The organism is Cyclobacteriaceae bacterium (genome assembly GCA_013141055.1).
In the GTDB taxonomy this organism is placed as follows: domain Bacteria; phylum Bacteroidota; class Bacteroidia; order Cytophagales; family Cyclobacteriaceae; genus ELB16-189.
Genome location: JABFRS010000001.1, coordinates 2,364,529 through 2,479,871, shown reverse-complemented (window position 1 = coordinate 2,479,871; position 115,343 = coordinate 2,364,529). Strand labels below are relative to the sequence as shown.

The window sequence follows — 115,343 nt, the reverse complement described above, 5'->3', positions numbered from 1 at the left end:
AGCTGAAGAGCGAAATTACCGTACCTGAGGAAAGAATTAGATGGCTTCGGATCTGTAGGCGTGTGAGGCTGCTCCATTCTCTGCTGACTTTATATCCTTTATAGCGGCGCCCATTTTGCAACTTCCGTTGAATACTGCTCCTGGTTCAACCACAAGCTTACCTGTAGAAATGTCACCGTGCACTACTGCAGTAGCCTTCAAAACCAGAACTTCAGATATTTCAATTTTACCTTTTACAGTTCCTTCAATATCTACATTCTGTGCAGTAATGTTTCCGTCAACGTGACTTGAGTTGCCCAATGCAATTTTTGACTTTGACTTAATGTTGCCGTTGATACGGCCTTCTATGCGAATGTTTCCGAAGGTTTCAATATTTCCTTCAATCACAGTTCCCTTTCCAATAACATTACTGGAATTGCTGATTTCTTCAGCTGCTTTTTTTTCCTCTTTCGTAGTAAACATGTCTTTGTGTTTTTTAGAATGTTACAAACTCTTCCGGATTAAGGGAGTTGCCGTTGTACCACAATTCAAAATGAAGGTGGGGTCCGTCAGTCATCTCGCCACTGTTGCCAACAATAGAGATAATTTCACCTGCGTTCACAAAATTACCAACTTTTTTCAATAATTCGGCATTGTGCTTGAATACCGAGATCAGGTTGCCCCTGTGCTGGATCGCTATCACATAGCCCGCATCTTGTGTCCATGAGGACATAATAACAGTTCCGTCTGCGATACACTTTACCGGCTCATTTGTCTTGGCAACAATATCAACCCCATAATGTCCTTTCTTCACATCATACTTATCTGATATAAAACCTGTGATCGGTGAAAAGAAAAATGTCTCTCTGAGTTCACGATACTTACTGCTCGTCAGAGAAATCATTGAAAGTTCCGACTGTTCAAAATCTTTTCTGAACTGTGAATCTGTTGGCTCAAGGCGAACACTGCTGACAGATGTCACTGGCTTATCCTGTTCTCTCAATGCAGTCGCCTGATCAATATTTGATGTGCTGTCTGTCTCACCATTGAGAACTCTTTTGAAATTTTCGATGAACTTGTCCTTGTTGTCCATCTCCTGATAAAGTGAGTCTACCTTAAGGGCAAACTGATCCAGCTTCTTATTGGTTTCGCGTTGTGCATAGCGCGGGTCAAACCATTTTGCTAAAAGGGTTTGAGCAAGATAAAGGCTGCCTATAAAGACAACTATGAATACTACGATGGAAAAAACAAGTAATTTGGCATACGTAAAGCCAAAGCTTGATTTCTCTTCCAGGTTATCCTCATTTCGGACCACCATTTGGTAGCGAGCCGTCAGCCTTTCAGATATTGTCTTTTTTGGTTTCAAATCAGGAAAATATGTGCAAAATTAGATATTCTGGCCGATTATAATATTGAAAATCTGTTTTTTACGTTTGTAGCTCAAACCCCTTCATGAAGGTGATCCGACGTCTGGTTATTGTGGTTTTTTGTCTCGTTTCCGCATTAACGTGGTGGAGCTGCTCATCCAATCAAAACACCGTAGTCGGAAGTTTTTATCACAATACAACGGCGCGCTTCAACGGATATTTCTACGCGAAGGAAAAAGTACGTGAAGTTGAAAAAGTTATTCTCAAAAGTCTTGATGATGACCCTAATCAGATCTTGAGGCTTTTCCCCAAGCTGGATACAACCCTTGCTAAAAGCTATAAAAAAGATACCGAAGAAATTATCAAGATGGCTTCCATCTCGATACAACGTCACCCCAATAGCCGATGGCTTGATGATGATTATGTGCTGGTGGGTCTTGCCAGACTTTATGACTGCGATTTTCAGAACGCTATCCAAACTTTCAAATTTGTCAACACTAAAAGCCATGACATAAATCTTCGTCATGTAGCACTTATTCATTTGATCAGAACTTTTACTGAACAAGAGGAATTTGCAAAAGCCGAAGAAGCATTTCAATTTCTTGAAAAAGAAAAACTCAATAAGACGAATTCAAAAAATCTTTACCTGGAAAAGGCTTATTACTATCAGGTCCGTGCCGATTATGATAATATGCTTCGGAACCTTACCAAATCAGATTCCCTGCTTACTAAAGCAGATAGAAAAGGAAGGATTTATTTTATTATTGGTCAGGTCTATCAAAAACTTGGCTTCGGATCTGAAGCGTACAATTATTATCAAAGATGCCTTGCCACCAATCCAGATTACGAAATAGATTTTTATGCCCGCCTTAACATGGCTCAGGTAGCGCGTCTTGACAATTCAAAAAATATAAGAAACATTCGAAAGCAGTTTGCAAAGCTTTTATCCGATACTAAAAACCAGGAATTTAAAGACAAGATCTATTTTGAACTTGGCGAATTCGAAAGAAAGCAGGGCAATATTCCTGAGGCAATCGATCAATATAAACTATCCGCTCACGCGGGGAAGAATAAAAGAATACAAGGCAATGCCTATCTCCGCATAGGTCAGCTATACTTTGATTCACTGAAACGTTTCTCTCTGGCTAAATCATTTTACGATAGCGCGGTCACCGCTTTGCCTCCGGAGTTTGAAAATTATGTCGCTATTAAAAAACGTCATGAGGTTCTGGGAGAATTTGTAAAGTATACAGAAACCATTCAATGGCAGGATAGTTTATTAATGATGGCCGCTCTTGATTCATCCGTGCTCCATAGCCGAATTGATTCTGTCTTTGCAGCACGAGAAAAGAAAGAAGAAGGAAAGAAAAAGAAGAAAAAAAGATCTGATAATAGCGGCGGCAACAATCAAAGCAGCAGCTTCTTTCTCACGGAATCCACAAGCACTACCGATTGGTATTTTGGCAATGCATCAGCCGTTTCATCCGGGCAGGGTGAATTCCAGAGGATTTGGGGCACAATACCTCTTGAGGATAACTGGAGGAGGTCCTCGCGAACCGCTACCATTTCATCGGTCGTTACCAATCCAAATGATGTTACCAGTACTAATGTCAGTAATGATCCCAAGGTTATTGCGCCGGTTGTAGCAGGGATATCCCCTGCAAAACAGGCCTTTACAAAAATCCTCAGCGAGTTACCTGTTACAGATGATCAAAAGAAGATTTCCTATGGCATGATTGAAGAAGCCTACTTCAAACTTGGAGATCTTTATTATTTCCAGTTAAGTGAAAAAGATAACGCCGAAGATTCCTACGAAAAACTTTTAGATCGATTCCCAAAGTCTTCCTTTAAACCTGAAGTCCTCTATAAGTTATACCTCATTCATAAAGAGCGTGGAGACAATAAGGCAGACGTGCTTGCTCAGAATCTGAAAGATGAGTTTCCAAATTCTACTTATACAAAGATATTGCTGAATCCAAATTATCTAAAAGAAACAAGTGTCGCACAGGAAAAGCAAAAGATCATTTACAAAGAAGCTTATGCTGAGTTTGAAAAAAATAATCTCAGGGGAGCACAGGATAAAATAAAAACGGCCCGCGCCGTTGGTGAAACAACTTTTACACCTCAGTTGGATCTTTTGCAGATTCTCATTACTGGTAAAACCGAAGACGTCACACGATATCAGTATGAACTCGGAGAATTCATCAAAAAATATGAAGATCAACCCATTCATCTGTACGCACAAACATTACTGGAAAGCTCAAGGACTTTCCTTGAAAAAACAGAGAGATCAAAAGGCATAAGATTCATGGCGTCCTTCGATGAGCCTCATTATTTTGTAATCGTTCATCGCTTTCCTGATAACGTCAGTAATATCGTGTCAGCGTCATTGGAGAAATTCAATGCCGAATATTTTAAAAGCAAAAAACTTGAGACAAGCAATCTGCTTTTGAATGATCAATACGCTCTGACATTTGTAAGCACGATTACCAATCAGGCAGATGCCCTCGAATATTTCAACCGGTTTAAGAGTATTCTATCTACCGCAAAACCATTCTCCACGTTAAACTTTCACAGCTTTGTGATAACTAAGGATAATTTTAATATCTTCTACCGAAACAAAGCCCTGGATGAATACCTCAGTTTCTTTGATAGGCACTATCAGAAAGAAAATCAGTGATCTGGTAAATATTCAACGTTCATGGTTTCCAAAAGCCATTAAGTACTGCTGGATACTATTCATTTGTTTTATTCTTGGACTGCCTTTATATGTAGCCTCCGTTGGGATTAATCTCTTTGGCCTTTTTGGTGAGATGCCAAGTATCGCTGAGATTGAGAACCCCGAAAATGATCTTTCTTCTGAATTGATATCTGCTGATGGAGTATCGCTGGGTAGATATTACCGCTATAATCGAAGTCAGGTAAAATTTGAGGATCTGTCACAAGACCTCACTCACATACTGGTAATCTCGGAAGACCACCGGTTCTATTCACATTCAGGGCTTGATTTTAAGGCCTTTCTTAGGGTATTCCGTGGTATTATCACACTCAGTCCTGCTGGTGGGGGAAGCACAATCACACAGCAGCTAGCTAAAAATCTTTTTACACTCAATCCTGATCATTCACTTGATGGATCAATTGCCTCGTTGGGAAGTCTTCCCAGGCGGATTGTTCAGAAGACGAAGGAATGGATCATCTCTATTGATCTGGAAAGAAATTTTACAAAAAAGGAAATCCTTGCGATGTATCTTAATACCGTTGCATTCAATAATAATGCATTTGGAATCAGGGTCGCCAGTGAAACATACTTCAGTAAGTCTCCTGCCAATCTTGATCTTCGGGAATCTGCATTACTGGTAGGAATGCTTCAGAATCCCAACTTCTTCAACCCTCTCCGGCGACCAGAAATCACTATTAAAAAACGTAATGAAGTTCTCGCAAAAGTTTTCCGGAGTAAGTATAAAATCAAAACGCGAAAACAATTTGATTCTATCTCCGCTTTGGATCTTGGAGTGCATTACAGAATTCTGAATCAGAATGAAGGAATTGCAACGCATTTCAGAACTGTCATTACCAACAAACTCAAGAAGATCTGTGAAGCGAAAGGCATTGATCTTCTAAGTTCGGGACTTAAAATTTATACTACCATCGATAGCAGATTACAAAGATATGCTGAAGAAGCTGTGGCTGATCATATGAGAAAACTTCAAAAAGATTTTATAAAAGAATGGAAAGGAAAGAATCCATGGATTGAAGATCACGGAAAAGAAATTTCAGGATTTTTAAGATCGAGAATTCGTCAGTCGGATACATATAAAAGTCTAACCGCTAAATATGGAGCAAACTCAGACTCCATTGATATAATGCTCAATCTGAAAAAGTCGATGACCATTTTTACCTGGAACGGAGAGCGTGATACTCTTTTTAGTTCGCTGGATTCATTGGCATACTACAAGCGCTTTCTGCAAACCGGAATGATGTCGATGGATCCAGAAACGGGGCATGTTAAAGCATGGGTGGGTGGATTGAATTATAAATATTTCAAATTCGATCATGTACAACAGTCAAAACGCCAACCTGGCTCAACCTTTAAACCCTTTGTCTATGGACTTGCCATGGACTTAGGTTATTCACCCTGTGAGATCCGACAGAACATTTCTCCCACCTTTAAACTCTCCGGAGGAAAGACGTGGACTCCAGAAAATTCAGGCGGAGGTTACGGGAAAGGTGAAAAAGTGACTCTTCGCCAGGCAATGGCAAGATCATTGAATTCCGTTACCGCACAGTTGATGAAAGAACTAGGACCGGGAAACGTCGTTGATTTTGCACATGGGATGGGAATTAAAAGCAATCTTGACACAGTGCCCGCTCTTTGTCTTGGTGTAAGCGATGTCTCTCTTTACGAAATGGTTGGCGCCTACGGTACCTACGTGAATAACGGGATTTATACTGAACCGTTTTTCATTACACGTATTGAAGACAAAAACGGAAACGTTATTGAAAACTATGTTCCTAAAACAAAACAATCTATCAGTGAGAAGACTGCTTATAAAATGATCTATATGCTGATGGGTGGTGTGGAAGAAACAGGAGGCACCTCAGAAGGCTTAAGTGATATCGTTAAGGAGAATAATGAAATCGGGGGAAAGACAGGTACTACTGATAATGCATCTGATGGCTGGTATATTGGTGTGACAAATAATCTTGTAACAGGAGTCTGGGTTGGCGGTGATGAACGAAGTATTCATTTTCCTTCATGGCAGTTTGGAGCAGGAACAAAAACCGCACGCCCAATCTGGGATAAATTCATGGTGAAAATTTACAGCGATCCATCATCCGGTATTAAGAAAGGAAAATTTAAACTGCCTTCATCAGGGCTGGATCTCTCTCTGGATTGTTCCAAAACCAAAATCGACTCTGTGGGTGTCGATCCCTTCAATATTAATTAGCGAATTTCACTCCTGGTTAAGTGGTTTTAGGCGATGGGTTCGGACGGCTTTAAAAACCCTGTATCGACAGTTCGAAACTTTTCCATGCTAAATTCCATAACTTTGTTGGTACGATTCTTTCTAATGAGACAAAGCACACTCGATGAGTAATTCGACTTCTTCGATCGACAATATCAAAAAGAAAATCAATGATTTTCTGAGCATTCAGCGTACCTGGTTTCAAACCGTCATTAAGTATTGCTGGATCTTATGCCTTTGCTTCATTCTAGGCCTTCCCTTGTATGTTTTCTCAGTAGGAATCAATCTTTTCGGCCTTTTTGGCGAAATGCCAAGTCTTGTGGATGTTGAAAATCCAGAGAATGACCTTTCTTCTGAACTGATTTCTGCTGATGGAGTTTCACTAGGTCGATATTTTCGTTTCAACAGAAGCCAGGTCAATTTTGATGAGCTTTCAGAGGATTTGGTCAATACACTGGTCATTTCTGAAGATCATCGTTTCTATCAGCATTCCGGTCTGGACTTTCCTGCCTACTTGAGAGTGGTGTGGGGGCTTTTGACTTTGAACCCGCAAGGAGGTGGAAGTACTATCACTCAGCAATTAGCGAAGAATCTATATACCAGAAATCCCGATAAATCCCTTGACGGATCTGTTGCCAAGCTGGGGAAATATCCTCGTCGCCTCGTTCAAAAAACCAAAGAGTGGATCATCTCTATTAATCTCGAAAGCAATTTTACAAAGAAGGAAATTATTGCCATGTATCTGAATACGGCAGAATTCAGCAGCAACACCTATGGAATCAAAGTAGCAAGTGAGACCTATTTTGGTAAACAACCTGATAGCCTTGATGTAAGAGAATCTGCTTTGCTTGTTGGAATGCTTCAGAATCCAACTTTCTATAATCCAATTCGACAGCCTGAAAATGCGATTAAAAAACGGAATGAGGTTTTGAGCAAAGTCTATCGCAGCAAGTTTAAGATTGCAACCCGTGAGCAATACGATTCGGTTACTTCGTTGGACCTTGGTTTGAAATTCAAAATTCAAAATCAGAACGAAGGTCTTGCAACTTATTTCAGAACTGTGATCACTACAAAACTGATGAAGATCTGTGAAGATAAGGGAATCGATTTATGGAATTCCGGACTTCGGATTTATACAACGATTGATAGCAAACTTCAGAAATATGCTGAGCAGGCTATGGCCGAACATATGAAAAATCTTCAGGCAGAATTTATCAAACAGTGGGCCGGTAAGAATCCATGGGTTGATGATGAACGGAAAGAGATTCCTGGATTTTTAAAATCACGGATAAAAAGATCAGATGCTTACAAAAATCTTGTTGCGAAATACGGAGAGAAGAATGACTCCGTTCAGATAATGCTGAATCTAAAAAGGCCGATGTCTATCTTCAGCTGGAATGGAGAAAGAGATACACTTTTTAGTTCAATGGATTCCCTTGCTTACTACATGAGGTTTTTACAATCCGGAATGATGTCCATGGATCCAAACACCGGACACATCAAGGCATGGGTAGGAGGATTTAATTATAAGTACTTTAAGTATGATCACGTACAACAGGGCAAAAGACAGCCTGGATCAACTTTTAAACCTTTTGTCTACGGACTTGCCATGGAATCTGGTTATTCACCTTGTGAAGTTCGACAAGACATATCGCCAAGTTTTGAAATACCGGGAGGCGTATGGTATCCACCCAATGCTGAAGGGAATAAAGGTACAGGAGAAAGAATGACGCTCCGGCAGGCAATGGCGAGATCAGTAAATTCTATTACTGCTCAGATGATGAAAGAGTTAAGTCCAAAAAATGTGGTAGAGTTTGCTCACACAATGGGAATTCAAAGTGAGCTGGACGCAGTGCCTGCCCTTTGCCTTGGAGTTAGTGATGTTTCTCTTTACGAAATGGTGGGAGCTTACAGTACGTATGTTAACAGCGGCATTCACACCGAACCTTTTTACATCACACGAATCGAAGATAAAAACGGGAATGTGATTGAGAATTTTGTTCCGAAGACAAAGCAATCCATTGACGATAAGACGGCGTATAAAATGATTTACATGCTCATGGGTGGTGTAGAAGAATCCAAGGGAACTTCCGGAGGTCTGAGTGCTGTTATCAAAAAGGACAATGAAGTTGGAGGAAAGACCGGAACCACAAACAATGCATCCGATGGATGGTATGTTGGGGTTACGCACAACCTGGTAACGGGTGTTTGGGTTGGTGGTGATGAACGCAGTATTCACTTTCCATCCTGGCCCTTTGGACAAGGAAGCAAGTCTGCCCGTCCCATCTGGGATAAATATATGGTTAAGGTTTACGAAGATCCCCTTTCAGGTATTGCGAAAGGAAAATTCAAGCTTCCCTCTACTGGTCTGGATTTATCATTAGACTGCTCAAGAGTTGATGCCGATTCAGTTAATATTGATCAACGTCCCTGGGACATTAAATAATCTTTCATGACCGATGCGCTTAAGGAAAGGGTAGCATCGTTGCCCGACTCTCCGGGCATCTATCGTTTCTACGACAGAGACGAAACTCTCATTTATGTGGGAAAGGCAAAAAGTCTTAAAAAAAGAGTTACCAGCTATTTTCTAAAACAATCTCAATACAATCGTAAGACTGAAAAGCTGGTTTCCGAAATACGCAAAATTGAATTCACTCTTGCAAATTCTGAATTTGATGCACTGCTTCTTGAAAATAATTTTATTAAGCAGAATCAACCCAAATACAACATTCTTCTAAAAGATGATAAGACCTTTCCTTATCTCTGCATTTTAAAAGAGAGATTTCCCCGAATTATCTACACCAGAAAATACATTCCGAAAAACGGTGAGTATTTTGGTCCCTACTCAAGCGTTGTTTCCATGAAGAACGTGCTGGAGCTTGTTCGGAAACTTTATTCAATACGTACCTGCAATCTTTTGCTATCCGAAGAGAACGTTGCAAATAAAAAATTCAAGGTTTGTCTAGAATACCACTTAGGTAATTGCAAAGGTCCATGCGAAGGACTTCAGGATGAAGTCAATTATTTACATGAGATATCTTTGGCAAGAAACATTCTTAAGGGAAACATGAGTGTTGTTGAGAATTATTTCTATGACAACATGGAAAAGGCCTCTCAAGCTATGGAGTTTGAAAGAGCAGAATCGTTTAAGCATAAGATTGATTATCTCGAAAAATTTCAAAGCAAATCTTTGGTTGTCAATCGAAAATTGACTGACATTGATGTGGTGACCATCACAAGTTCTCCAACTGAAGCTTTCGTTAATTATCTGCAAATCAAAGAAGGAGCTATCATCTTTTCAAAAAACGTAGAAGTAAAAAAGAAGATGGAAGAATCGGATGAAGAAATTCTAACGATTGTTGCGCAGCAGATGCGCATCGAAACGAATAGTGAAAACTCTATCATATTCAGCAATCTTCCTCTTCAGGTAACAGATGAGTCTATTGAGAATGTCATTCCCCAAATTGGCGATAAGAAAAAGCTAATTGATCTTTCATTGAAAAATGTTCTTTACTTAAAGGCTAAGAAGGAAATATCAAAGGAAGAAACAAAAATCAAGAACATCGAAGTATTAAAAGGTCTTGAAAAAGATCTTCAATTAAAAAAATTGCCGCGCATCATTGAGTGTTTTGATAACTCTAACCTTGGAGGAACCAATCCGGTTGCTTCCATGGTGAGATTTGTGGATGGCAAGCCTGATAAAGCTGGTTACCGACATTTCAATATTAAAACGGTAGAGGGTCCTGATGACTTCGCTTCAATGAAAGAAATTGTTGGAAGGCGCTATCATCGTCTCAAGGAAGAGAACAGCGAACTACCAAATCTGATCATTGTTGATGGCGGGAAAGGACAATTGAGCAGCGCTGTGGAGGCGTTGAAAGAGCTGGATCTCTATGGCGAAATTCCAATCATTGGAATTGCCAAGAGACTAGAAGAAATCTATTATCCTGAAGATCCCCTTCCTCTGCACATAAGCAAGAAATCACAAAGTCTGTTTTTAATTCAATACATCCGCGACGAGGCGCATAGATTCGCCATTAATTTTCACCGTCAGAAGCGAAGCAACAATACGATCTTTACCGAGCTGGAGGGAATTCAGGGAATTGGCAAAAAGACAACTGATCTTCTTCTTTCCAATTTCAAGTCATTTAAAAAAATCAAAGAAGCTTCTGAAGAGGATCTCGTTAAGGTTGTTGGCAAATCAAAAGCAGCTATTGTAAAAGCATGGCAACAAAAAAAGGAGAGCTAAGTGGCTCTCCTTTTTTGAGTATTGAATCGAGGGATTAATATTCCCAGAGATTGTGTTCTTTTTCCATCATCTTCATTTCTTCCCATTCAGTTGCCCAAACCGCTTCTTTATAAGGACGGCCGTTTGCACTGTAAGTGTCGAAGATTCTTTCATTATCAGGATTTTCAACCTTATCAATCGTTCCGTGGAACAATCTTAGCAAGAATGCATCTGCATAATTCTTGTTTTCAGCAGAATTATAGCGATTAAACCAAATTGCATCCTTTACATGGTTTCTGAAAATCTTTTCCAGGTCTTTGTACTTGAACCATCCCAAAGACTTGAAAGTACCTGTGTTTTGATCGAACGCAGAGAATTCCATGGCAAGCATGTCATAGTAAAGGCGTGATCTTCTTTTGTCAAAGATTACATCTTCCTGAAGCGTGATCTTGTAAATTTCACTTGCCAGGTAGTAAGTTGCTTTTCCAGCAGAAGTTTCCTGCCACTCATTTGTAGAAGTTGCAGGATTCTTTCCTTTATTATCAACAATGGCTTCATAATTCTTGCCATTATAAGTCTTCTGATCTCCCTGATAATAATCAGTAGTAGGAGTCCACACATCGAGTGTAGCACCAGCTTGGGAGACCATATCCTTATAAAAATCCTCTTTTGATTTTTTATTGTTAAGAGAATCTTCCTTGTAGATATCAGCCAGTTCACCTGACTTGACAGCGTTTAGGATGAGCTTGGTGATCTCATTGCCACTTGCGAAAAAACCTTTGTTTTGTTTTTCCTTAAGGTCAATGTTTCTCCAGACTCTCACTTTATACAACTGCTCATACTTTGGAATGTTCAGAAGAGAATTAGGATTTATTTGTCCTTCTTCCTGCTGAGCAAATGCAAAGTTCCCAACCGCCACTAAAGCCAGACCGACTAAGATTCTCTTTGTTATCATATTCTTTTTATTTATTGAACCGGGATGTTAATCGTCCCTCCAACAACATCAACTTTCTCATCTTCACCTGTAAATGTTCTGCGTGTAACAGACTTGATATCAACTACAATTCTATCACCAGGACGGAATTGAGCTCTCCATGCGTTCATGTCAACAATTTCAGACGTAGCGTTGATGACAGCAACACGTGAGGTACCACGGGCAAGGATAATTTCCATGCTGCGGATACGGTATGTTGCATCCTTCGGTACTTCTGCTTTAAAGTTTTCATCTGCATCAGCATTGATTCTCAATCCTGTTAAAGCAGAGCCCTTTACACCATTTTTCAAATCAATTTCCTTTGACTGATTGTCTCTTGGAACATAACGTGGCTTTGGAATTGGTTTAACATCAAAGTTTTCAGTACCAATTACCGCACCGCCGTTAGAAACGGTAACAGCCACTTTTCTTTCCTTTGGAATGATAGTCACTTTACCTGGCTTGTCACCTTTGTCGATTGAAGCACCTTTCGCGCTGAAGCTAGGATTGTAGCTTGCTCCAAGGGCTGGAACTTCAATATTTACAAAGTTACCGCAGTTCATGTACAAGCTTGGTGCGTTACCATTTGTAATACGAATGGTAGGCTTAATTACCTCATACTCGATCTTTCTGATCAATGGAGGTTTACCTGGGCCAGGACGAATTTCAGTTGTGTAAGATTGTTTACCGTCACCTGAAGCAGAAAACTCAATGTTTGCCATTTTGATGCTGGTTTCAGGATCCTGAGTTACCGTCAAGGCAACACCATTTCTGAACATTTCAGGTGTAACACCTGATGCAGCACCTGCCATGAACAATCGTCCAGTGTACTTCGCACCCGCTGCAACAACAGAGGGCCCGATTACCATTGGAACAACTTTATCGAATTTGATATTTACCGCATCCGCTATAATAGCCAATGAATCAAGTGCAAGTGTTTCGAATTCCAAAACTTCCGTTTCCATCTGAGTAACACCGGCAATCGCTGCCATCGTAGGTGTTCCTTCGAATGAGAATTCAATGAATGATTTTTCACCGTGTTCAACTTCACCTTTCTCGTTTTTCAACTCGGCAAAATCAACAGCTCTCTTGTTAAGCTTTGGAAATTTCATTCCTGAAAGTCCTTCAAGCTTATCGTGAAAATCCACTAATGTTCTTTCATAGTTAGGAGCAAGCTTTGATTCTTCATTCAACATCTTCTCTTCAGAGATGTTTGTGTTTCCTACAAGTTCATCCCCAACCATTGGCTTACCATCATGCTCTCTGCCAAGAATATCCTTAATAGAGTCAAGTGTTGCAATGGTCTTTCTAGAAAGTGCTCTGATTTCCTTAGCTGCAGCTACAGCCTTTACAACTTTTGCGTCCTGACTGGTAGATCCAGCGATCGCGTTTGCCTTTCTTTCATTGGTAATAGTATTCTCACCAATAAGATCGACAAGCGTAGTATTTAAGATGGCAAATTTCTCGAGTACGGCGCTACTAACGTTAAGAGCCAAGAGGGCTGTTAACACCAGGTACATCATACCGATCATTTTTTGCCTTGGGGTTTCCTTACCGCCTGACATAGTTTATATTTTTTAGATTTTAAATCAATTCAACCTTAAACCGTCATCAGTTACTTTACTGAAGAACCTTTCATCGCAGTCAGCATACTTCCGTACACTGTGTTCAATGAAGTGAGGTTGTCAGTTAGCTTACCAAGTTCTGTTGTGAATTTTGCTGTGTTAGCACCAACAGAAGTAAGTCCCTGCATAGCACCACCAAGGCTTTCATAGAACTTGTTCATGTTCTTCACATGAGAATCAGCATCCTTTAATTCCATTTCATAAATGGTGTTAAGGGCAGAAAGATTCTTAGTTACTTTTTGTACTTGAGCATGGTATTCACCTGTATCCTTAGATGCATCCGCCATTGCAGAAACAGCCTTCATAGCAGAGCCATAAGACTTATTCATTTCCGAAAGTGAAGCAGAAGCTGCTTGTACATTTTTAGCGTAGTCGTTAGTTGCTACGGCAGCATTTGAAAGGCTGCTCATTTGTGAAGTTGATGTAGCAAGATTGGTCAAGCCTTTACCAAGATTATCAAGGAGGTTTTGATCAACTTTTGCTGTCTTCAGCATTTCATCAATCTTCAACAATGGAGAATCTCCACCGGTAGGACGATTGCTGATGCGAGTAGCGGTTGTGTTAGTAGGTCCTTCAAATTCTTCTGAAAGTTCAGGATATACTTTTGACCAGTCTGGATCCTCGTGCTTAGGTTCGAATGCACTCAGGAAGAAGATACCGGCTTCCACAGAAAGACCAATCATCAACATGAGATTCGCTCCAGGTAAGTGAAGAATTTTAAAGAGAGCACCAATGATTACGACAGCGGCCCCAATTCCATATATTTTGGGCATGATGGTTTCATAGAGCAATTGCATGAATCCGCCTTTTTTCTTTGCCATGGTTAGTTAGAGTTTAAGGTTTAAGGTTTTTTTAAGTTAGATAGCACGAGTTAAATATACCACGAGTTTTTAATTATTAAAATTCACTTCCTGATGAACGACCCAAGTGAGTCATTGCGCAACGGAATCCAATGTATGCACGGGAAGAGTCTTTAAATTCGTAGGTTCTCGTACCAGTTTCAAGGTAGTAGGCTACATCTTTCCATGAACCACCTCGAACAACCTTCTTCGGCGGGATTTTAGCATTAAACTTTTTATTTTCCGGATCAGTGCGAGGATCAATGTATTGAGGATTCAAATCCCAAACTGTTGGAACAGAAGCAGGATTGAAATCATCCAAGCACCACTCTGACACGTTGCCAGAAGTATCGAACAAACCGTAATCATTAGGGAAGTAAGATTGAACTGGTGAAGTATATGCAAAACCATCATCGTAGAAGTTACCTCTTCCCGGTTTGAAGTTCGCCAGCATACAACCTTTTGAGTTACGGATATAAGGATTTCCCCAAGGGTACTTCGCCATGTCTCTTCCACCACGTGCAGAATATTCCCACTCTGCCTCAGATGGCAAACGGAACTCAGGCATTGGAAACTCACCCACTGTCTTTCTGAAATCATTCAGGTAAGCGGTTCTCCATTTTCCAAAGAATACAGCAGCATCCCAATTGATTCCAACAACCGGATAGTCATCATAACCTGGGTGCCAGTAATAATAATCCTGAATTGGATCTCCCATGTGGTGAGCAAAGTCACGAACCCATGAAGTAGTGTCAGGATAGTATTTCTGTCTGAAGTCTTCAGCACTTACTGCCGGGAAGCCTTCAATTGTTGAATTGTCTACAAGGAAAAAGTTCGTGAACTGACGATACTCATTATTCGTGATCTCGGTATCATCCATGAAGAATGGCCCGATTGTGATCTGCTTGTTGAAGTTGATCTGTGTTGAAGCAGGATCTTCATCTGCCTGGCCCATGTGGAATGTACCCGCCGGAATAGGAACCATACCATAAGGAATGGTCATTACCCAACCTTCGCGATTACCGACTCCAACAAGCTCTCCTTGGTCGCCACCTTTCTTACCACCAATTCCAAGCAAGCCGCAACCACCTATCGACAAACAGATAGTTGCTAAAGCCAAATAACCAAGACTTCTCGATGTCACCTTATCCTTCATAATCATTGTTGTTAAAGTCTGTTTCCCAGTCGGTTTGTGTCCAACGAACGGACCATAAAATTATTTTATTACTCTGTCTTGCCAAAAATAGAGTTCCCAAATTCAGCAAAATCTACAAAAAAGCCAAAAATGTTTTGGATCAGAAGCGAAAACGGGGCGTCCGAACGATTTTTTTACCACTCAGATTTACCGGAAGGCTGTAAGAAACCATCAATTCATGCGATGTAGGCTGTTTTGCCTGCTGGTCTTTTACAATGTAATCCAATGAATAGCCAACTTTAAGCGATTTATCTTTTAGGAGGCTGTATCCGAGGATTAAAACCGCCGCTTCTGACTGTCGGAAGGAAAGTCCCCCCCACATCACGTCCTTAAAATAAGCCAGACCACCCACGTCAAACTGGGTCTTGGTGAAGTCACTTTTAATGAGCGTTACAAACTGTAGGCGAATGTCAAAATTTAGTTCATAGAAATATCCACCCGTCACATAGAGGTGTTGCTGAAGCTGATTGCTCTGTGTCAGTCCGAAATCATAGCTCGGTTGATTCAGGTGATTAAGACTAACACCTACATAGTACTTCTCTTTTTGATAAAGCGCACCAAAGGCAAGGTCAGGGCGAATCTGTGATTCCTTTCCGGACTTACTCGCGAGCAAAGGATCATTTTGATCCGTCGCACGTAAGAGATTAAAGTCAATCTGCTGTGAAAATAATCCGGCGCGTACGCCAAGGTTCAGTTTTGCATCCTTGATCTTAATAAGATAGGAGTACGATGCCTGGAGTTCCATGCTGGAAAGCGGTCCAAGTTTATCGTTCACAAAATAACCTCCTACTCCACCTTTTAATTTGGGAACAGGGGTGTGAACACTTAATATCTGAGTAACTGGAGGACCACCATCTCCATAACTGGGAGTATATCCCAACCATTGACTTCTGTAAAGACCTGTGATTTTGGTGACGCCGTCTGTTCCCGCAGCAGCAGGATTATAATAAAACGTATTGAACATGTATTGCGAAAACTGAGGATCTTGCTGAGCCCAGCAATCCACTGTAAAAAACACCGCAAAAATTAATACTATCTTTTTCAACGCTCGGTTCGCAACAATTCCCAAATATATTCAATAACCTGTACGCCTATAAAAAACGCGTGGCCAACGAAGTAACGAAAGAATCCCGTTGTTTTATTTAGAAACGTTAGCCTTTTTAATATATAGCTCAAGGGCTCCCGTCATTGAGGGGGCATTTGGCAGGGGAGCTTCGATATCAAGAATTAAACCCGCTTCTTTTACTGCTTTTGCGGTAGCTGGGCCAAAAGCAGCGATTCTGGTATTGTTCTGCTTGAAATCGGGAAAATTTGTAAAAAGTGAATGAATCCCTGAAGGACTGAAGAATGCCAGGATGTCGTAGAAAACTTCCTTCAAGTCTGAAAGGTCGGCCGCTACGGTATGGTGAGTGATCGCCTCACTGAATTGGTAGTTGTTCTCTCTTAGAAAATCCGGGATATCATTTTTGCGGATGTCCGAACAAGGGAACAGGAATTTTTCTGTTTTATGTTTCTTTATAATCTCCAGCAAGTCACGGGTATCTTTTAAGCCAGTAAAGATTTTACGCTTGCGAATAACTATATACTTCTGAAGATAATTTGAAGTTTGTTCTGAAATACAGAAGTACTTCATATCTGCAGGCATCTCAATTTTAAGTTCACGACACAGACTGAAGAAATGGTCTACTGCATTGCGACTTGTAAAGATGATGGCTGTGTAATGAAGGATCTCAATTTTCTGTTTGCGGAATTCCTTGACGGGAACTGCTTCCACTTGGATAAAAGGTCGGAAGTCTATCTTAAGAGAATACTTTTCAGCGATCTTGAAATAGGGAGAAGTCGGATCTGTAGGCGCTTCCTGAGTGACGAGTATGCTTTTTACTTTCCGCATCCTGTCAATAACAACCGTTTCTGTCATATCTGCACACGTCGGGTTCGGGAGTCAAAAGAATATCTTGATTATGATCACAAGCGGAATAATTTCCGAAGCACAAAGGTAGGAAAATAAATGAAAAAAGGAGAAGGGCGCCCTGGCCAATAATTTTATCAGCACCATAATAGATCCGGCACTCAGCAATAGCAACGCCAGTATAATGAGTCGCTCATAGAAGATCGCCTGCTCTCCCTTGAAAACGAAATAGGTCAGGCTTAACATTGCCATCATCACAGCAGTGAAGAGAACGAATCTCAAAAAATTGAAAAACTGAAAACTGACGGTCTCCCTGAAATCGAAAACGGATGAAAAGAACAAAACGATTATAAGCTTCGAGGCGAGCAAGGCAAGAATAAATAATGAGAGCTTGATCCAGATCAAAAAACTCCCTCCGAATGACTGGATTTCAATAAACTTTGCCACCAGAAAGTAAGAGCCCGCGAAATAAAAGACTGTCGACAGTAAGAAGCCTGTCAGCAGGGCACAAAACAAATAAAATAACAAGTTGACGCTGGAGGTGATCCGGGACGCAAGCAGGTTCTCGTTGCGCTCCTGAACAGAGAAGATCTTGGCAAAAGAAAAGTAATCCAGCGTAAGCTGAGGATTGGTCCGGAATAAGATCAGGAGGAAGATCAAGAGAATGGCAGAAGCAATAATGGCATAGTCCCTGAAAAAAGTCGGCGGTCGTTGGCTGATTTCCAATGAAGTTAACGCAAGTGAAGTATTCGGGGAGACAATCTGGGTAGTCAAATGACGAACTCCATTCTCAGCATAAATACCGAAGAATAATTCAGCTGAATATAATGCGGAAAGACTATCAAGATTTAAAGATTTCTTAATACCAGCAGAAACCAGTTTGCCATTTATGAAAAGATCCCAGTTTTCCGTACCCGTTACCATTAAGTGCTGACCCTTGAATGAGGTTGCCTTTACATAAAAGTACACTGTCTTTAAGTGGGGCAAGTTTGAAGGGTCAACTGCCTGATAGGTATTTTCCTGATACTGCAACCAGTTTTGACGCAGGTCTTTAACTACGATGGGCGTGGCAAAAACAATCTGACTGACCGTAAGTAATAAAAGGAGTAATCGCATTGCCATCGGGCAAAAATATTCTAAACCTCAACCATTCCCGAAAAAACTATTGCAATTTCGCGCTATGGCTGGTGTATATCTTCATGTTCCCTTCTGTAAGCAGGCCTGCCACTATTGCGACTTTCACTTTTCAACTGACACAAGCCTGCTGACAGATGTTTGTAAATCAATGTCTGCGGAACTCGTTCTTCAAAAAGAATATCTCACAGAGCCAGTCAGTACGATCTACTTCGGGGGAGGAACTCCTTCATTGTTAACCTCGAGCGAGATAGGTCATTTGATTGAAAAGATTCAGTGTCTATTTAAGATTGCACCTGATACAGAGATTACGCTTGAAGCGAATCCCGATGATCTCTCGAAAGAAAAACTAAAAGCTCTCCGGCATTCCGGCATCAACAGACTTAGCATTGGCATTCAATCATTTAATAATGATTTATTGAAATTCTTAAACAGAGTACACGATTCATCTGCTGCTATGCAATGTCTTGAAGATGTACGTGAAGCTGGTTTCGATAATATCAGCATCGATCTTATTTATGCCATCCCTGGCCTTTCAGAAAATATCTGGCAGGAAACTCTTCTCAAAGCTCTTTCATTTTCACCCGAACACATCTCTTCGTATGCATTGACCATTGAAGAGAGAACTGTCTTTGGCAACTGGAGCAAAAAGGGAAAGCTGCATCCCATGGAAGAAGAATCAGCAGCGAGACAGTTCGAAATGTTAATGGAGACGTTAGGTGGTGCTTCCTATGAGCATTACGAGATCTCAAATTTCTGTAAGCCTGGCTATTACTCACGTCATAACAGCAGTTATTGGAAGGGTGCTCATTATTTAGGAATAGGACCCAGCGCTCATTCATACAATGGAAGCACACGACAATTTAATATCCGAAACAATTCGGCTTACCTGCGTGCTATTCAATCGGGAAAGATACCTTCTGAAACTGAGGTGCTGTCAGAGGAGAATAAAATCAATGAGTACATACTTACCACCCTTCGTACTCAGTGGGGTTGTGATATGAGTTTCTTAAAAGATCATCTTCAGGATGATATAATGTCGAGAAAAGGGGATTACCTAACTCTTCTGGAGAGGCAAGGCCTTGTCTCAATTGAAGAAAACGTGGTTCGTTTAACACGAAAAGGAAAGTTGGTGGCTGATAAGATTGCCGAGGATCTGATGATGTCAGTCTGAATCTTTGGGAGTTGTGCCGGAGGTTGCTAAATTTCAAATCCAATTAACTATGACTTCAGACGAAAAAAGGGTTTATCTGCTCCTCAAGGCCGTAATTTTTTACTATCACGGTTTGGATCAACAGGAGAAAGTAGATCTTGAAAATGCTGCGAAACGCCTTGAAGCACCCGAAGAACTTCGTTGGGCTCTTGATTTTATCGAAAAGGATCACATGAATTCTTTTGAACGTGCACGGGCATTTCTGAATGATGTGATCGGTGATTATCCCAAAGAGAAGCGCGTAAATCTTATCAATATGGTTTGGGAATCAAATAACCTCAAAGGCTACGTGACAGAGATGGAAGCTACGGCGATGCTGAAACTTGCCCGCGACTGGATGGTGGAAAAGGAATTGATTGAATTAGTTCTTAAATAACAAAAATCAGTCTCTGCTTTTTGAACTTACAGACTCATCATATCCTTAAACTTCGCCGCCTGCCTTCTGCTTACTTCCACTTTATCGCCTCCTCTTAGTTTTACCATCAGTCCACCGTTGAACCATGGCTCAATGCTTTCGACCCAGCTAAGGTTGACAATGTGCTTGCGGCTTGCGCGAAAGAATGCGCGCTCATCAAGTTTTTCATCCAATGCATTCAATGACTTATGGATCATAGGACGATTCGCGTCAAAGTAAACCTTAATATAATTTCCGTCTGATTCGAAAAGACGAATGTTAGCAAGACTAACAAACCAGCAACGCTCCCCATCTTTTACAAAGACCTGATCTTCGAGACCAAGCTTCTGATCGCGGGCACGGCCTGAACGGGTTCTTTCTTTCTCCTGAATTTTATGTACTGCTTCTGCAAGACGCTCTGCGGTGATTGGCTTTAACAAATAATCAAGAGCACTTACTTCAAAAGCCTTGATAGCAAACTCATCATAAGCAGTTGTGAATACCACGAGTGGCACCGTGTCAAGAGATTCCAGCAATTGAAATCCTGTGCGCCCTGGCATTTGAATGTCGAGGAATAAAAGATCGGGATTTAACTCCGTGATCATCTGTTCAGCCTCATCTGCGTTCTGTGCTTCTCCTACTATTTCAATAGAAGGATGCTCTTCCAAAAGCTTCATCAATTCCTTGCGTGCAAGGCGTTCATCATCAACAATCAGTGCTTTCATTATCTTAAATGAGGTATTTCAATTTCTGTTAAAACAAAAGTATCGTTTTCAGACAAAATTCTAAACGATGCCTTGTCGCCGTAAATAAGTTTCAGTCTTTGCCTGGTGTTTTCCAATCCCAAGCCTTCAGAGCCTCTCCGACTGCCATTCAGGTACTGGCCGCTGTTTCGAATCTGGACTTTAAGTCTGTCGTTAACAACAGTTGTTTTCATCTTAATAGTTCCACCAGCAGTAAGTTTGGCAATGCCATGCTTGATACCATTTTCCACGAGGGTCTGTATCATTAATGGGGGAACAAGGAAGTCTCTTGATTCAGGATCAATGTCAAATTCTGTCTGAAGTCGTTCTTCAAAACGAATGTGCTCAAGACCCAAATAGTCTTTCACAATTTTAAGTTCATCTTCAAACTTCGTAAGTCCGCGTTTCCCTGTTGAAAGAGAATTTCTCAGAATATTAGAAAGCTGATTGATGGCAAGTTTTGATTTGGCGGGATTTTCATCCACCAATGCACGAATGCTATTCAATGCATTGAAAATAAAATGAGGATTGAGCTGAGATTTTAAATTATTCAGTTCTATCTCACGTAGTGAAGCCTCCAGTTTAAGTGAGGTGTTCAGTCTCTCAAAGTAATTGTAGATAAAATAAAGTACACACCATAGAAAGAATATCACTGAATAGATAAAAGAAAGTCCCAGAACATTTCGGATATCAAAAGCAATCTTGCTGCTGAACAAGCCCAAAGGAATTGATATCGGCATTCTTAATACATACATGATCAATCCCAAAACGAAAACACTGAGGATAATGCGGGGAATTAAAATTGCCATTCCAGCCTCTAACCACTTCCATGAATTAATAAGATTTCTGAACACATGTGTAAGCAACAAGCAGAAGAATGCTTCATAGGTAAGGAAAATTACCCGCTGAGTACTGACACCCTGCCCATCTGATGCAAAGACGCTGACAATTATCTGGATGATTGCATAAAGCATCCATCCTCCGATTTGCAGTGTCCAGTATAGCCGGTTCTTATTTACCATTTGCGTGGCAAAGGTAGAGATTCAGAAAATGAATGGTGTACTATTTTACAGACGGTCTTAGCTCACAATTCCATCTTCAAAAACTTCCCTGTATAACCTACCGTGCTTTTAGCCACTTGCTCTGGAGTTCCCTGAGCAATGATCTTTCCTCCTTTTGCACCTCCTTCAGGTCCCAGGTCGATAATCTGATCAGAAGATTTAATGATATCCATATTGTGCTCAATGACCAGCACTGTATTTCCCTTGTCTACTAGTTTTTGAAGAACATTAAGAAGGTGAGAGATGTCCTGAAAATGCAAACCCGTAGTAGGTTCATCAAGAATGTATAATGTCTTCCCTGTATCACGTTTGGAAAGTTCTGTTGCAAGCTTGACGCGTTGTGCTTCTCCACCGGAGAGCGTGGTAGCGTGTTGACCAAGTGAAATGTATCCAAGGCCAACATCATTCAGTGTTTCAATTTTCCTTAGGATCTTAGGTTGATTTTCAAAGAAGGTGACTGCCTCTTCGACTGTCATATCAAGAACATCTGAAATTGATTTTCCTTTAAACCTTACTTCAAGAGTTTCGCGATTGTACCGCTTGCCTTTGCAGGTTTCGCAGATAACATAAACGTCTGGTAAAAACTCCATCTCAATCAGTCGAAGACCAGCACCTTCACAGGTTTCGCAGCGGCCTCCTTTGACATTGAATGAAAAACGACCCGGTTTGTAACCCCGAATCTTTGCTTCCGGCAACTGCGTAAACAAATCGCGGATCTCTGAAAACACTCCAGTATACGTTGCTGGATTGGATCTAGGAGTTCTTCCAATTGGTGATTGATCAACTTCAATTACTTTATCAATGAGATCAAGTCCTTCAATCTTTTTATAGGGTAAAGGTTCTCCGTGTGAATTAAAGAAATGCTTGTTAAGGATCGGGAACAGCGTGTCGTGGATCAGGGTGGATTTTCCACTACCTGAAACTCCGGTGATACAGGTGAACGTTCCCAATTGAATATTGAGATCAACATTTTTGAGATTATTGCCTGTTGCCCCCAGTAAGGAAATATTTTCTCCGCTGCCTTTTCTTTTTTGTTTTGAATAAGGGATTGAAATCTTCCCGTTCAAATAATCTGCCGTGGTGCTTTTAAGTTTTAAAAAGTCTTTAGGAACTCCTTCACCAACAATCTGACCGCCATGCCTTCCTGCTCCCGGACCGACATCAATAATGTAGTCTGATTCGAGCATCATGTCTTTATCGTGCTCGACAACAACTACGGAGTTGCCAATGTCACGAAGATCCTGGAGAGCCTTGATCAGTTTTTCATTATCTCTTGCATGAAGGCCGATGCTAGGTTCATCAAGGATATACAAAACACCCACGAGTTGTGTTCCAATCTGAGTAGCCAATCGGATACGTTGAGCTTCACCTCCGCTCAGAGATCTCAGAGGCCGGTCAAGGTTAAGGTATTCAAGACCTACATCAAGCAAAAAACCAATGCGCTTACGGATTTCTTTTAAAACTTCAACGGCAATGATGCGCTGTTTTTCTGAAAGCCTGTCTTCAAGATTATCAAACCATTTTTTCAATGCATTGATATCAAGGAGAGACAACTCTGAGATATTCTTACTATCGATCTTAAAATGAAGAGATCCTTTCTTCAACCTTGCTCCATTACATTCGGGGCAGGTTTTTGTGATCATAAAATCCTCTACCCATCTCTTCAGGGCTTCCGATCCGTCATCACGTTGTTTTTCCAAGAAATTAACAATCCCTTCAAATCTTGTATTCCATTCTGTTCCCGGATACTTGACAGAAGCAACTGCTACTGGCACATCATCACCGTAAAGAAGTGTTTTGATAACTTCTTTTGGAATATCCTTAATGGGTGTTGTCAAACCAAGCTTATGACGCTTCAGAATTGCTTCAACTTTTTTGAATATCCAGATATCGCGATACTCACCCAATGGCAGAATGCCTCCACGGGCGATGCTGAGTTTTTTATCAGGAATGACAGAGTCTTCTGTAATTTCCTCCACGACACCCAGTCCATTACAGACGGGACAAGCCCCATAAGGTGAGTTGAAAGAAAAAAGATTGGGGGCGGGTTCGTCGTATGAAAGACCCGTTACCGGATCCATCAAAAATTTTGAAAAGTGATGAAGCTTATCATTCTCTTCCAGGAGCATCATAACTCCTTTACCCTCTTTCAATGAACGGGCAACTGATTGACCAATCCGATATCGATCCTTTTCATCGGCAACAATCCGATCAATAACAATTTCGATATCATGGATCTTGTAGCGATCCAGCTGCATTTTAGAAGTGATCTCTAAAACTTCCCCATCAATTCTGACTTTTGTAAAGCCGCTCTTTCGTATCTGAACAAACAACTCGCGGTAATGACCTTTACGACCTCTCACAAGCGGAGAAAGGAGTGTTAGTTTTTTACCTTTAAAGTGCTGGAATATTCCTTTGAGAATCTGCTCTTCTGATTGGCGCACCATCTTCTCACCCGTGAGATACGAATATGCATCGCCTGCCCTGGCAAACAACAAGCGCATGAAATCATATATCTCCGTTACCGTTCCTACTGTTGAGCGTGGATTTCTTGACGTTGTTTTTTGCTCGATGGAAATTACAGGACTTAGTCCATTGATCTTATCAACGTCGGGACGTTCGAGATTACCGAGAAAGCTCCTTGCGTATGCTGAGAAGCTTTCCATATATCTGCGCTGGCCCTCGGCATAAATTGTATCGAAAGCCAAAGAAGATTTTCCGCTTCCGCTAATGCCTGTAATGACTACCAGTTTATTCCGGGGAAAGGAGACGCTAATGTTTTTAAGATTATGTTCTCGTGCGCCGATGACCTCGATGACGTCATGACCAGTTAGGTCGCCAACTTCTGATTTCTCTGCTATACTGTTTGTTTTCGTCATGAGGGCCGTGATTGCCGGCAAAAGGCGCGCAAAAATACTCTAACAAAATGGATGTAAACAGAGTTCTTCCAATCTTCTTTCTGAAGGAGGCATGTATATACTTAGAAGACTGAGGGAAGAGATTATGCCTTGATTAAAAAGCGCTCCAGGTCTTTTAGTTTGAGGACACCTTCGTAGTAGGCCTTTCCAAAGATTACGGCAAAAATTCCCATATCATTGAGGCGCTGTATATCGTCTACACCCCGAACTCCTCCACTGGCCAAAACCTTCAGGTCTGGAAAAGTATCAATAATCTCCTGGTAGAAAGAGAAGTCAGGACCTTCCAAAACTCCATCGCGGGAAATGTCTGTGCACTTTGCATACTTCAATCCGCGCTCATAAAAGAAACGCAGGTGATCAAACAAAGTAAGATCAGATTTCTTTAACCATCCACGGAAAGCCACTTGCTTGGATTTTACATCTGTTACATCTGCGCTTAGTGTGATTTTTTCTCTTCCAAAAGAAACTACCCATGATGCAAACAGCTCAGGATTGGTAATTGCAATGCTTGAAGCAGTAATGTAATCTGCACCAAATTCATAGGCACTGCTGATATCGCCGTCATTACTGATGCCGCCAGTGAAATCGAGTTTGAGATCTGTGTGATTGGAGATGGCTTCCAGAACATGGAAGTTTTTTGGACTGCCGCGCTCAGCTCCATCAAGGTCTACAAGGTGAATAACATCTATTCCGTGGTCTTCAAATCTTTTCGCCAGATCCAATGGATTTTCATCATACGCCTTTTCACTGGCAGGATCGCCTTTGCGCATCTTTACTACTTTGCCTTTCCGAATTGCGATTGAGGGTATTACTTGGATCATTGTCCTAAAATAACTCAAATTTCCAAGTCATTAAAGTTTCTGAAGAATTTTAACGGAGTGATTTGGCGACTGGCCGAAGTTTTGCAGGTACCTGCAAGGTTTTCCTTATTTTTAAATATGAATCCAAAACTTATCCTGTTGATTTCTGCGTGCGTTGGATCAATCTCGCTTAGCGGTCAGGCAAAACTTCGCAAGATGCCAGCCAATATCAATCACACCTCCATCAACAACTATGCACCCTATATCAGCCTGGATGGCAATACAATGGTGTACGTTGCTGATGTGGCAGAAGACAATGCACTCACTTTAAATTATACCGTCAGAGAAGGTGTCAATTGGAAAGATCCTATCATACTTCCCAAGTCTGTTAACAATCGACTTAATTTCTTACGTGGATTTTCTATCAGCACGGATGGTAAGACTCTTTATATATCCAGTACGAAGTCTAATGGAATGGGAGGGTTTGATCTTTACACCAGTCAACTCACCGGCAGCACGTGGAGTGAACCTGTCAATATGTTGTTGCCTGCCAATTCAAAAAGCAATGAAGCATGTCCATCGGTTTCGCTTGATGGCACCATGATGTTTTACATGCGTTGTGACAAGATGGATTTCGCGAAAGCAGACAATTGTAAGATCATGATGATGCTTAAAAAATCAAATGGTCAATGGGACACACCTACAGAACTCCCGGTTAACATCAACAATGGTAATTCTCAAACCCCAAGAATTATGGGTGATGGAGAAACTTTGATCTTCTCTTCCAATAAACTTCAGCCTAATAAGGGCGGAATGGATCTTTATTATACGAAGTATCTGAATGGCCAGTGGAGTGACCCGAAATCTTTAGACTTTATCAATACCACTGGAGATGATCAATATGTAAGTGCTACATCGCTTGGGCGATACCTGCTCAGGGATACTCCTGGCCAACGTCAGAATGAACTCGTCGAATTTCTATTCCCGCAAGAAATCAGGCCTAAGGGTACGATGAAAATTGAAGGTCTTGTTTCAATACCTGAAAATTCAGGCTCTGCATATATTTCTGTTTTTAATATGAAGGATCAGAAGCAGGTTTACTCCACCAAGCCCGGAAAAGATGGAAGTTTTGTGAGTTACATTAAAGAAGGAGGCGTCTATGATCTGTCAATTGATCCGGAAAAAGATAACTATACTTTCTTTTCAAAGATTTTTGATCTTACAGGGGAGAAATTTTCTTTGATCGAAAAGGTAAACGCGACATTAAAACCCGCCTCGGCTGGCGATGAAATAATTCTTGACGGAATCACTTTTAAAGAAGCTTCAGCAGAGTTAACATCGTCTTCCACTCAGGAACTAAGAAGACTGACACGATTGATCAAAGGCAATTCCGACAAGTTCTTTTCTATCATGGTAACCCTGAATGGATTTCAAAAAGATTCTGTCCGTTCGAGTCCAGATCTTACTGAAATCAAAACTGATACGTTGAAATTTCCGGTAACCTATAAAGTTGATTCCGTTTCAACTGCAACAAGAGATTCAGTGGTTGTTAAAGTCACCTATCATAACGACAGAACATTACAGCAGGCGAAAGCAATTGGTGATTACCTGGTCTCTCAGGGGATTCCATCGAATAAGATCAGTCATTCGGGGAAAGCCAATACTGAAGCAATCATTGAAAACAAAAAAACAAAAGTGAGTGTCTCTATTCCCTAGTGCTGAGCGGCACGGATATCAATGTTTTGTCCCAGGCCATTACAAGTTCCACCATATCATCGGACTTTTCCAATGAAATAGTAAACTGTTCAAACTCTTTTTGAGTTGCAACAACGGGCACATCAAGAATTACAACATCTGTATCGGGATTACGGGCTGCTTCACCATCTTTCATAACATCAATACCCCAGTTCGGAATTGTTGAGTTGAAAACAACAGACCAGTTTTGCTCATTTGGTACAGTCCATAGAGAGTACTTTCCTGCAACGAGTTTTTTTCCTGCGATCATCAGGTCCTGATTCGTTTCAAAGGTGGTGGCTTCGTTGGCACCGGTTCTCCATGTTTTTCCATAAGGAACCAAACCACCAAAAATGGTTCTCCCTTTTTTGAAAGGACGATTATAAAATACCCTGATTTTCAGAGGGCCATCATCAAAAACGACTTTGGATTCAGGACTGTAAGATTTGGTTTTATTGAAACCATAGATCACCGCGATAACGGCCAACACAACTACCAAGAGGCCAGAAATGAGCAGGATTTTTTTCATTAGTTCAACTTATTAAGTGCGTTTTAAACTCAATTTAAAAGAATAATGTTTCCGCAATCTTCAAATATTGTTAGAAAGAACAAAAGGAGTTTAATTTGGGTCTTTAAACCCATCCAATATGGAAGTCTTTGGTGTAGTGATCTTTCTTTTTGCCCTGGCAATTGCATCTGTTTGGTTGTTCCCAAATAAGTCCGTTAGTAATAACGAGCACGATATAAAGCACTGACAATCCTCAAGGCATGAATGTTTGTGTTTTTTGCGGATCCAGTCCAGGCGAAGACCCTATTTATGCTGAAGCAGCCCAAGATATCGGGCAACGTCTGGCCAAGGCTGGTCATACTCTTGTGTATGGAGGTGGCAATGTTGGCTTGATGGGAATCGTCGCTGATGCTGTAATGGCTAATGGCGGCAAAGTAATTGGTATCATTCCTGATTTTCTGATGAAACGTGAAGTTGGCCATAAAGGACTGACCGAACTCATTGTTGTCAGCTCAATGCATGAGCGCAAAAAGAAGATGGCAGATCTTGCTGATGCTTTTGTTGCCTTACCCGGCGGATGGGGCACTCTGGATGAGCTTGCCGAGATCATGACATGGCGCCAACTCGGATTGATTGATCAACCCATTGGATTACTTAATACAGATTCATTCTTTTCTCCTCTTATCACCCAAATGAAGACAATGTCAGAAAAGGGCTTTCTTCATCCGGCAAACTTAAAATTTCTGATTGTTGAAAATTCTCCAGCAAAAATGCTCACCACGCTGGGGGTAGTTACCGTTTAAGTATTTAACGTTTCTAATTTTTTTCAATAGTTTTATCAGGGGCAATTCCCCTTCAGATACTTTGCGAAGATTTTTATTCATAGCAGCACTCTTATTTCCTGCCTGGTGTAACGCTCAATTGGGCTTTTCACTGTCAGATGAAAAACGCAGTGTTACTTTTCCAATAGAGATTTGCAACAACCTTGTTGTCATACCTGTTGTGCTTAATGGTCAATTGCCATTGAAGTTTATTCTTGATACAGGAGTTCGCACGACCATCCTCACTGAAAAGAGTTTTAGTGATATTCTAAGACTCACTTACGGCAGGCATTATTTAGTCTCCGGACCAGGTGGTGAAAAGCTGGTAGAAGCTTTTGTTACTAACAATGTGACGTTGGATATGCCGGGAGTTCATGGGGAAGGTCATGCTATGTTAGTATTAGAGAAGGATTATCTGGAGTTGAGAAATTACTTGGGGATTGATGTGCAGGGTATTCTTGGGTATGAGGTCTTCAGTAGATTTATCGTAGAGGTGGATTATGAGAATAAGCTTCTCACTCTTTCGTTACCCGAGTTCTTCAAGCCAAGAAAGAAATTCCAGGCATTATCAATCAGTGTTCAGGATACAAAGCCATATGTTCAGTTGCCTGTTCAAATGATGAATGGTTATGTATTCAATGCAAAATTAATGGTTGATAGCGGTGCCAGTCATGGTCTCGTGATCGATCCCGTAAGCGATCCAAACATTGTATTACCTGAAAAGCATGTGACAAGTTTGATCGGTCGGGGCATTGGTGGATTAATCACAGGGCAGATAGGTAGAATCAAATCTATTGAACTTGGGAAGTATCGCATTGAAGGTGTGATTGCAAATTTTCCTGATGTTAATAGTTATACTGACACACTGAAGTCTTCTGATGTTTTTCGACACGGGGCATTGGGTGGGGAGATTTTGGCCCGATTCACAACGATCTATAATTTTCCAGGTGGAAAAATTTACATTAAGAAAAACGCGTCTTTCTATACCGGTTTTAATTTTAATATGAGTGGGCTGACTTTGAAAGCAAAAGGTTCACGATTACGCAAATACGAAATCACGGATGTCAGGAAAGATTCTGCCGCTGAAAAAGTCGGTATTAAAAATGGGGATGAACTATTGTCCATCAATGGATTGCCCGTATCTGAATTCAATCTCAATAACATCAATGGCTTCTTCAATTCAAGACCTGGTAAAAAAATAAAGATGGAACTTCTCCGTGATGGTCAGCGAATGGTGAAAACCTTTGCTTTGGAGAATCAAATCTAAAAGGTCGCAGATTTTAACAGTCGCCCCAACTGTCCTTTTCTTTTCTTGTAGGCCTTTTCCCAATAACGCTGTGTCTCAAGAAAACGGAGTGAATTTATAAGCACACGATATAAAAGATCACTACTCATATTTTGCTTCAGCACATAATTCATTACTCCTGCCCCAATCGTCTCCTGATAGTTAGAGTTCTTCAATATTGTAATAGGCACATTGCGGGTTTTACGACCGTGCAGTTTTTCTACCATTTTATGCAGTTCACTACGACCGATATTATCATCAATAATGATATGCTGAGGCTTGAAAAAGATGAGTCTCTCGAGAATTGATTTCATATCGAAAGCCATTTCAGTGAGAACCTTCCGATGCTCCATGCCATGAAGCTGATCAAACACATAACCGAGCTCAATTGGGTTGTTTCCAACCACGAGCACCTTCCATTGTTCGGGTAATTTTTCCTGCTCAGTCATAGACAATTCTATAACGTTTAAAGCGGGAAATTGTAAGAAGTTACACGAAGTATATTTTTCTTTTAAAAGAAAAGAGATAAGTGTGCTCCTGCAGGGTCAATTTGCTAGTTTTAAATGTGCTAGAAAAAAAAATAGTTATTGCAGGAGGAGGTTTGGCAGGATTAATTTGCTCCATACACCTCACCCGCTCGGGGGTACCGTGTCGCTTGATTGAAAAAAATCGGTATCCGTTTCACAGAGTTTGCGGCGAGTACATTTCCAATGAAGTAATTCCCTACTTAAAATCCCTTGATGTCTTTCCTTCGGAATTAAATCCGACATCTATACAAAGATTTCAATTGACTTCCGTGAATGGAAAATCTGCGTCACTGGCCCTGGATCTTGGCGGGTTTGGAGTTAGTCGTTATCGATTGGATAATTTTCTCTTTCAAAAGGCCAAATCATTTGGTGTTGAATTTGATCTTGATACAGAAGTTGAAAAGATATCTTATGATCATGATCTCTTTTCCGTTCAGACAAAATCCAAATCGCTTAATGCCGACATCGTTATTGGATCCTTTGGAAAAAGATCGAAACTAGATGTACAGCTGAGTCGTTCTTTTATTCAAAAGAGATCACCTTACGTCGGAGTTAAGTATCATATTCGTTTAAATAATTTCCCTGATGATATGATTGCTCTTCATAATTTTAAAGACGGCTACTGCGGCATTAGTCGGGTAGAAGATGGAGTTACAAATCTTTGCTACCTCACTCATCGGAACAATGTGAAAAAACACGGAAGCTTGCCCTCAATGGAAAAGGAAATTCTTTTCCAAAACCCATTTTTGAAAAGAATATTTGAAGAGGCGGTTTTTCTTTTTGACAAACCCGAGACCATCAATGAGATCTCTTTTGAAACAAAATCACCTGTTGAAGATCATATCATGATGGCTGGAGATGCTGCAGGAATGATCACTCCTCTTTGTGGAAATGGAATGGCCATGGCTATTCATTCCGCTAAAATTCTCAGCGAGCACATTATACAGTTTTGCAAGGACGAAAAATACACACGACAACAAATGGAGTCTGATTATACTCTAGCCTGGAGAACTCACTTTGAAAAAAGACTCTGGGCGGGAAGAAATATTCAGAAGTTATTCGGAGATGTATGGGCTTCCAACGTCGCCGTGAATCTTGCGCGACATATACCGTCTGCTGCAACATATCTGATGAAGAAGACTCATGGAATTCCCTTTTAATGACTTTGGGAATCGCTCCTGTAAAATGAAATCCATTAACCGGATAATTTTTTAACTTTCATTATCTAAACCCAATTATCATGAATTCATCCAATCGCCGAGATTTTATACGTACACTTGGTCTTCTGACTGCAGGGTACGGATTAACCGCCAGTACCCTCTCTTCCTGCTCATCAAAACCTTCATCCAAAGAAGCATCAGACACTACATCGGTGGCTGTTGAGTTGAAAAAGGAAGTGTTTTTTAAAATATCATTGGCTGAATGGTCTTTACATCGTGCGCTGCAGGCAAAGCAATTGGATAATCTGGACTTCCCGGCGAAAGCAAAGAATGACTTTGGAATTTCCGCTGTTGAATATGTAAATCAATTCTTCAAGGATAAAGCAAAAGACACAACGTATCTGACTGAGCTTAAAAAACGATGCGATGATAACGGCGTTACAAGTGTGCTGATTATGATTGATAACGAAGGATTCATGGCAGATCTTGATGCCAAGAAACGCAAACAGGCGGTTGAGAATCACTATCAATGGGTGGATGCAGCCAAATTCCTGGGTTGTCATTCTATTCGTGTGAATTGCTTTGGAGAAGGATCACGTGAAGAGGTAGCAAAAGCGGGTATCGATGGACTTCATAAACTTAGCGAGTATGCACAAACGGCGAACATTAATGTGATTGTTGAAAATCACGGCGGAATGTCTTCCGATGGACAATGGTTAAGCGGTGTCATTTCTTCAGTGGGAATGGCGAATTGCGGAACATTGCCCGACTTTGGAAATTTCTGCGTGAAAAGAGAGAAGGGTGACATGTGGAATTCCAAATGCGTGGAATACTACGATCGTTATCAGGGAGTAACTGAACTAATGCCGTTTGCCAAAGGCGTAAGTGCAAAAACTTATGACTTCGATGAACAGGGAAATTGTATTGAGACTGATTATCAAAGGATTCTTCCAATTGTTAAGTCTGCAGGCTATACTAATTATATAGGAATAGAATATGAAGGAGATAAGCTGTCTGAAGAAGATGGTATTCGCGCAACGAAGAAACTCCTTGAGAAATACGGTATGATCTAATTATTAATTGGAGCAATGCTGTTTTTTCTCAAGACCGTGTTTTTCAGTAGAAAAATTTTCATTGCTTCAATCTTTTTACTGATTGTTTTTGGTTACAGTCCATCATTTTCTCAAAGTGTAATTTCGGGATGGGTCGTTGACGACAACAATCAATCAATTCTATCGGCAAGTGTCTACCTGGCATCCACATCCATGGGTGCCAGCACAGACTACAATGGATACTTTCACTTTAAGGTCTCACAACAGGGAAAGTATGAACTGATTGTCTCATACGTAGGCTATAACAAAATCCGAATTCCTGTTCTGATCGGAACTGACTCAGTCTTTTCATTCAAACTACAAATGCAGCAGGAGAATGCTCAACTTGGAGGTGTTCTCATTCTTCCGGATACCACAAATCGTAAGAGAGACTTCAAGGAGTTTAAAAGAATATTTCTGGGAGAAACCCGTAATGCTTCGCTCTGTGAAATCAAAAACCCAAAGGACATCTTTGTTTACTATGATGAGGCTGAAAGAACCTTAGTGGCCTATTGCAAAAAGCCGGTGATTATTGAAAATCGTGCATTGGGTTATAATCTATTTTATGAAATCGAACATTTCAAAGCCATAAAGAGTGGTTTTGATGTAAATGTTGACTTCTCGGGCTCTACCCGTTTCGGGGAGATGGCTGACAGTATCTCCAAGTTCAATCATGAAAAACTGAGAGAACGATCGTATCAGGGATCATTGATGCACCTGATGAAATCTCTTCGTTCAAATCGTCTGAAGGAAGAAGAATGGGAAGTAAGGATCGAGTATCCAGAAATTCGTCCCGACGACTTTACCATTAATGATAAGATCCGTCTTCATAGAAAAAGACATGATTGGGACAGTGTGAATTATTACAAGGAAATGAAGCTATTGCCAATCAAAAGTCACCTGAGATCTGAACCTCTCCATGGAAATGAACTGCTTGACAAAAATGACCATGAACTACTGGTCTTCAACGGAAAACTTCTGGTGATTTATATGAAGGAGCGGGATGAACGATTTCAACCTCCCAAAGGAAAATATTATCCATATCAGCTTTCCACGATCCTCATCGAGGGAGGCAATCGCAGGATTTTTGAGAACGGATATTATGAACCTCAAAAGGATTTATATGTCAGCGGCTATCTGGCATTTTCAGAACGCGTTTCCGAATTCCTGCCTTATGAGTATGCTCCTGCAAAAAAGAAACCTTAATACCCGGCCTGTATTGCCGCCAGTACTCCACTGAAGTTTAAAAAGAAATAGATAAAAAAAACATTCAGACATGTTGCTGATATAAAGTTGAGCAACATAGCGTACTTATAATTTGCTGCGTTTGAGTCCTTAAAAACTTTAAGAAACCAAAAGCTGAAAAATAAGACTACTGGTCCCAACGCAAGAAGGAACATCCATCCATACTTTATGTCATAAAAACTTTGGAAAAAAAGAATGAAGCCTGCAGAAGCAACCGCAAAGAATATTCCAGCAAAATAGAAGGTGCCGCGAATTCCCAGCATTCTGCTTAATGTATAGTCACCATGTTTCTCATCTTCCTCATGCTGATAGACCTGAGTCATTGGATAATTTGCCCACAACATGATGCTGGTAAGAAATGCCGGGAAAAGAACCTTTGGTTGTAAGAGGTTCATTACATCAAAGTCATTGATGCCAGCATAGCACATCATGAAAGTAAATGCACCCTGAAACAAGCCCGTTACGATCCATCCTGAAATTGCATACTTCTTCAGTCGAACAGACGGGTGGCTGTAAGCTTTTGAGACGAGTCCATAGATCAGGATCATGATGGCAAATAAAAGTGAGATCTTAATAAATGCCAGGATGATTGCGATCCCATCCAAAGCCAAAGAAACCCAATAAAGGCCTTTTTGAACAGGTGGAGGGTTTTTCAGGCCACCAATACTTTTCTCATCCTTATCAAAATAACTATTGAATCCATTACTGGCGGGGTAAAGAAAAAGATGCAGGATTATAAAAATCCATAACAATCTTGATTCTTTTAGGTTAGGAGAAACAGCGACAGAAAACAAAAATACAGGCAACAAAAAGTAAGAGAATGGAATCCTTAGATGAAGCAGGGTTGATTTTGAAAACATACTGAGAGTTGTATGAATAAAAATAATGTTTTTAAACTATTATTGAGCAAATGAGCTTTATCACGTCCATCGGCACCGCTACGCCGCCACATGCCCTGAACCAGACGGTAATCTCCGATTTCATGATCCAGTCGATGAGACTAGGTGAAGATGACGCCCGCAAGATCAGAGTGCTGTTTCGCGCAAGCGGTATAGAAACACGCTATTCCGTTTTGGAAGACTATGGAAAAACCCATGGGTTTAATTTTTATGAAAACACTCCGGATATGGAGCCGTTTCCATCCACCAAAAGACGTCTCGAGTTATATCGTCGTCATGCGTTGGCAATTAGCCTCGAGGCTGTTTCAAAATGTATTTCAACAATAGCGGATTTCAGAAAAGATTCAATAACACATCTTGTAGTCGTGAGCTGTACAGGTATGTATGCTCCCGGGCTCGACATCGATCTGGTAAAAGCACTCGGGCTTCGTTCAGATGTTGAACGCACAAGCATCAATTTCATGGGATGTTACGCTGCTTTTAATGCATTAAAGATTGGGCGCGCTGTCTGCAATTCAGATCCTGATGCAAAAGTTCTTATCGTGTGCACAGAACTTTGCACAATACATTTCCAAAAAGAAAATACTGAAGACAACATGCTTGCCAATGCTTTATTTGCTGATGGGGCAGCAGCGGTGCTGGTTGAATCCAATCCAAGGAAAGGAATTAGCTTATTGCTTGAAAGTTTTCATTGCGAACTGGCAACACAAGGTGAACATGACATGACATGGACGGTCGGTGACCTCGGTTTTGAAATGCGTCTTTCATCCTATGTGCCGGATGTGATACGAAGCGGAATTAAAAACCTCACGCGCACTTTACTGAATAAGATTGATCAGCGTCTCGCCGAAGTTGAATACTTTGCAATTCATCCCGGTGGAAAGAAAATCCTGGAAACAATTGAAGCCGAGCTTGGACTTACCAAACAGGAAAACAAATATGCTTACGAGGTTTTGAGAAAGTATGGCAACATGTCTTCCCCCACCGTATTGTTTGTTTTGCTGGAAGTATGGAAAACACTTGGTACAGCTGATGATAACAAACATATTCTCAGCTTTGCCTTTGGGCCTGGCCTTACACTGGAGAGCTTGCTTCTAAAAATCAAGAATACTGACTAACTCGTTCCTTTCATTTTTCAAATGCCAGACTTCAGCAACCGATCCTCCGCTATCGAAATTATGGACGACCTTGATTGTCATGGGGAAGTTGTTGATCAAACGCTGCGTGAATTGGAATTCATCAATCGTTGGCTAGGCGGAAATGCCGTTACTCTTGAAGGTATTAAAAAACTTTTTAAGACATCTAAGAAGGAAAAACTTCATATAGCAGATCTGGGTTGTGGAGGTGGCGATATGCTTAAGCTGCTGGCCGACTGGGGAAGAAGGAATAACATTTCACTTCAATTAACAGGCATTGATGCAAATCCTCACATCATCGCTTTCGCAAAAAATAATTGCCAATCCTATCCCGAAATATCTTTCGAAACTCTGGATATCTTCTCATCTAATTTTGAGTCGAGGAAGTTTGATATTGTGATGGGAACACTCTTCTATCATCATTTTTCTCAGCAAATGCTGATTGATTTTTTTACCAAGCTCAGGCACCAGGTTAATGTTGGAATTATTATTAACGATATCCACCGTCACTGGCTTGCGTATCATTCCATCAGGCTACTCACAAAATTTTTCTCCAAATCGGCAATGGTAAAATTCGATGCACCACTTTCTGTATTACGTGCTTTTACCAAAAGGGAGATGATTGATATCCTTAATCAATCGGGGCTTGTTCCTTTTAAATTGAAATGGAAATGGGCATTCCGATGGCTCACTGTTTATGCTATTAAGTAATTTGTAATTGCCATAAGATCTTTGTGCCATTAGCGCGTTGTAATCAAACCCCCCAGAGTTTGGCACAGTTTTTCGTAATTTTAATTGACTAAATATCATCACATGAAAACAAATGTTCTTCTTATCGTACTTCTAATATTGGCAGGTTGTGGATCCAGTCCTTTTGGAACCAAGGTAAAAGAACCTTTTCGTGGAAATGCTTATGAATCGAATAATCGCTTCTTCCGCGCCTCCGGAAAAGGTGAAAGCACTTCAGACAATGTAGCAAGAGGGAAGGCTGATATTGAAGCAAAGACTTTTCTGGCGAGTCAGGTAAATACAACGATGAAACAGGTTGCAGATAACTATAATGCACAAACTGCCAATGACCGCGCTGCTGATGTGGAGATGAAATTTCAAAGCCTTGCCCGTGAAGTAATGAGCACAGACCTGGCAGATATCAGAAAAATCGGGGAAGAAAAGTATTACGATAAAAAACAAAACAAATACACTGTTTTTATCGCTTACGAAATTAAGAAGAACGCCATGTTTCGTTTCATGAAGAAGCAGGCAAAGACCGACCAGACGATAGACGAAAGGCAACAAGCTATCATTCAGAAAATTCTGGAGGAAGAGGAAAAAAAGTCAGAAGCAGAAGAAAATTAATCTGAAGGCTTCAGCTTACTTATTCTCTGTCATCTTTTCTGCCGTTTCCGCAATCTTTAATTGATTGATAAACTCATCCACTTCTCCATTCATAACAGCGGGAAGGTTATGTTGCGTGTATCCAATGCGGTGATCAGTTACGCGGCTTTGGGGATAATTATAGGTTCTGATCTTTTCGGAACGATCTCCGCTTCTGACCTGCGACCTGCGGGAAGCACCTATTTCATTGTTCTGCTTCTCAACTTCTATCTCATACAACTTTGCGCGAAGCATCTGAAGAGCTCTTTCACGATTGGCGTGCTGTGACCTTTCCACCTGACAAGTAATCACAATTCCACTTGGCTTATGTGTCAACTGAACTTTTGTTTCAACTTTATTAACGTTCTGACCTCCCGCACCGCTACTTCGTGCAGTTTGATATTCAAGATCTGCCGGGTTAATGACCACATCCACTTCTTCCGCTTCCGGCAATACTACTACAGATGCAGCTGAGGTATGAACACGGCCTTGCTGTTCAGTATCCGGAACACGTTGAACGCGATGAACGCCGGATTCATACTTAAAAATTCCGAATGCGCCTGACCCTTCGACCAGGGTAATGACTTCTTTATAACCACCCGATGTTCCTTCTGTCACATCCATCACACTCATCTTAAGTCCCTTTCGGTCACAGAAGCGTTGATACATTCGCCAGAGATCTCCGGCAAAGATGGCAGCCTCATCACCACCGGTGCCCGCACGAATTTCCAGAATGCAATTGCGATCATCGTTTGGATCTTTCGGCATGAGAAGTTCCTTAATCTCTTCTTCAATAGCATCTCGCTTTGGACTTAATTCGTCCAGTTCCATTTTTGCAAGTTCACGCATTTCAGGATCCTTCTCCTTTTCCAGAACTTCCTTTGCATGCTGAAGTCCATCCAGTGCAGAGCGGAATTCTTTGTACTTGATCACGACTTTTTCAAGATCACGATACTCCTTGCTTAGCTGGGTGAACTTCTTAATATCCGACACTACGCCCTGCTGGCCGAGCAATTGGCCGACTTCTTCAAAGCGGAGGTTGATTTCTTCTAGTTTTTCAATCATATTTCAAAAGCGGGCACAAAGTTATAAATTCGAATGGAGTATTGAGACTTCCTTTTCGAGAAGTAGATTTGATGGCATTTGAACGATTATTATGAAGAAACTGGTGATATTGATCCTGGTCTGTTGGGGATGTGGTGGAAAGCTGAGTGATGAACAGCGGAAGAGACTTCATGATGGGATGGCCACCCAGGACATCAAAAGAATCTCAGATGCGGATATGCAGGCAGCGGCCTTAAAGTTTGGCCAGTCGGTATTTGCTGATCTGCAAAAGATCGATAAGTCTCTCAGCAAAAAAACAAAAATGGATTCGTTTGCCGCAAAAAGAGACCTCCGGATTTTCATGCTTGAACCGAATGATTCAACATTACTTGAGATTGAAAAGGCACTGGTTGATGCATATGTTACCGGAACTGATATTGGAATGGTTGGAGAAAATCTTCAAAACATCGGGGAGGATTCTATACTTTTCACCAAGCCTGTCTTTAAAGATAAACCAGATGGTTCACAACAATTCAGCTACGCGATCGGTATAAAAATGGCGAAGAAAACTGTCATCCTGGCTTCACCTTCTCTCTGATCTAAAAATCCTTTACGTGCCTTCTCGTTCAAATTCATTCTGGCAAATCTGGATTGATACTGGAGGAACCTTCACGGATTGTATTGCAACGTCCCCTACTGGGAATATTCTAAGATTAAAAATTCTTAGCAGCAGCGTTCTGCGCGGAAAGGCAATTCGCAGAATCAGCGATTACATTTTGAAAGCTGAAATGTCCTGGCCAATTGAAAAGGATATCTTTAAAGAGTTTGATTTTAAAATGATTGGAAGTTCCTTCTCTTCCAGCATCGAAAAAATTGATCTTGAAAAGAAATACATTCATTTTTTAAACCCACTTCCAAAAAAAATAGAAGGGTTTTCTTTCGAAGTAACCTCACATGAAGAAGTTCCTGTGCTGGCGGCACGTCTTCTCACAGGCACTTCGCTTTACGAAAGTTTCCCTGCGATTGAGATGAAACTGGGATCCACCCGCGGTACCAATGCCATTCTCGAACGAAAAGGTGCAAAGACTGCCTTGATTGTTACAAAAGGATTTAAAGATCTGCTCCTGATTGGTAATCAGCAACGACCTGATTTGTTTACACCGAACATCATCAAGCCTTCTCAACTCTATAACTCTGTTATCGAAGTCAGTGAACGCATTGAAAATAACGGAACGGTTCTACGACCACTAAGAGCATCCGAGATTAACGCGATCATATCGCAATTGAGGAAACAAAAAATCGAATCGGTTGCTATCGCATTGTTGAATAGTTATAGAAATCCTGAACATGAATTAGAATTAGAGAAAGCTCTGAAGAAGAGTGGCTTTAATTATGTGTCGGTTTCTACCAATCTTTCATCACAGCTTAAAATCCTTCCACGCGCCGAAACAAGTGTAGCGAACGCATACCTTGATCCGATCATTGATCAGTATCTCTCCGGAATCCAAAAAGGATTATCAAATGCAAAGTTAAGTATCATGACCAGCGCAGGTAGTCTGGTCAGAGCAACTTCATTTTATCCCAAAGACAGTTTGCTCAGTGGTCCCGCTGGTGGCGTTGTTGGAGCAGCAAATCAGGCAGCAAAATCCGGGGTTCATAAACTCATTGCGTTTGATATGGGTGGAACCAGCACCGATGTATCTCTCTATAATAATCGCCTTGATTACAGATTTGAATCGCATGTAGGGAGTTTTAAGATTTTATCTCCATCACTTTCAATTGAAACCATCGCCGCTGGTGGTGGATCCATTTGTGATTTTGATGGACATCGTTTTACTGTAGGGCCTCATAGCGCCGGAGCTTCTCCCGGACCCGCATGTTATGATGCCGGGGGGCCTTTGACCATCACAGACGTCAACTTATTGCTTGGAAGATTGAATCCGGGCATCTTCTCCATACCTGTCAATCAAAAAAAATCTGAGGAAGCATTAAACAATCTGCTTCTGAAAATTAAACGGGCAACAGGGCGTGTAGTAAAATCTCAATCCGTACTGGAATCGCTTGTTCAAATTGCCAATGAAAAGATGGCCGATGCGATCAGAAAAATATCAGTTCAGCAGGGACATGATCCAAAGGATTTTGCCTTACTCGGTTTTGGTGGGGCAGGTGGTCAACATGCCTGCGCACTGGCTGATATCCTGAAAATGAAAGAAGTCATCATTCCATATGATGCAGGATTATTAAGTGCGTATGGAATTGGCCACGCGTCAATCGAAATGTTTGAGGAGAAGTTGGTTCTTAAAGACTGGAAGAGTTTTGATTCTGCATTTCCTGAAGTTACTGCTCAACTTTTCGATAAAGCAAAGACAAAACTAGAGGCAGAAGGTTATTCAAAAGACGCGATTGGTTTGAAGAAAATCCTTCTTTTCCTAAGATTTTCGGGCCAGGATAGCTCAATTGAAATTGATTTTCAAAATGGTGATGACGTGCTTGCTTCTTTTCAAAAGAAATACATTTCAATATTCGGCCATTGGGTTGATCGTGCGGTAGAACTTGAAACGATCAAGGTAATTGCTTCTGTTGAAACAAAATCAGAAAAATTTATTGCTGAGGAATTAAAATCCTATCACCCTAAGCCTGTTGGCACGCAGTGGATTTTCTTCGGCGGAAAAAAGAAAAAAGGTAATGTCTATCAATGGGAATCTCTTTCTGCCGGCGCAACGATTGAAGGTCCCGCCATCGTAATCAGCAATAATTCAACAACGTTCATTGAAAATTACTGGACATGGTCATTGGATAAGAATCAGAACGCACATCTTGGTCAAAAGAAGAAAGTCAGCGCTAACAAAGTTCATTCTCAGGAAGCACAGTTGGAGCTATTCACCAATAGATTTACGGCCTTGGCACAAGAGATGGGAGCTTTGCTTCAGCGAACTTCTTTTTCTGTCAATGTCAAAGAACGGCTTGACTTCTCATGCGCGGTGCTCGACGCGGATGGTCAGCTTGTTGTTAACGCCCCACACATTCCTGTTCATCTTGGAAGCATGGGAGTATGTGTCAGGGAAGTCTGCCGTGTGATTCAAATGAAAGATGGTGACGTCATTGTCACCAATCACCCTGCGTTTGGAGGATCTCACCTCCCGGATGTAACATTGATAAAACCAATTTTCTTTAAGAAGAAACTTATTGCTTACGTTGCCAACAGGGCACATCATTCTGAGATTGGAGGAATGAAGCCAGGATCTATGCCTGCTAATGCAACATCTCTTGTCGAAGAGGGCATTATCATTTCACCCACCTATTTAATCCGACAAGGCGTACCTCAATGGGATTATGTAAAAGGAATTTTACTGAATGGTCCCTATCCTACCCGCGCCATTGAAGAGAATCTCGCGGATCTTAATGCTGCATTAGCGGCCGTTAATCTTGGAGAAAAAGGACTTCATCAGCTTTGCCTCCAATATGGGGAAAAGGAAGTGAGCCTTTACATGAAAAAGCTAAATGTCTACGCGACAACTTTGCTGAAGGAGAAAATAAGATCACTCAGAAAAAAATCATTCACAGCACTGGAGCGACTGGATGACGGCTCACCACTGAAGGTTCGTATCACAAAAATTTCAGATCGGCTAAAAATCGATTTTACCGGCTCCTCAAACGTTCATCCCGGAAATCTTAATGCAACAAAAGCCATTGTTCAAAGTGTTGTGCTTTATGTGCTTCGGTTGATGGTTGATCGTCCTCTACCAATGAACGAAGGCTTAATGAAGCCAGTGGAATTGATCCTTCCGACGGGGCTTTTAAACCCGGACTTCTCAAAAGAAAAATTACCAGCTGTTGTAGGCGGCAACACTGAGGTAAGTCAACGCCTTACTGATACGTTGCTAAAAGCATTTGGTTTAGTGGCGTGTAGTCAGGGTACGATGAATAATTTTCTTTTCGGTAATGATCGGTTTGGCTATTATGAAACGATCTGTGGTGGCACGGGTGCGGGTCATGGTTTTCATGGGACAGATGCCGTTCATCAGCATATGACGAATACGCGCATTACAGATCCTGAAGTCTTTGAGTTTCGCTATCCAGTAAGACTCGAAAAATTTGAGATCAGAAAAAATTCGGGTGGCAAGGGTAAATGGAATGGTGGGGATGGAATTGAAAGAGAAATTTTCTTTAAGGAATCACTGGATATCAACTTGCTCACACAGCACAGAGTGGAAAAACCTTACGGATTAAAAGGTGCAGCCCCTGGAAAAACCGGCGAGCAAATTCTTATTCATTCCAATGGAAAGAAGGAAAAATTAAAAGGAATGGACAGCAAGACTGTTAAAATTGGAGATCGCTTGATTATTAAAACACCTGGTGGCGGTGGATCAAATTGATTTAAAAACCGTCGTCTTCAGATTTTTCACCCTTCTTTTTCTCCTTTTTCTTTTCTGCAGTTGCAGCACCAAGCTCGTAAGGAGATTCAAGTCCAAGATAATTTTTGCGGAACCTGTTGATAAATGCCAGGGTTTCTTCATCACTACCAGGAATGAACACTAACTCTCCAGCCTTTGCTTTGGATGCATTTGTTTTCTTTGCAATGAGGTCATTAAAGATCGGACTGTGTGCCTGAACCATTAGACGGTTGTCTTCATAACCGAAATAATACCACGACTCAGGAGAAGCTTTTAAGAAAAGATGAAACACCGGACTGCCATCTTCATTCTTACGAATTTCCAGGAAGCCCTCGAACGATCCGTTAACATCAAATTTCTGAATGTTGCTCATCCCAAGAAGGCCCTGGCTATAAAAAGCTTTATACTTCTGAGACCATTTAAGATTCACATGTGAAAGCACGATGGGTTTTGCAAGAGCAGGAATCGTTCCCAAAGAAACATAACCCTGAAGCGACCGCTCTTCATAATCTTTCACAACACGCTCACCTACTATATCTGCAATTTTATAAAGCAACTCGGTCTGATCACCCAACCCTTCCTCTACAGTTTCATTTTTAATGATGTCTTGTAAATCAGCTGCCATCATTTGATATGATTGTATCGGAAGATTCATATCAACCATCATGAATGAATTCATTTTGATATCATTCGTTTCAAGATTTCCAGATCCGATACCAGACGCCGTTACCGTAAAATCCTTAAATCCTTTGAAGAAGTTAACAGGACCCTCAAAATGAACTTCGCTTTTCTCTTCGTTATAATTGAACACCTTTCCTGAAAGCTTTTCACCGGCAGCTTTTTGTCGATCTTCAATTTTAAATTGACCACTCTCCTTATCAAAATATAACGAGCCACTCGGCAGGAAGAAATCCTCATCATCCGGCGTCTTCTTTTCAGTTATAAATGTGATGTATAAACTATTATCTGCCGCATAATGCAATCCAGCCTCTGCCTTTCTGCCATTTTCTGTTTCAGCTTTATCAAAATCCAGATAAACATCTTTTTCATCACCACTTTGCTCATACTTCAACCAGGTGTTATAGTTCTTGATTTTTTTGAGATCTAGCTTTGCAAAGCCCTTCAACTGCAATGCTGGCTTGGAAGCATACATCACCATGTCTCCTTTATAAAAAATCCGTGGAGCCAGCACAAGGTTTGTTTTTGCGTCTACTGCTCCATGAGCGACGGTATGAAGTTGCTGGGCGCTATTCTTACCGCGTTTTGATTTTGCTTCTTCTGCCAATGGCTCAAGATGAAAATCCGTCATCTTGATCGCAAACGTATCGGAGATCGAATTCACATACTGATAGGTTGCATAACCCTTAAATTCTTTTCGGGAAATAATATCAACGACACCATCCGTTAGTCTATGATAACCGTTCAATGTATCAAGAATAATTGTTGTATTCTTCAACTGATTGATCTTAGCATTTTCCAGGATCAACACTTCGTTATTTTCCGGCGTGATCTTAGCATCTGCTACAATAATGTAAGGAATGCCACTCACCTTCATCTGCTGCGTCTTGATGTCATACTCAGCCTTTGTTGCGTTGAATGCCAAAGAATCTAATTCCTTCCGCGTCGTGTAGAAATATGAGTTTTCTATAGGTGTGGCAGCATCCTTAGTCATGGTAATCTTCTGAGTATTCAGGTCCCATCGTGCTTTTGGAATTGATGTTTTAAACTGTGCATATGGAAAATCAATCGCCGCTACTCCTTCAACTTCAGGACTGATCTCGGCAAAATTCTGAGCGAGATTAAATTTTAAACGTATGTCTTCCCCCGCCAATGCAGGCTTTTCCGGATTAGTGGTCTTCACCTGAAAGCTTGCATGACGTGCAGAGAAATCCTTGGCAGAAAAGCTAAGCTCATCTGATTTCGCTTCGGAACCTCGTGTGATCAACCTACCAGATCCTGTAACTCCAGATTTAGAAGCAGTCATTGATCCATCAAGCTGCGCAGTAGTGTTATAAAGATTAAAGGGATCCTTAAGATTTCTGATCGTAAACTTATCCTGCTTAGGCTTCCAGTTTAGTTCAAATTCAGGAAGTGTAACCTGAGGAAACCATACCTGCCCAAACTGTTTTTCTTTTATTTCACCAACCTTTCCACGACCCACAACAGAATCAGGATAAAATACAAAGTCATTTGATTCAACTGTTGCTGCTAGGTAATCGATCTTTCCAGCTACTCTTAATCCTTCGTTATCAAGATTGATGCCTCCATAAACTTTACCATCGCCCTTATACAATTGATAACCTGATGGAGGTATTCCATGCGTAAATCCTAATGACTTATCAGGCATCGTATGGAGTTTCTCCTTGAAACTTGGGAACATTCCGCTTGAGACAAAGGAGCCTTCAAAATTAATCGACCCTGGATCTGCATCATTCAAACTATCCAGTTTGAAAGGAGGCACAACAAAAAAGACAGACCTGTCATATGCTCCATCCAACACCTCGCTTCTGTCGAAATAGATAACTCCTCCTGCAGTTGCGTCAAGTCGTGGATAAGTAGATACTTTGATTTTTCCCGATTTGTTATCAGGAAAATTTATAAACAAGGTTCCTTGTGATTTATTTGATGCTGTTTGCAATCCTGCTTCCGCAGATGCTGTAGAGTCGGCGCCAACCATAGCATTATTCACGCGCCTTCTGGTAGTCTGACCCTTTGCATTTTTTTCCGTTACATAAAAGCGAATAGAGTCGATCTTATTGAGGTTGATGAAGAAGCTATCATATTTGAAAGTGAAGTCTTTTCCATTGATTTCAAAGTTTCCGGCTGTGATCTTACCATCAAATTTTATATCACGGTTCTGCAAAATTGTGATCGTGCTACTGTCAGGTTTAAGAATCACATTCAGGGAGTCACTCACATTAACTTCTTCCACACCCCGCACTGTCATTCTTCTCTTTGGGAAATTAACCGTGGCATTCGCAACCTTATCAGTAATGGAATGAATTTTCAGATTGTCGTAGTCAACTTCACCTTTCTTTGCATCAAAGAAATGCATGGCTTTGTCCTTTACCTGAACCAGTCCTAAAGCGGCATTGTAATTAATCATTCCCTTCTGCGAAAGAAAGGTCATAGCTGCCCTGACTGATTCCGGCTTTAATCTTAGCTTCTGAGAAAGGTCATAATCATAAAATTCACGAACCCCGTTTTTCTCAGCGTAGTTAACTACCAGAGCGAGTGGATGAAAATTAAAACCCTGTCCGCCCAGTATCCGATAGTCTTCGGGATTATAAAAATCAATTGATTCAATAACCATAGGCGCCTGATTTCCTCCACCAAGCGCAGTAATATTCATACTGTCAGATTTAAGATTCCAGCGAACTAAATCCGCACTGAAGTCAACATTAAAAAACGATGAGCTATACGGCGCATCACGCAATTGGCTCTTTGATCGCTGTAAAGAGAGAAGTTGCTTTCCAAAATGGTAGCGGAATTGAATTCCCGGATGGAAAATAGAATCATTCTCCTGATACATTTGGATCATTGCCTGCTTGGCACTGACAACAGAATCTTCGAACTCAAACAATCTTGAACGTGCCGTAAATTTCCGGTCGTCCGTACCTACAACTTCAATCCTTGAATAGTCATTACTTACGGATGAGCTATAGATTTTGCGACCATTCAATGCAAAGCCACCAATGTATTTCATGGTTTCATTACTAAAACCCGTCACGCGGATATTGCTTTTGAAAGACATAAAGCGAGGGTAATTTGAAGAAGCTTTGTCTTTATGTCGAACGCTCTTGAATTCAAAAATTCCATCCACCTTTCCCTGAAACTTACCAACATAAACCAATTTGCCTTGCTCAGCTTTCACGTTTGGCTTGTCAACATCGAAGTTGTATTCTTTAAATTCAAAATGAACCGAATCAGGATTGAGTCCTGCCGGTGACCAGTCAAAGGAACCATGCTCTCCAACAAACGTTCCGTCACGTAAAGAGAGCGTGCCGCTTGTGTTTCTCAATGCAACCGAATCGTAAGAGGTTATGAAATTGAAAGTAACAGATTCGAATTTTAAGATCGGCCCTGAAAGAACTGGTTGAGGCATGGGTTGCATCCAGGAAGGAATGGCTTCTTCCGCAACTTGGGTAGTATCATCTTTCCAAACGGTATTGTTATCCTGAGTTTCCTTGTTCTTATCCCACTGATTGAAGTTGTCCGTTGCTTTAGCTGAATCTGGTAATTCAGTGCTAACGTCTTTTATGTAATCAAATGTGTATTTGTCTTCTGAGGGGAGAAGTCGATAAGCAGGTTCATCGTGTAAGGTGTGATACTCAAAGAACACGCGTGTGTATTTAAAAAAAGCTGCCGTGCTTCCCTGATTTTCATTTTCAATTACCAGCTTAGCTACCTTAAGGAAAGAAGTTAGCTCAACAATGTCCGCTTTCTCACGGGTTACTGCGAATCCAATGGATCCATAATAATCAATCAATAGTGGGAATGGTTTGTATCTTTTTTTTGTGAATATCTTGGCTTGCTTTTTAATGAGGTCCTGCTGTTCGGACGTCAGAGTGTGCCAGGCTGTGGCGAATGCAGCACCTACCGCTGAAGACTCACTGCTCATCTTATCATTGTTTTCCAGTGTCACCCGGACACTATCCTGAAAGGCCAATTTATAGGCTTCCTGAGTCTGCGCCTGGAGGCCCAGGATGGAGACAATGATGGAAAATATGAACAGAACAACCTTTTTCACGCGGCCAAACCTTGAAATTCGTAAAATTATTTGGATTAACCCTGAGGTGGGGTGAAGCTATAACGCATCCCAAAGCAAATCATTGGGCATTCTTGTTAAATTCAGGATGTTTTTGTCAATAAAATGGACGCCCAGGTTTCTCTTTCGTCTGTTTTTAGCTTTTCGAAGCCATACTTATTAGCCTCTGAAACGAGATCCTTCACATCATGTGTATAAAATCCGCTGAGGAGAAGTTGTCCTCCCTTCTGAAGATTCTCAGAATATAATTTCATTTCAGCAAGCAGAACATTCTTGTTGATGTTGGCGAGAATGATGTCAAATTTTGTTGGCCATGAAAAATCACCGATGGTGCCTTGTCGTATGTTAATGTTAGAGCAGTGGTTAAGTCTGGCGTTTTCTTTTCCGTTCTCAATGCTCCACTCATCAATATCAAAAGCTTCAATGTTTTTTGCTCCCCGTTTTGATGCCATAACGGATAGAATTGCTGTTCCACATCCTGCGTCCATTACAAGTTTACCACTGTGATCCAGATGCAGCTGACTCTTGATCATTAAGTGAGTAGTCTGATGGTGCCCTGTTCCAAAAGACATTTTTGGTGTAATGATAATTTCGTAAGGATACTTCTTTTCAATTTTATGGAACTCAGCACGAATAAGGCATTGATCTTCGACAAAGACAGGATCAACATTTTTTTCCCATTCCTCATTCCAGTTTTCCTTGTGCACTTTGTCCTGATAGAAAAGCAATGGCTGAACATGCGCATACTTTTCCTTTACGTGTTCAAGGATTGTTAAGTCTGCATTCTTCTCTTCGGTATACGCATCAAACCCTTTTTCATTTTCCATGAAAGTATCAAAGCCTGCCTCAGCAACTTCTGCCATGAGAATTTCAGCGAAGTCTGGATTGCAAATTACCTGAAGACGGATGTACATGATGAGAATGAAAAATTGAAAAGATTTACCGATAAATTAGTTTTCTACTTCGACGATCATTTCGATTTCGACAGCGATGTTATTAGGAAGAGCGTACATACCAACCGCTGAGCGGGCATGCTTTCCTTTTTCTCCAAATACCGCAACCATCAGATCTGAAAATCCATTGATGACTTTGGGTTGTTCTGTAAATCCTTCCGTGCAGTTAACCATTCCTAAAACTTTAACAATTCGCTTTACTTTATTAAGATCACCAATCTCTGCTTTGAGTGAGGAGAGTAAATTGAGACCTACGGCTTTCGCTGCCTCATAACCCTGAGGTACTGTGAGATCCTTTCCCACCTTACCGGTAATGTCGGTTCCATCCGGATTGGATGGGCCATGACCCGCCAGAAAAACAAGATTTCCAGAACGTACCGCCTTTACATAATTAGCAATTGGTTTCTGAGGCGCCGGAAGCTGAATTCCAAGTTCCTTTAACTTTTTTTCAACATCTGATTTTTGTGCAAATGAGAATGTTGTAATAAGACCCAGAAGGCAAAGTATCAAAAATGTTTTCATGATCTATTTTTTCTCTAAGATAGGCTGTTGAAGTGAATTCTTTAACTTGGTTTTTTAATACTATGGACGACAAAAAATTCCGATGCCCCTGGTGTCTTAAATTCGAAAAGTATGTGCGTTATCATGATGAAGAATGGGGCGTACCTGTTCATGATGATAAAACTCATTTTGAGTTTCTTGTTTTAGAAGGAGCACAAGCGGGTTTGAGTTGGTCAACCATTCTCAACAAGCGCGAGGGGTACAGCAAGAATTTTGCAAACTTTGATGCAGTGAAGGTTTCTAAATTCACACCCGCACGAATTGAGAAGATTCTACTGGATCCTTCCATTGTGCGCAACCGACTGAAGGTGATGGCCACTGTCAATAATGCAAAACGATTTCTGGAGGTTCAGAAAGAATTCGGAAGCTTTGATCGCTACATCTGGCAGTTTGTAAACGGAAAGCCAATCATCAATAAGCCAAAACATCTTGGTGAGATCAGGCCTACCTCAAAAGAATCAGATGCGCTGAGTAAGGATTTGATAAAAAGGGGATTCAAGTTTGTGGGCAGCACCGTTATCTATGCTCACATGCAGGCTTGCGGTTTGGTCAATGATCACCTCGTCGACTGTCATCGCTATAAGCAAACCATTCGTCTCAAGTAATCAGATAAAGAAATATCTGAAAAGGGCATACAATCCAAGGGCTAACAGTACCAATCCTGGAATGATCTTTACCCATTTGCTGCCCTGAACATAAGGTGCCAGTCTATTCGCAAAGAATATTAAAAGTGACAATAGAGCCATTGCACCTAACGCTGTTCCAAAAACATAAACATGAAGCATCAATGGAGAGCTTAGCTCTATCCATCCATGCAATTTCATATATGCTGTAAAGGCCATCCAATAGGGAATTGCCATTGGATTGAGAATACTTAGAACAAGGCCTCTTCGAAATCCGCTTTCGCTGAATTTCTTTGCAAAACCTGTTGGTTTTCTGTCTGGTAATAAATTGAAAACCGCAAGAGCCAGCATAACTGCCGCTGCAATCAATTCAAAATGTTGAACGATAATAGGTGAAGAAGAAATAAGATATTCAAAATGAACACCAATCCAGGCGTAAGGATATTCTACTATTGCCACGGCGAGAGAGAATCGTAGTGCGGTCTGAATTCTTTTCTCGAGGCCTAACTGTAAAACCGTAAGGTTGAGAGTGCCGGGAGGTATCGAGCCAATGAAACTGAAAAAAAAACCAAGTAAAAAAGCAGTTACGTAAGCCATGATCTAAGAAGGGGTCGTCAGTGCTTTGAATTTTTTATAAATGTTTTTTGCTTCCCGAAATGAAATATACGCAACACCTTTCTTATGATTCTCTGAACTTATCCTGTAAATATCACTCCAATGTTTCCACAACACTCCTACTGCTCTAAAGAATGAAAACCGAGGATCATAAATATGTGCCGGCTCTGCCCCACATCCATTAAGTTCTAAAATTCTCACATTTCCATTTTCAAGATCCTCGAGCGTTGCTGCTCGCAAATCAAATCTACCAAAGTAAAAACCCTCAATTTGCTTACTGATGTGGTCAAACGAAGCTGAAAGTTTGTCTGTGATAAGATGATTCTCATTTAAAAATTTCGTGCCAAGGCAATGATTCCCAATGGAGACTAATTCAACTTTCTCACCTGCGGGAATGACTTCTGCCAGTTTGTTCTCATAAACAACTTTCAGGGTTTTCCATTGAAGCTTCGCTCGTTCTTTTTCAAGCATCAGCTCTTTCAATGTTTTTTTTCCATCACCTTTTACAAAAAGCATTTCCTTTCCTACAATAGAAGTGACTTTGCCAGATGCCTCAATTGGATATCGAACATAAAAAACACCGAACTCCAGAGGAAGCTCTACCAATTCCTGAGCGAGGAATTCAATCTTTATTTCCGAAAGGTATTTTTCAACATCCTGAATGTTCTTGATTTTTCTAACCATCCAGCCACGTTCCCCAAGATCGGGTTTAAAGATCAAAGGAAAGTTTAGTCCGTTTTCACGGAGCTGATGTAAAACTTTCTCGGTTGTGTTTGGAAGCTTAATCAATATCGTGCGGGGTTTATAAGCCGCAGGCACCAACTCAAGAACATCAAATTTGGATTCACCGAACATACCTCCCATCAGAATACCAGGATTTGATGCAGAGAAATACACAATTGATCTTGACTTAAGGGAAAGCCAAAGCCAATATGGAAATATGGGGGCCTGAAGTATTCCAAACGGCCAATACTCCCAGCTTCTTACTTTAATAAAAAAATTGCTGTTGGTGATTTTAGAAATGAAACTCATTCTGACTCTGCAACAATCACCATTGCTTCCTGATGTCGAATGGTACTGATGGCAACTCCAAAATCAGAAGGAAAGGTGACATATGGCGCAACTTCCCGAAGGCCAATTTTCATGATTGCCATATGATGAACGGCATGCTCAATATTATACGTAAGCTCACGAAAGTAATTGGTTTGAATCGATAGGCATTCTTCGCTATCGCGTTCATAGCCAACTTCTAACTTAAGTGCATGGTCATGTTTTTGATTGATGATAAAATCACCAATTCTTTGAATAGCATTAAGTGCAATAAACTTATCGGTCTCAATCAGTTTATCATGAGCCCGTTTATCATAATTAACTACTCCTATTTTAAATCCCTCTTCAAGGCATAGGAAGAACTCCAGAGTGTGACGAATGTGCTGTCCGATCGTAGACTTACTTAAGGACGCTGAAGGACGCGTAAAGTCTGCTTCGTCCAATTGGCGAAGGATGTCTTCAAGTTGATTAAGAATGCTTGTACAGGCGTTTGAAAGCTGCATAAGTGTATAGATTTACAAAAATAGTGGAAAATAAGACGATATACGATGGTCCGCCCTCACTGGTTTTATGGTATAAATTTCTTCCAGTTCTGATCCCCTTTTGCCTTCAGGCTCTTCTCACTTTTATTCCAATCTGTCAGGGTATTGTTCCCCCAGAAATTATAAAAGAGATAAAGCTTCCCGTCCATGATCTTATAGGTTTCCGGATCAATCTTAACTTTCTCACCGTTTTCACCCATTGCGAATGCACACCACCCACCATATGCAGGTTCGTATTTTTCCGGAGAGGCTTTGAATTTGTTGAGGTTAGCCGTTGAGGCAAAAAGATATGTTATGCCCTTATACTCTGTTTTTATATCTGATTCGCCTTCCAAAGGTCTGTTGTCAAAATAGCTTACCGGATCATAGCCCTCAATAGCAATGGTCTTTTTTACATTAAAATTCTTCTTTCGTGCATCATCGCTCTGTGCGAAAGCAAAAGTTCCACCTGCGATAGCAAATACCAGCACCAGTCCAGCCAATTTCATATTCAAATTTTTTTTACACTTAACGTATGAGATCAAAGTTCGGTTGAATCACCAAAACTCTTTGTCGCGTCCCTTACAAATTGGGTTAAGGGGCTGAAATTTCCTTTAGAATTCCCCAAACCAGTTCTGATTCGTATCCCTTTCCAATTGCGAAGCGGGCTGTTTTATCACGTCTTTTGAAGAGATTTTCGTCTTTAGTCTGATCAAATTTCTTTTTCAGAAGCACCCGAAGAGTTTTTGAGTATTCCGCATTTTCAATTTCGAGAAGACCTTTTTGAATACATCGGGAAGTAACACCCTTTGCTTCCAGTTCATGGACAATTTTATTTCGCCCCCACTTCTTCATTCGAAACTTTCCACCTGCAAATGCTTTGGCGAAACGTTCTTCATTCAGGAAACCATCGGTGATGAGTCGTGATAATATCTCATCTACGTCGCCACGATGCAATCCATACTCATAAAGTTTGTTACGAACTTCTTTGTGCGAACGTTCCTGATAAGCACAATAGTTTGAGATTTTTTCAAAGGCAGCAGCAGGAGTATAAATTTTCTTTCTCCTGGGTTGTGAATCGTCTGCCTCAATCATACCTTAAATATCCAACGATGTGAGTCGGAAATCAAGGTTTGAGTTGTTACTTTATCAGACCTTTTGTCCTCAGAATACTTGTGAGGAATTTACGTTCATTGTCTGTGTTGAATATCTTGAAAGGGAGGTGAATCAGTTGCGCTTTGTTGACAAAAAGTAAATAGTAATCCTTCCCAACCTCAGCACGCTGAATCTGACCCCACTTCAGCGGCATCCCTTCACGGGCATTAAGTTTCATTAATATCTGCTGACTGTTGATCTCATATGAAAATTTCTCGAAAAGCATTTTCCCCTGCTCGAGCTGAGTAACACCGTAGAACTGGATGAGCCAGAAAAGTACAAATAATCCATAGGCCAACACTCCCCCTGCAATCCACCAGAAGCTTGGAATCCACAAGTAAAGAAGGCAGATCGCTACAGCAATAGGAATCGCCCACCACATTTTCAAAAGAATGCTTTTCAGCGCCATTTTGATGTATTGTTGCTTATCGAGGCGATAATTCTTGGTCTTAATAATCATAGTTCAATTCGAATGGGCCGCAAAGTTAACAGCCTGCTGGCAATCCGCCTACTGGGAATTGATCACTTTAAGGCTAAGGTCCATACTTTTCACGGAGTGTGTCAATGCTCCCACTGAGATATAATCGACGCCACACTCAGCCACATTCCTGAGAGTTTCTTCTGTGATCCCGCCACTTGCTTCAGTTTTGTACTTTCCATCAATGAGCTTTACGGCAGATTTCATTTGCTCAATATTCATGTTGTCAAGCATAATAATGTCAATTCCACCAACCGCCAGTACCTCTTTCACTTCATCAAGATTTCGTGTCTCAACTTCAATCCGGAGATTTCTGCCGGTGTTTTTCAAGTACTCTTTCGTATTTCCGATTGCCGCTTTTATTCCTCCGGCCATATCCATGTGATTGTCTTTTAGCATTATCATACTATAAAGAGCAAAGCGATGGTTTATTCCACCACCAATAAGAACAGCCCACTTTTCCATCATCCTGAAATTCGGAGTTGTCTTTCGTGTGTCCATCAATTGAGCGCTTGTTCCTTCGATCAGGCGGCAAAGCTTTTGAGTGTACGTTGCGATGCCACTCATTCTTTGCATGCAATTCAGGACAAGTCTTTCAGCAGATAAAAGTGATCTGGCAGAACCCTCAACAGTAAAGGCAACTTCCCCCTTTGCCACGTTATCACCATCCATTTTGAAGATTTCCATTTTAAGTGAAGGATCAACTTCATAAAAGATCCTTTCAGCAAGCTCGACACCTGCCAACAAACCGTTGTCTTTTATTAATAACCTTGCCTTGGCTTTTGTGTTTTCAGGTATTGCACCCAAGGCTGAATGATCTCCATCACCAATATCTTCCACCAGCGCGGATTGAATAAACTTTTTCAGTGAATCTGAAGTGATGTAGGGGGGATACATATTAGATGAACATCACTTCGAAGAGCTTTACTCTTTTACAAAAGATATCTGCTGGACAAGATATTCCTCACCCACCTGACGAACACGGATCAATACACTATAAGTATCAGTACCGCTGATATAGCGTCCGATTGAAAACTGAAGTCCTCCTTTGGATGCACCCATGTGAACAATGCTGAAATCAGTAACAGGATGTTTTTTGAAGAATTCTTTTAAAACGAATTCAGATTGAGCCTTACTATATGCGTTGATATTTCCTTCAAGATTTATGTCTACGGATGGAGCAAACGACTTTACCAGGGCCGCAGCATCGCTGACCTTAATAGCATCCTTCATAGGATTAAAAATCTCCGATTGCGCCTGAACGGGTGATCCTGACAACAAAAACAACCCCCACAAAATAGCTAAATGCTTCATTGATCTATTTCCGTCCAAAAGTATGCCATTAAATTCTCCCTGCCAAGATGGGCCTTCCGGGCATAAAATCCATCAACTCAACGCTATATTTACAGCTAAATTTCACTTATGAACAGGAAAGTGCTGCTGATGATTCTGGATGGCTGGGGGATCGCAACAAACAAAAAAGTCTCTGCGGTAGATCACGCGAAGACTCCTTATATGAATTCTCTTTTTACAAAATATCCCCACAGTAAGCTGGAAGCTTCCGGACTTGCAGTAGGTCTTCCGGCCGGACAGATGGGTAACTCTGAAGTGGGTCACATGAACATCGGCGCGGGACGTATTGTCTATCAGGATCTCGTCAAGATCAATAAAGCTGTAGATGATAAAGAACTGGACGCTAATGCAGTCTTAATCGATGCTTTGAAATATGCCAAAGCAAATAATAAGGCTGTTCATTTAATTGGACTTTTATCAGATGGCGGTGTTCACTCTCATATAAAACATCTTGAAGGTTTATGTACCATCGCTCATAACAATAATATTACAAAGCTTTTTATCCATGCCTTTACGGATGGCCGTGATACAGATCCCAAAGGTGGAGTAGCCTATTTGACCGATCTTCAAAATCATCTCAATAAAACCACAGGCAAGATTGCGAGTGTGATCGGTCGTTACTATGCAATGGATCGCGATAAGAGATGGGAACGCGTGAAGCTTGCTTACGATCTGATGGTAAAAGGTATAGGCGAAAAATCAACAAATGTTATTGACGCCGTAAAGAAAAATTATGATGCAGGTGTAACTGATGAGTTCATTAAGCCTGTAGTAGCAGCAGACGCTTCTGGAAATCCTATTGCTGTGATTCAGGAAGGTGATGTTGTTATCTGTTTCAATTTCCGTACTGATCGGGGAAGAGAGATCACAGAGGTATTGACACAATCTGATTTTCCAGAACAGGGAATGAAGAAACTGAATCTCTACTATGTAACGATGGCAAATTATGATGATTCCTTTCAAAATGTAAAGGTGATCTTCGATAAAGACAATTTGCTTAACACTTTAGGCGAAGTGATTGCACGCGCCGGCAAAAAGCAAATCCGAATTGCTGAAACGGAAAAATATCCTCACGTAACTTTTTTCTTTAACGGTGGCCGTGAGGAAGCATTTACAGGAGAGAGCAGGATCCTTTGTCCATCACCAAAAGTGGCAACCTATGATCTTAAACCTGAAATGAGTGCAGCAGACATTCGAGACAAGATCATTCCTGAGCTGGAAAAGAAAGAAGTTGATTTCATCTGTTTGAACTTTGCCAATCCGGACATGGTTGGACATACAGGTGTGTTTGAAGCTGCTGTAAAGGCTGTGGAAGTTGTGGATCAGTGTAATGAGGCGGTAACTGAAGTTGCGAGAAAGAATGGATACTCTGTTATCGTTATTGCTGATCACGGAAATGCCGAGTTAATGCTAAACGAAGATGGTTCACCAAACACAGCTCATACCACCAATCTTGTTCCCTGTATTTTTGTTGATGACGAATACAAGGGTAAAATAAAAGATGGTAAGCTGGGGGATCTCGCTCCTACAATTTTGAAAATATTACAGGTACCAATTCCCGCCGAGATGAACGGGAACATTTTAATCGAAGCGTGAGTTCTTATGAAGAAGTAGTTGAGTTTGTGTTGTAAGGAATCTTTTAATTGAACAAGAATGTTTTTTCCTTTTGAAACTATGCCGGATCATTCACGCGTTTGGATATATCAATCAAACCGTGTTTTGACCTCCGCTGAAACAGAACTGCTTTCATCAGGATTGAAAGAACTTTGTGAACAATGGTCTGCTCATGGCACTCCCCTTCACACTTCTTTTACAATCTCACAACAGCAATTCGTTATCATGATGGTGGATGAGCAACAACATGGAGCAAGTGGATGTTCTATTGATGGAAGCGTTCGTTACCTTAAAAGTCTGCAAGGTTCTCTAAGTCTTAATTTCTTCGACCGATCTCACATTGCATTTCTGAAGAATGGGAAGATCGTTTTGCACGACCTTAAAGAATTGAAAAGTCTGTTTGAATCAAAGACACTAACAGCCGAAACTGTTACGTTTAACAACTTGGTGACCACGAAGGCGGAATGGATGTCTCAATGGCAGGTTCCGGTTATAAATTCATGGCTTTCCTCATATCTACCGAAAACAGCGGTAGAAGGTTGATTTACTGGTTTTTACTTTTTTGTACCTTTAGACTATCATGACTTATTACAGAACCAAGACCGTTATAAGCACAGCCGTTCTCATTTTGGTAATGGCTTCCTGCAGTCCTGAAAAAAAGGCATTAAAGAACTTTAAATACGGAAAATTCGAGGATGTCATTAGTTATTACCGGGGGGTTCTTAACAAGCAACCAAACAACGGTAAAGCCAACTACTACCTGGCTGAAAGTTATCGTCAATCAAATCGTATTAAAGAATCAGAAGCGTTTTATGCTAAGGCGGGCGGACCCGGTGTAAATAAGGATTCTGTTCTTTTTTACCTGGCGAAAGCGCAGGTTGCAAATGGAAAATATGCTGATGCCAAAAAGACACTGGAAGATCTGAGCACAGAAACTTCTATTGATGCCATGCGCGATCGCGCCAATAAAGAATTGAAAGGGTTGGACTATCTGGAAAAACTCGCGGAAAAGAAAAGTTATTATCGTGTTAAGAATCTGGAAGCCGTGAATTCCAACTTTAGTGAATATTCACCAGCATATCTTAACGGAGAACTTTACTTCACTTCTTCCCGCTCCAACGAAAAGATCTACGAAGCAACAGGAACACCATACACTGATTTATACAAGGCAACTTCTTCCGGAGCCGTGGTGGACGTGAACACGATTGCCCCACTTCCTGAATCTATCAATACGCCTAATGTAAATGTTGGTACCATTACTTTTTCACCGGACGGAAAAACGATGGTCTTTGCAAAAGGTAATACCGGAAAAAGAAAAGGCGCTAATGATGTTGATTTGTATCTTACCCGCTTTCGCAGCGGTGCATGGACAGAACCCACTCAGATTAATATCAATCAACCTGACTCATGGGAATCTTCACCTGCCTTCAGCGCAGATGGAAGAACACTTTATTTTGCTTCCAATAGAAAAGGAGGTTTTGGTGGATTGGACATCTATACAGCACAGATGGATTCACGTGGAAGATTCTCCCGGGTAAAAAACATGGGGCCCGAGATCAATACATCGGGCAATGAAATGTTTCCATATGTTTCTGAAAACGGTAAACTTTACATTTCATCCGACGGGCATCCAGGCTATGGCATGTTGGACATTTACGCTGTCAATCGCGCCAATGGAAAAACAATTGTTGAAAATCTTGGTCAGCCTGTGAACTCAACGGGGGATGATTTCGGATTATTTCTATTCAAACCTGATCGTGGATTCTTTACCTCCAATCGTGAAGGCGGCAAAGGAGATGATGACATTTATACGTTTATAAATGATGATCCCAATCTTCGTGTTGTCAACTACACACTGCAGGGAATAACTTATAGTCTGAAAACAGATAGTACGCGTGAAATTCTTCCAAACACAAAGGTCTCTCTTTTAGATAATCGCGGTGATGTTATGCAGGATTTCGTGACCGGAAATGATGGCAAGTTCTTATTCAGGGTCTTTGCCAATGAAAACTATACTTTGTTGGGTGAAACGGACGGATATCTTGTAAAGCGCGGACAATACACCACCAATGGAAAATCTGTTCCGCTGGAATCATTAAAAGAATTAATAACCAATATTACACTTGATACTCTTCTGGTGCTGGATCGCATTGATAAAACTGCACATTACAGACTCAAGAATATTTATTTCAAATTTGATAAGTCAGATATCGAACCTGAGGCAGCCACTGAACTGGACAAGCTTTATGAAATTCTGATCGATAATCCGGAGATCACCATTGAGCTTGGATCACATACCGATAGCGTAGATGATGAAGCTTACAATCAGAAATTGTCTCAGCGTCGTGCTCAGTCAACCGTAGATTACCTGATCAAAAAAGGAATCGCTCCTGCCAGACTAGTTGCAAAGGGCTATGGTGAATCACAACCCATCGCGCGTAACACGAATCCTGATGGAACCGATAATGCGGCGGGGCGTGATCGCAATCGTCGTACAGAATTTAAGATCCTCTCAATCGGAGTTCGCACCGAAAAACCTGAGCCTACCATTGATGATGAGGACAAGTACTTCAAAGACGAAAAACCCCTGAAGACTAAAGAGCCTTAGGGGTCTTTCTTAAATTCTTACATCACTAGTAACCTTTGGTTATTCCTTTTTCTACTGCGGGAACTCCTTTTTTCATCCAGTCGGATTCAGGTGCTGCTTTCAGATAATGATCAAAAAACTGCATCATGCGGGTTTGAAAATCAATTCTGTTTTCACGCTTGACTGGCCAATGCGGTTCACCATTATAATTTAGCATCCATACTGGCTTATTCAATCTTCGCATTGCCATATACATCTCAATACCCTGATACCAAGGCACTGCATCATCACCATCATTGTGGAGAAGCAGAAGCGGTGTTTGAATTTTATCTGCAAAGAAGATTGGAGAGTTTTCAATAAAGTGCATTGGCTTCTCCCATAATGTGCCACCGATACGACTTTGTGTATGCTCATATTGAAACATTCTGCTGATACCCGTTCCCCAGCGAATGCCTCCATAAGCACTAATCATATTCGCAACCGGTGCTCCTGCCTCCGCCGCTTTGAATAGATTCGTTCGGGTCAATAGATAAGCAATCTGATAACCACCCCAGCTATGCCCCTGAACTCCTATATTCTTCTCATCTACAAATCCTTTATCAATCAGCATAGTAATACCAGGCATAATGCAATTGTGAGCACTTTCACCAGGGAATCCAATCTTATATGTGATGTCAGGAACAAAAATCAAATACCCATTGCTACTGTATACAGAGCGATTAACAGAAGAACGCAACGGTTCAGGGCGTACATGCGCATGAAGGTTGTCGCTTTCTTTTTCATAAAAATTAACAATCATCGGATACTTCTTCTTTGGATCAAATCCTTCTGGTTTGAAAAGAAGTCCATTCAAAGGAATGTTGTCTAGCGAAGTCCACTTCACCATTTCCACACTTCCCCAGAGATAATTTTTCATCTGTGGATTCGCTTCTGTGATCTTTTTAGATGATGCCAGATTAGTATCAGAAGTCCATACATCCGGAAACTCTCGGAAGTTCTCACGGGTGTAAAGAATCTGATTTGCAGTTTTTGCTTTTACTACACCGCCAAATTTGAAATTGTCCATCACCAGTTTTGTAAGCTTGCCATCTTTGAGCGACAGCTTGTAGAACCCGGACATTTTTGTGGTTTCGTTAAAAGCTGAAAGCATCAGATCTTTCGCAGGATCTAAAAATCTTTCCTCCTGATCAAGGCGGATATTTCTGAACACAATTTTTTCCTGACGGCCTATTTTTGTGAGGTTGATAGGCGCCTTTTCATTCTGAGGATCAAGAGCCCATAGATCGTATCTGTCATAAACAACAAATGCCTGATCATTTGCAGTCCACCCAGCAAATCCATAAGATCCAGGGTAATCCGGAGAATCATTTTCTTCATCAGCAAAGCTTACCTTTTTGTTATCTGTTAGCCTGGAAGTTTTTGCCGTTGCAACTGAATAAGCATACCACGCTGTATCAGGTGCACTGAACCAATGCACATAGTTGGCTTTTGGTGAAAGGCTTGCATTCCCCTTTACTTTTGTTGCAATGGGTCGACGCTCCTGCTTCCGCAAATCATAAAGATAAAAATCACTAAAGGCTGATGGATCCCAGGTGGTTATTTTGCGATATGGAACATTTGTTTCACCGAGTGCTACCCACGCATTTCCTTCATCTCCCATTTCAATAGATGGAACATCACGATCCGCGAGCTGATGAATCTTCTTTTCTTTCAAGTCTATTGCAGCTACGAATGAACGCCTTCGCTCATTATCAATTTGTTTGTTTTGTTGAGGGTATATGTATTGATCTTCACCACCCCAGATCTCGACACTTACAATTTCCTCTGTCAAAAGAGTGGTGTCCTGCGTTACCAGTACAGGTGCTGAACCAAAAAATAATTTACCTCCGTCCTTTGAAAAAGTGGGTGTATAATTTTCACTCACGATCCAATTTTGAGGAATTGCCATTGAGCGTTCAATGTCAAGTTGTGAAGCGGCCGCACTGCCTGACTTCCAATGATACAGTTGAAAATGTCTGACAGGAGCTTTAGTGGTATCAGTGTCTACCAGAAAAGAAACCTGAGATCCATCCTCACTGATTGCCATTCCTTTGAATTTGTGTTTGCTTTTTCCTTCATATAACGATTGAAGTTTTTGCAGATTGAGATCATACCAGTAAATCCCTGCTTTTGAAGAGCTGTCACCGCTAGTTGAAAACAATAACCCCTGTCCATATTTGGCAAAAGAATATTCCTTTACATAACCAAACGTTACAGGTTTTGGTTGGCCTGATTTCTTAAGAACAAGTGTATATCCATTATCGTCAGAGTTGACCTTCTTCTTTTTTGGTTTTTTCTCATCTGGTTTCTTTTCTTCAGGCTTTGCCTTGTCATCAGTTTTTGGTTTTACCTCCTTTTTTGCTTCAAGCTGATAAGCGATCCATCCGCCCGATTTTTCGGGAATTTTATAAGACTTCACATCGGGAATCTTTTCGGTTTTGCGAGAGGCAAATGAATAAATGCCAAGAGAATCTTTTGGCATATCTTCTTTCTTCTTTTTCTGACGACGAAGATCTTTCACCAGTTTCTGCTGCGGCTTGATCTTAAAAACAGCCAGCTGACTGTCAAAGGACAATGCTATGTTTTCTGCTCGCCGAACAGAATCCTGAGAGGATGTCTTTATATTATAAAAAATCACCTTGCCGTCGCCATCCTGGGGATTAATAGTAAAGGCAGCAAAATTTCCATCAGGGGTAAGGGCCCGGTATGAAATATCTTTCCAGGAATCATATACCGAATGAGTAAGTGGTTTCTTTTGAACGGGTGCTGTTGTTGATTTCTTCTGCGCTGAAGCAAAAAATACAATCCCAACCAAAAGAAGAGTTGTCAGTGATCTTTTCATTTTTATAATTATTAGAGAAAATGAATTTAGAGAATTCCCGAGATAGAAAAATAAAGGTTTGATGACCGGTTAAAAATCATCTTTTAACCTCTGACAAAAAGAGATTTAGAACGGTTAATAAACGAATTCTCCTTCCGGAGTTCTGAGGGTTAATTGCTTCTTTGAAGAATCTTCTACCCTTCCTATTACTTTGGCATCTACACCAAATTTTTTTGAGATTTGTATTACTTTCTGAGCCTGGCCTTCCGGCAAATATATTTCCATTCTGTGCCCCATGTTAAAGACTTTATACATCTCCTGCCATGAGGTTGCACTCTGCTCATAAATTAATTTAAATAGTGGTGGAATTTCAAAAAGGTTGTCCTTGATAACATGAACATTATCAACAAAATGCAAGACCTTGGTCTGAGCGCCTCCACTACAATGAACAATGCCATGAATTTCGGAACGAAGATCTTTCAATACTTCTATTAAGATTGGAGCATATGTTCTTGTCGGGGAGAGAACAAGCTTTCCAATGTTAATAGGTGCTTCAGGGATTGTATCAGTGACTTTGTATTTGCCGCTATACACCAAATCCTCCGGAACTTCCTGATTATAAGATTCAGGATACTTGACAGCATACTCCTTATCAAAAACATCATGACGCGCAGAGGTGAGGCCATTGCTACCCATACCACCATTGTACTCAGATTCATAGTTGGATTGGCCGAAGGATGCCAGTCCGACAATTACATCGCCTGCTTTAATATTGCTATTATCAATTACCTCATCGCGCCTCATGCGTGAAGTGATGGTGCTATCGACAATGATCGTACGCACAAGGTCTCCGACATCTGCGGTCTCACCTCCAGTGCTGTAAATTTCCATTCCGTGAGAGCGCAACATTGACAGGACTTCTTCTGTCCCCTGAATGATGGCACTTATAACTTCACCTGGTATTCTGCTTTTATTCCTCCCGATGGTGGACGATAAAAAGACTGGACCAATCGCACCGACACACAATAGATCATCAACATTCATAATGATGGCATCCTGTGCGATTCCTTTCCAGACCGACAAATCTCCGGTTTCCCGCCAATAGAGATATGCTAATGATGATTTTGTTCCAGCACCATCAGCATGCATGATGGTACAGAAGGCCGGATCTCCCGCCAGCAAGTCCGGAACAATTTTGCAGAATGCTTTCGGAAACAGTCCTTTATCCAGATTCTGAATTGCCTGATGAACATCTTCTTTAGATGCTGAAACTCCTCTCTGATTATAACGATCTGAAGATTTTTGCAAGGCTGCTCTTATTTCAATTTAATAAATGTCCATGTAGATGATGAGGATCCCATCGGATTACTTTGATAGCTTCCTCTTCTTGCGTAATTATTATTGCCGCCATAACCACCCATACCCATTCCGCTGCCAGACATTCCCCCTCCACCATACTGAGAACCCGGATTGTTATTCTTCACCGGTGGCGGAACATATTTACCGGTCTCAAAACCAATTGCTAACGTTGATATGGATGCCTTTGAAAGACGATAGGACTTAAAGGGAATAATTAATTCATATCCATAACTTTCTTCAGCTCCATTTGCTATCGCTACCTTAATGCCATTCGTTATCCCTGAACGCGTACTGGTCAAAGGTTTATCGCTTAAGCCAATGAGCTCCATCACTTCAATATCCAAAATAAATTTTCTGGTAATCTCTTTCTGTGCCAAATCTCTTTCCACAGCTGTCATATCTTTTCTATCCTTATTCGCTGCCATATAAGCATCTGCACGTTCATTGGCCTCCACTCCCGTCGGAAATTTCAATCCAAGTTTTCTCTTTTTCTTTCCATTTGCATCGATCCATACTGTCATTCCAAAAAGAGCAATTTTTCTTTTGATCATGTCGTCCTTTGTCATCATTCTGACATAAATGTTGTTTTCGTCTGTACAAACATTATAGCTAAACTTCTTATCATCACTTACTTCCCAGTTCATTGGCCACTCATCTACTAATCCATCAACCGTAATCACAGAACTTAAGTCGCAACTAACAGCCTTTTCATCTTGCGAAAAGACCCTGGACGCTGCCGCCATGATTAGCACAACAAAAAATAATTTCCTCATAGCATTTTGTATTGAGTCAGTTACAAAGGTATTAAATCCCACCTACCTGAATTTGCCTGCTTTATAATTTAAGTTTTTTGAAAATTTCCCAAACCACAATGCCCACACACACGGAAATATTCAGCGAATGCTTCGTCCCCGTCTGTGGTATTTCAAGTGCGTGATTTGCGTATTCTATCACTTCATCACTTACGCCATTAACCTCATTTCCGAAGACCAGGCAATACTTACCATTCCTATCCGGAATAAAATCCTGGAGCAGTCTGCTTTCGGTGGTTTGCTCAATAATAACAATGGTGTAGTTGCGGGATTTGATTTCCCGAATGGCCGCTACAGAACTTTCCACATATTCCCATTCAACAGATTCTGTTGCTCCCAAAGCGGTCTTATTGATTTCACGATGAGGCGGGGTGCCTGTAATTCCTGTCAGGTATATCTTTTCCAGACGAAAAGCGTCCGCGGTCCGAAAGGCAGAGCCTACATTATGCAAGCTGCGCACGTTATCCAGGAAAATACAAACGGGTATTTTTTCAGCTTCCTTGAATTCGCCAATAGAAATACGACCCAATTCTTCAAGCTTGAGTTTTTTCATCCCGAAAAGTAGAATTTAGAAATGAGATTTAGGTTATTCTCATTTTCAAAATAGTGGGCATAAAAAAGTCCCTGCAAAAGAACATTGCAAGGACTTTCAAAAAATCGATGAGGTTATTTCACGGCTACGCTATCATCTCCTACTGAAATTTTCAGAATGGAGCCTTTTGTTTTATGAGCCAAAGTTCCGTTCAGAATTATCTGATAAATTCCGGAAGTCATAGTGGAATTTGCTGTGATCGTAACGACGCTAGTTTCAAATTTTCCTTCTGCAGGTTCGTATTGCGCTGTAATTCCTTTTGGAAGAGCACTTGAGAATCCAAGGAGAGCACTTTCCTTGGCGTAGTATTTCGAGCGAAGAATGGAAACCGTCACTTGCTTGCTTTCTCCCGGCTTTAAGTAAACCGTGCTTTCAGACAAGTTGATTGCAAACTCCTTTGCTGGTACTTCAGATTTCGTTTGTGCCATTGTAACAATGGCTACAAAAAAGAGGGACAGTGTTAAAAAGGTTTTCATAAGGTTGTGTTTGATTCGAGTGTAAGTAACGCGCCTTATGAACAGCCGTCCACCACCCAGGATTGCTTTGGGGCAGGAGACAAGTTTTTTGGTATGAAGATCGTTTTCTGGGGCGAAGAGTAAAGTAAATGGGGCGATCAGCTAAGCTCCATCATGTTTCTCAATTGACTGATTTTCTCCATTACTTCCTTTCCTTTTGGTCGTGAAACCGGAATGAAGAAATCTGTGTCGTTAATTTTCAATTTATAGCCATTCGTATTGCCGCTAATAGCACTGATGGCATTTACGTTGACGATAAAAGAACGATGGCAACGGATCGCAAAAGAGTTGTTTAACTGGGATTCAATGTTCTTCAAATTAACCCTTAAAAGCTTTTTCTGAATTCCTTCCTCGCTTTTCCAGGTCACTGTTGAATAATTGTCATCCGCCTCAATAAATAGGAGATCCGGAAGGTTGAAGGAAAGACTCTCACTGGTATCTGAATACAAGGTGATTTGATTATCTGCCTTGGGAGCATCCTTCTTTAAAGTCTGGATCTTTTGCAATTCCTGATTAGCCGTGATTGCTTCCCGCAGATTCTCCTGTAATAAATGTGCCTTCAAAAACAGTGTTGTAAACGCAATCGGAATAATTCCCTTTAACGCTACCTGTGTTCCTACATGTGATGCTACCAACAACCAAGGCAGACCTGGACAAAATAGCGGCTTCTCCACCAGTGTACACGCTGCCCAGATCAAAAAGAGATGTCCCATATTAAGAACGAGATACTTTTTAAAGGTCCAGTTCACAGGATCCATCATGGCTGGAAAAATCCTGGGAAGAAGTATGATGTTGATAGTAAGGCAAACAAATGTGATACAACCATGCATCCATTCGAGACCTTCAGAAAAATGATTGTCGGAAGGGGTTTTAAAAAGGTACAAAAAGCCCGTAACGAAGACGCTGATCACAAAAACCAGCACAAAATTCTTTCGATTGTCGTTCAGATAAAATGGAAAGGGCGCCCTTAACGATGCTGAGGCGCTTTCCGTAATTCTTTTAAAAAATGAGGCATTCCCCTCAACCTGAATTGTATCGTGTCGCTGCATAATTGCACAAACTGAAAAAACGATGACAGAGTTGCAAAAAATAATGAAATAGCGGGGTGAATTACCACATTTTTGGGGTGACTGAACCTCCCGAAAAAAGCTGCGTTAAAAAACCTTCAATTTTTTATAATTCTCATATTTACCTCATGAAACTCGAAAAACTCTGGAAAATAGGTGTTAATGATAAAATGGATCTTGAGGAGCGAAAGCAGATAATGTTTTCTAATGGGATTTACTTTATTGCTGGTTCTGTATTGCTGGCTGCAGAAATTGTCATGGGTGGCATCCCCCATCTTATAGAGAATCCTTCTCTCAGAACTTTCGGACCTTTCCTTTTAATTGGGCTTGCCGGATTTTCCTTATTCCTCAATAAAATACAGTACTTCCGGACCTCCAGAATACTCTTTCTACTCTGCTGGTCTTTTATCGTTTCTGTTTTACCAATTATTGTAAGAGGGCCTTCCCAGGTATCTTTCTATTTCCATCCATTTCATATCATTCTCTTTTCTCCTGTCATCCATCTTTTATTCTCTCATCCTAAAGACAGATTCATTCTTTCTTTCTTTCTTTTATTATCCGGCTTGAGCGTATTTTTCTCTGTTGACTTTTTATTGGCCTTTGATGAGACTTCGGCTGCAGCATCAAATCAGCTTCTGTCCAGGCCATTGATGGTGGTGCGGATAAATTTCATCGCGCTTTGGTTCTTTACCAATCTTATGATGGCTTACATTTTGAAAACGAACTGGAATTTTTATGTTGCGATGCGTGAGCAAAAGGAAATGATTGCGCTTCAGCAAAAACAACTTCAGCAACAAAATGAAGAACAAAGTATTGCCAACAAAAATCTGATTGATTTAAACGAACGGTTTCATTTACTAAACGAGGTTTTAGAAAAACGGGTACTGGAAAGAACTCAGGAATTGACAGAAAGAAATAAGGTTCTTTCGGAATATGCCTTTATGAATGCTCATCATTTGCGGGCCCCCATTAGTCGGATTAAAGGACTTATAAATCTCTTTGGCATCGTTGAAGATCCGAAGGAGATGAAAATTATTCAGGAAAGCCTGATTGTATCCTCCGAAGAACTTGATCAGGTAGTCCATTCGATCAGTAAGAAATTAAATGAAGCCAATTAATTACTTTCGGCCTTTCAAAAATTCATTATTCCATGGCTCCCTCCATAGAAACACCGTTAATGAAACAATACAACGCCATCAAGGCGAAGTATCCCGGTGCACTTTTACTCTTCAGAGTTGGTGATTTTTATGAAACGTTTGGTCAGGATGCTATCGAGGCGAGCAAGGTTCTTGACATTGTATTGACAAAACGCGGAAGTGGATCCGCTTCCGAAATTGAACTCGCAGGCTTTCCCCATCATTCGCTTGACAACTATTTACCAAGACTCGTTCGTGCCGGACATCGCGTTGCCATTTGCGACCAGCTGGAGGATCCGCGATTTGTAAAAGGTATTGTAAAAAGAGGTGTTACTGAACTTGTCACCCCCGGTGTTTCATACAACGACAACGTCCTTGAAAGGAAACGCAATAATTTTCTTGCTTCTGTATTCGCAACGAAAGCGTTGATGGGCGTTGCATTCCTGGATATCAGCACAGGAGAATTTTACTGCGCACAAGGAACCGAAAATTATATTTTCAAATTAATCCAGAGCTTAAGTCCTTCCGAGATTATTTTTTGCAAAGGTCAGCGGGAAAAACACGAAACGCGATTCGGCGATGAGTATTCAACTTTTGCGTTGGATGATTGGGTTTATGCTTTTGACTTTGCGCAGGAAAAGCTTGTCAATCAATTCAAGACAGCAACATTAAAAGGTTTTGGGATCGATGGATTAAATGAAGCTATCATCTCTGCAGGGGCTGTGCTTCATTATCTCGAAGCCACTGAACACAAAGACACACATCACATTTCTTCCATCGCACGAATTGATGAAGAGACTTATGTCTGGCTTGATAAATTCACCATCAGGAATCTCGAATTGATTTCATCGCCTCACGAAGGTGGCGTTCCTCTCTTACAAATACTGGATCAGACGATCACCCCAATGGGCTCACGTCAGTTGCGTAAGTGGATGGTACTCCCCTTAAAAGAAAAACAGGCAATTGATGAACGTCTGACGGTCGTTGAGAAATTCTTTCACGAGCCGGAATTTGCTGAGAAAATAATTGATCATCTTCATCAGATCACGGATCTTGAACGCCTCATTTCAAAAGTTGCTGTGGGGCGCATCAACCCACGCGAACTGGTGCAGTTAAAAAGATCTCTCCTCGCAATTCTTCCAATCAAAGAATTAATAACCGCCTCCTCCACTCCTGATCTGAAGAAATTAGGTGACCAGCTTAATCGATGCGAATTCCTTTTGGAGAAGATTGAAAAGGAATTAAAGGATGATGCTCCAATGTTGGTTCACCAGGGAGGAATTATCAAAGAAGGTGTTAATGCTGAGCTTGACGAACTTCGCGCAATCGCTTTTTCCGGAAAGGATTATTTACTTCAGATTCAAAAAAGAGAAGTAGAACGCACAGGAATCAATTCACTGAAGATATCATACAATAAAGTCTTCGGATACTATCTTGAAGTCAGCAATGCCAACAAGGATAAAGTTCCCAATGATTGGATACGGAAACAAACGCTGGTAAATGCCGAACGATACATCACTGAAGAGTTAAAGGTTTATGAGGAAAAGATTCTTCATGCTGAAGAAAAACTAACGGTTATTGAACAAAAGATTTTCCTTGAATTAGTACATCACGCTGCAGATTATGTTGCTCAAATCCAGCAGAATGCAAGAGTCATAGCGATTTTAGACTGTCTGTTGTCATTTGCTTTCACCGCAAAAGCAAATCGTTATTCAAAACCTGAAATCAACGACACCACCCAGTTAATAATTGAGGCGGGGCGTCATCCTGTAATAGAAAAGCAATTGCCACCGGGAGAGAATTATGTACCAAATGACATTTATCTCTCGAATGATACCCAACAGATCCTGATCATTACCGGTCCCAATATGGCTGGTAAATCTGCATTGCTCAGACAAACTGCGTTGATAGTTTTGATGGCACAGATAGGAAGTTATGTGCCGGCATCTCATGCGAGCATTGGCATCGTTGACAAGATCTTCACCCGTGTTGGTGCGTCTGACAATCTATCAAGAGGTGAATCCACATTCATGGTTGAAATGACCGAGACGGCCAGCATTCTCAATAATCTGAGCAACCGAAGTCTTATCCTCATGGATGAAATCGGACGCGGAACCAGTACATATGACGGTGTTTCCATTGCCTGGGCGATTGTTGAATATCTTCATCAGTTTCAGGAAGTCAGACCCAAGACTTTATTTGCCACTCATTATCATGAGCTTAATCAATTGGCTGAAGATTTTGAAAGGGTAAAAAATTTTAACGTAAGTGTAAAAGAAGCTGGTGACAAAATCATCTTCATGCGAAAGCTTAAAGAAGGCGGAAGCGAACACAGCTTTGGTATTCACGTTGCTCAGATCGCAGGAATGCCCAACAAGATTGTGTTACGATCCAATGAGATTCTGCACTTTCTCGAAAAGGACAAGCATAAAAATGAGCAGAAGAAGAAGTTAACTGAAATGCCGAAAGAAAATTTTCAGATGAGTCTCTTTGCCATGGATCCCAAAATGAAAGAGGTTCAGGATCTTCTCGGAAAAATTGATATTAACACCATCAGCCCTGTTGAAGCGCTACTGAAACTAAATGAAATCCTTACTTTGATGAAGGCTAAGTAAGTTTAATGTCTTCTGAAACCACCCCGTGAATTTCCTCCCCCGCTTCTGTTTTTATTAGGAGGTCTCTTACTGTCAAATGTTTTCTTAGGTCTGACTTCGGGTTGATATAATGGCGCTTCGCCTTCCGCTTCCGGGAAAGGTATCTTAGGAATTGTGCTACCAATCATATTCTCAATGTTATAAAACTTCCTCTGGTCTTTGTCATTGATAAATGTAATCGCAGTGCCGGTGGTGGCTGCGCGTGCAGTCCGACCCACGCGATGTACATAATCCTCCGGATCCGGCGGCACATCAAAATTTACTACAAGGCTTATTCCCTCCACATCAATACCGCGCGACAGCACATCCGTTCCAATAATAATGCTGACCTGTTTACTTTTGAACGCCCTGAGAATGTCCTCACGTTCTGTCTGCTCAAGATCCGAATGAAATGCCTTTACAGGAAGGCCCGCTTTCAACAATGTTTGATCAAGCTTCTTCACACTTTCCTTTGTTGAAGCAAAAATGATAACTGTTGTAAACTTACCGGATGTCAGAAGCTGTTTGATCAGCGTTACCTTATTGACATCATATACCAGATAAGCTTGCTGCAAAATACCTTCCGCCGGTTTGGCAATTGAAATGTTAATCTCTGTTGGATTGTTCAATATTTTATTTGCCAGCTTCCTGATATTGGGAGGCATGGTTGCTGAAAACAAAAGTGTCTGACGATCTTTTGGTAGATAATTGATAATCCGGACAATGTCTTCATAAAAACCCATGTCCAGCATCCGATCTGCTTCATCCAGAATGAGGTGCTTCAAATGTTCAAGCTTGATTGTGCCTCCCGCGAGCAATGCGATGAGTCTTCCAGGTGTTGCAATGACAATGTCTGCACCATGTTCCAATGCTTTCCGCTGAACGTCCCACGTCGCACCATCGCCACCACCATAAACCGGTATAGAACTCACTCCGGTAAAGTATGCAAAACCTTCAATCTGCTGATCGATCTGTTGTGCAAGTTCACGGGTGGGTGCAATTACCAATGTATTTAAATGTCGGTGGTCAGTATTAATGACTTTGTGAATTACAGGAAGAATATATGCAGCCGTCTTTCCGGTTCCTGTCTGAGCACAGGCAATGACATCTTTATTTTGAAGAATCACCGGAATGGCTTGCTCCTGTATGGGAGTGGGTTTTGCATAACCCATAGATTCGAGACCTTCCTGAAGTTTGGTGTCGAAATTAAAATCCTGAAAAGTCAAATGAGTTATAAATTATGAGTTATGAAGTAAATCGATGGTATCAAATTTTGTATAGGGAACTAACACTTCTGGAATGCGAATGCCGTCTTTCGTCTGATTGTTCTCTAAAATGGCTGCAACAATTCGCGGAAGTGCCAACGCACTGCCGTTCAAGGTATGCAATAATTGCGTCTTCCCTTCTTTGTTCTTATATCGAAGCTTCAATCGGTTAGCCTGAAATGTTTCAAAATTGCTAACAGAACTTACCTCCAGCCAACGTTGTTGGGCCGTGGCGTATACCTCAAGATCATAAGTCATCGCAGAATTGAAACCCATGTCACCTCCACACAGCAATAATTTTCTGTACGGAAGTTCCAGCTTTTCAAGAAGACTCTGAACGTAGGCAGTCATGTCCTCTAATGTCTGATAGGAGTCTTCGGCTTTTCTTATTTGAACAATTTCAACTTTATCGAACTGGTGAAGGCGATTCAATCCGCGAACGTGAGCACCCCAGCTTCCCGCTTCTCTTCTGAAACACGGAGTATATCCAACATTTCTTATTGGCAGATCCTGTTCGTTTACCATCACATCACGATAAAGATTGGTGATGGGTACTTCCGCCGTAGGAATAAGGTACAATTCATCCTCAGTGATAAAATACATCTGCCCTTCCTTATCGGGAAGCTGACCCGTTCCATATCCACTTGCTTTGTTCACAACAATTGGCGGCTGAACTTCTGCATATCCTTGCTTAGACGCTTCGTCCAGAAAGAAATTGATCAAAGCGCGTTGAAGCTTTGCTCCTTTTCCTTTGTAAACCGGAAAACCAGCTCCAGCAATTTTATTGCCCAGGTCAAAATCAATGATATCATACTTCTTGATAAGGTCCCAATGAGGTTGTGCTTCTGCACGAAGCGCAGGAATGGCACCATACTCATACACTGTTAGATTATCATCTGCGCTCTTCCCGGCAGGAACTTTGTCTGCTGGAACGTTGGGGATTTTGTATAGAATTTCCTGAAGTCTTGCCTCTTCAACATTTACCTCTTCTTCAAGAGTCTTAATGAGTTCTTTCTTACCCGCAACCTGTGCACGCAATTGCTCAGCTTCCTCTTTCTTTCCCTGCTTCATTAAGCCGCCGATCTGAGTTGACATAGCATTTACATCGGCACTCACTTCATCACGCGCTACCTGTTTTTTTCTTCTTTCTTTATCATGATGGATGGCTTCCGCGACCAATTGATCCGCCTCCTTGAAATTTCTCTTTTTCAATCCAGCCAGTACTTTCTCCTGATTATCCCTGATAACATTGATCTGCAACATGCGAATTCTTTAGTCGCCAAAATTACAACCTTCTACATACAAACCCCTCAGTTTATCGATTGTACCCGTTTGTCAGGTATATTTTCAACCTCCGAATTTGATAATATTCCAATTTGACCTATACTTGCACTGTCAATCAGGCTTCCCCCGGCCGTTTCCGATAGATAAATTCAACGTTTTACTGTTCTTAAGCTTATCAAAATCAATTTTAGTACGGAGTTCATCCGGTCTCTCTTAGCGTGACTTTTCACATACTTAATATCAAACACACCAAATACTTTTTTTAATTCTCATGCATACTATTGACGATCTCAATATCAAGCTCCTGTCTGAATTAAAGGACATCGCTGAAGAAATGGGCGTAAAAAACGCCAAGAAGCTTGCCAAGCAAGACCTCGTTTACAAAATTCTGGATCAGCAAGCACTCAAAGAAGATGCTCCCGCAAAAAAACAAACAGAAGATGATCGCAAGATGAGACCACGCAGACGTGAAAACGTTACACCACCTCCTGCACCTTCAAAAAAAGAAGCAGCTCCTGCAGTCGAATCAAGACAATCGGGCAATAAAGAGGATGGACAAAGGGCTCCAAAATTTGAAGAGGCTCAACCGAAATTCGAAGAAGCCCAACCGAAATTTGAGGAAGCTCAACCAAAGTTTGAAGAATCTCAACCTCGTCAGCAAGCTCCTCAGCAATCAAACAACACCACTGAAGGTGCTCCACGTGAGTTCCAACAAGATCGCCAGCAGCAGGCACGCATTCTTAACATCAAAGATTTTGACGGCGCCATTACGAATGAAGGCGTTCTGGAATTGATGCAGGATGGCTATGGCTTCCTGAGATCTTCTGATTACAACTACCTCGCCAGTCCGGATGATATCTACGTATCTCCATCCCAGATAAAATTATTAGGTCTTAAAACCGGTGATACCGTACGCGGTCAGATCCGACCACCAAAAGAAGGTGAGAAATATTTCGCCCTTCTGAAGGTTGATAATGTAAATGGAAAAACAACTGAAGAAATTCGTGATCGTGTTGCTTTTGAATACCTCACACCTCTTTTCCCTAACGAAAAACTAAAATTGAGCACAACGCCAGACAACATGTCTACGCGTATCCTTGATTTATTTGCACCGATCGGTAAAGGACAACGTGGTATGATCGTCGCTCAGCCAAAGACTGGTAAAACAGTTTTGTTAAAGCAGATCGCAAATGCTATCGCTGAGAATCATCCGGAAGTGTATCTAATTGTATTGCTGATTGACGAGCGTCCTGAAGAAGTAACTGATATGGCTCGCAGCGTCCGCGCTGAAGTTATTGCCTCTACTTTTGATGAGCAGGCTGATCGTCACGTAAAAATCGCCAGCATCGTTTTGGAAAAAGCAAAACGTATGACTGAGTGTGGCCACGATGTGGTTATCCTATTGGATTCTATTACCCGTCTGGCACGGGCTTATAATACTGTAGTTCCTTCTTCAGGAAAAATTCTTTCCGGTGGTGTGGATGCAAATGCTCTTCACAAACCTAAGCGTTTCTTTGGAGCAGCCCGTAAAATTGAAAATGGCGGTTCATTGACTATCATCGCTACTGCCCTCATTGACACAGGTTCTAAAATGGACGAAGTTATTTTTGAGGAATTCAAGGGTACTGGTAACATGGAGCTTCAGCTTGATAGAAAATTATCCAACAAACGTATTTATCCTTCTATTGATGTACCGGCTTCAGGAACACGTCGTGAGGAATTGCTTATGAAGGATGATGAACTTGCCCGTGTTTGGATCCTGCGCAAGTATATGAGTGACATGAATTCAATCGAAGCAATGGAGTTTCTCTTAAGTAAAATGAAGGGAACTCGCAACAATCAGGAGTTTCTTATCTCCATGAATGGGTAAGAGATTCTTTGATTTATAAATATTCTGAAGTAGGGCGCTGGATGATTTCAGCGCCTTACTCTTTTACAAACCTGCCATTCTGATCCCGGTAATAGTAGAGTTCTTTGTTCTTTCCTGAATCATCATCGAAAAGGAGAAGCAAAAATCTATTCACCCCATTATTCAAAAACTCTCCAACATCTATTTCAAAATCCTTATGTATGGATTGAGTATAGATCTGCTTTATAGTAAGTAATTTTTCTTGCGTCTTTGGATTGAAAACAATAATGGTAAATGGAGAATTTTCCGCATAGTTGAGAGTAAGATGTATTGACCGTTCTGAAGTGGATTTCTGTCGTACCGCTGGTTTTGTAAAATTCACTTCAGTCGTCTCCAATAATCTCAAAACAAGATTTTCATTCTGAACAGAGTAGATGTTATAAGTAAAAAGCCCTTCACTATCGAGGGTATCAACCAGTTGATACTTTAATTGAGGAATCCCGTAAGCATTTCGCATACTATACTGCTCGCTAACAAGAACTGACTTAATAGAAGTTGACTTCCTTCGATATACTTTGAATTTCTGTATATCCTCAATCCGTTCCCCGGAAACAGTCCATTCAAACCTGACAATGGACCTTTGCTGGTCCTTTCTGGAAGCAGGACGCTTCGTTTCTAATGGCTGTCCATCTGCTCGACTACTTAGCTGAATTTTAAAATCGCAAAAATCACCAAGAAATCCATCAATATTCACCAAATAGGTGATTTGAGGTTTTAATGAGTCAAGTCGTATAAACACATCGTCCTGCCGGATTTGACTAAGACATTTCAAAATTTTGTAGGTCTTTATCTCACAAGGATTTCCTTCGATGATCACCGCCTGAACACCTTTCTTTTCGCGACACTCCTGTGAGGACACATTTAAGAAATAAGTGCCTGGCTTAGGTACTGTGAAATCAAACCATTGATCATTATGATAGACAAGACATTTGTTGGTCAGCTCTTTATTTATACAACTCCACTCAACTGAGGCATTGTCTGTGGAAGAATTCAAGGCAGCTTCATCCAGGATAAGCCGAAGACGTGCGTTGATACTATTATTTTTTACCTGAGCAGTTGAAGTCGAAGTAAATAAAATAAACAGGCACGTGATGAAGACTTTCAAATTTTAAATCATTTCTTCTTCCTGCTGTGAAAGGCTCCTCTGAATTCCGGATCTTCATATCGTTTCTGTCGATCGATCTCTTTCGCAATGATCTGCGCTTCTGCTAAAGGCGTAGGCTCTACTTCAACACCTTCCGGAATTTTTTTTGTCGCAATCTTTTCCTTCATGAGTTGCTCAATCTTCTGAATATGGTAGCGCTCTGCTTCATTCACGAAAGTGATAGCTTTACCTGTTTGAAAAGCTCTTCCTGTCCTGCCAATGCGATGAATATAATCGTCGTACTGCATCGGCACCTCAAAATTTATAACGTGTGAAACATTGGTAACATCAATTCCGCGGGAAGCAACATCGGTGGATACGAGTATGCGCAGTCCGCCTTCCTTGAATTCATTCATCGCATTGATGCGTGTATTTTGACCTTTATTTGAGTGGATCACTCTGACCGGTCCCATTTGGCGGCGGTCAATAAACTTAAATACGTTATCCGCGGACTCTTTCGTGCGGGTAAATATCATTACACGGTTAAAGTCAGTTTTATCTTTTAAGAGATACTCTAGCAAATGAATCTTTGTTTTAAGATTAGGCACATGAAATAGCTCTTGCTCAACCTGCTGCGCCGCCATCGTCTGGGGAGTTGCCTCAACCTTAACAGGGAATTCAAGAAACTCCTGTGACAACTTTTCAACCTTCTCCGGGAACGTTGCTGAGAAAAGAAGATTCTGTCTTTTGGAAGGAATCACTTCAAATATTTTTCTCAATTGATGCATAAATCCCATGTCCAGCATTCGGTCAGCTTCATCAAGCACCAGAGTTTTTATTTGCTTAACAACAATTTCATTTCTGAAATAGATCTCCATAAACCGACCTGGCGTTGCGATCAGAAGATCAACTCCTGATTGCAAAGCTTCAATTTGTGTTTTAGGTCCAACGCCACCATATAGAATTCCGATCCGTAGGTCAGTGTGCTTCGCTAAAACCCGGGCATGCTCGGCAATTTGAACAACGAGTTCTTTTGTAGGCGCGAGAATAAGCGCCCTGGCATCTTTACCCTGGGCATAATTTACTTTTTTCAGTACCGGCAGCAGATAAGCGGCGGTTTTTCCTGTTCCTGTTTGAGCAACTCCAATCACCGCCTGGCCCCCTAGCACCAACGGAATTACCATTTGCTGAATTTCCGTTGGGTTTTCAAAGCCTGCTTCTTCAATCCCCTTCAGGAGCTGGGGGTTCAATTTCAGGCTTTCCCATGAATAATTTCTGTCTTCCAAATCAAATGGATTTATCTTTACCAATGAATGAATACCCTCATTGTTAACGCGAAGATAGTAAACGAAGGTAAGGTCGTCGAAAGTGATATTTTGATCCGAAATGAAAGGATCGAAAAGATAGGCTCTCACCTGTCAGCAAAAGACGTCAATGTCATCGATGCAAAAGGAAAACACTTGCTTCCGGGAGCCATTGATGATCAGGTTCATTTCCGTGAACCGGGGCTTACTCATAAAGGAACCATCCATTCAGAATCAAGAGCCGCAGTTGCTGGTGGAGTGACCAGTTTTATGGAAATGCCTAATACAGTTCCACCTGTATTCACACAAGAGCTTCTTGAGCAGAAGTATTCAATCGCATCAAAAGGATCTCTTGCTAACTACTCTTTCTTAATTGGTGCCTCGAATGATAATCTTGAAGAGGTATTGAAAACAGATCTGAAGAAAGTCTGCGGACTAAAGATTTTTATGGGATCATCAACCGGAAACTTATTAGTGGATGCGCCCTCTGTTCTCGAAGGTTTCTTTTCAAGATTTCCGGGAATTATTGCTACTCATTGTGAAGACGAACCCACTATCAGAAAAAATACAGAAGAGTTTAAATTGAAGTATGGTGAGGATATTCCTGTTGAGTATCATCCACTCATAAGAAGTGCGGAAGGTTGCTACAAATCTTCATCCTTTGCTGTTGGACTTGCAAAAAAACACGGCACACGGCTCCATATCCTGCATATTTCTACCGCGAGAGAAGTAGAACTCTTCAGTAATTCTTTACCTCTTGAGAAGAAAAAAATAACTGCAGAAGCATGTGTTCATCATTTGTGGTTTAATGATTCTGACTATTCAAGATTAGGCACTAAAATAAAATGGAATCCCGCGATCAAAACGAGCAGCGATCAACAAGCCATTTTCGACGGGGTGTTGAATAATTATATTGATGTGATCGCGACTGATCATGCTCCTCACACTATAGAGGAAAAAGAAAATTCATATTTCAAGGCGCCTTCTGGCGGTCCGCTTGTTCAACATAGCCTGGTTACTATGCTTGAATTCTTCCATCAGGGTAAGATCACACTTGAAAGAATTGCTGAAAAGATGTCTCACAACCCGGCGATCCTTTTTCAAATAGAAGATCGTGGTTTTATAAGGGAAGGATACTTTGCTGATCTTGTATTAGCAGATCTTAATAGCCCCTGGACGGTTGATAAGAATAATATCATAGCAAAGTGTGGATGGTCTCCCTTTGAAGGACAAGCCTTCCAATCACGCATAACCCATACATTCGTTTCGGGCAATCTGGCTTTCGAAAACGGCATTATTAACGAGTCCAGTATCGGAAAAAGGCTCACTTTCAAACGATAAAAAAAGTCGAAAAAAAAGAAACCCTGCGTATCATACACAGGGTTTTTGCTCGTTTTTGGGTGAATGATGGGGCTCGAACCCACGACCTCCAGAATCACAATCTAGCGTTCTAACCAACTGAACTACATCCACCGTGTTGGGACTGCAAAGTTAGGTAGGCTTAAGGATTTTGCAAACATTCATTTTCGTGAGCGGCTTTTGAGAAATGGGGCGGCTTTTTTCAAAAAAAACTTTTCAATAAATTTAATTCGTGATCACTGAAAAAGATTTTCAATTACAAACACTTCATCAGCAAATAGGCTTGCTGTATGAACATGGCTCGTGCGTTATGAGCATTCGTTATTATGGATACAAAGTGAATCTTTATCTGTTAGGCAACTTTTACCTTGAAGTATTCTATAATCACAAAAAGGATCTTATTGAAAAGATCATCCCACTGGATACGCATCATTCCAGAATGAATTTCTATGTGGATCAGATCAAGCTTTCAACATTGTAATAAACCTATAGAAATAAAAAACCCTCAGCTTTGAGGGTTTTTTATTTATGATTTCAGAAGAGTCTTAAGCTGGTGTTGCTGCTGCTTCAGGTGTTTTTATTTGCTGTTTCAACACAACATTCTTACGGGCTTTATATCCGCAGTAGCTGCACTGATAGTGCTTGATAAGCTCACCTTCTTCAAGTTCAGTAGGCTGCTTAACGATTTCCTCACGCAGAACTTTAAAGGTCTGGTAATTACATTCAGGACACTGAATAGCATGAAGGTGACCTGCATACTTTTCAATTTTAATGAAGCCTGTTTCCTCATCCTTCCAAACGTCATAGTCAACTGAATAAAGGTTTTCTTCAGCTTGCATACCTTCATCCAAGTGAACATCTTCTTCTTCTTCACTCAGCAACTTCATTGGTTTGCCGGTTTTAGGAGAAATTCTTGGAGCGTAACGCAAAACTTTGAGGCGTTTCTCGATGAAGAATGGATAGTAGAATTTCAAAAGGTTTTGAACGATCAAAGCCGCAATAATTCCCAGCATAACTGTGAGGAATCCGCGTACAAAAATCAAGATAGTTGTGAGTTCAACAATGTTTCCGTTAAAGTAGAAACAAACGCCAACGATCAATACAAGAGAGCCATACCAAAGGAAATTGACCTCGTTTTTATTGATAAAGTCATACTTGTCTTTGTTGTCGGGAACTGTGGACAACCGGACAAGATATCCCAGTATAATCAAAATACCGAGAGCCCAGCAACCATAGGCAAGGTTATGGGCCAGGTCATTCCAGGATGCATAAGAAACGGGACTATCACTCATGGTGTTTAGTTTTTCAGTTATTAATGGGGACAAATATAAAAACTATGTTTATTCCTACAATTCAACTTCTGTTGCCTATTAGGCGAATTCTGTTGCCACTTTGGCTAATTGAATCACCAATTTAACGGGATTAAAGAAAAATTCCAATGCAACCGAAAATTAAATCTCCTGTTCAGGGCAATATTCCATAGGTAAATCTCTTAATCTCCTCTTCACATTCCTTTGAGGCCTCAAAAAAGCCCATGTGAGCGACATTTTTCAATTCTAAAACTTTGAGATTTCGGCCAATTTTAGCCATTTCCCTTGAAATTTGAATAGGGATGGATGTATCCTCTTCTCCTGCAATTAATAACTTAGGAATATCATTTTTTGTCCAAAACGCATTTCTATCCAGCCGGTCTCGCATAGCACGTGTGTACTTCACTAAGGTCTCTTGTTTCGTCTCTGAAGCGATCTTATAAACATCCTTAATCGCACTATTGCTTTTATCTGCAAACAATGCAGGAACAAATGTGTCAATGAATGGCTGAACTCCGTGTGAGTTTACAAACTCAATTACCTTATTTCGGTTTTCTTTTTTGTCAGGCGTGTCAGCAAACGAAGAAGAATGAAAAAGACAAAGTCCTTTCACAAGAGCTGGATGATTCTCTGCCAATGAAAGCGCTACATATCCTCCCAATGAATGTCCTATCACAATACTATCCAGAATATTATTGCTGAGTAATGTGTTTGCTAAAGTTTTTGCTACATCATCAATTGAAAATGGGCCATCAGGAATCGTTGAACTTCCAAAGCCAGGAAGATCAAGAGTAATTACTCTGAAAGAAGAAGTGAAGTGCTTTACAAAATCTTTCCAGATTTCATGGGTCTCACAAAATCCGTGAATGAATATTAGATTCGGACCCTTTCCTTCTTCTTTAAAATAAAGGGAAGCCATCGCTATACATTTTTGGAAACAGACTCAAGCATAGAGATCACAGCTTTTTCAATTCCAATTGGACCAAATCCACTTTCGTTATGAAGTTCGAGTTGTTCGCCATGCTCTATCACTTCATCCGGAATTCCTAATCGCCTTACCTGAGCTTTATAAGAATGATCTGCCATAAATTCAAGGATTGCACTTCCAAATCCACCCTGAAGGCATCCATCCTCTACCGTTATGATCTTTTTATATTTTGAAAAGACCTCATGCAATAACTTTTCGTCCAGAGGTTTTACAAAGCGAATATCGTAATGACCAATACTGATGCCTTGAAGTTCCAGTTTCTCACACACCTCTACCGCATAGTTTCCAATATGTCCAAAAGTCAGGATCGCCAGGTCGTCACCCTCTCTCAGTTTCCTGCCTGTTCCTATTTCAACTTTTTCAAAGGGCGTTCTCCACTCTTCCATCACACCCTGTCCCCTTGGATAGCGAATTGAAAATGCTCCTCCTTCTCTTGGAAGTTGTGCGGTATACATCAGATTGCGTAACTCCGATTCATTCATGGGAGCGGATACAATCATATTCGGTAAGCAACGGAAGTAAGAAATATCATACGCTCCATGATGAGTCGGACCGTCTGATCCCGCAAAGCCAGCACGATCAAGGCAAAAGTTAACAGGTAGATTTTGAATGCATACATCATGCACAACCTGATCATAGGCACGCTGCATGAATGAACTATAGATGTTGCAAAACGGAATCAATCCTTGTGTAGCAAGTCCTGCAGAAAACGTAACAGCATGTTGCTCAGCAATGCCCACATCAAATGCGCGTTCCGGCATTTCCTTCATCATAATATTCAGAGAAGAGCCTGAAGGCATCGCGGGGGTGATTCCCATGATCTTGTCATTGGCTTTCGCCAATTCCACGAGAGTGTGGCCAAATACGTCCTGATACTTGGGAGGCTGAGGCTTGTCGTATGTCTTTTTGAAGATCTCTCCCGTAATCTTGTCAAAGGTGCCTGGTGAGTGCCAGGTGGTCTTATTCCCATTCTCTGCGGGTAAGTAGCCTTTGCCCTTTACAGTGATACAATGAAGGATTTTAGGCCCTTTTATGTTTTTAAGGTCATTTAGCACTGCCACCAGATGATCAACATCGTGGCCGTCTACCGGACCAAAATATCTCAGATTCAACGATTCAAAGAGATTGCTTTGGCTCAATAATGTTGCCTTTAATGCAGTGTCAACTTTGGAAGCAATTTCCTGAGCGTTCTTTCCAAATTTTGACAACTTACCAAGTAAGTTCCAAACCTCATCTTTAAATCTGTTATAGGTCTGTGAAGTTGTTATGTCTGTCAAATAATCTTTTAATGCACCGACGTTCGGATCAATCGACATACAATTGTCATTGAGAATTATCAGAAGATTTGTATCGGAAACACCCGCATTGTTAAGACCTTCAAATGCAATCCCTCCTGTCATCGCTCCATCACCAATGATGGCAACATGTTGTTTGTCATCGACCTTCAGGTACTTTGAAGCCGCAGCCATTCCAAGTGCTGCAGACACAGACGTTGATGAATGTCCTACACCAAAGGCATCGTAAATGCTTTCGCTTCTTTTAGGGAAACCAGAAATTCCTTTATAAACACGATTCGTATGAAAAGCTTCTTTTCTTCCTGTGAGTATTTTATGGCCATATGCCTGATGACCTACATCCCAAACGATCTGATCATACGGTGCATTGAAAACATAATGAAGCGCAACTGTTAATTCAGTAACACCCAGACTGGCTCCAAAATGGCCGCCGTAAATCGATACATTATCAATGATGAATTGACGGAGTTCCTGACACAGTTGAACTAATTGCGCCTGATCTAATTTCTTGAGGTCGGCAGGACTGTTGATTTGGGCTAAAAGTTTACCAGGGGTAATAAGCATAGTCTGGGACGCGTATAATCTTCAAACAACTAATGAATGTAACTGTTTAGACCCTATTTAAGATCAAAAATCATTCAAATTTACGGATTTGATTTTCATTCCTGTTTTGTCCGTGTATTTGATATTTTTGCGCCTCGCTAATTATCATGACGCAAGAAACTTTTGAGGTAAAACTCCCGCTTTTTAAAGGTCCTTTTGACCTGCTCCTGTTCTTTATTGAGAGGGATGAACTCGACATTTACGACATCCCAATCTCCAAAATCACTAACGATTTTCTGGACTACCTCCACCACCTGGAAAGCCTGAACGTAGAGCTTGCCAGTGAATTCATCCTGGTGGCCGCAACGCTCATGAGGATTAAGTCAAAAATGCTTCTACCACGTCCTCAATTAGACGAACAAGGAAATGAAATAGACCCTCGTGAAGAGCTCATTAAACATTTACTCGAGTACAAAAAGTACAAATCTGTGATAGAATCCTTCCAAAAAATGGAGGGGGACGAATTGACCAAAGAGAAGAGGGGCAACATTCAGAGGGAGTTAAAATCACTTGCGGCGGCAGTCAATGTTGAGGCAGAACTACAGGATGTAGACCTCTACAAGCTTATGCAGGTTTTCGAAAAAGTGATCAAGCGCTTTGACGAAGAAAAGAACCGCCCCGTACATCAGGTGGTACAATATCCCTATACCGTTGAAGGCCAGAAGGAATATATATTAAATGAATTGACCAGAAAGCGCACGCTGTCTTTTACCGAAATGCTGGAGCTGACTCCCACCCGCGTGGCATTGGTTTTTAATTTTCTTGCAATCCTTGAAATGCTTGCCAATGGCGCATTGGAATTACAATTGGGTGAAGGCTACAACAACTTCTGGGTAACACTTCGTGATGCTGTTGAAACTCCCTCTTTAGAAAACTAAGGATTTATTTTATCCAGCTTAAAACCTATCGACTGCATCGATAGGTTTTTTTATTTTCACTATCCAAAGTGGATTGTCGATTTTATAAAACTCTCATACAATTCAGCTACCTTCATTCTCAAAGAATCAACCCGTACGCAATGCGATATCTGATCTTACTCTTTCTATCATTTTCACTTCTTGCTAATGGACAGACAAAAGGAAGTTATCTCTTACAACCTGATCGTGTTTTCGATGGGTTAGAGATGCATGAGGGTTGGGTAGTCCTGGTGGAAAATGATAAGATCATTTCTGCTGGCTCGAAAGAATCCATTAAAGCTGTTAAGGATACTCAGGTTATTATGATGCCTGGAACTACACTTTTGCCAGGACTCATTGAAGGGCATTCTCACCTTCTTTTATACCCCTATAACATTACGGATTGGGATACTCAGGTGCTGAAAGAATCTGATGCTTACCGCACCGCCAGAGCCACTGTACATGCCAAAAACACGCTTTTTGCAGGTTTTACGACGGTTAGAGATCTGGGAACAGAAGGGGCGGGCTATGCTGATGTTGCTCTAAAACGAGCCATCAATGAAGGCATAATTCCAGGACCGCGTATGATCGTAGCAGGTCGCGCCATTGTTGCTACAGGTTCTTACGGACCAAAAGGATATGATACGGACATGGAGATTATGCTGGGAGCTGAACCTGCTGATGGAAATGATCTCATCCGTGTTGTAAGAGATCAGATTGGTAAGGGCGCTGATTTTATTAAAGTATATGCTGACTATCGCTGGGGTGCTAAAGGAGAAGACCAACCTTCTTTCACATTGGATGAATTAAAGCTGATCAATGAAGTTGCCCGTAGCAGTGGTCGTTATATGGTCTGTCACGCAAAGAGCATTGAAGGAATGCGTCGAGCCATATTAGCTGGAGCTGAAACCATTGAGCATGGTGATTTTTTGAATGAAGAGATTGCTCAATTAATGAAGGAACATAAAGTCACATATTATTCTACTGTTGCTGCTGTCGATGCTATCACTCAATATCGTGGATGGAAAAAGGGAAAGGACGAAGAGCCGGCTTCTGTAAAACAAAAGAAGAAGAGTATAAAGATCGCAGTGAATGCGGGCGTAACAATGGGTGTCGGTGGTGATGTCGGTGTATTTCCACACGGAGAAAATGTCTACGAAATGGAATTGATGGCCGAGTATGGCGGTATGAAGTTTATCGATATACTAAGATCGGCCACTACCATCAATGCCAAAGCGCTGCATATGGAAAATGAGATCGGCTCCATCAAGAGTGGATGGAAAGCAGATCTGATGGCAGTGCAGGGAGATCCTTCAAAAAATATTTCAGATCTAAGAAAAGTAAAGTTCGTTATGAAAGACGGTGTCATTTATAAGGATGACAAGTAAGCTTCAAAGCGAATTTGTAATTTGTAACATATTAACTCACTATGAATCGGAAGCAAGCCATTACATCTCTCGCTGCGGGTGCAGCCAGTACACTGGGGTTCTCTCAATTTGCCAAGGGTATGAATATTCTTCCTGACGATTTAAAAAACAATATCAATCATTCTGTTTGTCAATGGTGCTATTCAAGTATGCCGCTTGAAGAACTTGTGATTGCTTCAAAAGAAATTGGATTAAAGTCAGTGGAGCTTTTGAATTCAGAACAATGGCCAATAGCAATCAAGCATGGCCTTACCTGTGCAATGGGATATGCCAGTCCGATGGGGCTTACAAAAGGATTCAACGACCCTAATCTTCATGAACAATTCTTAAAGGATTATGCGCTGAATATTCCAAAAGCGGCTGAAGCAGGGTTAAAAAGTGTCATTTGCTTCAGTGGCAACGCAAATGGATTATCCTATGAAAAAGGGCTTGAAAACTGCGCAAAAGGCCTTGAACCGGTCATGAAGATTGCTTCAAAGTATAATATCACGGTCTGCATGGAGCTACTGAACAGCAAAGTTGATCACAAGGATTATCAATGTGATCATACTGAGTGGGGAGTTAAACTCTGCGAAAAGCTTGGCTCCCCAAACTTCAAACTCTTATATGACATTTATCATATGCAGATCATGGAAGGTGATGTGATCGCCACGATTAAGAAGCATAGCAAGTACATAGGTCATTATCACACAGGAGGTGTTCCAGGGCGTAATGAAATTGATCAAACACAGGAGCTTTATTATCCTGCGATCATGCAAGCTATTGTTGACACTGGTTTTAAAGGTTATGTTGCTCAGGAATTTATTCCCAAACGCCCAGACAAGCTGGCTTCTTTAAAACAATGCGTTGGAATCTGTGACGTGTAAGCCCAGGAATCTATTCATCTCGTAAAGAACTTACAGGATTTGCCATGGCTGCCCTTACAACATGATATCCTACGGTAAAGAAGGTAATCACTAATGCAACTGTTGCAGACAGGACGAACATCTTCCATTCATTCTTCAACTCAAGATGATATGTAAATTTCTGAAGCCAGTCATTGGTTACATACCATGCTACAGGCAAAGAGATTACAATACCGATGGATACCAACATGAAGAACTCCTTTGAAACCATTACCACCAGATTATTGACATTGGCACCAATAACCTTGCGAACCCCAATTTCTTTTCTTCTTTGTTCGGTAGTATAGGCTGCAAGACCAAGGAGCCCAAGACATGCTATGATTATAGTTAGTCCTGAGAAAGCCGTAAAAATCTGACTTCTCTTCTCATCTGCTTTATACTGAGAATCAAGATCTTCATCCAGAAATACATACTCAAATGGATTGTTTGGAAACACTTGCTTCCATTCTCTTTCTACTGCTGCTATGCTGTTCCGGATATCTCCTTTAGCAATTCTTACGAATACATAATTTTGTTCACGCTGAAGAATTATAAACATTGGTTCAATGGCATCGTATAGAGAATTCTGATTGTAATCTTTGATCACACCAACCACTTTTCTTTCAGGCGAGGCGTTCGGACCACCACCAAAAACAAATTTTTTACCGAGTGGATCCTTCCATCCCATTCTCTTAACCATACTTTCATTGACAATGACCGCAAAGGCGGTATCACCAGGATTATCTTTTGAGAAATTTCTACCTTCCGTGATCTTCATCCTCATGGTATTGAGATACTCATAGTCAGCAGAGAAGATATCAGCACCACGATCAACCATTTTGCCATCAGAATCTTCTACTTGCAATAATATTTTCCCAATGCCTTCTCCAGGAGAGGTGTCTGCTTTTCCTGCTGCAATCACTTCTGGTAGCTTTCGCAATCGATCTGCTAACACTTCTCCGTTTCGCCTCATTTCACGATTAAGGTTCAAACGCACTACGTTTTCCTTATCAAATCCCAGATCTTTATTTCTCAGGAATTGCAATTGATCAAAAACTACAAGCGTGCTGATCAGCATAAAAAAGCTCAATCCAAACTGAATCACCACCAGCGATTTTCTCAGCAGAGCATTGCCTCCCTTACCCGAAAGTTTCCCCTTCAAAACATTTACCGGACTGAACCCTGACAAATAAAAAGCAGGATAGCTTCCGCCAAGAATTCCCGTTATCAGCACAATGACAACCAATCCAGCCAAAACCGGCGTTTGCATTATGTAAGAGAATGGAAGGTGCTTATTGGCAAGCGAATTGAAAGCTGGCAATAGTGCATAGATCAGGATAAGACTGATAGTTAGAGCAATCATTGCAACCAAAACAGATTCTGTGAGGAATTGAGCTATCAATTGTCCACGTTGTGAACCCATCACTTTTCGTAGACCAACTTCCTTAGCACGATTCACGGATCGCGCAGTTGCCAGATTCATGTAATTGATACACGCAATCAGGATCATAAAAATCCCGATCGCAGTAAAGTAGTAGATGTAGGTGATGTCACCACCCTCTTCTGCTTCATCCTGAATTTTAGAATGAAGATGGATCGATGTAATAAGCTGAAGATTGTACTTCACTTTTACACCCATCCTTTCGAATATCGGATTTACCTTTTCTTTAACAACCTTCTCAAGAGTGGCGTCAATCTTTTTAAGATCATAGTTGGGCGGAAGCTGAATGTAGGTTGTTACTCCGAAATTTCCCCAGCCACCCTGGAACTGCGGCCTTGTACTTCTTGAGATCAATCCATCAAATCTGAAATGAGAATTAAGAGGGACATCCTTTATAATTCCGGTGATCTTAAAATTTTCATTCTGCTGATTTACCAATGATTGATTCAATGCCTGTATTGGATCAGAAAAATATTTTCTGGCAATGGATTCAGTTAAAACAATGTTAAATGGATTGTCCAGTGCTGTGGAAGGATCTCCGGCAAGGAAATCATAAGAGAACAAATCAAATACAGTTGAATCTGCCATGAAAAACTTGTTTTCATAGAATTGCAAATCGCCATTCTTATACTGATTTCTATTGGTGCCGATGAATCGGATAGCGTTTTCAATTTCAGGATAGTTGTCTCTCAGTTCTTCCGCCAACGGCATTTGAGTCGAGGACCATGTGAATGCATTGTCCGGCTCTTTTATATCTGATATGATTCTGTAAATATTATCAGCGTTTTTATGATATCGATCGAAGCTTGTTTCATCAAGAATGTATAAAAGCAAAAAGAGGCTACAGGTAATACCAATGGTGAGGCCTGCGATGTTGATGGCAGAATATGTTTTATCCTTCACGAGATTTCTGAAGGATATCTTGAGTAGATTTTTAAACATAGGAAATGGATTGTTGCTTTAATCGAACGACACCTGAAAAAAGAAAGATACCCTAAGATGGTAAAGGGAGCAATAAAGTTTTAAATGGCTTTTCGGGGAAATGAATGCGGTATCTCTACCTATTTCTGGATGAGAAAAGACTCGATGTTTGCACCCTTTGTTCGTCATAAAACAAAAAATCCACCCGATGAGGTGGATTTAAAAGAGGTTCTCGTTTCTGTTATTGCTTTGTCAGTTTCACCCTTGCATCATCTGCGCGAATGTTAACTTTTGCAGTACCACTTGCCAGCACGAGTCTGGTTCTATCTTCAGAATCTTCTTCTGTAGTAAAATCGCCTTGCGTAATTACTCTTCCGTCATCATGACGAATATCAAATTTCCCACCGCCTTTGGTGATGAGAAATGAAACCAGTCCATCCTGTGCTTCAATAAAATACTCTCCATTATCCGCGAGAGAGGTTTCAATGATTAGATCACCATCGTCTACTTTAGCATCAACAAAAGTAAAATTCGCATTGCTGATCTTTATATCTGAATCATCTCCATCAACTTCCAGCGAGCCTTTGCCTTCATCCATTGTGATGTCGCCATCGTCCATTCGGAAATAAAACTTGTTCCCTGAGCATTGTGCCAAATCCACATCAGCATCATCAAGCTGTAACGAGATTGCGCCATCAATATTCTTGATCCAATAATCTCCATCATCACCTTTTACTTTCAGGCTCGCTCCTTCAGGTGCTTCAATTGTGATCGTGTATTTTTCGTAATGATATCCAATCATTCCAATCGTAACTGAATTCGAATGCTCTCTGATCTCAAGATCTCCCGCTTCTACAGAAATATCTACACGGAAGTCATCGTGACCTCCAAAGGTGATTCCCTTGGTACTGACAACTCGGTCAATTTTTACATGAGCCGTTTTCCGATTTGAGCCGGTGATGTAAACCTTAGCATCCGAGGAGGTCAACTGGATGGTTCCTGTTGGGTTAATGGTATAATCCTTATCAAGGTGAAATTCGCCTTCAACCTTTTGAGCACTTACTGAAAATGCCAAAAACAGCAAAAAAACAGATAGAATGGACTTCATAAGCTTTTTGATTTAGTCCATTAGACGCTTATGGCAGAATAAAGGTTGCTTAAAATTATAACTGTTTTATAAGGTTTACATACAGTTCTGTAAGCTTACTCTCCGCTTTGCCTGCAACTTTTACTATTTCAGAAAGGACAGCAGGTTTCAGGTTATCAGGATCACAGTCATCCGTAAGAACAGAAATCGCACAGCAAGGCATGCCCATATGGTTGGCAACGATCACTTCCGGAACAGTGCTCATACCAACAGCATCACCACCAATCTGACGAAGGAATCGATACTCAGCACGCGTCTCAAGATTAGGGCCCATTACACCAACGTATACTCCAACATTCAGCTTGATCTTAAGTTTCTTTGCAATTCTGATCAGTTTTTTATTGAGCTCATGAGAATATGGCTGACTCATATCCGGAAAACGTGGCCCCAACACTTCAAAATTTTCTCCACGAAGAGGGTTATCCGATTGGAGGCTGATGTGATCATCAATAAGCATCATTTGACCTTTCTTCCATTTCATATTCATGTTTCCCGCCGCATTTGAAATGAGCAGGTTCTCAACTCCAAGCATTTTCATTACACGCACTGGCAGTGTGATCTGTTGAGTATCATATCCTTCATAATAATGAAAGCGGCCCTGCATGGCAAGCACTCTCTTTCCCTTTATGGTTCCATAAATCAATTTTCCTCTGTGATACTCTACTGTTGAGACAGGGAAATGAGGTATTGAGTTATAATTTATCTCTATTGGATTCTTTATCTCTTTAACAAAAAGATTTCCAAGGCCTGTACCTAAAATAATACCTACTTCAGGTTCTGTTATCCCATGATGGCGAATGAATTCTGTTGCTTCTTTGATTTCCTGTAACATAAATGTTTCGTTGTGTGATCAAATATAACAGCAAATAAACATGGAAAAAGTCGCTTCTCATGTTCTTTTTCCGGTCGTCACAAATAGGGGGACATGCCTGAGACATTTCATATATTAGAGAAGTGTAAGCCGCCTTAACTCAATACCCTTTGTCTAAACCTTATTTCATGAAAAAGATTATCATTTTCTTACTCTCCGTTTTATCTTCCTCAGCATGGAGTCAATCATTCAATAATTTTCCAGTTACTACACAAAAGCCTCCTTTGCATGGGAAGCATTGGATGGCCATTACTGGCAAACCATTGGCAGCAACAGCAGGCGCAACGATTTTTATTAAGGGAGGCAACGCAGTAGACGCATCGTGCGCTATGCTTGCGGCCACTGCAACGATGTGGGATGTATTAAGCTGGGGTGGAGAAACTCAGGCACTCATCTATAATCCAAAAACAAAAAAAGTAATTGCTATCAATGCAATGGGTGTTGCCCCGACTGGTGCGACTGCAGATTTTTTTAAAAGTAAAGGGATGAAATATCCTCCTGAGTTTGGTCCTCTTGCAGCAACAACTCCTGGAACACCTGGTGGTTTGATGACCATGCTTGCTGAATATGGAGTCTTAAGTCTTAAAGAAGTATTGGCGCCTGCTATGCAACTTGCAGAAGGATATCCCATCGAAGCACAGACTGCAAACTCTATTGAAAGAGGCAAAGCAGAAATCAAGAAGTGGCCTTATTCTAAAAAAGTTTTTTTACCTCATCTCGGGTCAACGAGAGAAGCTCCTGATGCCGGAGAAATTTTTGTTCAAAAAGATCTGCTCGCCACGCTTCAAAAACTTGTCGAAACTGAACAGCAGGCATTAAAAAAAGGCAAAACTCGTAAAGAAGCTATTTATGCGGCTTATGATCGCTTTTATAAAGGTGACATAGCTAAAGAAATTGTGCGGGGTTCGCAGGAACAAGGTGGACTATTCACAGAAGCGGATCTTGCCAACTGGAAAGTAAAAATTGAAGAACCAACGATGACCACTTACCGCGGCATTGAAGTTTATAAAATGCAGCAATGGACTCAAGGGCCTGCGCTGTTGCAAACTCTTAACATCCTTGAGAACTTCGACCTCAAGGGCATGGGTTATAACTCAACCAAATACATTCACACCCTATATCAGGCAATGAATCTCGCTTTTGCGGATCGCGATTTCTATTATGGAGATCCGGCCTTTGCAAAGGATCAGCAGCCTATGAAGGGTTTGCTGTCGAAAGAATATGCAAAGGAAAGAATGAAGCTTATAAATTGGGAAATGAATGATCCGAAAATTGGTCCTGGTGATCCTTATTCTTTTGAAGGAAAACAAAATCCATTTTTAGAGGTATTGAAAAAATGGGGTACGGATCAGGCATCCCTGCATCAATTCAATAGTCCACTGAGTGAGAAGTATCTCGAAGATTTTGCTGCAGGGACAACTTCTGTTGAAGCAGCTGATAAAGAAGGTTGGGTTGTCTCCATTACACCCAGTGGTGGTTGGGTACCCGCATGCATTGCCGGAAATACCGGAGTTGGAATGAGCCAACGCATGCAATCATTTGTTCTGGATGCAAAGGAAAGTCCTTTCAATGTTGTTGAGCCTGGTAAAAGACCGCGTGTAACATTGACACCGAGTCTTGCATTAAAAGACGGGAAACCTTTTCTGTCATTTGCCAAACAGGCCGGTGATGAACAGGATCAACTACTACTTCAATTCTTTTTAAATATTGTTGAATTCGGAATGACTGTTCAGGAATCCACAGAAGCTCCGAGTTTCAAAACATTGCAGATGTATTCAAGCTTTGGGAATCATGAGAAGGCGGCGGGAGGCTTAACACTTAACAGCGTGATGCCCGCATGGACAAGAAAAGATCTTACCCGAATGGGTTATAAATTAACTTATCAGGATCGCACCAGCGGACCGATCAATGCAATCTATTTTGATTGGGCTCACGGCAGCTTCTGGGGAGGAAGCAGCAATCACGGAGAGGACTATGGAATTGGATGGTAAGATGATTTGAGAAATTGTATCGATAATCTTCCAATTATCGATACAAATCATTTTGAGCAGTCCTGGATACTTCCAAGAAAAAGTGAGAGACTTTTTGTGTAACTGCTTTTACATATCGCTCACCTTTGTCAGCAGAAGCTTTACGCGGATCGCCAACACCAGTATCTTTTGTAACCTGAGTCCATTTACGCTCGGCCCATGCCCAGCCTTCCAGAATAGCAGAGAATCGAAACTTCTTTGCAGTTCCATCCCCTGCTTGTGATAACGGAAGTACCAATTCAGGCGTAAGATGCATCATAACACTTGTCTCCATTTCACCAGCATGATCATCCTTGTGTTCAAAGAATTCCTTCTGATCAACAGCCTGAAACCAATTGCATTGGCATAAGAACATAGAAGGGAATTTTAATCCAAGCTCACGAATCATTGTCTTGAAGTCATTTCCACCATGACTATTCAGAATAATAAGTTTATAAATCTTATGACGATCAAGTACCTCCACTACATCGCGAAGGACAGCCAGTTGTGTACTTGGATTCATGTTCATGTCCAGCATGACATCATACTGACCTGTGTTTACGCCAAACGGTATAACCGGCAGTACAATGATTTTTGCTCCTTGCTCCCAGGCGATCTTCGCTGATTCTGCCGCTATTCTTTCCGCTTCAATGATGTCAGTTCCATATGGTAAATGATAATTGTGAGCTTCGGTAGCACCCCACGGAAGAATCGCCAGATCATAGCTTGCATCTTTAACTGTCTTCCAACTTATATCGGCAAGAATATAGGGACGTGGTTCCATTTCGACTTAAGAGTTAATCGGAATTGCTATGCGATAACTTTTTCCTTTTTTAACAGGTAAATTTTCTTCTCTCAGCCACGGATTGTGTCTTTTGAGAAGCTTGTAGTTAATTCCGTTTTTCTGAGAAAAGGCTATTAGGTCCTTGATTGATTCCGTCACCGTGATATATCGAACTTTCTCTCGTTTATAGAGATGACTGACATCTGGCTTAAATCCATACCTGGACGGGTGCTCAATGATTTCCTTGATGGCGAGGATTCTGAACACATATCTTGACGTCTCATCATTCAAATAAAGATCATAATAGGAAGAGACATGTTGATTTTCGAGTGACTTACCAATACCTGTCATGCCTCTGTTATAGGAAGCTGCTGCAAGCGTCCACGTTCCAAGCTTCCGTTTTGCCTGATTCAAATATTTACAGGCAGCGACAGTAGCCTTGATAGGATCATAGCGCTCATCCACTTCATTAGTGATTTCGAGTCCGAATTCTCTTCCCGAAGTTTTTAATATCTGCCAGAATCCAACCGCTTCCTTTGGGGAAATGTCATTCAGCAATGCTGATTCAATGAGCGGCAGGTATTTAAAATCTCCTGGTATTCCATTCTTTTCAAGTACGGAATCAATTTGAGGCAGCCATCGATTGGCTCGTTTTATGAGGAACAATGTGTTGCTATGGAGATAGGTATTGATCTGAAGTTCCTTGTCAAAGCGTTCGCGTACATCAGGATCTGATAACGGAACATCTTCTTCTGCAAACGAAAATTTCTTTGGAACATCGATGGACACCGCCATCAATTGCTGAGACTCACCAACATCCTCGAGGGCAACACCATCATCGGAGAAAGAATCCTTCTCCGATGGTTCGTTCATTCCTGAATAAGTAATGTATCCAAGAAGTATAACAAACGTTGCAATGGATATGTAGGAAGAAAGGTCCTTCATTAAAAGTTAGGCGACAATAAATACTTTGCGTAGAATTCATCAATTACTTTGACTGCATCTTCAGGAGTATCAACGATATTGAACAGATTTAAATCGTCTGGGTGCACCATGGCTTCTTTGACAAGCACTTTCTTAACCCAATCTACCCATAGACTCCAGAATTTTCTTCCCACCAAAACAATCGGGAAGCGTCCAATCTTTTTGGTTTGAATAAGGGTAAGTGCTTCCGTCAGTTCATCTAATGTTCCAAAACCTCCTGGCATTACGATGAATCCCTGTGAATATTTTACGAACATGACCTTGCGAACAAAAAAGTAATCAAAGGTGATGAGCTTATCAGGATCGATGTAGGGATTACCCTTTTGTTCATGTGGTAAATAAATGTTCAATCCTACCGACTTACCACCTGCACGATGAGCTCCTTTGTTTCCCGCTTCCATGATTCCTGGTCCACCACCTGTAACAACGCCATATCCGTGATGAACAAGTTTGTATGCGATATCTTCTGCAGTCTTATAATAAGGATGGCCGGCTTTCACGCGTGCTGATCCAAAGATGGTAACGCAAGGACCAATTTTAGCGAGCTTTTCAAAGCCTTCAACAAACTCACTCATGACTTTAAAAATCACCCATGAGTCAGAACTCTTTATCTCCGCCCAGTCTTTGTCTTTAAATGCCTTGCGGATGCGATGTTCTTCTTCCAATGCAGCCTTCATGAGGTCTTCTCCGCCCTTCTTTTTTTTAGTTGCCATAGTTCTCTATATTTCTTTTCAATTCAACATCGAAGATAAAGGAAATGAAGGAAACTAATCGCAAATGGATGTTTAGCTGTTTTTACAGCATTCTCCTTCTATTGATCATCACAGGTTGCGGCGAAAAGAAAACAGATCAACAGACCGATTGGGCAATCCTTCCTTTTGAAAAGGTAGATAGTGTTAATCCTGTTCTTAATCCTGGAACCAGTGTATTTAATTGTCCCATACTTGGAAAAAGTGTGAAATGGGATGAGAAAGATGTTTTCAATCCTGCAGCGGTTGTTCGTGATGGAAAGATTTTTCTTCTCTTTCGCGCTGAAGACATCGTTGGCAAATATGCAGGCACCTCCCGCATAGGACTTGCAGTAAGCGAGGATGGATTGCACTTCACAAAAATGCCAGATCCGGTTCTCTTTCCGGATAACGATTCACTGAAGATATATGAATGGGAAGGTGGAGTCGAAGATCCAAGAATTATAGAAAGCGAAGACGGAACCTACTTTCTTACATACACAGCCTATGATGGAAATCTTGCAAGGCTTTTAATCGCATCTTCAAAAGATCTTGTTCATTGGACAAAACATGGATTGGTGTTTCCGGGAAAATACAAAGACACCTGGAGTAAATCCGGAGCTATTGTAGGGAAACAAATGGGTGAAAAGATCATTGCTCAAAAAATCAATGGAAAGTACTGGATGTATTGGGGCGATACCGATCTGTTCCTTGCATCATCAGATGATCTCATTCACTGGACTGCTGAAGAAACTTCTGATGGAAAATTGAAATCAGTTTTAAAACCACGCAAAGGTTATTTCGATAGCAGACTTGTAGAAAGCGGACCTTATGCCCTTATCCGTGAAAAGGGAATTGTACTTCTTTACAATGGTATGAATCTTGAAAAAGATGATTGGGATCCGGCTCTTGGTGCGGGTGCTTATTGTTCAGGGCAGGCACTCTTTGATCTCAATGATCCATCAAAACTGATTGATCGTCTTGAAAAGAATTTCCTTAAACCGGACAAGCCTTATGAGATATCCGGTCAGGTCAATCAGGTTTGCTTTATTGAAGGTATGGTTCCATTCAAAGGAAAATGGTTTTTGTATTACGGCACAGCCGATTCAAAAATTGCCGTTGCTGTTTCAGGAATATAAATCTTTCAATGCAGTCTCCAGTTCAGTGAACCTGAACTGATATCCTGCACGCTGAATTTTATCTGCCGAAACATTTCTGCCGTTTATTACAATCACTGCCATCTCACCAATAACAATGTGAAGGACAAATCCTGGTACCGCTGGTGCCCACAAAGGTTTATGTAGAATTTTGGCAATAGCTTTGGTCATTTCACGATTACTTACTGGATGAGGAGCAACAGCATTATATGCTCCAACCATTGCTCCATCTTCTACTGCCTTTAAAAAAATCCCGCACAGGTCGTCCATGTGTATCCAGCTTAGTATCTGACGCCCTGATCCAAGGGGTGAGCCGACAAATAATTTTACAGGCCTTGCCATTTCCGTCAAGGCTCCTCCCTTTTCGCTAAGAACAATTCCAATCCTGATCTTTGAAACCCGAATTCCTAAGGAAGTAATATTGTCTACTTCCTTCTCCCATCGCACGACGACAGTAGAGAGAAAATCTGTTCCATACTCACTCTCTTCCGTTGCAACAATATTGTCATCGAGTCCAAACCCATAAATGCCAATGGCTGATGCTGAGATAAACGTCTTTACAGAGTGCTTCTCGTTCTTCAATGTATTGTACAATAAGGCAGAAGAGAGTGTTCTGCTTTCAAGTATTTCTTTTTTTCTTTCTTCTGACCAGCGCTTATCCGCTACGCCAGCACCCGCCAGGTGAATGATCGTATCAACGCCAGCAAGTGCGGCCGGATCCAGTTTGCCCTTTTTGACATCCCAAACAAATGAAGGTACACTGCCCGATTTTTTCTCTCTGCCAAGGTGAGCAACCTGGTATCCCTTTTGCAGAAAAAGTTCTGTCAAGCGGCTGCCTACTAATCCTGAAGCTCCCGTAATTAAAATTGAAGTTGCCAAAACAGTATTTTTTAAATGATCTTTGCCTTAATATAACCCCCTTATGATGAAAAAGTTGATACTATTTTTTGCCTTATGCATCGCTACATTTTCTTATGCTCAAAAGGTTGAAGTAAGTAAGAAAAGTGAAAAAGTTAAGGGAGAAAGTGCCGAAGGGTATAGTGTTGAACTTCAGGGGAAAAAGGAAGACGTTACGGCCGCATGGAACAAGTTCATTAAAGACCTGGGTAAGGTTAGGGCTGGTGGTGATTACCAATTCATTGAAAATCCTGCCATCGGAGGTACCGCTTACACCACAGGAATATTCTATGCAAAATCAAACGGCAATGAAGAGAAGTCCACAGTTTGGGCTGGTGTAAAAGGTGCCGAATGGACAGTAAATGATATTGCCATTGTTGAAGGTCAGATTGAAAAGCTCGTCTACCAGTTTGGTGTAAAGTTTTATCGCGACAAAATACAGGCACAAATTGACGAAGGCATTCAGGCAAGTGATGCCGTTGCTCGTCAAACTCAAAGACTCATCAATCAAAACAAGGATCTCAACTTCAAGCTGGGGAACAATGCGCAGGAAAAAATTCAACTGGAAAAATCGGTCGAAGCCAACAAGCTTGAGAATCTTGTGCTAATTCAAAAAATAGAGAATAATAAGAAGTCGCAGGATTCAGTAAAGCTTGCCGGAGAGCAGATCAAGAAGGTAATTGAAATGCATAAAGAGCGACAGCGCAAGGTGAACTAAGGATTTACTTTACGGAATCAATAGAGTCTACAAATCTGTCGCGCCAGCGTTTATCCTTCTTGTTGAAGTACCATCGATCATCGGGAAATTCTATATAGCGATCACCTTTATATTTTGACCGATAGGGTGTAAGATCTTTACCATCCACCATTTTGTTAAAGAGTTCCAATGACCGATCATTCAGAGAATCTTCTGTCATTTTCCATGTTCTGAATTCTTCTTCATAGTCAAGGAGATTATTGGCAACATCCAGTTTTAATTTCCCTCCTATGGCTTCACGAGCAGGCCAGATGCTTCTTGCTTTGCGTGTCATCAGAAAAAAATAACCACTATCATTGGAAGGTGTAAGAGCACGAATGTCATACTCAGCTGTCGCCTTATCGTAATATGAATCGAATTGAGAATCAAATTTAGTAGCATGAGTGGCTACGGGCGCCAGCTTAGCGGAATAGCGAACGCTTTGTTGAATGATCCTGGTCTGCTGTTCCCTGGAGAATAATAAATCAGGGTCTGTTGACTTTCTACAGCTGCTGATAATTACGGCTGACAATAAAAAGATAAACAGTCTCATTCTCATACTTCAAAGGTAATCTATCTAAAAATAAAAGCCCGGAACACATGCTCCGGGCTTACCCAAACTAAAAATTTACTATTAATACGCCGTGTTGTTAGGATCGTAATTCGTCCATGTGCTGCTCGCCCAGTTATTGCTTGAATCAAATGCTCCTTTGTAAGCTACTGTTGCAAATCCAAAACCTGAAGGGAATGCTGGAGTTGTTACCGCACCTGTAAGTAAAGTTGATGCAGGGGCTAACAATGCGCTTGGAGTATTGATGTTCCAAAGATTCAAAGTTGATCCGGCAAATAAGCCCGTCAAATCAACTTTGTTAATCGGAGCCTCAATAAGATTATCAACTGCAAAGTTTGCATGATTATAGATTGATCCGCCAGTTGCCGTGTTGTCAACAGGAGTAACTTTTGCTACACCTGTGATACGTCCAACATAATTTCCCTGGAATACAGCAGCACCACTGGTTTGCTCAAAGAAAATTCCGTTAATATTCGCTCCTGCGAAAACTGAGTTATAAACCTTCAATGCTGAGTTTCTGCGAATGTGTGCACCGCGTGCATAGTTTGCACTTACTGCATTCGCCTGTAATGCACCACCGCCAGACAGGGTTGCAAACATGAATGGACCGAAGAATGTCACGTTAGCAAAAGTCGCTGCTGTCTGTGGCGATTTGTTATCACCAAGAGCATCATTATCTGATTCAAATCCATTAGAACCAGATTTATCAGCGATGTTAGGATCACGGAAAGAAACCAGGAACTGATTGAATCCGCTGTAACCGAAATCTGTATCAAACTCATCATCCCATCCACGGTAAGCGATCATATAAGAAGTGTTCACTTTTCCACCGAACCACTCGTATGAATCATCACCTGAATAAGAAACCTGTACGTGATCAATTTTTGTTGCGCTTCCAACTCCGCCCATGGTAAGACCATTCAATTCATTGTCTGTTGACAAAGCGATACCCGCAAACTCAATGCGAACATATTGAAACTCTCCGCTATTGTCGTTATCTGTTGAACCATCGCCACCATAAAGACCATTGTCTCCTGATGGTGCTGAAATTCCTTCAATTGGCTGGCTTGCAGATTGATTGTTCTGAGCTTTTCCAAGAATAACTACACCACCCCAGTCTCCATAGTTACGGAAAGCAACTGGTGCTGATGATGTAAAAATGATTGGCTTTGTAGCTGTTCCAACGGCGTGGATCTTAGCACCACGGCTTACGATCAAAGCGCCTTTTGTAACCTTGTCGCCAATGATGATTGTACCTGGCTCAATTGTAAGTTCTGCAGGAGCCTGAACATAGATATTTCCTTTTAGAGTATATTTTTTATTGGCTGTCCAGGTTGTATTGGTTGTGATAGCCTCTGTAACATCATCCTCCGTGTCAATAACGGGTGCCGGATCATCTTTCTTGCAGGAATTCAATGCAAGAATAAAAACCATAAGAATGGCGTTAATTGAAAGAAGTGTTATTTTTTTCATGGAAAGACGTTTTGTGGTCATTGAATAATTTTGCCACAAACTTATGGGGGTAAGATTATGACAGCGTTAACTGAACATTAGTAGTAGTTTAATTAAAGGATTGTCAAATGCCCTGTTTAACAAAAAAGGATTCCAGTTGGAATCCTTTTTCATTTGCTGTTAACATTCCCTTAATATAGTTTCCAAACCACACCAAGTGTTGTGTATTGACCAAAACGATAGCTTTGAATTGTCTCCATTACACCACTGGATGATCCATCAGGTAATTGTGAATCCTGTAAAAGCTGATATCGCTGATTAAGTATATCCTGAATTCCAAATTTCAATTCCAAACGATCTGAGAGTTGCTTGGTAACTGTAAGATCGATTTGATTTCTTGGCATTTCATATTGAGTAGCGTTTCCAAGCTTATCACCTACCGCGAAGATTCTCTTGCCAAACACGTTGTATTGAATACTTACCTGTAGGCCCTTTTCAATGTTGTTGTAATAAGCACTTGCGTTCACAACATAAGGGGATTGTCCCTGCATTGCCCGGCTGCGATCAAGATTGTCAAGAGCAGCAGGTAAATCGATATTACTTTTTATCAATGCTCCATTAAACACGAATGTCAATTTGCTAAGGAAAGCCGATGATACATTTTCAAGGGATTTACGAACCTCCGCTTCTATTCCATAATTGGTTGCCTGATTAGCATTGGTGTATCCGTAACGAAGGTTAGAACCTGCAGCTAAATATTGTTCAATCGGATCTACAAAGTTTTTATAGAATACTCCTAATGAAATCTTTTCCTGTTTGGTTGGATACAATTCCCAACTAAGATCAATGTTATCAATCTTTGCTGTTTTCAAATCCTTGTTACCGAAGATATCAGCGTTTCTGTCAAAGTCGTAATAATTGAAGGGCGCCAATTCTCTGAATACAGGTCTGTTTACTGTCTTACTGTAAGCCAGACGAAGCATCATCTTTTCTGTTACGTTGTAAGAAAGATTCAGGAAAGGCATTGGAACCAGGACATCATTGTCTACAAGTCTGATTCTTGCTCCCTTATCATTGTAAACATCGATCTGCTGCAAGTTATCTTCTACACGAAGTCCTGCAGATAATCTGAATTTATCTGCAAAAGGAGTTACGATCCCAACATATCCAGCGAATAACTGATTATGTCCGTCATAACGATCATAGTTGCCAGGACCGACGTTCGTTCCCTCCTCCAGGATAAAATTGGTTCCAAGTGTTTGCGGAGTGAAGATCTGATCGAAAGGACGCGCCTGCAATGTCAGGTCAGGAGTGCCAAGCCATTTGTAAGACATCCATCGTGCATTAAAAGTTCTGTCTTTTTGCTCAACATAATATCCAGTGATGATCTTTGATTGATGATTCTCATCAGCACTTGGATTCAGTTTTATCTCAACATTTCCTACAACTGAGTAGGTCTGCTCATTCAACTTTGAATAGAATCTTCCTGCTTCAATTGAACTTGCTGTCGGTGGCAATACCACTGTAAACGGATCATCAGTTCCTGATAATCTTTGAGACCTGATTCTTCTATAGTCCGGCTGATCTGCTGTTGTGTTGTTGTAGCCCAATATCCAGTTGAAGTTTACCACATTGGATACACTGTGCTTACCTGCCAGTTGTCCTGAGTAAAGGTTTCTTCCGAAATAATTGAATGATTCATTCTTAGCATCAAACCCGATGTTGTTCTCTGTTCCTGTACGGAAAGTTGATTGATTCTGACCTTGCTGATTATAGAAATTTCTGAATTCAATTCTGTTGCTTGGATTTATTTCAAAAGTAAAATTGCTAACAAGTCCTACTCTGTTGGTTTGAGTAAATCTTACATCATTGTACTTATAGCGCGGAGTGCTGCTTTGATTAGCCACGGAGAATGTGTCCCAGTAATTCTGTTCTGTTTCAAGTCGCTGATTGGTTACTGCATAGCTGATAGAAGTAATGTTGTCCAGCTTACGGCCCCATAATTTCATTGTTCTGGAGAAATCAAAATTCACACGCAGATCAGGTAAAGCCGTGAAGTTTCTTGCACCCCATGTATTCGGAAGGCTTCTGGTTGCTGTGATCAGTTGATTCTGCTCTGTCGAATTTGCAAAAGACAGGGATCTGAGATTTACTGTCGGAAAAGAACCTGGCAATTGACGCGTTCCATCATCAGAACCCAACCAATCGGTACCTCCTTTTTCCTGACTTAATGCCACCTGCTGACCTGTTGTATTATTTCTAAAGCTCCCGGAAACAGAAAGTGACATAGAGTTTTCTTCCACTACATTTTTGGTGTAGATGCTGATATCTGCGCCAGCAAATTCTCCCGGTAATTCCGGAGAACCTGATTTATAAACCAGCATACGATCCAGCATATTGCTTGGAATCAGATCAAATGAAAAAGCTTTTGAATCAACTTCAGAACTTGGTGCAATCACACCATTGATCATAACGGTGCTGTATCGTTCGCTTAATCCTCTGACGTTAACGAAGCGATTGCCTATAATCGTAACCCCTGGCATTCTGCGAATGACTTGTGCAGCATCACGATCCTGAGACATTTTTATTTGCTGAGAAGAAATTCCCACAGCAACCAGATCTGAAGCTTTTAGTTCTGTCATCACCGATAGTTCAGTGTCAGTTGATCTTCTTCCTGAAACCACGACTGATTCAAGTGTCTTTGCGTCTTCTGCAATAGAAGTATTAAGAACCGTTGTTTGGTCTGGATACACTACAACATTCGGAACGGTCTTGGTAGAATATGAAATAGATGATATGACAATAGAATAAGTACCGGCTTTTACTTTTGGAATGGTGAACCCACCCTCAATATCGGTTGAACCACCCGTTGTCGTTCCTTCAATAACGACGTTAGCCCCAATCATTGGCTCACCGGTTTTTTCGTCCTTGATAGTACCTTTAATAGTACCAACCTGGGCAAAAGCTATACCTGTGATAAGTGAAAAAAGTGTTGTGAAAAAGGCCTGACGCATGGGGGATATATTTGGTCGCAAAGGTCGCTGGCCAATATTACCCGGCTAATGCTGGTATGTTACCTAATTGTTAAACCCGCAGCCCAAAATCCTCAAAATTCCTATAGATAATGCACTTTTTTGATGGGACGTAAGGGTTATAACCAATGATTGTGAGGATGTTAAGCGCTCCAACCCAATAACATTCCGTTAAAGAAAACTTAATGAAATTAAAGTTTGGTTAATGTTATTTGTTGATCGGGACCTTGTTGAGGATGGCTTTGATGATATCGATCGTCTTAACATTATCTGCTTCCGCTTCATAATTCAGGATGATGCGGTGATTGAGGACATCGCGAGCCACTTCCTTAATATCTTCCGGCAATACGTAGTCCCTTCCTTCAAGATAAGCTGCTGCCTTTGATGCAAGATTCAGATTGATACTGGCACGAGGTGATGCCCCAAATTGAATATACTGCGCTTCATTTTCCAGCTTATATTCTTTTGCATTGCGAGTGGCAGAAATCAATTCAATGATATACCGTTCAAGTGATTCGGAGATCTTTATTTTGTTCACTTCATTACGGATAGAAAAGATATCATCCTTCGTGAGTACTTGATTAACTGTGTAGTCATATTGAAGATTTGATATTCTCCTCATGATCTCCAACTCCTGCTCTTTGGTAGGATAATCAACGAAAACCTTCATCATAAATCGGTCAACCTGAGCTTCAGGAAGAGGATAGGTTCCTTCATTTTCCACAGGATTTTGAGTGGCCAATACAAGGAATGGTTTATCAAGGGTAAAGGTTGTCTCACCAATAGTCACCGTTTTTTCCTGCATGGCTTCCAGGAGAGCTGACTGAACTTTTGCAGGTGAGCGATTGATCTCATCTGCAAGAATAATGTTTGCGAAGATCGGGCCTTTTTTTACTTCAAACTTTCCGTCCTTCTGATTGTAGATCATCGTTCCTACAAGGTCAGATGGTAAAAGATCAGGAGTGAACTGGATGCGTTGAAAATCCAGATGCAATACTCTGGCAACAGTAGAGATGGTAAGCGTTTTTGCAAGTCCCGGAACGCCTTCAAGCAAAACGTGTCCATTGGTGAAAAGGCCTATCAAAAGGCGATTCACCATATATTCCTGACCTACTACCACTTTGGCCACTTCGGTGTAAACCTGGCTGATTTTGCGGCGGTGTTCCTGTTGTTGTTCAGTCGTTGATTCGATTGCCATACGATTTTCTCAAAAAAATTAACCGCAATATTAGGGATTTGGGTTTTAAAAATTCAATAAGATTTGCACGGTTATTCAATCGGCAAAAGGAGGGGTTAAAATGGAATAATCTCGGTGCCGCGGGGGTTTAATAAATAAGAATTAACGAGGTTTTGCACGACCCGGTTATCCTTGCTCAGGTGGATATAATTTTTGGCGGATTCAAAATCATCAATGGCAATATCCTGGCTGACAAATCCAAAGCCGAGGTAGCTTCCTTTCTCCACCAAAATAAGTGATCGCTCCTCCGACTCTCTTCCCCGTCCAATGATAGCCACCGTTTCTCCTTCACCAAAAAAGGTGTCGATCGACTGCTGCATACTTTGATTGTAAGACTCTGAGGAAATCTTACCCTCACAGGCTCCTTTACATCCACCCGACTGATGTGCATAGCACGGGCCTTTCGCTATTTGTAATCCTGAAAGCTTAGGGCAAAGGTCAAATGCTTTTACTTTTTCCCACAAAAAACTCCACGCATCACTTTTCGAACTGAACGTGATCAATGGCTTTGAGTTTTTAGTAACAACATTTACTACAAAGCGCAGGTATCCCTTTTGATCTTCGTATTCAAAGATGCCCCACTCTTCAAGCTTATACTTTTGAGCAAGGTTATACTTCGGCCAAAGCTTTCTTATTTCCTGCGATTCAAGAATGAGCGCGATGAGTTCATTCCCTGTAAGTTCATAATTGATGCGATGAATCTCATTACGAATGTTAGATCTGTTCCATTCACGTGCTTCACCGCTAAAATGTCCGGCTATTCTCTTTTTAATATTGTTTGCCTTGCCAACATAGATCACCTTATCACGCGCATCAAGAAAATAATATACTCCGGCTTTGGAGGGCAGCTTATCAAATTCTTCTTTTGCCAGATTAGGTGGAAGAGTCGTTTCGCCTGAACTTCGCTTTAAAGCTTTGGCAATGACACCTTCCATATCACGCTTGAGGTAAATGTCAAAAATTTTTGCCGTGGCTTCAGCATCTCCTCCTGCACGGTGACGGTCCAATATCTTTATGCCAAGACTTTCCGATAATCTCCCAAGGCTATAAGAATCAAGTCCCGGAATAATTTTTCTTCCAAGTCGTACTGTACAAAGTTTTCTGGGTCCCCATTGAATACCAGCATCATCAAATTCTTTTTTTATAAAGCTGTAATCAAAGTGGGCATTGTGTGCTACGAATACCCTGTCTTTCAGCCAATCATAAATCTCGGAAGCTATTTCTTCAAAGGAAGGTGCTTTCATCACCATTTCCGTAGAGATGCCCGTGAGTCCGGTAATGAAATCAGGTATTCTCCTTCCTGGATTTAGTAATGTTTGAAAGCGGTCTGTGATCTGCAATCCATCGTGATGATATATAGCGATTTCCGTCATGCGGTGATTTTCCGCATACCCACCCGTCGTTTCAATATCTACTATCGCGTACATCGTTCGAATTTAGTAACGTCTGCGTTGCCTAAAAAATCCATTCATTGTGATTTTTTTCATGGATTTTTTATGGCAACTTCCATTCAAAATTATCATATGAACCTGATCCTTCGATTTCTTCTCTCCGGAGTCGCTGTTGTTCTCACAAGCTATCTTCTTCCGGGTGTGGAACTACATGATTTTTGGGATGCCCTTTTAGTGGCTGTTCTTATTTCGATATCAAACGTCCTGGTTAAGCCTGTCCTTATCATTCTTACTATTCCCATCACCATCTTTACACTTGGTCTTTTTCTATTAGTCATTAACGCTGTAATTATCCTGATGGTGGATTATTTTGTTGATGGCTTTCGTGTCGAAGGATTCTTGTGGGCGCTTGCTTTCAGTCTGATCCTGTCCATATTCAACAGCATGTTCAGCGACTTTACCAAAGAAAAGAAAAGAGAATAATTACGGCTGCTTATCAACTATCTGCGTCTCTGAACTGACTCAATGCCTTTCATCACATCTTTCCTTTTGAGAAAGGGTGTTTTGAATAAATTCACATAATTATCAACCCTCACTATGAAAAAAATCATATTCCTGCTTTTGATCGGATTTTCGTCACAAGCCCAACAACTCACAACACTTACCGTTGAAAAAATCATGCGTGATCCGAAATGGATCGGTGTTGCTCCTTCTAACGTATTCTGGAGTGAGGATGGTAAGCAACTTTACTTTAACTGGAATCCTGACAAGAATCAGGGAGATTCACTTTACACAATTTCTCTGGCGAACAGAGTACCTCAAAAAGTAAGTCCGGATGTTCGCAGAAAGCTTCCCTCAGGTAATGGATCTTATAACAATGCCCGTAATAAAAAAGTCTACGAAAAAGGCGGAGACATTTTCATACTGGATGTAGCTACCGGAAAAATCAATCAGGTAACGTTTACAAATGAGAGAGAATCTAATCCAACTTTCTCATTAGATGAGCGAAAGATAATTTTCACTGCAGCGTCCAATCTTTATTCATGGGAAATCGCCAGTGGTGCATATTCTCAATTAACAGATTTTCGCAAAGGTTCAAAAAAAGCTGATCCCAAATTGAATGACCAGTTGAAATGGTTGAAAGCTGATCAGCTTGCATACTTCCAGGTGTTGAGAGAAAGAAGCAACAACAGGAAAGCAACAGAAAAAATGCTGAAGGCCGATCGTGTTGACAGACCAAAAGAAATTTATATCGATGAGAAAAATATTGATCAGCTTCAGCTAAGTCCGGATGGAAAGACTGTCACTTATCGACTGACAAAAACAGCCTCCGATGCAAAGGCTACGATCGTTCCGAACTATGTAACTGAATCCGGATTCACAGAAGACATTCCTGCACGCACCAAGGTTGGCGCCGCACAGAATACTTCGGAGCTATGGGTTTATTCAATCGATAAGGACACTACCCTGGTAGTTAAGACAAATGAAATTCCGGGAATATTTGACGCAACAGATTTCAGTAAGGATTATCCTGCCAAAGTTTCCAAGAATGACAAAGACAAGGGCAAAGAGAAAAAGCCTGAACCAAGACCCGTAACATTCTTTGGTCCTTACTGGAGCGAGGATGGAAAGAACAATGTTGTTATTGCACGTGCCCAGGATAATAAAGATCGCTGGTTATTGTCACTCGATGTTTCTACTCAAAAACTAAAATTGCTGGATCGTCATCGTGATGAAGCATGGATCGGCGGCGGTGGTGGTTTCGGAGGAGGTTTGATCAGCTGGATAAACAATAATCAATTTTGGTTTCAATCCGAAAGTACTGGCTATTCACACTTATACGTTTATGATTTTGCAGCTGGCAAATCTCAGGCGCTGACTTCTGGCAAATATGAAGTTCAAAACGTAAGCTTATCAAAGGACAAGAAGAGCTTTTACATATCAACCAACGAAGTTCATCCTGGTGAGAAACAATATTACAGGCTTCCCGTCACAGGTGGAACTGCGACACGATTAACCACCTTGACAGGCGCAAATGAGGTTTCTCTTTCGCCGGATGAAAAGTGGATGGCGATCCGATCGTCTTACAGCAATAAGCCATGGGAACTTTACATTCAGGAAAATAAAGCCGGCGCAAAGCCACAGCAGATCACAAATTCATTGTCTGAAGAATTTAAATCCTATCCATGGAAAGATCCTGAAGTAACAACCTTCAAAGCAAGAGACGGTGCGGATGTTTACACGCGCGTTTTCAAACCCGCAAAACCAAATGGTGCCGCCGTGATCTTTGTGCACGGAGCCGGATATCTGCAGAATGCTCATAAATGGTGGAGCAATTACTTCCGAGAATACATGTTCCATAATTTACTTGCTGATAAAGGATATACCGTTCTTGATATGGATTACCGTGCAAGCGCTGGATATGGTCGCGACTGGCGCACAGGAGTTTATCGCTTTATGGGTGGAAAAGATCTCACTGATAATGTCGATGGTGCAAAGTGGCTTGTTGAAAAATATAATGTCAATCCTAAACGCATTGGTATTTATGGAGGTTCTTACGGAGGCTTCATTACTTTGATGGCATTATTCACAACGCCGGATGTTTTCACTGCAGGTGCCGCACTTCGTCCTGTCACTGATTGGGCTCATTACAATCACGGATATACAGCAAGTATTCTGAATGAACCGATGACTGATAGTATTTCATATGCTAAGAGTTCTCCACTGTATCATGCCGCTGGATTGAAAGGTCATCTTCTTATCTGTCACGGAATGGTTGATGTAAATGTTCATTTTGAAGATGCTGTGCGTCTGACACAACGTCTGATCGAACTTGGAAAAGACAACTGGGAACTCGCCGTTTATCCGGTGGAGGATCATGGGTTTGTGGAACCAAGCAGCTGGACAGATGAATACAAACGCATTCTTAAACTGTTTGATGAAAAACTGAAATAGAACTTTGAAATTTTCATTGTCAAAGGGCGCAGAGAGATTTTTCTGCGCCCTTTTTCATTATTGCCTTCGGTCATGGATGGTGAAGTGCCTTAAATTCTAATATCTTTAGGTAAACCCTTCCCGTGGATATCGATAACATACATCTCAACTTCAATCAGGAAAATCTTTGGGCATTAAATGTATGCCTGGCGTTAATCATGTTTGGAATAGCTCTTGATCTTAAAGTCGCTGATTTCAAAAGAGTAGCGGAATCTCCCAAGGCTTCGTTCGTTGGACTTACCTCTCAATTTATCTTATTACCATTTATTACCTGGCTGCTGGTGATGATCATCCGCCCGCAACCAAGCATTGCTCTTGGTATGATGCTGGTGGCTGCCTGTCCCGGAGGAAACATTTCGAATTTTCTAACGCATCTTTCAAAAGGCAATACAGCATTGTCAGTAAGTCTTACTGCAATTGGAACAGTGCTGGCAATCGTGATGACGCCTTTCAATCTTCAACTTTGGGCAAGCTTATACCCTCCTACTTCGATACTTCTAAAGGAAATTCAATTAAACGCCATTGATCTTTTTGAATCTATTCTGATGCTTGCCGGATTTCCCCTGATATTCGGAATGCTTTTCTCTCATTACTATTCCAATGCCGCATTGAAGCTTGCAAAGATCATGAAGCCTTTGTCAATCATAATTTTCGCAGGATTTGTTTTGCTTGCTTTCGCGAATAATCTCAATCACTTCCTGTCACACATTCACATGGTGTTGCTGGTTGTTTTCATTCACAATGCCTTTGCATTATTAACTGGCTATTTTTCCGCAAAGGTTGCGGGTCTTTCCATAGCTGATCAAAAAACAATTGCAATTGAAACAGGCATTCAAAATTCGGGATTAGGACTCTTCCTGATCTTTAGTTTTTTCAATGGATTGGGTGGAATGGCTTTCGTTGCGGCGTGGTGGGGAATCTGGCATATCGTTTCCGGATTAGCTTTGGCAACATTCTGGTCTGGAAAGGCAACGTCTACTCAAACCGTTTAAAGTGCAACGGGCGTGGTACTTTTTTCTACGGATTTACGTCCGGCTTGGTCTCCGATTTTATTTCAGAAAAATCATTCTCAATGGTCAGGAGAATATTCCCAAAGGTCCTGTCATCTTTGCTGCCAACCATCAAAACGCGTTTATGGATGCGTTGCTTATCGTTTGCTTCAATTCTCACATAACGCATTTTCTTACTAGAGCAGACATTTTCAAAAAGCCTTTAACGCGGTGGTTGATCTCCACACTTAACATGATTCCGATTTACCGGATTCGGGATGGTTGGAAATCATTGTCTGAAAATGAAAAGACTTTCGATGCCTGTTATGATCTGTTTTTGAAAAATGAAGCTGTTGTCATTTTTCCTGAAGGTAATCATGGAGATAAGAGAAGGCTGCGTCCTCTCACAAAAGGTTTTGCAAGAATAGCTTTTGAGTCCTGGCAAAAGAATTCTGAATTGGATATTTCAATTGTTCCGGTAGGTTTAAATTATTCCAATCATCAGGGTTTTCGCGAAAGCGTCAGTGTATTTTTCGGCAAACCGATTTCTGCAAAAAATTATTTTAAAGATTCAACCGATATCAACGGATTGAGGGATGAATTGAGCAGTCAATTGAAAAGATTAATCTCACATATTGAGAATGAGAATCAGTACGATTCGATTATGAGTCAACTGAAGAATCTTAATCCTGATTTCCTGGATCCTGAAAAAACCAATCAGCAAATTTCCCGGATTGAGAACGGTGAGGTAATCCATACTAAACAGAATGGATCATCACCTATTAATTTTCTATGGTACGCGTCGGTTATCAATTTCATACCCTTATTCATCTGGCACAGGATCAGAAAAGGGATTAAGGATCCCGTCTTTATCACTTCGTTGAAATTTGGAGTAGGAATTTTTTTATTTCCGGCCTTCTACCTTCTTGTAGGAACGATTTTGTTTTCATTTTTTGGAATCTGGATTGCCATTCTGTGGCTCGCAATTTCGATTCCTTCCATGCTCCTATATAAAAAATAGCCGCCTGAATAATTCTGCCCTATTGAAGTTAAAGACTACTTATCTTTCGTCATTAAAACTCCTCTGCCATGAAAATCTGCATCCTCAAAACAAGCATATTAGTGTTAATCTTCCTTGCTTTGATCTCCTGTGAAAAGAAGGAAACTCAAAGCGAGACCTTCAATCGTATCAACGTCGAGGTTTCTGAAAATTCAAAAGCTTATGCAACGTTGAAAGAGGCTACTTCTACCATTGGCCACAGACTTACAGGGTCAGAAAATGGTCATAAGGCAGAGGATTACACTTACAACAAATTTAAAGAGTATGGTTTTGATGATGTAAAATTCCAGGAGTTTGAAGTAGAAGCCTGGTCAAGAGGAAATGTATACGTAACGATTGATGTGGATAGCGTAAAGGCTGTGACTCTTGGACATTCACCTGTTCAGGCAGATGTTACAGGTGAGGTTGTGGACATGGGCAATGGACTTGAGGCCGATTATGAAGGAAGACAAGATGCCGTAAAGGATAAGATCGCATTCTTATATATCAGCATTCTTGAAGGCAGCAAAGAAGGTACCCGCAATCTTCATCGCAGCGAAAAGACAGCCATTGCTATCAATCATGGCGCAAAAGGCGTTATCATTTTCAACTCTGTTGATAAGGGAGTTCTCCTTACGGGAACAGCTTCTGTTACGGGTGAATTAATTCCGATTCCAGCGGTCTGCATTGGTAAAGAAGCGGGAAAAGCACTCAAAGAAAAATTAAAAACAAAAAAAATTCAAGCGCGTCTGGTGATGACCAATCATAGTGATATCATCAAAGCCAGAAATGTCGTAGCAACATTGAAAGGCTCAGAGCTTCCTGATGAAAAGATCATCATCGGAGGCCATCTTGATTCATGGGATCTCGCAACGGGTGCTATCGATAATGGAATAGGATCATTTTCAATTCTGGATATGGCGCGCGCATTCAAAGCCAACAAACTCGCACCTAAAAGAACAGTTCAGTTTGTAATGTTTATGGGTGAAGAGCAGGGTTTGCTTGGATCACGCTATATGGTGGCCGAAGCTGTTAAAGATGGCTCGATTGAAAATATAAAGTATATGATGAACTGCGACATGAGTGGTAATCCTGTCGGAATAAATGCAGGTGGAAAACTTTCCGATACGACTTTCTATAAAAACCTGGGTGCAGAGATTCAGAAGATTGACACTATTTATAAGAACAAGTTCACGAACAACTCTGGTTTGCACAGTGATCATCAGCCTTTCATGCTTGAAGGCATTCCGATACTTTCCATGCACAGCAATCTCGATCGGTCAATTTATGGATGTTACCATTCAGATTGTGATGATTTCAATCTTGTAAATGAAACTCACATCAGGAACAGCGCTCGCTTTGGAACAATGATCTTATTTGGATTAGCAAACGCTGACAAGCTTCCTGCCTCTAAAATGGATAGCGAAACAACAAAGCAATTCATGATCGACAATCATCTGAAAGAGCCTTTGATCCTCGCCGGTGACTGGAAATGGGAAAAGTAATTTTTACTCGTACTTGTTAATAACGGCCCGGCTAACGATCTGACTCACATTGAATTTGCTGGTGGAGTCATTGAATTGCACGACCTGCCTGTTTTGCCAGCTTGCACAGGAGCCTATTCCTATCACTTCATAATGACTCATCGTTGATGATTCATTTATCGGATCTTTTGATTTCACCTGATAGTACTTGGAATTTTCACATTCACCACACGCGAACAAAAAGAATGATGCTAAAAGAGCAATGATATATTTCATGATGCTTGATTCTTCCCATTTATACAATGGTTGGAATCAAGGTGAATCAAGAAATGATGTTTAAACGATAAGGTGCAGATGATATCGACAGATCGACTTTGTCAAACGACAACTCAACTAAGAGAATCACCTTCCTTTAAGGTTTTTTAATGCTTTAGCGAAACGCTGGTGAATTGATTCCTGATATCTATGGTGTTGCTGACGGATGATCCACTGACCATTGACAATAGTTCCAAGATTAATGCTTGCGTCACCCGTGTATACGATGGAGGGAAGAATATTTTCCAGAGAAGCACTTGCTAAAAGAGGAGAATGTGCATCAATTACCACCGCATCAAAGGGTTTTCCAATTTCAAAATGCTCTTTTGTACTGATTCCCATCGCTCTTCTTCCAGATGAAAGGGATTCTTTGATCAAATACTTCCCCGCATCATCAAAAATATTTCTTCTGTTAGTCACCAGTCGCTGGCGATAGTCAATCATTCTGAATTCCTCAAAGGGATTCAATCCAATGTGACTGTCTGTTCCAATGGACCAATGACCTCCCAACTGATAATACTCACGCATTCTGAAAATCCCATCTCCGAGATTGCCTTCCGTTGAAGGACAAAGCACAACATTTGCTTTTGATGCGGCCAGATTTTTTAACTCCTGATCGTCGAGATGGGTGGAGTGAATAAGATGAAAACGTTCTGTCACTTCAAGATTTTCAAGAAGCCACTGCATGGGGCGCTTTCCGCTAAATGAAACACAGTCTTCTATTTCCTTCTTCTGCTCAGCAACATGAATATGGAAAGGCAATTCTTTTGGTCCTTGTTGAAACGTTGTCTTAATGTCTTTTAAATCAACCGCTCTCAATGAATGCACGCTGAATCCAAGTTTTGCATCCTCATAATTTTTAATTACAGATTTGGATTCATCCAACAACTTAAAATACTCATCAACGGTTCCTGATATAAATCTCTTTTGACGAGGTTGTGGATCGATACCAAATCCACCTTTCTGGTAAAAGACGGGTACGAGTGTAATTTTTATTCCGGCAGTTTTTGCGGCTGCAATCATTCTCTCACCCATTTCAGCAAGATTCACATAAGGCTTACCATCCTTGTCATGGTGGAGATAATGAAACTCAGCAACATGAGTATAGCCATGCCGAAGCATTTCAGAATAGAGCATCGTGGCAATCGCTTCAGCTTCTTCAGGCTCTACTGATAAAGCAAATTTATACATCTGCTCACGCCAGGACCAGAAATCATCGTCAGTTGTTGATGAGTGATTCTCTGCAAGTCCTGCCATAGCATACTGAAATGCATGCGAATGTGAATTTTGAAATCCCGGGAGCACAAATCCACGAACAGCTTCTACTGCTGATCCCTGCGGATGTGGTTTATTGGATAGGTATTGAATCAAACCCTTTTTATCAACACCGATATAAGCAGGGGTAAGCCAGTCCTCCTGTTGCAGTAAAGCATCAAATCGAAAAAAATGCAGGTCCGGAGTCTCGATCATAGCTGAGTAATGAGTTTTTCAAAGTTCTTACGAAGAAGGTTTCGCATTTTATCACTTCTCGCCTTGTCATATCTCTTTTCTGAATCATCCATGTAATTTACTTTAGTCATCTCCAGCTGAAGTGCATGTTGCTTCTCTGCGGGACGACCGAATCGACGCGTTATGTAGCCACCTTTAAAAGGATGATTATGACTCAGAACATATTCTGAAGATCCTAGTACACTAAGAGTTGAATTGATTAGCGTGTGGTCAGCAGACATTCCGTCAGCATCACCGAGGATCAAATCCGGAAACTTATCTTTTTGAATGGTGGGAACAACTTGCCTGATCGAATGGCAATCCCACAACAAGACTTTCCCGTGCTTCTTCCTTAAAGCATCAAGTGATTCCTGTATTTTATTATGATAAGGGTCGTAATATAATTTTACTCTGCGCTCAATTTCCTCTTGAGCGATTTCATTTCTTTCATCGAGATAAATCGACTCTCCCAAAAAAGTAGTGGTGGGACAAAGTGCTGTGATAATTCTGCCATCGTTATAAAGGGGCTTGCTTTGGGGATCACGATTAAGATCAATCACCCATCGGCTGTAATGAGCTGCGATCATTCCAATGCCCATTTCACTTACAAAGTCATACAAGATGTCAACAAACCAATCCGTATCATCTGGCGATAATACCAGTTCCGGCTTGTATTGCTCAATCAGTTCTTCAGGGAAAGCGGTGCCGCAGTGTGGAACGCTGACAAATATTGGAATTTCAGAATTTTTAGGTGAGATGATTCTGAAGGGTAAGTTCATCTAGTCAATGAATTATTTTGATTCACACTTTAATAATTGCGCCTTTGCCATTTCCAGTTCTTTTTGAGCCTCTATCCTGACTTCTCTTTGCACAAATCCATAGACCATTGAGATCAACCAAAAGATCGTGAGCACTCCAAAAGTCACCGCCATTTTTCTTGCTCTTTTTACTGCAGAAGCATTAAAAGCATGAATCTCCTGTTCATTCATGATAAAAATGGATTAAGATCTCTTCTTTTTCTTCTTGCTCTTTGAATCTTCTTCCTGCGGTTCAACGACAGGCTTCCCTTCCTCAGTCTTTATTTTTGTTTCCTGTTTTATCTCGGGAGCCTTTTTCAGGTTTACAAGTTCCAGTCGTGTAGCATCCAGTTCTCTGCGCAAAAACTCTTCAGGGCTGGAGCCGATCTTTGATTTTAGTTTTAATATCCGATTAAATGATTCATCAATTCTCTCAGGCTTTATTTGTCCGCTATCCACCAATTTACGAATGATGGCATGCACCACACTCACAGTGCGATCTTCACTGCCCGGAACGTTATTGGCAAAGCATAGAATATCTACGCCCGCGTTGATCGCCAGCTTAATAGACTCTTCCAATCCATATTGCTTAGTAATAGCTTGCATCTGCATGTCATCAGAAAAAACAACGCCTTCATAATGTAATTGCTTACGCAAAAGGCTATCAATGATTCTTGAGGATAATGTTCCAGGATAACCTTTTGGATCTAATTGCTTATTAACAATATGAGCAGTCATGACAGCGTCCACAATACCTGCATTTATCAATTTTTGATATGGAATTAATTCCGATGCAGTCCAGCTTTTTGTTACATCTGCAACGCCGAAGTGAGTGTCTTCCATTGAGCTACCGTGACCTGGAAAATGTTTCAGCACAGTGTTAACTCCAAATTTTCTATGAGGTTTAATAAATTCTTCGGCATATAGGGCAACTGAATCAGGACTGGCGGAAAACGATCTTCCTGATTTAACAATTACTGGATTCGCTGGATTTACTGCCACATCAACTACTGGAGCAAAATTTACATTGATGCCAAGTCCAGCAAGAGTGGCTGCCGTTGCTTCTGAATAAAAGCGAACCGAATCCAGTGTCTTTGCCTTACCCATATCCTGGGCTGTGAGTGATTTTGTGAATCCATACTTTTCCTTCAGGCGATTTACCTTGCCACCTTCCTGATCAATTGAAATCAGAAGAGGAATAGGTGCGGCTTTTTGATATGTCCAGATAATTTTTTTTAATGCTGCAAATGAAGAAGGTCCTTTTGGAATATTCTTTTCAAAGATGATGATGGTCCCCACCTTTCCAGACTTGATGTCTTCCAGAACTTTAGCGTCAACTTCTGCTTTCGGAAATCCAATCAAAAGCATCTGACCGATCTTAACATCCATCATGTCTTTATTCTGCGCTTGCAGAGAACCGGCGAACAACAAAAAAATGATTACGTGCTTAATATTT

97 protein-coding genes and 1 tRNA gene (3 of these 98 cut by a window edge) are annotated in these 115,343 nt (G+C 41.0%); 37 read left to right on the top strand and 61 right to left on the bottom strand.

From position 1 onward, the window contains the following. The 3 genes in view from HOP08_11065 to HOP08_11055 are tightly spaced (at most 13 nt apart) and all read right to left on the bottom strand, a layout consistent with a single transcriptional unit that may run on beyond the window. On the bottom strand, positions 1-77 hold the 5' portion of the coding sequence (locus tag HOP08_11065) for an AtpZ/AtpI family protein (GenBank protein ID NOT75462.1). 148 nt of this gene lie to the left of the window's left edge; 77 of the gene's 225 nt are visible here — the first part of the coding sequence; its start codon is at positions 75-77; its stop codon lies beyond the left edge, outside the window. Next, entirely contained in the window at positions 37-462 is a 426-nt protein-coding gene (locus tag HOP08_11060) for a polymer-forming cytoskeletal protein (protein ID NOT75461.1), read from the bottom strand. Before HOP08_11060 ends, HOP08_11065 begins: the two co-directional genes overlap by 41 nt. A gap of 13 nt (positions 463-475) precedes the next feature. Further along, a complete protein-coding gene (locus HOP08_11055) occupies positions 476-1,297 on the bottom strand; it encodes a M23 family metallopeptidase (GenBank protein NOT75460.1) in 822 nt (273 codons plus the stop codon). A 134-nt stretch (positions 1,298-1,431) separates the two neighbouring features. On the opposite strand from HOP08_11055, the gene HOP08_11050 reads away from it, so the two are divergent. From HOP08_11050 to HOP08_11035, 4 genes are all read left to right on the top strand, one after another. Beyond that, on the top strand, positions 1,432-4,026 hold the full coding sequence (locus HOP08_11050; GenBank protein ID NOT75459.1) for a tetratricopeptide repeat protein: 2,595 nt from the start codon (positions 1,432-1,434) through the stop codon (positions 4,024-4,026). Continuing rightward, positions 3,977-6,295 (top strand): penicillin-binding protein, encoded by a 2,319-nt coding sequence (locus HOP08_11045; protein ID NOT75458.1) that lies wholly within the window; start codon positions 3,977-3,979, stop codon positions 6,293-6,295. Before HOP08_11050 ends, HOP08_11045 begins: the two co-directional genes overlap by 50 nt. Positions 6,296-6,437: 142 nt before the next feature. Next, the gene (locus HOP08_11040; GenBank protein ID NOT75457.1) at positions 6,438-8,759 is read left to right on the top strand and encodes a penicillin-binding protein; all 2,322 of its coding nucleotides are present in this window, start codon (positions 6,438-6,440) and stop codon (positions 8,757-8,759) included. A gap of 6 nt (positions 8,760-8,765) precedes the next feature. Beyond that, positions 8,766-10,562, top strand: a complete 1,797-nt coding sequence (locus tag HOP08_11035) for an excinuclease ABC subunit C (GenBank protein ID NOT75456.1) — start codon at positions 8,766-8,768, stop codon at positions 10,560-10,562. A 34-nt stretch (positions 10,563-10,596) separates the two neighbouring features. On the opposite strand, the gene gldN is transcribed toward HOP08_11035, so the two are convergent. The 7 genes from gldN to HOP08_11000 all read right to left on the bottom strand — a co-directional run bounded on the left by gldN (position 10,597) and on the right by HOP08_11000 (position 18,198). Then, positions 10,597-11,496: a gliding motility protein GldN gene (gldN, locus tag HOP08_11030; protein ID NOT75455.1), complete on the bottom strand. Its 900-nt coding sequence runs from the start codon at positions 11,494-11,496 to the stop codon at positions 10,597-10,599. Between the two features lie 11 nt (positions 11,497-11,507). Next, the gene (gene gldM, locus HOP08_11025) at positions 11,508-13,079 is read right to left on the bottom strand and encodes a gliding motility protein GldM (protein ID NOT75454.1); all 1,572 of its coding nucleotides are present in this window, start codon (positions 13,077-13,079) and stop codon (positions 11,508-11,510) included. Positions 13,080-13,129: 50 nt separating this feature from the next. Continuing rightward, positions 13,130-13,960 (bottom strand): gliding motility protein GldL, encoded by an 831-nt coding sequence (gene gldL, locus HOP08_11020; protein ID NOT75453.1) that lies wholly within the window; start codon positions 13,958-13,960, stop codon positions 13,130-13,132. Positions 13,961-14,036: 76 nt separating this feature from the next. Next, a complete protein-coding gene (locus tag HOP08_11015) occupies positions 14,037-15,134 on the bottom strand; it encodes an SUMF1/EgtB/PvdO family nonheme iron enzyme (GenBank protein NOT75452.1) in 1,098 nt (365 codons plus the stop codon). Between the two features lie 139 nt (positions 15,135-15,273). After that, the gene (locus HOP08_11010) at positions 15,274-16,218 is read right to left on the bottom strand and encodes a type IX secretion system membrane protein PorP/SprF (protein NOT75451.1); all 945 of its coding nucleotides are present in this window, start codon (positions 16,216-16,218) and stop codon (positions 15,274-15,276) included. Positions 16,219-16,311: 93 nt separating this feature from the next. Continuing rightward, positions 16,312-17,091: a uroporphyrinogen-III synthase gene (locus HOP08_11005; GenBank protein NOT75450.1), complete on the bottom strand. Its 780-nt coding sequence runs from the start codon at positions 17,089-17,091 to the stop codon at positions 16,312-16,314. A 24-nt stretch (positions 17,092-17,115) separates the two neighbouring features. Then, the gene (locus tag HOP08_11000; protein ID NOT75449.1) at positions 17,116-18,198 is read right to left on the bottom strand and encodes a DUF4271 domain-containing protein; all 1,083 of its coding nucleotides are present in this window, start codon (positions 18,196-18,198) and stop codon (positions 17,116-17,118) included. Between the two features lie 64 nt (positions 18,199-18,262). Between HOP08_11000 and hemW the strand changes: the two genes are divergently transcribed. Both hemW and HOP08_10990 read left to right on the top strand, forming a co-directional pair. Beyond that, positions 18,263-19,390, top strand: coding sequence for a radical SAM family heme chaperone HemW (gene hemW / locus HOP08_10995; protein ID NOT75448.1), 1,128 nt, complete (start codon positions 18,263-18,265; stop codon positions 19,388-19,390). Positions 19,391-19,439: 49 nt separating this feature from the next. Further along, positions 19,440-19,805 (top strand): hypothetical protein, encoded by a 366-nt coding sequence (locus HOP08_10990; protein ID NOT75447.1) that lies wholly within the window; start codon positions 19,440-19,442, stop codon positions 19,803-19,805. A gap of 26 nt (positions 19,806-19,831) precedes the next feature. Here HOP08_10990 and HOP08_10985 read toward each other — a convergent pair whose 3' ends face one another. The 4 genes from HOP08_10985 to HOP08_10970 form a co-directional block, all read right to left on the bottom strand. Beyond that, a complete protein-coding gene (locus HOP08_10985; GenBank protein NOT75446.1) occupies positions 19,832-20,548 on the bottom strand; it encodes a response regulator transcription factor in 717 nt (238 codons plus the stop codon). Further along, positions 20,548-21,588 carry a histidine kinase gene (locus tag HOP08_10980; GenBank protein ID NOT75445.1) on the bottom strand — a complete coding sequence of 347 codons (1,041 nt, stop codon included), beginning with the start codon at positions 21,586-21,588 and terminating at the stop codon, positions 20,548-20,550. Before HOP08_10980 ends, HOP08_10985 begins: the two co-directional genes overlap by 1 nt. Positions 21,589-21,650: 62 nt before the next feature. Next, positions 21,651-24,506 (bottom strand): excinuclease ABC subunit UvrA, encoded by a 2,856-nt coding sequence (gene uvrA, locus HOP08_10975; protein ID NOT75444.1) that lies wholly within the window; start codon positions 24,504-24,506, stop codon positions 21,651-21,653. 122 nt (positions 24,507-24,628) lie between these two features. After that, entirely contained in the window at positions 24,629-25,366 is a 738-nt protein-coding gene (locus HOP08_10970; GenBank protein ID NOT75443.1) for a 1-(5-phosphoribosyl)-5-[(5-phosphoribosylamino)methylideneamino] imidazole-4-carboxamide isomerase, read from the bottom strand. Between the two features lie 117 nt (positions 25,367-25,483). Between HOP08_10970 and HOP08_10965 the strand changes: the two genes are divergently transcribed. Then, positions 25,484-27,061: a hypothetical protein gene (locus HOP08_10965; protein ID NOT75442.1), complete on the top strand. Its 1,578-nt coding sequence runs from the start codon at positions 25,484-25,486 to the stop codon at positions 27,059-27,061. Here HOP08_10965 and HOP08_10960 read toward each other — a convergent pair. Next, on the bottom strand, positions 27,051-27,608 hold the full coding sequence (locus tag HOP08_10960; protein ID NOT75441.1) for a DUF2911 domain-containing protein: 558 nt from the start codon (positions 27,606-27,608) through the stop codon (positions 27,051-27,053). The genes HOP08_10965 and HOP08_10960 overlap by 11 nt on opposite strands. 239 nt (positions 27,609-27,847) lie before the next feature. Between HOP08_10960 and HOP08_10955 the strand changes: the two genes are divergently transcribed. Both HOP08_10955 and HOP08_10950 read left to right on the top strand, forming a co-directional pair. After that, on the top strand, positions 27,848-28,390 hold the full coding sequence (locus tag HOP08_10955) for a TIGR00730 family Rossman fold protein (GenBank protein ID NOT75440.1): 543 nt from the start codon (positions 27,848-27,850) through the stop codon (positions 28,388-28,390). Between the two features lie 61 nt (positions 28,391-28,451). Next, entirely contained in the window at positions 28,452-29,675 is a 1,224-nt protein-coding gene (locus HOP08_10950) for a PDZ domain-containing protein (protein ID NOT75439.1), read from the top strand. On the opposite strand, the gene HOP08_10945 is transcribed toward HOP08_10950, so the two are convergent. Further along, entirely contained in the window at positions 29,672-30,142 is a 471-nt protein-coding gene (locus HOP08_10945) for a hypothetical protein (protein ID NOT75438.1), read from the bottom strand. The genes HOP08_10950 and HOP08_10945 overlap by 4 nt on opposite strands. Positions 30,143-30,258: 116 nt before the next feature. Here HOP08_10945 and HOP08_10940 point away from each other — a divergent pair, with 116 nt between their 5' ends. The 3 genes from HOP08_10940 (at position 30,259) to HOP08_10930 (ending at position 33,677) form a co-directional block, all read left to right on the top strand. Then, a complete protein-coding gene (locus HOP08_10940) occupies positions 30,259-31,380 on the top strand; it encodes an NAD(P)/FAD-dependent oxidoreductase (GenBank protein ID NOT75437.1) in 1,122 nt (373 codons plus the stop codon). An 80-nt stretch (positions 31,381-31,460) separates the two neighbouring features. Further along, a complete protein-coding gene (locus HOP08_10935) occupies positions 31,461-32,453 on the top strand; it encodes a TIM barrel protein (protein NOT75436.1) in 993 nt (330 codons plus the stop codon). Between the two features lie 15 nt (positions 32,454-32,468). Next, a complete protein-coding gene (locus HOP08_10930) occupies positions 32,469-33,677 on the top strand; it encodes a carboxypeptidase-like regulatory domain-containing protein (protein NOT75435.1) in 1,209 nt (402 codons plus the stop codon). On the opposite strand, the gene HOP08_10925 is transcribed toward HOP08_10930, so the two are convergent. Continuing rightward, entirely contained in the window at positions 33,674-34,576 is a 903-nt protein-coding gene (locus tag HOP08_10925; protein NOT75434.1) for a UbiA family prenyltransferase, read from the bottom strand. The genes HOP08_10930 and HOP08_10925 overlap by 4 nt on opposite strands. Before the next feature lie 50 nt (positions 34,577-34,626). Here HOP08_10925 and HOP08_10920 point away from each other — a divergent pair, with 50 nt between their 5' ends. The 3 genes from HOP08_10920 (at position 34,627) to HOP08_10910 (ending at position 37,107) form a co-directional block, all read left to right on the top strand. Next, positions 34,627-35,733: a type III polyketide synthase gene (locus HOP08_10920; protein ID NOT75433.1), complete on the top strand. Its 1,107-nt coding sequence runs from the start codon at positions 34,627-34,629 to the stop codon at positions 35,731-35,733. Positions 35,734-35,754: 21 nt separating this feature from the next. Further along, positions 35,755-36,462, top strand: coding sequence for a methyltransferase domain-containing protein (locus HOP08_10915; GenBank protein NOT75432.1), 708 nt, complete (start codon positions 35,755-35,757; stop codon positions 36,460-36,462). 102 nt (positions 36,463-36,564) lie between these two features. Continuing rightward, positions 36,565-37,107, top strand: coding sequence for a hypothetical protein (locus tag HOP08_10910; GenBank protein NOT75431.1), 543 nt, complete (start codon positions 36,565-36,567; stop codon positions 37,105-37,107). A 15-nt stretch (positions 37,108-37,122) separates the two neighbouring features. On the opposite strand, the gene prfA is transcribed toward HOP08_10910, so the two are convergent. Then, the gene (prfA, locus tag HOP08_10905; protein NOT75430.1) at positions 37,123-38,190 is read right to left on the bottom strand and encodes a peptide chain release factor 1; all 1,068 of its coding nucleotides are present in this window, start codon (positions 38,188-38,190) and stop codon (positions 37,123-37,125) included. 91 nt (positions 38,191-38,281) lie between these two features. On the opposite strand from prfA, the gene HOP08_10900 reads away from it, so the two are divergent. Further along, on the top strand, positions 38,282-38,767 hold the full coding sequence (locus HOP08_10900; GenBank protein ID NOT75429.1) for a hypothetical protein: 486 nt from the start codon (positions 38,282-38,284) through the stop codon (positions 38,765-38,767). Positions 38,768-38,783: 16 nt separating this feature from the next. Beyond that, on the top strand, positions 38,784-42,545 hold the full coding sequence (locus HOP08_10895; GenBank protein ID NOT75428.1) for a 5-oxoprolinase: 3,762 nt from the start codon (positions 38,784-38,786) through the stop codon (positions 42,543-42,545). 1 nt (position 42,546) lies between these two features. Here the strand turns inward: HOP08_10895 and HOP08_10890 are convergent, their stop codons facing one another. The 3 genes from HOP08_10890 to HOP08_10880 all read right to left on the bottom strand — a co-directional run bounded on the left by HOP08_10890 (position 42,547) and on the right by HOP08_10880 (position 48,806). Continuing rightward, complete coding sequence (locus tag HOP08_10890; GenBank protein NOT75427.1) at positions 42,547-47,313, bottom strand: hypothetical protein; 4,767 nt, start codon at positions 47,311-47,313, stop codon at positions 42,547-42,549. 101 nt (positions 47,314-47,414) lie between these two features. Further along, a complete protein-coding gene (prmA, locus tag HOP08_10885) occupies positions 47,415-48,248 on the bottom strand; it encodes a 50S ribosomal protein L11 methyltransferase (protein NOT75426.1) in 834 nt (277 codons plus the stop codon). A 33-nt stretch (positions 48,249-48,281) separates the two neighbouring features. Next, complete coding sequence (locus tag HOP08_10880) at positions 48,282-48,806, bottom strand: RidA family protein (GenBank protein ID NOT75425.1); 525 nt, start codon at positions 48,804-48,806, stop codon at positions 48,282-48,284. A 62-nt stretch (positions 48,807-48,868) separates the two neighbouring features. On the opposite strand from HOP08_10880, the gene HOP08_10875 reads away from it, so the two are divergent. Continuing rightward, positions 48,869-49,450 (top strand): DNA-3-methyladenine glycosylase I, encoded by a 582-nt coding sequence (locus tag HOP08_10875; GenBank protein NOT75424.1) that lies wholly within the window; start codon positions 48,869-48,871, stop codon positions 49,448-49,450. On the opposite strand, the gene HOP08_10870 is transcribed toward HOP08_10875, so the two are convergent. From HOP08_10870 to HOP08_10835, 8 genes are all read right to left on the bottom strand, one after another. Continuing rightward, positions 49,451-50,065, bottom strand: coding sequence for a LysE family transporter (locus HOP08_10870; protein NOT75423.1), 615 nt, complete (start codon positions 50,063-50,065; stop codon positions 49,451-49,453). A gap of 3 nt (positions 50,066-50,068) precedes the next feature. Further along, entirely contained in the window at positions 50,069-51,115 is a 1,047-nt protein-coding gene (locus HOP08_10865) for a hypothetical protein (GenBank protein NOT75422.1), read from the bottom strand. Continuing rightward, on the bottom strand, positions 51,112-51,636 hold the full coding sequence (locus HOP08_10860; protein NOT75421.1) for a DinB family protein: 525 nt from the start codon (positions 51,634-51,636) through the stop codon (positions 51,112-51,114). Before HOP08_10860 ends, HOP08_10865 begins: the two co-directional genes overlap by 4 nt. 65 nt (positions 51,637-51,701) lie before the next feature. Further along, a complete protein-coding gene (locus HOP08_10855; protein ID NOT75420.1) occupies positions 51,702-52,163 on the bottom strand; it encodes a YHS domain-containing protein in 462 nt (153 codons plus the stop codon). Positions 52,164-52,248: 85 nt separating this feature from the next. Next, on the bottom strand, positions 52,249-52,749 hold the full coding sequence (locus tag HOP08_10850; protein ID NOT75419.1) for a RecX family transcriptional regulator: 501 nt from the start codon (positions 52,747-52,749) through the stop codon (positions 52,249-52,251). Between the two features lie 46 nt (positions 52,750-52,795). Then, the gene (locus HOP08_10845; protein ID NOT75418.1) at positions 52,796-53,269 is read right to left on the bottom strand and encodes a YcxB family protein; all 474 of its coding nucleotides are present in this window, start codon (positions 53,267-53,269) and stop codon (positions 52,796-52,798) included. Positions 53,270-53,317: 48 nt separating this feature from the next. Beyond that, complete coding sequence (gene nadC / locus HOP08_10840; GenBank protein NOT75417.1) at positions 53,318-54,184, bottom strand: carboxylating nicotinate-nucleotide diphosphorylase; 867 nt, start codon at positions 54,182-54,184, stop codon at positions 53,318-53,320. Positions 54,185-54,211: 27 nt separating this feature from the next. Next, positions 54,212-54,601 (bottom strand): DUF4783 domain-containing protein, encoded by a 390-nt coding sequence (locus tag HOP08_10835; GenBank protein NOT75416.1) that lies wholly within the window; start codon positions 54,599-54,601, stop codon positions 54,212-54,214. A 108-nt stretch (positions 54,602-54,709) separates the two neighbouring features. On the opposite strand from HOP08_10835, the gene HOP08_10830 reads away from it, so the two are divergent. The 3 genes from HOP08_10830 to HOP08_10820 are packed head-to-tail and all read left to right on the top strand — an operon-like array spanning position 54,710 to position 58,862. Further along, positions 54,710-56,236 carry a 2,3-bisphosphoglycerate-independent phosphoglycerate mutase gene (locus HOP08_10830; protein NOT75415.1) on the top strand — a complete coding sequence of 509 codons (1,527 nt, stop codon included), beginning with the start codon at positions 54,710-54,712 and terminating at the stop codon, positions 56,234-56,236. Between the two features lie 57 nt (positions 56,237-56,293). After that, positions 56,294-56,797: a hypothetical protein gene (locus HOP08_10825; GenBank protein NOT75414.1), complete on the top strand. Its 504-nt coding sequence runs from the start codon at positions 56,294-56,296 to the stop codon at positions 56,795-56,797. Between the two features lie 37 nt (positions 56,798-56,834). Then, the gene (locus HOP08_10820) at positions 56,835-58,862 is read left to right on the top strand and encodes an OmpA family protein (protein ID NOT75413.1); all 2,028 of its coding nucleotides are present in this window, start codon (positions 56,835-56,837) and stop codon (positions 58,860-58,862) included. A 25-nt stretch (positions 58,863-58,887) separates the two neighbouring features. Here the strand turns inward: HOP08_10820 and HOP08_10815 are convergent, their stop codons facing one another. From HOP08_10815 to HOP08_10790, 6 genes are all read right to left on the bottom strand, one after another. Continuing rightward, on the bottom strand, positions 58,888-61,722 hold the full coding sequence (locus HOP08_10815) for a S9 family peptidase (protein NOT75412.1): 2,835 nt from the start codon (positions 61,720-61,722) through the stop codon (positions 58,888-58,890). 114 nt (positions 61,723-61,836) lie between these two features. Beyond that, positions 61,837-63,009 (bottom strand): phosphoribosylformylglycinamidine cyclo-ligase, encoded by a 1,173-nt coding sequence (locus HOP08_10810; protein NOT75411.1) that lies wholly within the window; start codon positions 63,007-63,009, stop codon positions 61,837-61,839. Positions 63,010-63,017: 8 nt separating this feature from the next. After that, positions 63,018-63,833 (bottom strand): hypothetical protein, encoded by an 816-nt coding sequence (locus tag HOP08_10805; GenBank protein NOT75410.1) that lies wholly within the window; start codon positions 63,831-63,833, stop codon positions 63,018-63,020. Positions 63,834-63,894: 61 nt separating this feature from the next. Next, positions 63,895-64,425: an RNA methyltransferase gene (locus HOP08_10800; protein ID NOT75409.1), complete on the bottom strand. Its 531-nt coding sequence runs from the start codon at positions 64,423-64,425 to the stop codon at positions 63,895-63,897. Positions 64,426-64,538: 113 nt separating this feature from the next. Then, the gene (locus HOP08_10795) at positions 64,539-64,940 is read right to left on the bottom strand and encodes a hypothetical protein (protein ID NOT75408.1); all 402 of its coding nucleotides are present in this window, start codon (positions 64,938-64,940) and stop codon (positions 64,539-64,541) included. A 137-nt stretch (positions 64,941-65,077) separates the two neighbouring features. Further along, a complete protein-coding gene (locus HOP08_10790; protein NOT75407.1) occupies positions 65,078-66,028 on the bottom strand; it encodes a LytTR family transcriptional regulator in 951 nt (316 codons plus the stop codon). Between the two features lie 146 nt (positions 66,029-66,174). On the opposite strand from HOP08_10790, the gene HOP08_10785 reads away from it, so the two are divergent. Beyond that, positions 66,175-67,164, top strand: coding sequence for a hypothetical protein (locus HOP08_10785; protein ID NOT75406.1), 990 nt, complete (start codon positions 66,175-66,177; stop codon positions 67,162-67,164). Positions 67,165-67,223: 59 nt separating this feature from the next. After that, entirely contained in the window at positions 67,224-69,797 is a 2,574-nt protein-coding gene (gene mutS, locus HOP08_10780; protein ID NOT75405.1) for a DNA mismatch repair protein MutS, read from the top strand. 2 nt (positions 69,798-69,799) lie between these two features. Here the strand turns inward: mutS and HOP08_10775 are convergent, their stop codons facing one another. Together HOP08_10775 and serS are read right to left on the bottom strand one after the other, a co-directional pair. Next, positions 69,800-70,987: a DEAD/DEAH box helicase gene (locus HOP08_10775; GenBank protein ID NOT75404.1), complete on the bottom strand. Its 1,188-nt coding sequence runs from the start codon at positions 70,985-70,987 to the stop codon at positions 69,800-69,802. A gap of 66 nt (positions 70,988-71,053) precedes the next feature. After that, complete coding sequence (gene serS, locus HOP08_10770) at positions 71,054-72,343, bottom strand: serine--tRNA ligase (protein ID NOT75403.1); 1,290 nt, start codon at positions 72,341-72,343, stop codon at positions 71,054-71,056. 292 nt (positions 72,344-72,635) lie between these two features. Here serS and rho point away from each other — a divergent pair, with 292 nt between their 5' ends. Continuing rightward, complete coding sequence (rho, locus tag HOP08_10765; protein NOT75402.1) at positions 72,636-74,234, top strand: transcription termination factor Rho; 1,599 nt, start codon at positions 72,636-72,638, stop codon at positions 74,232-74,234. Between the two features lie 55 nt (positions 74,235-74,289). Here the strand turns inward: rho and HOP08_10760 are convergent, their stop codons facing one another. Beyond that, the gene (locus HOP08_10760) at positions 74,290-75,378 is read right to left on the bottom strand and encodes a hypothetical protein (GenBank protein ID NOT75401.1); all 1,089 of its coding nucleotides are present in this window, start codon (positions 75,376-75,378) and stop codon (positions 74,290-74,292) included. Between the two features lie 8 nt (positions 75,379-75,386). Beyond that, positions 75,387-76,541, bottom strand: a complete 1,155-nt coding sequence (locus HOP08_10755) for a DEAD/DEAH box helicase (protein NOT75400.1) — start codon at positions 76,539-76,541, stop codon at positions 75,387-75,389. Positions 76,542-76,670: 129 nt separating this feature from the next. Between HOP08_10755 and HOP08_10750 the strand changes: the two genes are divergently transcribed. Continuing rightward, positions 76,671-78,002, top strand: a complete 1,332-nt coding sequence (locus HOP08_10750; protein NOT75399.1) for a dihydroorotase — start codon at positions 76,671-76,673, stop codon at positions 78,000-78,002. A 58-nt stretch (positions 78,003-78,060) separates the two neighbouring features. On the opposite strand, the gene HOP08_10745 is transcribed toward HOP08_10750, so the two are convergent. After that, a tRNA-His gene (locus HOP08_10745) sits at positions 78,061-78,134 on the bottom strand. A gap of 121 nt (positions 78,135-78,255) precedes the next feature. Here HOP08_10745 and HOP08_10740 point away from each other — a divergent pair. After that, a complete protein-coding gene (locus tag HOP08_10740) occupies positions 78,256-78,501 on the top strand; it encodes a hypothetical protein (protein NOT75398.1) in 246 nt (81 codons plus the stop codon). Positions 78,502-78,565: 64 nt separating this feature from the next. On the opposite strand, the gene HOP08_10735 is transcribed toward HOP08_10740, so the two are convergent. The 3 genes from HOP08_10735 to HOP08_10725 form a co-directional block, all read right to left on the bottom strand. Next, positions 78,566-79,312, bottom strand: coding sequence for a hypothetical protein (locus HOP08_10735; protein ID NOT75397.1), 747 nt, complete (start codon positions 79,310-79,312; stop codon positions 78,566-78,568). 172 nt (positions 79,313-79,484) lie between these two features. Beyond that, the gene (locus tag HOP08_10730; protein NOT75396.1) at positions 79,485-80,249 is read right to left on the bottom strand and encodes an alpha/beta hydrolase; all 765 of its coding nucleotides are present in this window, start codon (positions 80,247-80,249) and stop codon (positions 79,485-79,487) included. Positions 80,250-80,251: 2 nt separating this feature from the next. After that, complete coding sequence (locus HOP08_10725; GenBank protein ID NOT75395.1) at positions 80,252-82,177, bottom strand: 1-deoxy-D-xylulose-5-phosphate synthase; 1,926 nt, start codon at positions 82,175-82,177, stop codon at positions 80,252-80,254. A 146-nt stretch (positions 82,178-82,323) separates the two neighbouring features. Here HOP08_10725 and HOP08_10720 point away from each other — a divergent pair, with 146 nt between their 5' ends. The 3 genes from HOP08_10720 (at position 82,324) to HOP08_10710 (ending at position 85,405) form a co-directional block, all read left to right on the top strand. Further along, entirely contained in the window at positions 82,324-83,094 is a 771-nt protein-coding gene (locus HOP08_10720; protein NOT75394.1) for a segregation/condensation protein A, read from the top strand. Between the two features lie 140 nt (positions 83,095-83,234). Continuing rightward, on the top strand, positions 83,235-84,500 hold the full coding sequence (locus HOP08_10715; protein NOT75393.1) for an amidohydrolase family protein: 1,266 nt from the start codon (positions 83,235-83,237) through the stop codon (positions 84,498-84,500). 41 nt (positions 84,501-84,541) lie between these two features. Continuing rightward, positions 84,542-85,405 carry a TIM barrel protein gene (locus tag HOP08_10710; GenBank protein ID NOT75392.1) on the top strand — a complete coding sequence of 288 codons (864 nt, stop codon included), beginning with the start codon at positions 84,542-84,544 and terminating at the stop codon, positions 85,403-85,405. A gap of 10 nt (positions 85,406-85,415) precedes the next feature. Here the strand turns inward: HOP08_10710 and HOP08_10705 are convergent, their stop codons facing one another. From HOP08_10705 to HOP08_10695, 3 genes are all read right to left on the bottom strand, one after another. Continuing rightward, a complete protein-coding gene (locus HOP08_10705; GenBank protein ID NOT75391.1) occupies positions 85,416-87,806 on the bottom strand; it encodes an FtsX-like permease family protein in 2,391 nt (796 codons plus the stop codon). 220 nt (positions 87,807-88,026) lie between these two features. Then, complete coding sequence (locus HOP08_10700; GenBank protein ID NOT75390.1) at positions 88,027-88,893, bottom strand: DUF4097 family beta strand repeat protein; 867 nt, start codon at positions 88,891-88,893, stop codon at positions 88,027-88,029. A 55-nt stretch (positions 88,894-88,948) separates the two neighbouring features. Then, positions 88,949-89,764 carry a purine-nucleoside phosphorylase gene (locus HOP08_10695; GenBank protein NOT75389.1) on the bottom strand — a complete coding sequence of 272 codons (816 nt, stop codon included), beginning with the start codon at positions 89,762-89,764 and terminating at the stop codon, positions 88,949-88,951. Positions 89,765-89,931: 167 nt separating this feature from the next. Here HOP08_10695 and HOP08_10690 point away from each other — a divergent pair, with 167 nt between their 5' ends. Further along, positions 89,932-91,794: a gamma-glutamyltransferase family protein gene (locus HOP08_10690; protein NOT75388.1), complete on the top strand. Its 1,863-nt coding sequence runs from the start codon at positions 89,932-89,934 to the stop codon at positions 91,792-91,794. Between the two features lie 34 nt (positions 91,795-91,828). Here HOP08_10690 and HOP08_10685 read toward each other — a convergent pair whose 3' ends face one another. From HOP08_10685 to HOP08_10675, 3 genes are read right to left on the bottom strand one after another with little or no spacing between them, the layout of a single operon-like run. Continuing rightward, entirely contained in the window at positions 91,829-92,596 is a 768-nt protein-coding gene (locus tag HOP08_10685) for a creatininase family protein (GenBank protein ID NOT75387.1), read from the bottom strand. 6 nt (positions 92,597-92,602) lie between these two features. Further along, on the bottom strand, positions 92,603-93,541 hold the full coding sequence (locus HOP08_10680; GenBank protein ID NOT75386.1) for a lytic transglycosylase domain-containing protein: 939 nt from the start codon (positions 93,539-93,541) through the stop codon (positions 92,603-92,605). After that, positions 93,541-94,293 (bottom strand): TIGR00730 family Rossman fold protein, encoded by a 753-nt coding sequence (locus HOP08_10675; GenBank protein ID NOT75385.1) that lies wholly within the window; start codon positions 94,291-94,293, stop codon positions 93,541-93,543. The genes HOP08_10680 and HOP08_10675 overlap by 1 nt, the downstream gene beginning before the upstream one ends. 68 nt (positions 94,294-94,361) lie before the next feature. Here HOP08_10675 and HOP08_10670 point away from each other — a divergent pair, with 68 nt between their 5' ends. Then, positions 94,362-95,447, top strand: a complete 1,086-nt coding sequence (locus tag HOP08_10670) for a family 43 glycosylhydrolase (protein NOT75384.1) — start codon at positions 94,362-94,364, stop codon at positions 95,445-95,447. Here the strand turns inward: HOP08_10670 and HOP08_10665 are convergent. Beyond that, positions 95,436-96,344 (bottom strand): TIGR01777 family protein, encoded by a 909-nt coding sequence (locus tag HOP08_10665; GenBank protein NOT75383.1) that lies wholly within the window; start codon positions 96,342-96,344, stop codon positions 95,436-95,438. The genes HOP08_10670 and HOP08_10665 overlap by 12 nt on opposite strands. Positions 96,345-96,390: 46 nt before the next feature. Here HOP08_10665 and HOP08_10660 point away from each other — a divergent pair, with 46 nt between their 5' ends. Beyond that, positions 96,391-97,080: a hypothetical protein gene (locus HOP08_10660; GenBank protein NOT75382.1), complete on the top strand. Its 690-nt coding sequence runs from the start codon at positions 96,391-96,393 to the stop codon at positions 97,078-97,080. A gap of 4 nt (positions 97,081-97,084) precedes the next feature. Here HOP08_10660 and HOP08_10655 read toward each other — a convergent pair whose 3' ends face one another. The 5 genes from HOP08_10655 to HOP08_10635 all read right to left on the bottom strand — a co-directional run bounded on the left by HOP08_10655 (position 97,085) and on the right by HOP08_10635 (position 104,817). Continuing rightward, entirely contained in the window at positions 97,085-97,651 is a 567-nt protein-coding gene (locus HOP08_10655; protein NOT75381.1) for a hypothetical protein, read from the bottom strand. 81 nt (positions 97,652-97,732) lie between these two features. Beyond that, positions 97,733-99,163 (bottom strand): hypothetical protein, encoded by a 1,431-nt coding sequence (locus tag HOP08_10650; protein ID NOT75380.1) that lies wholly within the window; start codon positions 99,161-99,163, stop codon positions 97,733-97,735. A gap of 149 nt (positions 99,164-99,312) precedes the next feature. Further along, complete coding sequence (locus HOP08_10645; GenBank protein NOT75379.1) at positions 99,313-102,135, bottom strand: TonB-dependent receptor; 2,823 nt, start codon at positions 102,133-102,135, stop codon at positions 99,313-99,315. Between the two features lie 226 nt (positions 102,136-102,361). Then, positions 102,362-103,351, bottom strand: coding sequence for a MoxR family ATPase (locus HOP08_10640; GenBank protein ID NOT75378.1), 990 nt, complete (start codon positions 103,349-103,351; stop codon positions 102,362-102,364). 95 nt (positions 103,352-103,446) lie between these two features. After that, positions 103,447-104,817, bottom strand: coding sequence for a GIY-YIG nuclease family protein (locus HOP08_10635; protein ID NOT75377.1), 1,371 nt, complete (start codon positions 104,815-104,817; stop codon positions 103,447-103,449). Between the two features lie 96 nt (positions 104,818-104,913). Between HOP08_10635 and HOP08_10630 the strand changes: the two genes are divergently transcribed. From HOP08_10630 to HOP08_10610, 5 genes are all read left to right on the top strand, one after another. Next, positions 104,914-105,264, top strand: coding sequence for a phage holin family protein (locus tag HOP08_10630; GenBank protein NOT75376.1), 351 nt, complete (start codon positions 104,914-104,916; stop codon positions 105,262-105,264). A gap of 114 nt (positions 105,265-105,378) precedes the next feature. Beyond that, positions 105,379-107,736 carry a S9 family peptidase gene (locus HOP08_10625; GenBank protein ID NOT75375.1) on the top strand — a complete coding sequence of 786 codons (2,358 nt, stop codon included), beginning with the start codon at positions 105,379-105,381 and terminating at the stop codon, positions 107,734-107,736. 197 nt (positions 107,737-107,933) lie between these two features. Further along, positions 107,934-108,767: a bile acid:sodium symporter family protein gene (locus HOP08_10620; GenBank protein NOT75374.1), complete on the top strand. Its 834-nt coding sequence runs from the start codon at positions 107,934-107,936 to the stop codon at positions 108,765-108,767. Position 108,768: 1 nt separating this feature from the next. Next, complete coding sequence (locus HOP08_10615) at positions 108,769-109,785, top strand: hypothetical protein (GenBank protein ID NOT75373.1); 1,017 nt, start codon at positions 108,769-108,771, stop codon at positions 109,783-109,785. Between the two features lie 68 nt (positions 109,786-109,853). Then, the gene (locus HOP08_10610; GenBank protein NOT75372.1) at positions 109,854-111,308 is read left to right on the top strand and encodes a M20/M25/M40 family metallo-hydrolase; all 1,455 of its coding nucleotides are present in this window, start codon (positions 109,854-109,856) and stop codon (positions 111,306-111,308) included. Between the two features lie 3 nt (positions 111,309-111,311). Here HOP08_10610 and HOP08_10605 read toward each other — a convergent pair whose 3' ends face one another. Then, complete coding sequence (locus HOP08_10605; protein ID NOT75371.1) at positions 111,312-111,563, bottom strand: hypothetical protein; 252 nt, start codon at positions 111,561-111,563, stop codon at positions 111,312-111,314. 126 nt (positions 111,564-111,689) lie between these two features. After that, complete coding sequence (gene hutF / locus HOP08_10600) at positions 111,690-113,054, bottom strand: formimidoylglutamate deiminase (GenBank protein ID NOT75370.1); 1,365 nt, start codon at positions 113,052-113,054, stop codon at positions 111,690-111,692. A gap of 14 nt (positions 113,055-113,068) precedes the next feature. Continuing rightward, positions 113,069-113,869: an N-formylglutamate deformylase gene (locus tag HOP08_10595; GenBank protein ID NOT75369.1), complete on the bottom strand. Its 801-nt coding sequence runs from the start codon at positions 113,867-113,869 to the stop codon at positions 113,069-113,071. 12 nt (positions 113,870-113,881) lie between these two features. Continuing rightward, positions 113,882-114,079 carry a hypothetical protein gene (locus HOP08_10590; protein NOT75368.1) on the bottom strand — a complete coding sequence of 66 codons (198 nt, stop codon included), beginning with the start codon at positions 114,077-114,079 and terminating at the stop codon, positions 113,882-113,884. A 12-nt stretch (positions 114,080-114,091) separates the two neighbouring features. Continuing rightward, a protein-coding gene (locus HOP08_10585; GenBank protein ID NOT75367.1) for a glycoside hydrolase family 3 protein crosses the window boundary here: on the bottom strand, positions 114,092-115,343 show its 3' portion. 5 nt of this gene lie beyond the right edge of the window; only the last 1,252 of its 1,257 coding nucleotides appear in the window; its start codon lies beyond the right edge, outside the window — the gene reads right to left on this strand; its stop codon occupies positions 114,092-114,094. Then, a protein-coding gene (locus HOP08_10580) for a D-alanyl-D-alanine carboxypeptidase (protein NOT75366.1) crosses the window boundary here: on the bottom strand, positions 115,335-115,343 show its 3' end. The gene runs 1,284 nt beyond the window's last position; 9 of the gene's 1,293 nt are visible here — the last part of the coding sequence; its start codon lies beyond the right edge, outside the window; it ends in the stop codon at positions 115,335-115,337. The genes HOP08_10585 and HOP08_10580 overlap by 14 nt, the downstream gene beginning before the upstream one ends.

What these genes read in the sequence shown, in the direction of transcription:
- HOP08_11015 (NOT75452.1), bottom strand. Translation starts at nt 15,134, where the DNA reads ATGAAGGATAAGGTGACATCGAGAAGTCTTGGTTATTTGGCTTTAGCA.
- HOP08_10985 (NOT75446.1), bottom strand. Translation starts at nt 20,548, where the DNA reads ATGAAAGCACTGATTGTTGATGATGAACGCCTTGCACGCAAGGAATTG.
- HOP08_10705 (NOT75391.1), bottom strand. Translation starts at nt 87,806, where the DNA reads ATGTTTAAAAATCTACTCAAGATATCCTTCAGAAATCTCGTGAAGGAT.
- HOP08_11055 (NOT75460.1), bottom strand. Translation starts at nt 1,297, where the DNA reads ATGGTGGTCCGAAATGAGGATAACCTGGAAGAGAAATCAAGCTTTGGC.
- HOP08_10725 (NOT75395.1), bottom strand. Translation starts at nt 82,177, where the DNA reads ATGCTTATTACCCCTGGTAAACTTTTAGCCCAAATCAACAGTCCTGCC.
- nadC (NOT75417.1), bottom strand. Translation starts at nt 54,184, where the DNA reads ATGTATCCCCCCTACATCACTTCAGATTCACTGAAAAAGTTTATTCAA.
- HOP08_10815 (NOT75412.1), bottom strand. Translation starts at nt 61,722, where the DNA reads ATGAAAAGATCACTGACAACTCTTCTTTTGGTTGGGATTGTATTTTTT.
- HOP08_10605 (NOT75371.1), bottom strand. Translation starts at nt 111,563, where the DNA reads ATGAAATATATCATTGCTCTTTTAGCATCATTCTTTTTGTTCGCGTGT.
- HOP08_10660 (NOT75382.1), top strand. Translation starts at nt 96,391, where the DNA reads ATGAAAAAGTTGATACTATTTTTTGCCTTATGCATCGCTACATTTTCT.
- HOP08_10920 (NOT75433.1), top strand. Translation starts at nt 34,627, where the DNA reads ATGAGCTTTATCACGTCCATCGGCACCGCTACGCCGCCACATGCCCTG.
- hemW (NOT75448.1), top strand. Translation starts at nt 18,263, where the DNA reads ATGGCTGGTGTATATCTTCATGTTCCCTTCTGTAAGCAGGCCTGCCAC.
- HOP08_11045 (NOT75458.1), top strand. Translation starts at nt 3,977, where the DNA reads ATGAATACCTCAGTTTCTTTGATAGGCACTATCAGAAAGAAAATCAGT.
- HOP08_10960 (NOT75441.1), bottom strand. Translation starts at nt 27,608, where the DNA reads ATGAAAAAAATCCTGCTCATTTCTGGCCTCTTGGTAGTTGTGTTGGCC.
- HOP08_10990 (NOT75447.1), top strand. Translation starts at nt 19,440, where the DNA reads ATGACTTCAGACGAAAAAAGGGTTTATCTGCTCCTCAAGGCCGTAATT.
- HOP08_10925 (NOT75434.1), bottom strand. Translation starts at nt 34,576, where the DNA reads ATGTTTTCAAAATCAACCCTGCTTCATCTAAGGATTCCATTCTCTTAC.
- HOP08_10850 (NOT75419.1), bottom strand. Translation starts at nt 52,749, where the DNA reads ATGATTGAGGCAGACGATTCACAACCCAGGAGAAAGAAAATTTATACT.
- HOP08_10900 (NOT75429.1), top strand. Translation starts at nt 38,282, where the DNA reads ATGAAGAAACTGGTGATATTGATCCTGGTCTGTTGGGGATGTGGTGGA.
- HOP08_10875 (NOT75424.1), top strand. Translation starts at nt 48,869, where the DNA reads ATGGACGACAAAAAATTCCGATGCCCCTGGTGTCTTAAATTCGAAAAG.
- HOP08_10835 (NOT75416.1), bottom strand. Translation starts at nt 54,601, where the DNA reads ATGAAGCATTTAGCTATTTTGTGGGGGTTGTTTTTGTTGTCAGGATCA.
- HOP08_10645 (NOT75379.1), bottom strand. Translation starts at nt 102,135, where the DNA reads ATGCGTCAGGCCTTTTTCACAACACTTTTTTCACTTATCACAGGTATA.
- HOP08_10855 (NOT75420.1), bottom strand. Translation starts at nt 52,163, where the DNA reads ATGAAATTGGCTGGACTGGTGCTGGTATTTGCTATCGCAGGTGGAACT.
- HOP08_10620 (NOT75374.1), top strand. Translation starts at nt 107,934, where the DNA reads ATGTTTGGAATAGCTCTTGATCTTAAAGTCGCTGATTTCAAAAGAGTA.
- HOP08_10870 (NOT75423.1), bottom strand. Translation starts at nt 50,065, where the DNA reads ATGGCTTACGTAACTGCTTTTTTACTTGGTTTTTTTTTCAGTTTCATT.
- HOP08_10630 (NOT75376.1), top strand. Translation starts at nt 104,914, where the DNA reads ATGAACCTGATCCTTCGATTTCTTCTCTCCGGAGTCGCTGTTGTTCTC.
- HOP08_10720 (NOT75394.1), top strand. Translation starts at nt 82,324, where the DNA reads ATGACGCAAGAAACTTTTGAGGTAAAACTCCCGCTTTTTAAAGGTCCT.
- HOP08_10595 (NOT75369.1), bottom strand. Translation starts at nt 113,869, where the DNA reads ATGAACTTACCCTTCAGAATCATCTCACCTAAAAATTCTGAAATTCCA.
- HOP08_10935 (NOT75436.1), top strand. Translation starts at nt 31,461, where the DNA reads ATGAATTCATCCAATCGCCGAGATTTTATACGTACACTTGGTCTTCTG.
- gldN (NOT75455.1), bottom strand. Translation starts at nt 11,496, where the DNA reads ATGATAACAAAGAGAATCTTAGTCGGTCTGGCTTTAGTGGCGGTTGGG.
- HOP08_10655 (NOT75381.1), bottom strand. Translation starts at nt 97,651, where the DNA reads ATGAGACTGTTTATCTTTTTATTGTCAGCCGTAATTATCAGCAGCTGT.
- HOP08_10790 (NOT75407.1), bottom strand. Translation starts at nt 66,028, where the DNA reads ATGCAGCGACACGATACAATTCAGGTTGAGGGGAATGCCTCATTTTTT.
- HOP08_10625 (NOT75375.1), top strand. Translation starts at nt 105,379, where the DNA reads ATGAAAAAAATCATATTCCTGCTTTTGATCGGATTTTCGTCACAAGCC.
- HOP08_11000 (NOT75449.1), bottom strand. Translation starts at nt 18,198, where the DNA reads ATGCGATTACTCCTTTTATTACTTACGGTCAGTCAGATTGTTTTTGCC.
- serS (NOT75403.1), bottom strand. Translation starts at nt 72,343, where the DNA reads ATGTTGCAGATCAATGTTATCAGGGATAATCAGGAGAAAGTACTGGCT.
- HOP08_10590 (NOT75368.1), bottom strand. Translation starts at nt 114,079, where the DNA reads ATGAATGAACAGGAGATTCATGCTTTTAATGCTTCTGCAGTAAAAAGA.
- HOP08_10715 (NOT75393.1), top strand. Translation starts at nt 83,235, where the DNA reads ATGCGATATCTGATCTTACTCTTTCTATCATTTTCACTTCTTGCTAAT.
- HOP08_10930 (NOT75435.1), top strand. Translation starts at nt 32,469, where the DNA reads ATGCTGTTTTTTCTCAAGACCGTGTTTTTCAGTAGAAAAATTTTCATT.
- HOP08_10640 (NOT75378.1), bottom strand. Translation starts at nt 103,351, where the DNA reads ATGGCAATCGAATCAACGACTGAACAACAACAGGAACACCGCCGCAAA.
- HOP08_10710 (NOT75392.1), top strand. Translation starts at nt 84,542, where the DNA reads ATGAATCGGAAGCAAGCCATTACATCTCTCGCTGCGGGTGCAGCCAGT.
- mutS (NOT75405.1), top strand. Translation starts at nt 67,224, where the DNA reads ATGAAACAATACAACGCCATCAAGGCGAAGTATCCCGGTGCACTTTTA.
- HOP08_10830 (NOT75415.1), top strand. Translation starts at nt 54,710, where the DNA reads ATGAACAGGAAAGTGCTGCTGATGATTCTGGATGGCTGGGGGATCGCA.
- HOP08_10800 (NOT75409.1), bottom strand. Translation starts at nt 64,425, where the DNA reads ATGAAAAAACTCAAGCTTGAAGAATTGGGTCGTATTTCTATTGGCGAA.
- HOP08_10910 (NOT75431.1), top strand. Translation starts at nt 36,565, where the DNA reads ATGAAAACAAATGTTCTTCTTATCGTACTTCTAATATTGGCAGGTTGT.
- HOP08_10775 (NOT75404.1), bottom strand. Translation starts at nt 70,987, where the DNA reads ATGGGTTATGCAAAACCCACTCCCATACAGGAGCAAGCCATTCCGGTG.
- HOP08_11035 (NOT75456.1), top strand. Translation starts at nt 8,766, where the DNA reads ATGACCGATGCGCTTAAGGAAAGGGTAGCATCGTTGCCCGACTCTCCG.
- HOP08_10945 (NOT75438.1), bottom strand. Translation starts at nt 30,142, where the DNA reads ATGACTGAGCAGGAAAAATTACCCGAACAATGGAAGGTGCTCGTGGTT.
- HOP08_10750 (NOT75399.1), top strand. Translation starts at nt 76,671, where the DNA reads ATGAATACCCTCATTGTTAACGCGAAGATAGTAAACGAAGGTAAGGTC.
- HOP08_10955 (NOT75440.1), top strand. Translation starts at nt 27,848, where the DNA reads ATGAATGTTTGTGTTTTTTGCGGATCCAGTCCAGGCGAAGACCCTATT.
- HOP08_10880 (NOT75425.1), bottom strand. Translation starts at nt 48,806, where the DNA reads ATGAAAACATTTTTGATACTTTGCCTTCTGGGTCTTATTACAACATTC.
- HOP08_11005 (NOT75450.1), bottom strand. Translation starts at nt 17,091, where the DNA reads ATGACAGAAACGGTTGTTATTGACAGGATGCGGAAAGTAAAAAGCATA.
- HOP08_10785 (NOT75406.1), top strand. Translation starts at nt 66,175, where the DNA reads ATGAAACTCGAAAAACTCTGGAAAATAGGTGTTAATGATAAAATGGAT.
- HOP08_10795 (NOT75408.1), bottom strand. Translation starts at nt 64,940, where the DNA reads ATGAAAACCTTTTTAACACTGTCCCTCTTTTTTGTAGCCATTGTTACA.
- HOP08_10820 (NOT75413.1), top strand. Translation starts at nt 56,835, where the DNA reads ATGACTTATTACAGAACCAAGACCGTTATAAGCACAGCCGTTCTCATT.
- HOP08_10685 (NOT75387.1), bottom strand. Translation starts at nt 92,596, where the DNA reads ATGGAACCACGTCCCTATATTCTTGCCGATATAAGTTGGAAGACAGTT.
- prfA (NOT75430.1), bottom strand. Translation starts at nt 38,190, where the DNA reads ATGATTGAAAAACTAGAAGAAATCAACCTCCGCTTTGAAGAAGTCGGC.
- uvrA (NOT75444.1), bottom strand. Translation starts at nt 24,506, where the DNA reads ATGACGAAAACAAACAGTATAGCAGAGAAATCAGAAGTTGGCGACCTA.
- HOP08_10860 (NOT75421.1), bottom strand. Translation starts at nt 51,636, where the DNA reads ATGCAGCTTTCAAACGCCTGTACAAGCATTCTTAATCAACTTGAAGAC.
- HOP08_10805 (NOT75410.1), bottom strand. Translation starts at nt 63,833, where the DNA reads ATGAGGAAATTATTTTTTGTTGTGCTAATCATGGCGGCAGCGTCCAGG.
- HOP08_10980 (NOT75445.1), bottom strand. Translation starts at nt 21,588, where the DNA reads ATGGTAAATAAGAACCGGCTATACTGGACACTGCAAATCGGAGGATGG.
- HOP08_10680 (NOT75386.1), bottom strand. Translation starts at nt 93,541, where the DNA reads ATGAAGGACCTTTCTTCCTACATATCCATTGCAACGTTTGTTATACTT.
- HOP08_10865 (NOT75422.1), bottom strand. Translation starts at nt 51,115, where the DNA reads ATGAGTTTCATTTCTAAAATCACCAACAGCAATTTTTTTATTAAAGTA.
- HOP08_10845 (NOT75418.1), bottom strand. Translation starts at nt 53,269, where the DNA reads ATGATTATTAAGACCAAGAATTATCGCCTCGATAAGCAACAATACATC.
- HOP08_10970 (NOT75443.1), bottom strand. Translation starts at nt 25,366, where the DNA reads ATGATCCAAGTAATACCCTCAATCGCAATTCGGAAAGGCAAAGTAGTA.
- gldM (NOT75454.1), bottom strand. Translation starts at nt 13,079, where the DNA reads ATGTCAGGCGGTAAGGAAACCCCAAGGCAAAAAATGATCGGTATGATG.
- HOP08_11050 (NOT75459.1), top strand. Translation starts at nt 1,432, where the DNA reads ATGAAGGTGATCCGACGTCTGGTTATTGTGGTTTTTTGTCTCGTTTCC.
- HOP08_10730 (NOT75396.1), bottom strand. Translation starts at nt 80,249, where the DNA reads ATGGCTTCCCTTTATTTTAAAGAAGAAGGAAAGGGTCCGAATCTAATA.
- HOP08_11060 (NOT75461.1), bottom strand. Translation starts at nt 462, where the DNA reads ATGTTTACTACGAAAGAGGAAAAAAAAGCAGCTGAAGAAATCAGCAAT.
- rho (NOT75402.1), top strand. Translation starts at nt 72,636, where the DNA reads ATGCATACTATTGACGATCTCAATATCAAGCTCCTGTCTGAATTAAAG.
- HOP08_10675 (NOT75385.1), bottom strand. Translation starts at nt 94,293, where the DNA reads ATGGCAACTAAAAAAAAGAAGGGCGGAGAAGACCTCATGAAGGCTGCA.
- HOP08_10610 (NOT75372.1), top strand. Translation starts at nt 109,854, where the DNA reads ATGAAAATCTGCATCCTCAAAACAAGCATATTAGTGTTAATCTTCCTT.
- HOP08_10670 (NOT75384.1), top strand. Translation starts at nt 94,362, where the DNA reads ATGTTTAGCTGTTTTTACAGCATTCTCCTTCTATTGATCATCACAGGT.
- HOP08_10690 (NOT75388.1), top strand. Translation starts at nt 89,932, where the DNA reads ATGAAAAAGATTATCATTTTCTTACTCTCCGTTTTATCTTCCTCAGCA.
- HOP08_10825 (NOT75414.1), top strand. Translation starts at nt 56,294, where the DNA reads ATGTTTTTTCCTTTTGAAACTATGCCGGATCATTCACGCGTTTGGATA.
- gldL (NOT75453.1), bottom strand. Translation starts at nt 13,960, where the DNA reads ATGGCAAAGAAAAAAGGCGGATTCATGCAATTGCTCTATGAAACCATC.
- HOP08_10965 (NOT75442.1), top strand. Translation starts at nt 25,484, where the DNA reads ATGAATCCAAAACTTATCCTGTTGATTTCTGCGTGCGTTGGATCAATC.
- HOP08_10735 (NOT75397.1), bottom strand. Translation starts at nt 79,312, where the DNA reads ATGAGTGATAGTCCCGTTTCTTATGCATCCTGGAATGACCTGGCCCAT.
- HOP08_11040 (NOT75457.1), top strand. Translation starts at nt 6,438, where the DNA reads ATGAGTAATTCGACTTCTTCGATCGACAATATCAAAAAGAAAATCAAT.
- HOP08_10915 (NOT75432.1), top strand. Translation starts at nt 35,755, where the DNA reads ATGCCAGACTTCAGCAACCGATCCTCCGCTATCGAAATTATGGACGAC.
- HOP08_10635 (NOT75377.1), bottom strand. Translation starts at nt 104,817, where the DNA reads ATGTACGCGATAGTAGATATTGAAACGACGGGTGGGTATGCGGAAAAT.
- HOP08_10695 (NOT75389.1), bottom strand. Translation starts at nt 89,764, where the DNA reads ATGTTACAGGAAATCAAAGAAGCAACAGAATTCATTCGCCATCATGGG.
- HOP08_10755 (NOT75400.1), bottom strand. Translation starts at nt 76,541, where the DNA reads ATGGTAATTCCGTTGGTGCTAGGGGGCCAGGCGGTGATTGGAGTTGCT.
- HOP08_10650 (NOT75380.1), bottom strand. Translation starts at nt 99,163, where the DNA reads ATGACCACAAAACGTCTTTCCATGAAAAAAATAACACTTCTTTCAATT.
- HOP08_10700 (NOT75390.1), bottom strand. Translation starts at nt 88,893, where the DNA reads ATGAAGTCCATTCTATCTGTTTTTTTGCTGTTTTTGGCATTTTCAGTA.